This window comes from Pontibacter aydingkolensis (genome assembly GCF_019443125.1).
Classification (GTDB): Bacteria; Bacteroidota; Bacteroidia; order Cytophagales; family Hymenobacteraceae; genus Pontibacter; species Pontibacter aydingkolensis.
This window is the reverse complement of sequence record NZ_JAHYXK010000002.1, coordinates 230687-346029: the sequence shown is the minus strand read 5'-3', so window position 1 is coordinate 346029 and position 115343 is coordinate 230687. Positions and strand designations below refer to the sequence as shown.

At 45.9% G+C, this 115343-nt stretch carries 85 protein-coding genes and 1 tRNA gene (2 of these 86 running past the window's edge); 53 read left to right on the top strand and 33 right to left on the bottom strand.

From position 1 onward, the window contains the following. The 4 genes from K0O23_RS03790 to K0O23_RS03775 all read left to right on the top strand — a co-directional run. Positions 1 to 1871, top strand: partial view of an OmpA family protein gene (locus K0O23_RS03790; protein WP_246596904.1) — the 3' portion only. 70 nt of this gene lie to the left of the window's left edge; only the last 1871 of its 1941 coding nucleotides appear in the window; the start codon falls outside the window, past its left edge; it ends in the stop codon at positions 1869 to 1871. A 624-nt stretch (positions 1872 to 2495) separates the two neighbouring features. Beyond that, entirely contained in the window at positions 2496 to 3668 is a 1173-nt protein-coding gene (locus K0O23_RS03785) for an AIR synthase related protein (RefSeq protein ID WP_219876057.1), read from the top strand. A 150-nt stretch (positions 3669 to 3818) separates the two neighbouring features. Beyond that, a complete protein-coding gene (locus tag K0O23_RS03780) occupies positions 3819 to 4517 on the top strand; it encodes an outer membrane beta-barrel protein (protein ID WP_219876056.1) in 699 nt (232 codons plus the stop codon). Between the two features lie 92 nt (positions 4518 to 4609). Further along, entirely contained in the window at positions 4610 to 5353 is a 744-nt protein-coding gene (locus K0O23_RS03775; protein ID WP_219876055.1) for a DUF4476 domain-containing protein, read from the top strand. Between the two features lie 235 nt (positions 5354 to 5588). Here K0O23_RS03775 and K0O23_RS03770 read toward each other — a convergent pair whose 3' ends face one another. Beyond that, the gene (locus K0O23_RS03770; protein ID WP_219876054.1) at positions 5589 to 6074 is read right to left on the bottom strand and encodes a DUF4293 domain-containing protein; all 486 of its coding nucleotides are present in this window, start codon (positions 6072 to 6074) and stop codon (positions 5589 to 5591) included. 66 nt (positions 6075 to 6140) lie between these two features. Between K0O23_RS03770 and K0O23_RS03765 the strand changes: the two genes are divergently transcribed. From K0O23_RS03765 to K0O23_RS03740, 6 genes are all read left to right on the top strand, one after another. After that, positions 6141 to 7340: a thiolase family protein gene (locus tag K0O23_RS03765; protein ID WP_219876053.1), complete on the top strand. Its 1200-nt coding sequence runs from the start codon at positions 6141 to 6143 to the stop codon at positions 7338 to 7340. A 177-nt stretch (positions 7341 to 7517) separates the two neighbouring features. Next, on the top strand, positions 7518 to 7916 hold the full coding sequence (locus K0O23_RS03760; protein ID WP_219876052.1) for a hypothetical protein: 399 nt from the start codon (positions 7518 to 7520) through the stop codon (positions 7914 to 7916). 77 nt (positions 7917 to 7993) lie between these two features. Continuing rightward, on the top strand, positions 7994 to 8746 hold the full coding sequence (gene truA, locus K0O23_RS03755) for a tRNA pseudouridine(38-40) synthase TruA (protein ID WP_219876051.1): 753 nt from the start codon (positions 7994 to 7996) through the stop codon (positions 8744 to 8746). 160 nt (positions 8747 to 8906) lie between these two features. Continuing rightward, entirely contained in the window at positions 8907 to 10676 is a 1770-nt protein-coding gene (locus tag K0O23_RS03750) for an ABC transporter ATP-binding protein (protein WP_219876050.1), read from the top strand. Then, positions 10673 to 11191 (top strand): GyrI-like domain-containing protein, encoded by a 519-nt coding sequence (locus K0O23_RS03745; RefSeq protein WP_219876049.1) that lies wholly within the window; start codon positions 10673 to 10675, stop codon positions 11189 to 11191. The genes K0O23_RS03750 and K0O23_RS03745 overlap by 4 nt, the downstream gene beginning before the upstream one ends. A 92-nt stretch (positions 11192 to 11283) precedes the next feature. Further along, positions 11284 to 11889, top strand: a complete 606-nt coding sequence (locus tag K0O23_RS03740) for a TetR/AcrR family transcriptional regulator (RefSeq protein WP_219876048.1) — start codon at positions 11284 to 11286, stop codon at positions 11887 to 11889. A gap of 422 nt (positions 11890 to 12311) precedes the next feature. Here K0O23_RS03740 and K0O23_RS03735 read toward each other — a convergent pair whose 3' ends face one another. Further along, on the bottom strand, positions 12312 to 12722 hold the full coding sequence (locus K0O23_RS03735; protein ID WP_219876047.1) for a helix-turn-helix domain-containing protein: 411 nt from the start codon (positions 12720 to 12722) through the stop codon (positions 12312 to 12314). Positions 12723 to 12858: 136 nt separating this feature from the next. Next, positions 12859 to 14643, bottom strand: coding sequence for an ABC transporter ATP-binding protein (locus K0O23_RS03730; RefSeq protein ID WP_219876046.1), 1785 nt, complete (start codon positions 14641 to 14643; stop codon positions 12859 to 12861). A gap of 149 nt (positions 14644 to 14792) precedes the next feature. Here K0O23_RS03730 and K0O23_RS03725 point away from each other — a divergent pair, with 149 nt between their 5' ends. The 8 genes from K0O23_RS03725 (at position 14793) to coaE (ending at position 21192) form a co-directional block, all read left to right on the top strand. Next, complete coding sequence (locus K0O23_RS03725; RefSeq protein ID WP_219876045.1) at positions 14793 to 15890, top strand: Glu/Leu/Phe/Val family dehydrogenase; 1098 nt, start codon at positions 14793 to 14795, stop codon at positions 15888 to 15890. A gap of 242 nt (positions 15891 to 16132) precedes the next feature. Further along, complete coding sequence (gene nusB, locus K0O23_RS03720; protein ID WP_219876044.1) at positions 16133 to 17305, top strand: transcription antitermination factor NusB; 1173 nt, start codon at positions 16133 to 16135, stop codon at positions 17303 to 17305. An 84-nt stretch (positions 17306 to 17389) separates the two neighbouring features. Next, positions 17390 to 17695 (top strand): YtxH domain-containing protein, encoded by a 306-nt coding sequence (locus tag K0O23_RS03715; RefSeq protein WP_219876043.1) that lies wholly within the window; start codon positions 17390 to 17392, stop codon positions 17693 to 17695. 2 nt (positions 17696 to 17697) lie between these two features. Beyond that, the gene (locus K0O23_RS03710) at positions 17698 to 18696 is read left to right on the top strand and encodes an isocitrate/isopropylmalate dehydrogenase family protein (protein ID WP_219876042.1); all 999 of its coding nucleotides are present in this window, start codon (positions 17698 to 17700) and stop codon (positions 18694 to 18696) included. A 17-nt stretch (positions 18697 to 18713) separates the two neighbouring features. Continuing rightward, the gene (locus tag K0O23_RS03705; RefSeq protein WP_219876041.1) at positions 18714 to 19256 is read left to right on the top strand and encodes a DUF1573 domain-containing protein; all 543 of its coding nucleotides are present in this window, start codon (positions 18714 to 18716) and stop codon (positions 19254 to 19256) included. A 31-nt stretch (positions 19257 to 19287) separates the two neighbouring features. Next, entirely contained in the window at positions 19288 to 19599 is a 312-nt protein-coding gene (yajC, locus tag K0O23_RS03700; protein ID WP_219876040.1) for a preprotein translocase subunit YajC, read from the top strand. An 86-nt stretch (positions 19600 to 19685) separates the two neighbouring features. Then, positions 19686 to 20582, top strand: coding sequence for a YbbR-like domain-containing protein (locus K0O23_RS03695; RefSeq protein ID WP_219876039.1), 897 nt, complete (start codon positions 19686 to 19688; stop codon positions 20580 to 20582). Between the two features lie 7 nt (positions 20583 to 20589). Next, complete coding sequence (gene coaE / locus K0O23_RS03690; protein ID WP_219876038.1) at positions 20590 to 21192, top strand: dephospho-CoA kinase; 603 nt, start codon at positions 20590 to 20592, stop codon at positions 21190 to 21192. 181 nt (positions 21193 to 21373) lie between these two features. On the opposite strand, the gene K0O23_RS03685 is transcribed toward coaE, so the two are convergent. Then, positions 21374 to 21448 (bottom strand) — tRNA-Val (locus tag K0O23_RS03685). Between the two features lie 187 nt (positions 21449 to 21635). Between K0O23_RS03685 and K0O23_RS03680 the strand changes: the two genes are divergently transcribed. Next, positions 21636 to 24152, top strand: a complete 2517-nt coding sequence (locus K0O23_RS03680; RefSeq protein WP_317195629.1) for an AsmA-like C-terminal region-containing protein — start codon at positions 21636 to 21638, stop codon at positions 24150 to 24152. Between the two features lie 361 nt (positions 24153 to 24513). On the opposite strand, the gene K0O23_RS03675 is transcribed toward K0O23_RS03680, so the two are convergent. After that, positions 24514 to 25689 carry a mechanosensitive ion channel family protein gene (locus tag K0O23_RS03675; RefSeq protein ID WP_219876037.1) on the bottom strand — a complete coding sequence of 392 codons (1176 nt, stop codon included), beginning with the start codon at positions 25687 to 25689 and terminating at the stop codon, positions 24514 to 24516. Between the two features lie 10 nt (positions 25690 to 25699). After that, a complete protein-coding gene (locus tag K0O23_RS03670) occupies positions 25700 to 26926 on the bottom strand; it encodes a Glu/Leu/Phe/Val dehydrogenase dimerization domain-containing protein (RefSeq protein ID WP_219876036.1) in 1227 nt (408 codons plus the stop codon). Between the two features lie 591 nt (positions 26927 to 27517). Between K0O23_RS03670 and K0O23_RS03665 the strand changes: the two genes are divergently transcribed. Next, the gene (locus K0O23_RS03665) at positions 27518 to 27826 is read left to right on the top strand and encodes an ArsR/SmtB family transcription factor (RefSeq protein WP_187068257.1); all 309 of its coding nucleotides are present in this window, start codon (positions 27518 to 27520) and stop codon (positions 27824 to 27826) included. Between the two features lie 141 nt (positions 27827 to 27967). Here the strand turns inward: K0O23_RS03665 and hemA are convergent, their stop codons facing one another. Next, positions 27968 to 29242 carry a glutamyl-tRNA reductase gene (hemA, locus tag K0O23_RS03660; RefSeq protein WP_219876035.1) on the bottom strand — a complete coding sequence of 425 codons (1275 nt, stop codon included), beginning with the start codon at positions 29240 to 29242 and terminating at the stop codon, positions 27968 to 27970. A 113-nt stretch (positions 29243 to 29355) separates the two neighbouring features. Here hemA and K0O23_RS03655 point away from each other — a divergent pair, with 113 nt between their 5' ends. Together K0O23_RS03655 and K0O23_RS20275 are read left to right on the top strand one after the other, a co-directional pair. Beyond that, positions 29356 to 30531: a sensor histidine kinase gene (locus K0O23_RS03655; RefSeq protein WP_219876034.1), complete on the top strand. Its 1176-nt coding sequence runs from the start codon at positions 29356 to 29358 to the stop codon at positions 30529 to 30531. Positions 30532 to 30681: 150 nt separating this feature from the next. Continuing rightward, positions 30682 to 31617: a GNAT family N-acetyltransferase gene (locus tag K0O23_RS20275; RefSeq protein ID WP_219876033.1), complete on the top strand. Its 936-nt coding sequence runs from the start codon at positions 30682 to 30684 to the stop codon at positions 31615 to 31617. A gap of 57 nt (positions 31618 to 31674) precedes the next feature. On the opposite strand, the gene K0O23_RS03645 is transcribed toward K0O23_RS20275, so the two are convergent. Then, positions 31675 to 33693 (bottom strand): Na+/H+ antiporter NhaC family protein, encoded by a 2019-nt coding sequence (locus K0O23_RS03645; protein WP_219876032.1) that lies wholly within the window; start codon positions 33691 to 33693, stop codon positions 31675 to 31677. Between the two features lie 673 nt (positions 33694 to 34366). On the opposite strand from K0O23_RS03645, the gene K0O23_RS03640 reads away from it, so the two are divergent. Both K0O23_RS03640 and K0O23_RS03635 read left to right on the top strand, forming a co-directional pair. Then, a complete protein-coding gene (locus K0O23_RS03640; RefSeq protein ID WP_219876031.1) occupies positions 34367 to 41728 on the top strand; it encodes a T9SS type A sorting domain-containing protein in 7362 nt (2453 codons plus the stop codon). 650 nt (positions 41729 to 42378) lie between these two features. Continuing rightward, positions 42379 to 48267 (top strand): T9SS type A sorting domain-containing protein, encoded by a 5889-nt coding sequence (locus K0O23_RS03635; protein ID WP_219876030.1) that lies wholly within the window; start codon positions 42379 to 42381, stop codon positions 48265 to 48267. Positions 48268 to 48378: 111 nt separating this feature from the next. Here the strand turns inward: K0O23_RS03635 and K0O23_RS03630 are convergent, their stop codons facing one another. From K0O23_RS03630 to dusB, 3 genes are all read right to left on the bottom strand, one after another. Next, a complete protein-coding gene (locus K0O23_RS03630) occupies positions 48379 to 54300 on the bottom strand; it encodes an Ig-like domain-containing protein (RefSeq protein ID WP_219876029.1) in 5922 nt (1973 codons plus the stop codon). A gap of 485 nt (positions 54301 to 54785) precedes the next feature. Further along, entirely contained in the window at positions 54786 to 55625 is an 840-nt protein-coding gene (locus tag K0O23_RS20355; RefSeq protein WP_449579707.1) for a DMT family transporter, read from the bottom strand. Positions 55626 to 55996: 371 nt separating this feature from the next. Continuing rightward, a complete protein-coding gene (gene dusB, locus K0O23_RS03620; RefSeq protein WP_219876028.1) occupies positions 55997 to 56986 on the bottom strand; it encodes a tRNA dihydrouridine synthase DusB in 990 nt (329 codons plus the stop codon). Between the two features lie 53 nt (positions 56987 to 57039). Here dusB and K0O23_RS03615 point away from each other — a divergent pair, with 53 nt between their 5' ends. The 4 genes from K0O23_RS03615 (at position 57040) to K0O23_RS03600 (ending at position 61084) form a co-directional block, all read left to right on the top strand. Beyond that, positions 57040 to 58020 (top strand): CPBP family intramembrane glutamic endopeptidase, encoded by a 981-nt coding sequence (locus K0O23_RS03615; RefSeq protein WP_219876027.1) that lies wholly within the window; start codon positions 57040 to 57042, stop codon positions 58018 to 58020. Positions 58021 to 58082: 62 nt separating this feature from the next. Then, on the top strand, positions 58083 to 58910 hold the full coding sequence (locus tag K0O23_RS03610; RefSeq protein WP_246596903.1) for a phosphatidate cytidylyltransferase: 828 nt from the start codon (positions 58083 to 58085) through the stop codon (positions 58908 to 58910). 94 nt (positions 58911 to 59004) lie between these two features. Next, on the top strand, positions 59005 to 60279 hold the full coding sequence (locus tag K0O23_RS03605; protein WP_219876026.1) for a Glu/Leu/Phe/Val family dehydrogenase: 1275 nt from the start codon (positions 59005 to 59007) through the stop codon (positions 60277 to 60279). Between the two features lie 121 nt (positions 60280 to 60400). Further along, a complete protein-coding gene (locus K0O23_RS03600; RefSeq protein WP_219876025.1) occupies positions 60401 to 61084 on the top strand; it encodes a phosphatidylserine decarboxylase family protein in 684 nt (227 codons plus the stop codon). 392 nt (positions 61085 to 61476) lie between these two features. Here the strand turns inward: K0O23_RS03600 and K0O23_RS03595 are convergent, their stop codons facing one another. Both K0O23_RS03595 and ribD read right to left on the bottom strand, forming a co-directional pair. Continuing rightward, complete coding sequence (locus K0O23_RS03595; protein ID WP_219876024.1) at positions 61477 to 61959, bottom strand: GAF domain-containing protein; 483 nt, start codon at positions 61957 to 61959, stop codon at positions 61477 to 61479. A gap of 92 nt (positions 61960 to 62051) precedes the next feature. Next, positions 62052 to 63080, bottom strand: coding sequence for a bifunctional diaminohydroxyphosphoribosylaminopyrimidine deaminase/5-amino-6-(5-phosphoribosylamino)uracil reductase RibD (gene ribD / locus K0O23_RS03590; protein WP_219876023.1), 1029 nt, complete (start codon positions 63078 to 63080; stop codon positions 62052 to 62054). Between the two features lie 175 nt (positions 63081 to 63255). Here ribD and prmC point away from each other — a divergent pair, with 175 nt between their 5' ends. From prmC to rfbA, 5 genes are all read left to right on the top strand, one after another. Next, the gene (prmC, locus tag K0O23_RS03585) at positions 63256 to 64110 is read left to right on the top strand and encodes a peptide chain release factor N(5)-glutamine methyltransferase (protein ID WP_219876022.1); all 855 of its coding nucleotides are present in this window, start codon (positions 63256 to 63258) and stop codon (positions 64108 to 64110) included. A gap of 99 nt (positions 64111 to 64209) precedes the next feature. After that, the gene (locus K0O23_RS03580; RefSeq protein ID WP_219876021.1) at positions 64210 to 64797 is read left to right on the top strand and encodes an acyltransferase; all 588 of its coding nucleotides are present in this window, start codon (positions 64210 to 64212) and stop codon (positions 64795 to 64797) included. A gap of 19 nt (positions 64798 to 64816) precedes the next feature. Beyond that, a complete protein-coding gene (gene galE / locus K0O23_RS03575; protein ID WP_219876020.1) occupies positions 64817 to 65854 on the top strand; it encodes a UDP-glucose 4-epimerase GalE in 1038 nt (345 codons plus the stop codon). 2 nt (positions 65855 to 65856) lie between these two features. Continuing rightward, positions 65857 to 66906, top strand: a complete 1050-nt coding sequence (gene rfbB / locus K0O23_RS03570) for a dTDP-glucose 4,6-dehydratase (protein ID WP_219876019.1) — start codon at positions 65857 to 65859, stop codon at positions 66904 to 66906. A 115-nt stretch (positions 66907 to 67021) separates the two neighbouring features. Next, positions 67022 to 67891, top strand: a complete 870-nt coding sequence (rfbA, locus tag K0O23_RS03565) for a glucose-1-phosphate thymidylyltransferase RfbA (RefSeq protein WP_219876018.1) — start codon at positions 67022 to 67024, stop codon at positions 67889 to 67891. A 70-nt stretch (positions 67892 to 67961) separates the two neighbouring features. Here the strand turns inward: rfbA and chrA are convergent, their stop codons facing one another. Next, positions 67962 to 69134, bottom strand: coding sequence for a chromate efflux transporter (gene chrA / locus K0O23_RS03560; protein ID WP_219876017.1), 1173 nt, complete (start codon positions 69132 to 69134; stop codon positions 67962 to 67964). A gap of 63 nt (positions 69135 to 69197) precedes the next feature. Then, a complete protein-coding gene (locus tag K0O23_RS03555; RefSeq protein ID WP_219876016.1) occupies positions 69198 to 70181 on the bottom strand; it encodes an isopenicillin N synthase family dioxygenase in 984 nt (327 codons plus the stop codon). A gap of 103 nt (positions 70182 to 70284) precedes the next feature. On the opposite strand from K0O23_RS03555, the gene K0O23_RS03550 reads away from it, so the two are divergent. Then, entirely contained in the window at positions 70285 to 71124 is an 840-nt protein-coding gene (locus tag K0O23_RS03550) for a hypothetical protein (protein WP_219876015.1), read from the top strand. Positions 71125 to 71748: 624 nt separating this feature from the next. Here the strand turns inward: K0O23_RS03550 and floA are convergent. The 3 genes from floA to proS form a co-directional block, all read right to left on the bottom strand. Continuing rightward, positions 71749 to 72729: a flotillin-like protein FloA gene (floA, locus tag K0O23_RS03545; protein WP_219876014.1), complete on the bottom strand. Its 981-nt coding sequence runs from the start codon at positions 72727 to 72729 to the stop codon at positions 71749 to 71751. A 5-nt stretch (positions 72730 to 72734) separates the two neighbouring features. After that, positions 72735 to 73214: an NfeD family protein gene (locus tag K0O23_RS03540; protein WP_219876013.1), complete on the bottom strand. Its 480-nt coding sequence runs from the start codon at positions 73212 to 73214 to the stop codon at positions 72735 to 72737. A 192-nt stretch (positions 73215 to 73406) separates the two neighbouring features. Then, positions 73407 to 74885 carry a proline--tRNA ligase gene (gene proS, locus K0O23_RS03535; RefSeq protein WP_219876012.1) on the bottom strand — a complete coding sequence of 493 codons (1479 nt, stop codon included), beginning with the start codon at positions 74883 to 74885 and terminating at the stop codon, positions 73407 to 73409. 186 nt (positions 74886 to 75071) lie between these two features. On the opposite strand from proS, the gene K0O23_RS03530 reads away from it, so the two are divergent. The 4 genes from K0O23_RS03530 to K0O23_RS03515 all read left to right on the top strand — a co-directional run bounded on the left by K0O23_RS03530 (position 75072) and on the right by K0O23_RS03515 (position 81213). Then, the gene (locus K0O23_RS03530) at positions 75072 to 76289 is read left to right on the top strand and encodes a hypothetical protein (RefSeq protein ID WP_219876011.1); all 1218 of its coding nucleotides are present in this window, start codon (positions 75072 to 75074) and stop codon (positions 76287 to 76289) included. Then, the gene (locus tag K0O23_RS03525; RefSeq protein ID WP_219876010.1) at positions 76216 to 77814 is read left to right on the top strand and encodes an OmpP1/FadL family transporter; all 1599 of its coding nucleotides are present in this window, start codon (positions 76216 to 76218) and stop codon (positions 77812 to 77814) included. The genes K0O23_RS03530 and K0O23_RS03525 overlap by 74 nt, the downstream gene beginning before the upstream one ends. 171 nt (positions 77815 to 77985) lie before the next feature. Beyond that, on the top strand, positions 77986 to 80220 hold the full coding sequence (locus K0O23_RS03520; protein WP_219876009.1) for a S9 family peptidase: 2235 nt from the start codon (positions 77986 to 77988) through the stop codon (positions 80218 to 80220). Positions 80221 to 80406: 186 nt separating this feature from the next. After that, complete coding sequence (locus tag K0O23_RS03515) at positions 80407 to 81213, top strand: YybH family protein (RefSeq protein WP_219876008.1); 807 nt, start codon at positions 80407 to 80409, stop codon at positions 81211 to 81213. 8 nt (positions 81214 to 81221) lie between these two features. Here K0O23_RS03515 and K0O23_RS03510 read toward each other — a convergent pair whose 3' ends face one another. The 3 genes from K0O23_RS03510 to K0O23_RS03500 form a co-directional block, all read right to left on the bottom strand. Continuing rightward, on the bottom strand, positions 81222 to 82082 hold the full coding sequence (locus K0O23_RS03510) for a RelA/SpoT domain-containing protein (RefSeq protein ID WP_219876007.1): 861 nt from the start codon (positions 82080 to 82082) through the stop codon (positions 81222 to 81224). 204 nt (positions 82083 to 82286) lie between these two features. Continuing rightward, on the bottom strand, positions 82287 to 83732 hold the full coding sequence (locus tag K0O23_RS03505; protein WP_219876006.1) for an aldehyde dehydrogenase: 1446 nt from the start codon (positions 83730 to 83732) through the stop codon (positions 82287 to 82289). A 125-nt stretch (positions 83733 to 83857) separates the two neighbouring features. Continuing rightward, positions 83858 to 84646, bottom strand: coding sequence for an SDR family oxidoreductase (locus K0O23_RS03500; protein WP_219876005.1), 789 nt, complete (start codon positions 84644 to 84646; stop codon positions 83858 to 83860). Positions 84647 to 84766: 120 nt separating this feature from the next. Here K0O23_RS03500 and K0O23_RS03495 point away from each other — a divergent pair, with 120 nt between their 5' ends. From K0O23_RS03495 to K0O23_RS03475, 5 genes are all read left to right on the top strand, one after another. Then, the gene (locus K0O23_RS03495; protein ID WP_219876004.1) at positions 84767 to 85306 is read left to right on the top strand and encodes a 3-hydroxyanthranilate 3,4-dioxygenase; all 540 of its coding nucleotides are present in this window, start codon (positions 84767 to 84769) and stop codon (positions 85304 to 85306) included. A gap of 90 nt (positions 85307 to 85396) precedes the next feature. Further along, a complete protein-coding gene (locus K0O23_RS03490; RefSeq protein ID WP_219876003.1) occupies positions 85397 to 85924 on the top strand; it encodes a GNAT family N-acetyltransferase in 528 nt (175 codons plus the stop codon). A gap of 129 nt (positions 85925 to 86053) precedes the next feature. Continuing rightward, positions 86054 to 87145 carry an amidohydrolase family protein gene (locus K0O23_RS03485; RefSeq protein ID WP_219876002.1) on the top strand — a complete coding sequence of 364 codons (1092 nt, stop codon included), beginning with the start codon at positions 86054 to 86056 and terminating at the stop codon, positions 87143 to 87145. 314 nt (positions 87146 to 87459) lie between these two features. Then, positions 87460 to 88734, top strand: a complete 1275-nt coding sequence (gene kynU / locus K0O23_RS03480) for a kynureninase (protein ID WP_219876001.1) — start codon at positions 87460 to 87462, stop codon at positions 88732 to 88734. A 120-nt stretch (positions 88735 to 88854) separates the two neighbouring features. Continuing rightward, a complete protein-coding gene (locus K0O23_RS03475) occupies positions 88855 to 90333 on the top strand; it encodes a potassium/proton antiporter (RefSeq protein ID WP_219876000.1) in 1479 nt (492 codons plus the stop codon). 77 nt (positions 90334 to 90410) lie between these two features. Here K0O23_RS03475 and K0O23_RS03470 read toward each other — a convergent pair whose 3' ends face one another. Both K0O23_RS03470 and K0O23_RS03465 read right to left on the bottom strand, forming a co-directional pair. Continuing rightward, positions 90411 to 91469, bottom strand: a complete 1059-nt coding sequence (locus tag K0O23_RS03470) for a CNNM domain-containing protein (protein ID WP_219875999.1) — start codon at positions 91467 to 91469, stop codon at positions 90411 to 90413. Between the two features lie 111 nt (positions 91470 to 91580). After that, positions 91581 to 92933, bottom strand: coding sequence for an alanine/glycine:cation symporter family protein (locus tag K0O23_RS03465; RefSeq protein WP_394371678.1), 1353 nt, complete (start codon positions 92931 to 92933; stop codon positions 91581 to 91583). Positions 92934 to 93115: 182 nt separating this feature from the next. Between K0O23_RS03465 and K0O23_RS03460 the strand changes: the two genes are divergently transcribed. From K0O23_RS03460 to K0O23_RS03450, 3 genes are all read left to right on the top strand, one after another. After that, positions 93116 to 94378 carry a cation:proton antiporter gene (locus K0O23_RS03460; RefSeq protein ID WP_219875997.1) on the top strand — a complete coding sequence of 421 codons (1263 nt, stop codon included), beginning with the start codon at positions 93116 to 93118 and terminating at the stop codon, positions 94376 to 94378. Positions 94379 to 94419: 41 nt separating this feature from the next. Then, complete coding sequence (locus K0O23_RS03455; RefSeq protein ID WP_246596901.1) at positions 94420 to 95010, top strand: alpha-ketoglutarate-dependent dioxygenase AlkB family protein; 591 nt, start codon at positions 94420 to 94422, stop codon at positions 95008 to 95010. A gap of 66 nt (positions 95011 to 95076) precedes the next feature. Further along, entirely contained in the window at positions 95077 to 96477 is a 1401-nt protein-coding gene (locus K0O23_RS03450) for an FAD-dependent oxidoreductase (RefSeq protein WP_219875996.1), read from the top strand. 5 nt (positions 96478 to 96482) lie between these two features. Here the strand turns inward: K0O23_RS03450 and K0O23_RS03445 are convergent, their stop codons facing one another. From K0O23_RS03445 to K0O23_RS03430, 4 genes are all read right to left on the bottom strand, one after another. Next, complete coding sequence (locus K0O23_RS03445) at positions 96483 to 97253, bottom strand: LytR/AlgR family response regulator transcription factor (RefSeq protein WP_219875995.1); 771 nt, start codon at positions 97251 to 97253, stop codon at positions 96483 to 96485. Beyond that, entirely contained in the window at positions 97253 to 98350 is a 1098-nt protein-coding gene (locus K0O23_RS03440) for a sensor histidine kinase (protein ID WP_219875994.1), read from the bottom strand. The genes K0O23_RS03445 and K0O23_RS03440 overlap by 1 nt, the downstream gene beginning before the upstream one ends. Before the next feature lie 81 nt (positions 98351 to 98431). Then, entirely contained in the window at positions 98432 to 99073 is a 642-nt protein-coding gene (locus K0O23_RS03435) for a hypothetical protein (protein WP_219875993.1), read from the bottom strand. Between the two features lie 76 nt (positions 99074 to 99149). Continuing rightward, positions 99150 to 101336 carry a TonB-dependent receptor gene (locus K0O23_RS03430; RefSeq protein ID WP_219875992.1) on the bottom strand — a complete coding sequence of 729 codons (2187 nt, stop codon included), beginning with the start codon at positions 101334 to 101336 and terminating at the stop codon, positions 99150 to 99152. 242 nt (positions 101337 to 101578) lie between these two features. On the opposite strand from K0O23_RS03430, the gene K0O23_RS03425 reads away from it, so the two are divergent. After that, positions 101579 to 102124: a DUF4168 domain-containing protein gene (locus tag K0O23_RS03425; protein ID WP_219875991.1), complete on the top strand. Its 546-nt coding sequence runs from the start codon at positions 101579 to 101581 to the stop codon at positions 102122 to 102124. 67 nt (positions 102125 to 102191) lie between these two features. Here the strand turns inward: K0O23_RS03425 and K0O23_RS03420 are convergent, their stop codons facing one another. Both K0O23_RS03420 and asnS read right to left on the bottom strand, forming a co-directional pair. Then, complete coding sequence (locus tag K0O23_RS03420) at positions 102192 to 103763, bottom strand: hypothetical protein (RefSeq protein ID WP_219875990.1); 1572 nt, start codon at positions 103761 to 103763, stop codon at positions 102192 to 102194. 167 nt (positions 103764 to 103930) lie between these two features. Next, positions 103931 to 105370 carry an asparagine--tRNA ligase gene (asnS, locus tag K0O23_RS03415; protein ID WP_219875989.1) on the bottom strand — a complete coding sequence of 480 codons (1440 nt, stop codon included), beginning with the start codon at positions 105368 to 105370 and terminating at the stop codon, positions 103931 to 103933. 275 nt (positions 105371 to 105645) lie between these two features. On the opposite strand from asnS, the gene rpoN reads away from it, so the two are divergent. Beyond that, positions 105646 to 107085 (top strand): RNA polymerase factor sigma-54, encoded by a 1440-nt coding sequence (gene rpoN / locus K0O23_RS03410; protein ID WP_219875988.1) that lies wholly within the window; start codon positions 105646 to 105648, stop codon positions 107083 to 107085. A 106-nt stretch (positions 107086 to 107191) separates the two neighbouring features. Next, a complete protein-coding gene (locus K0O23_RS03405) occupies positions 107192 to 107803 on the top strand; it encodes a hypothetical protein (RefSeq protein ID WP_219875987.1) in 612 nt (203 codons plus the stop codon). A gap of 58 nt (positions 107804 to 107861) precedes the next feature. On the opposite strand, the gene K0O23_RS03400 is transcribed toward K0O23_RS03405, so the two are convergent. Continuing rightward, complete coding sequence (locus K0O23_RS03400) at positions 107862 to 109256, bottom strand: T9SS type A sorting domain-containing protein (protein WP_219875986.1); 1395 nt, start codon at positions 109254 to 109256, stop codon at positions 107862 to 107864. Between the two features lie 237 nt (positions 109257 to 109493). Between K0O23_RS03400 and K0O23_RS03395 the strand changes: the two genes are divergently transcribed. Both K0O23_RS03395 and K0O23_RS03390 read left to right on the top strand, forming a co-directional pair. Further along, positions 109494 to 110276 (top strand): enoyl-CoA hydratase-related protein, encoded by a 783-nt coding sequence (locus tag K0O23_RS03395; protein WP_219875985.1) that lies wholly within the window; start codon positions 109494 to 109496, stop codon positions 110274 to 110276. A gap of 187 nt (positions 110277 to 110463) precedes the next feature. Further along, complete coding sequence (locus K0O23_RS03390; protein WP_219875984.1) at positions 110464 to 111183, top strand: TapB family protein; 720 nt, start codon at positions 110464 to 110466, stop codon at positions 111181 to 111183. 76 nt (positions 111184 to 111259) lie between these two features. Here the strand turns inward: K0O23_RS03390 and K0O23_RS03385 are convergent, their stop codons facing one another. Beyond that, positions 111260 to 112084: a hypothetical protein gene (locus K0O23_RS03385; protein WP_219875983.1), complete on the bottom strand. Its 825-nt coding sequence runs from the start codon at positions 112082 to 112084 to the stop codon at positions 111260 to 111262. A gap of 85 nt (positions 112085 to 112169) precedes the next feature. Beyond that, positions 112170 to 112868 carry a DUF3575 domain-containing protein gene (locus tag K0O23_RS03380; RefSeq protein ID WP_219875982.1) on the bottom strand — a complete coding sequence of 233 codons (699 nt, stop codon included), beginning with the start codon at positions 112866 to 112868 and terminating at the stop codon, positions 112170 to 112172. A gap of 216 nt (positions 112869 to 113084) precedes the next feature. Here K0O23_RS03380 and K0O23_RS03375 point away from each other — a divergent pair, with 216 nt between their 5' ends. Then, positions 113085 to 113669 (top strand): DUF4142 domain-containing protein, encoded by a 585-nt coding sequence (locus K0O23_RS03375; RefSeq protein WP_219875981.1) that lies wholly within the window; start codon positions 113085 to 113087, stop codon positions 113667 to 113669. Positions 113670 to 113753: 84 nt separating this feature from the next. Further along, the gene (locus K0O23_RS03370) at positions 113754 to 114311 is read left to right on the top strand and encodes a DUF4142 domain-containing protein (protein ID WP_219875980.1); all 558 of its coding nucleotides are present in this window, start codon (positions 113754 to 113756) and stop codon (positions 114309 to 114311) included. Positions 114312 to 114360: 49 nt separating this feature from the next. Here the strand turns inward: K0O23_RS03370 and uvrA are convergent, their stop codons facing one another. Next, positions 114361 to 115343, bottom strand: partial view of an excinuclease ABC subunit UvrA gene (gene uvrA, locus K0O23_RS03365; RefSeq protein ID WP_219875979.1) — the final stretch only. It continues 1924 nt past the right edge of the window; the window shows 983 of its 2907 coding nt (coding positions 1925-2907); its start codon lies beyond the right edge, outside the window — the gene reads right to left on this strand; the stop codon is at positions 114361 to 114363.

The window sequence follows — 115343 nt, the reverse complement described above, 5'->3', positions numbered from 1 at the left end:
TCGGCTCATGCGGCTCTGGCAGATACTTAAGCAGAGGCGATAAAAAATTTGGAGAAGAAGAGTATGAGCGTGCTATAGAGTTCTACAAGCAGGGTCTTGGTAAAGCAAATAATCCTGGGGAGGTAAATTACAAAATTGCTGAAGCCTATCGTTTGTCTAACCGCCTGTCTGAGGCTGAGCCATATTATAAGGCTGCTCTGGATGCCAACTTTAAAAGAGAAGATGGCTTTTTTTACTATGGTCTGGCACTAAAAGCCAATGGCAAATACGAAGAAGCGCTTAACCAGTTTGAGGACTACATCAGATTAGGCTCTAACCCACAACTTAAAGCCAGGGCAACCCGCGAAGTCGAGAGTTTTAGTACACTAAGCGATATCCTGCGCAGAGCACCACGTTACGAAATACAAAACCTGGAAGCACTGAATACCGAAGCTTCTGAGTTTGGACCTTACATATTAAACAACGAGCTAGTGTTTTCTTCTACTCGTGGTCCTGGAAAGACCTACATGGGAAACGGCGAAGGCTTTATAAATATTTATGCGACCACACTTACTGATTCTGCTGCAGCGCTTGGCGGTGCAGTTCGAAAGTTTGAGGGTGTTAATATGGAAGGCATCCATGATGCGTTAACAACTTTTACCGACGAGGGCCGCACCATGGTTTTTGCCCGCGGTAACGAAGGCACAAAAAAAGGCCGCCAGAACGTAGACCTGTACATCACGTTTTTCCGCTCAGGCGCCTGGACTGAGCCAAAACTGCTTAACATCAGCGATCCGCGTGCCTGGGATTCTTCTCCGGCTTTCTCTGCAGATGGCAAAACCTTATACTTCTCTTCTAACAGAAAAGGCGGCTTAGGCGGAAACGATATTTATAAATCTACCCTGGATGGTAGCGGCCGTTTTTCCACTCCTGAAAACCTGGGCCCAAGTATAAATACGCCGGGGAACGAGTCGTTTGTTTCTGTTGGTCCGGATGGTACCTTATATATTGCCTCTGATGGTCTTCCGGGGTTAGGCAATCTTGACTTGTTCCGGATAGAAAATGGCGTGCCTGTAAACATGGGCCAGCCTGTAAACTCACCTGGTGATGATTTTGGCCTATTTTTGCAGAACGATAATACCGGCTTTTTTGCCTCTAACCGCGACGGTGGAAAAGGTGGCGATGATTTATACTTTATTGCCAGAACAAAACGCAAAGTGGTTAACTTCTTTGTAGATGGTACCCTGTTTCAGCAGCGCGACGGAGCCCGCCAGCGCACAGCAGTTGGCAGCCATACTGTTGTGCTGCAGGATGAAGCAGGAAACAAGCTCCGAAATACTACTACAGACGCAGAGGGTAAGTTTACTTTTGCTTTGGATACAGCCTCTGCATACTTCCTGATCGCTGAGAAGCCAGGGTTCTTTACGGCCCGCCAGCGCATAACCACAGTGGGTAAAATGCCGGCTCAGGATCAACTTACCGAAGAAGAAAACGAAGTGCGCCTGACAGCAACGCTGGTGCTGAACGAGATTGTAAAAGAGAAACCTATTGTATTGGAGAACATCTTTTACGACTTCGACAAAGCCAATATCAGACCGGATGCAGCCTTAGAACTGGATAAACTGGTACAGGTGCTAAACGACAATCCAAGCATCTCTATAGAACTTAGCTCACACACCGACGTTAGGGGTAGCGATGCCTACAACCAGGACCTGTCACAGCGCCGCGCTGAGTCTGCTGTGGAATACATCATCTCCAAAGGTATAGATCGCTCACGCATTACGGCCAAAGGCTATGGCGAAAGCCGACTGGTAGTTAAAAATGCTACCACAGACGAAGAACATCAGCGAAACCGTCGTACAGAATTTAAAGTAGTGCGTATACAGGAGTAATCAGTGTAGCGCAACAAAGCAAGAGAGCCGCATAAGTTTTATACTTGTGCGGCTTTTTTTGACCGGTGATTAAGGACCACAGATTAAGGGGATTAGATTGATTAAAAGGATTACATCTGCAGTACCAGGTCCAACTACTCCTGCTGTAATACCTCACCCCAGCCCTTTCCTAACAACAGGAAAGGAACCTTGCTATTACTTCTTCAATTGTCTTCACAATAGAAACTTTGTCTCTGTCATCTCTATAACATCTGCCATCAAGTTAACTCAAGCTTTCGGCTCTCTCTGTCATCTTGTAGAGATCTTGGTAGAAGGGAGGTGAAGCGGTAACTACAAAGTATATGGCTAAGTAGCAATATCTGGAGATTCCCCTCTTGAGAGGGGTAGGGGTGTGTTAATACTTAGCAGGCTTTAAAAATAATCTATCAGGAAGACTGCAGTAGAAAAGTAAAAACTCCCCTCCTGGGTTAAGTCAAAGATCCCGGACTTGTTTTGGGAGAGGGGCAGTTGGACACGTTACCGCAGAAATTTATCAAGTATAAATCTCAAACTGCCTTTTTCTTTCCTACTCATACCACTTATCCCATCTGCTTTGTTAAATTTGTAAGCAAATCATCCACCACTATGGAAGAAAACAGATATTTGCGCCGCGGCGTTTCTGCATCCAAGGAAGATGTGCACAACGCCATCAAGAACATCGATAAAGGACTTTTCCCGAAAGCTTTCTGCAAGATCATCCCTGATATACTAACCGGGGATCCCGAGTACTGCGCCCTGATGCACGCCGACGGGGCCGGAACAAAATCATCGCTGGCTTACATGTATTGGAAAGAAACCGGTGACATGAGTGTATGGAAAGGCATTGCCCAGGATGCCGTAGTGATGAATACTGATGATTTGCTTTGTGTGGGAGCCACTGATAATATCCTGCTTTCATCTACCATTGGCCGCAACAAAAACCTGATACCTGGAGAGGTAATAGCTGCTATCATTAACGGCACCGAAGAAGTGTTGCAGATGTTGCGCGATAATGGCGTGGGTATTTACAGCACAGGCGGCGAGACAGCAGATGTTGGCGACCTGGTGCGCACTATTATTGTAGATAGCACCGTAACGGCACGCATGCGTCGCGACAATGTGATCTCGAACCATACGATACAACCCGGCGATGTAATTGTAGGCTTCTCTTCTGCAGGCCGGGCAAAGTATGAAACACAGTATAATGGCGGCATGGGCAGCAACGGCCTTACCTCTGCACGCCACGATGTATTCCATAAATACCTCGCTGCCTCTTATCCCGAAAGCTACGATCCTGAATTGCCCGCAGACCTGGTATATGCCGGCAACTATAGGTTAACCGATGTTGATAAGGAAACAGGGATGGAAGTGGGCAAGCTGGTGCTTTCGCCAACCCGTACCTATGCACCTATTGTAATAGAGATTTTAAAGCAGCACCGCCAGCACATACACGGCATGGTACATTGCAGCGGAGGCGCTCAAACTAAAGTGCTTCACTTTACCGAGAAGGTGCACATCATAAAAGATAACCTGTTCCCGGTGCCGCCGCTGTTCCGCATTATACAGGAGCAAAGCCACACCGACTGGAAAGAGATGTATAAGGTGTTTAACATGGGTCACCGCCTGGAGATCTACCTGCCAGAGCGATACGCCCAGAGCCTGATCGACATTTCTAAATCGTTTGGAGTAGATGCACAGATCATTGGCCGGGTAGAGGCAAGCGAGCACAACGAGCTTACCATTAAAAGCGATAAAGGCGAGTTTTACTACGAAGGGTAGTAAAGTATAAACCTATACTTTTGAGTAGCCACAGGTGCATAGCCTGTGGCTATTTTTTTGCTCATACTATGACAAGAAAAGATATCACCTTTTCCATATAATAGAGAGATGGTATATTGAGTTATACTATATGATAATTATCTGGTTAACATGGGAAAACAAACTTATACTTCCACTCAAAAAAGGCATTGTACTGCACTTGTAGTTATTGCTATTATAGTTTGTTGTGCTTTTAATACTTCAACTTACGCACAACACATGAATAAAGCAGACACCTTAAATAACAGCAGGTTTTATGTTGGTGTAGAGTTTAGCTCGATATACTATAGGATGGTGAAAGATGAAAGAACTGTTTCAGGTGAAATAATACCTGTTGCACATTTCAATTTGGGTTATAGGTTGAGCAAAAGAGTGCAGCTAGAACTTGGGGTAACCTATGGAAGAAACAAGGATAATGTACTTAGAGGGACATATTATGGCTATAATGATACAATCATACATCATTATGAAGGTTGGAAACACAGCGGCATAGCAGTGCCTCTTACTGTAAAGTATACTCCTTTTAATTTAAGCAGGCGCTTAAACTTGCATGCTACTGCTTCTTTGATTCCTGTTTTAGGAGAAGTAAATCAGCAGCTTTCAGAAGTCTATAAAGGAGAGACGAAGATCACTTACGATGCACACGATTCTGGTTTATACTTGCATGCTACCGCAGGCTTACTGTTAAACTATAAACTTAGTAAGAAACTAGAGGCTTATACTAAAGCAAATCTGTTTATTGAGGACCTAAGAATCAAAAATTACTACAGACCAAAATCTCTTTCTTTAGGGCTTAACTATAATCTCTAAAACGCTATCACAGAAACCCACCTCATACTTAGTTCCAAAACTTTGGCACAATAATTGGCTTAGCGGAAGTATAAGGAAAAACCTATACTACCATGAAAAAGCTTCTACTTCCGTTCTTGTTTGTGCTGCTGGCATTACCGGTTTTTGCGCAAACCGCTGTGCTCACCTTTACCGCCGAGCGTGGCGAGGTATTCCATATCAGGCTCGACGACAGAACCATAAATCACACGGCATCAAATTTTGTGCGCATTGCACCGCTAAGGCCGGGCAGGCATTATATAGAGGTGAAAGTGCGAACGCGCCATGGGGTTTACCAGATGGGCCAGCGCATTGTAGTACCAGCCGGCGTAGAAGCTAACTATGCTGTGCGTACTGTAGGCAGAAGCGGCAAAGCCTACCTGCGCCTGATCAGCGAAGTGCCTCTGGCGCCTCCTGTAGTAGTAAGGCCGCTGCCTCGCTACCCAGACCGCTACGACGATTACGACCGTGAGCACCGCTACGAACCCGTGCCACCACGCTACGACAATCGCTATAGTGGCGACTGCCGAAACCTGATGACAGGCCACGAAGTAGACCGCCTGATACAGACCATGCGCAGCCGTGATTTCGAGAGCACCAAACTAAGTATAGCTCGCGATGCCGTGCGTAACGGAAGTATACTTGCCGAAGACCTGAAGCGCGTACTGCAGCAGTTCGATTATGAAACTACGAGAGTAGAATTTGCCAAATACGCCTATGACTACCTCTGCGATAAAGAGCACTTCTACTACATCTACGACTTGTTCAGGTTCGATAGTAGTGTGCAGGAGTTGGAGCGGTATACAGGTAGGAGGTAAATTTTGATTGAGTGAATATGGTTATGCTATCATTTCGAACGCAGTGAGAAATCTGAAATATTACGGGACTGTGAAATGCTCCAGATTTCTCACTGCGTTCGAAATGACAAAGTAGTTTTGTGATATACTTCGATCATAGCTTTATATAAATACAGAAGCCGCTTCAGGACTTGTCCTCAAAGCGGCTTCTGTATTTATGAGCACTAAGCAAATTCACTCAATCACTCATTCAAAATTAACGCAATCTATCTACAGACCTAACCAAGTCCTCGTCGCGTTTAATAAAGCGGTTGGCCAACGCATTTAGCAGTAAGCCCAGCATCGGGAAGTAAAAGCCTGCCTCGTAGGCGCCGTTGTTGTCAGCTTTTACCATTTCTGCACCTACATAGGCAGCAAAATAGAACGATGTGCCAAGTAAGGCAGCCAATACCAACGTATTCAACAGTCCAAGCTTCATCTGGTTCAGGCGGTTTTTAAACTGGAATATCTCGTAAAGTGCAATGGTGGCAGCAGCAATGGCCAGCATGCCGATCGCTATAGCGCTTTTTACAGGCGTACCTTCGGCGGCATCGGCAGGCATATAAGACTTGATATTCCAGGCAGTAAGCACCACTTCTTCGCCGGTAGTGGCATCAGTTTTGGACCAAAGCGGTAAAAACAGCATAACTATCATTGATAGAGCCAGCAGGAACAGAAATACGGATTGAATTCTTTGTATCATAAAGGGGTTAATTTAACTTGCAATGAGATACAAAATTAGACAAAGACAGGTAAAACCAAAACATAGATGAACACAGCATACATAGTTGATATACTTCGCACTCCAGTAGGCAAGTTTGCAGGCACGCTTAGCAGCGTTCGTCCCGACGATATGGCCGCGCTTGTGATGAAAGAAATTATTGCCCGTAACCCCAATTTAGACCCGGCTTTAATAGAGGATGTGGTAATGGGAGCCGCCAACCAGGCCGGCGAAGACAACCGCAATGTAGCGCGAATGGCTTTGCTTTTAGCAGGCTTGCCAATGGAAATAGGTGGCGTAACTGTTAACCGCCTTTGCGCCTCCGGCTTACAGGCCATAATGGATGCATCGAGAGCCATAACTTGCGGCGACGGAGAAGTATACCTGGCAGGTGGTGTAGAAAGTATGACGCGTGCCCCGTTTGTGATGGCAAAAGCTGAAACTGCTTTTTCGCGTACTCCTGAGATTTACGATACCACCATTGGCTGGCGCTTTACAAACCCTGCTTTATCTAAACTGCATTACCCGTTTGGCATGGGCGAGACAGCCGAGAATGTGGCAGAGCGCTACGGCATTTCACGTGAAACCCAAGATGAGTTCGCACACCAGTCTCAGGTAAAGTATAAAGCAGCCGCAGAGGCAGGTAAGTTTAGAGATGAGATCGTGCCGGTACATATCCCGCAGCGCAAAGGCGATGACATTGTTTTCGATACAGACGAGCATCCACGCTTATCTTCTATAGAAAAGCTTGGTGAACTAAAGCCTGCATTCAAAAAAGGAGGCTCTGTAACGGCTGGTAACTCTTCGGGCATCAACGATGGTGCGGCTGTTTCTATCATTGTGAGTGAGGAAATTTTAAAGCGTTATAATTTAACTCCGATGGCGCGTGTGGTGTCAACTGCAATAGCAGGCGTAGACCCGGCCCACATGGGCATGGGACCTGTGCCAGCTACACAAAAAGCGCTGAAGCGTGCCGGCATAAGTATAAACGACATTGGCCTGGCTGAAATTAACGAGGCATTTGCAGCGCAGGCTATTCCATGTGTGCAACAGTTGGACATCAATCCCGACATTGTGAACGTGAACGGAGGTTCTATTGCTATTGGTCACCCCCTTGGTGCCAGCGGTACACGTATTTCTGCTACGCTATTACACGAAATGAAACGCCGCAGCGATGTAAAGTATGGCTTGGCAACTATGTGTGTGGGTGTAGGCCAAGGAGCAGCCATTATCTATGAGAAAGTATAAAATTTTCAGACCTCTCAGCTTCCGAAGTTCCTGCGAGTGTTAAGAAAGAAAAGCTTGCTCTGGAAACAGGGTGAGTTTCCTGCATATTAAGGTAGCTCCGTGAAAACATCTTTAGCCGCCATATATACTTTTGGCACAGGCTTTGCCTATGTGTAATCAGAACAAAACCAATAGCTCATGAAAAAGTTACTGACGATTACATTAATAGCCATAATGACTTTAGGTAGCCAGCTGGCAATGGCTGATGGCCCGGGCAACGGAAAAGGCAAATCAAAAGGTAAGGCCAAAGGCAAGCCATCTTTTGTAGAAGAGAAACACCGCGCCCATGCCGAGTGGAAACGTGAGAAAGAATACGAGAAGGAATATAAAAAGCAGAATAAGCGCTATGAGGATGATCGTGATGACGATGATACCTGGAACAGGCGTCGTGATGAAGATAGGAGACGAAGCGAAGAGCGTAGAAGAGATGATGAACGCTGGGAAAGAACCCGCAGAGATGAAAGCCGCCAGAACCGCCCGATTGACCAGGTAATTCTGGAGGAGGTTCGTAAAGGTAAAACACAGCGTCGTAACTAATACTTTTCCTTTCTATATACATGCTAAACCCGCACATGCCTCAGGCGTGTGCGGGTTTTATTTTATACCTTTGCCGCATGCGGTATTTTTTAGAGATAGCCTACGATGGAGGCCGTTTTCATGGATGGCAGGTGCAACCCAATGCGCTGTCGGTGCAGGAGGTGCTGGAAGACTGCCTTAGTAAAATTCTGCGTGAGCAGATTAACACAACTGGTAGCGGCCGCACCGATACAGGGGTGCATGCCAGTCAGCAGCTTGTGCACTTCGATACGGAGCAGCAGCTGGATCCGCAGCAAGTTGTTTACCGCCTTAATCGTATACTTCCGGATGATATCTCAGCCTATAATTTATACCTGGTAACCGACGAGGCGCATGCCCGCTTCGATGCCTTTGCCCGCACGTATCACTACCACATCACCCTCACCAGAAATCCGTTTAAACGAAATTATGCCTGGTACCAAAGCCGGCCTTTGGATGTTGAGAAGATGAACGAAGCAGCAGCTATACTTTTAAAGTATGAGGATTTTACCACCTTTAGCAAGGTAAAAGGCGACACAAAACATTACCGCTGCAACATGTACGAAGCCGTTTGGCGGCAGGATGACGAGGAACTGGTATTTACGATCAGGGCAAACCGGTTTTTGCGTGGTATGGTGCGTTTGGTTGTGGGGGCTTTGGTTGATGTTGGGCGCGGAAAGCTAACAGTAGAGGCATTTGAGCAGATAATTGCCAGCCAGGACCGCAGCAGAGCCAGCGGAGCCGCTCCGGCAGAGGGTTTATACTTAGCCAAAGTAGAGTACCCGGAGCAAATTTTCAGAGGAAGACCATAGGAGAAATAGTCCCGCCAATATTTCTAATCCTTTTAATCTGCGGTTAAAAATCCTGATCCTAAACCATTAACTTTGCAGCCGGTTAAAAGCAAAGGCACGTACAGAAGAAACGGTGCATTTCGTGCGTTTACAGATTAACCCTAAAAGTTGAAGATTGACTTTGGAAGACAAACCCAAAAATACCGGTAAAGTATTTGATTCGGATATACTGAAGCGGCTGTTCACGTTCGTGAAGCCCTACATCGGTATCTTCTACTTTATCGTTTTCCTTACTTTTGCCTCGGCTATACTTGCCGCGGTGCGCCCTTTTCTGATACAGTATACTGTAGACAACGAGATTCTGCAGAACGACTGGGAAGGCCTGAACAAGATGTTCGTGATACTGGGCGTGTTGCTGGTGGTGCATGCCATTGTGCAGTACCTGCATACCTACTTTGCCGGCTGGCTGGGGCAGCACGTGGTCCGCGATATCCGCATTAAACTTTATCGCCATATCCTGGACCTGCGCCTGAAATTCTTCGACAGAACACCGATTGGCACCTTGGTTACCCGAAATGTTTCAGATGTGGAAACGCTGTCGGATGTGTTTAGTGAGGGATTGGCAGCTATGATCGGCGATATTCTGCAATTGGTGTTTATTGTAGGCTTTATGTTCTACATCGACTGGGAGCTTACGCTGGTAAGCTTGTCTACCTTCCCGATCATGCTCATCAGTACCTATATCTTTAAAGAGAAGATAAAAGACACGTTCCAGGAGGTGCGTACAGCTGTAGCCAAGCTAAACTCGTTTGTGCAGGAGCATATTACAGGCATGAGCATCGTGCAGATCTTCAACAACGAAGACCGTGAGATGGATAAGTTCAAGGAGATCAACAAAGAGCATACCCGCGCTAACATACGTTCTGTTTTATACTACTCGATATACTTTCCGGTAGCTGAAATTATTGGTGCAGCTGGCTTGGGCTTGCTGGTGTGGTACGGTGCGCATGGTGTGATAGACGACGATACTTCGCTGGGTACGCTGATGGCCTTTATACTTTACATCCAGATGTTTTTCCGCCCGATTCGCATGATAGCTGACCGCTTTAACACGCTGCAACTTGGGGTGGTAAGTACAGAACGTCTGATGAAGCTGCTGGATAGCAAAGAGATGATTCCGGATAACGGCAACTATGCTCCGGAGAAAATAAAAGGTAATGTAAAGTTCGAGAACGTATGGTTTGCCTATAACGACGAGGAGTGGGTGCTACGCGATATCTCATTTGATGTAAAGGCCGGCCAAAGTGTGGCTTTTGTAGGGGCTACAGGTGCAGGTAAAACGTCTGTTATAAACTTGCTCAACCGCTTCTACGAGATCAATAAAGGGCATATAATTATAGATGGCCATGACTTGCAGGAGTATGATCTGAGTGTACTGCGCCACCATATTGGGGTAGTTTTACAGGATGTGTTTCTGTTTTCCGGTACTATTGCCGATAACATTACCTTGGGAAACAAAGCCATTACCGAAGACCAGATATGGCATGCTGCTGACCTGGTAGGTGCACGTAAGTTTATAGAACGCCTGCCTGGCGGACTGCACTACAAAGTGATGGAACGCGGAGCGACTTTATCAGTGGGGCAGCGCCAATTGATTTCCTTTGTTCGCGCGATGGTATACAACCCAGAGATCATTATATTGGATGAGGCCACCTCTAGCGTAGACTCCGAAACCGAAGAACTTATACAGTACGCCATAGACCAGCTGATGCACGGCCGTACTTCCATCGTTATTGCGCACCGCCTCTCAACCATCCAAAAGGCAGATAAGATCATTGTGCTGGACAGGGGTGAGCTGAAGGAAATGGGCAACCACGAAGAACTGCTGCAGAAAAACGGCTACTATGCACAGCTGCACCAGATGCAATACAAGAACATGATCGATTTATGAAAAAACTCTTCTACATAATGGCCGGCTTAGGCATCATACTGCTGGTACTTTATACTTACCTGGGCGGCTTTACTGCTCCGGATGTAAAAGTAGCTACCTCTGAAACCATGTATGTGGCAGGCCAGGCTTATACGGGCTCGGTAGAAGATGAGCAGATGGGTAAGCTTTTTATGCGCGCGGCTGAGGTGCTCGATAAGAAAGAACTGGAAGGTACGCTGGGTAACATTTACTACAACGACCCCGATAAAAGCGGCGACAGTATCAGAGCCTTTATTGGTGTGATCATACCAGACTCTGCGGCTAAGCTCCCGGCAGGTTATGAGTTGCGTACATTGCCAGGCGGCAGGAAAGTGGTTCGCGCCGAAGCTGAGGGCAACATATCACTGCTGCCCCGGAAACTGTATAAAGCCATTTACGACTATGCCGAAGAAGAAAAGCTAAAGCTGGAAGATTTCTATGTAGAGTGGTTTCCGGCACAGGACAGAGGTATTGTAGAAGTACCCATAAAGCAGTAACCAACCATTTTATACTTGCAAGTATAGAATTATACTTTAACTTTGAGCATAGGGCTTAATTACCTGTCTGCCCTTATACAACAGCAAGCAAAGTGGGTAAAAAAGCAGAGGCGAAAAAAGAGCTGATTCTGGAGGCGGCAAAATCAGTGTTTGGCAGGCTGGGCTACAGCAAAGCCACCCTTGATGACATTGCGCATGCCATTGGCCTCAAAAAGCCCACGCTATACTATTATTACAAAAATAAAGAAGTTTTATTTATTGAGGCCTTCTCGCAGGAGTGGAAAGCTAGCCTTTCTAACCTGAAGCGCATTGCAGAAGAAGAACGGAATCCGCATGAGCGCCTGCTGCTCTACATCCGTTCCTCGTTACGTTATTATCAGAAAATTGTAACACAACACACCATCTCCATCAAAGTTCTCATCGAGACGCGCACAGTGTTTCAGGAGTTATTTCGGGAGTCGAGGGCAAAAGAGTCAAATTACTACGCAACGGTAATTAAGGAGGGTATGGCCAACGGCACTTTTCTACCTTGTGAGGCCGAGCGTGTGGGCTACTCTATTATGGTCGTAAAAGACCTTATTCAATTTGAAGAATTTCAGCGTGCCGAGTTTCACCAGCAGGACTACATCGATTTCGAAAAGATTGAACACGATGTGCTGTTTACCGTCAACCTTATACTTAATGGCATTGCTGCCTGATCGATTGCTAATTGTTGGTTGTAATTGTTGGATGTTGGACCGGCGTAAAATAGTATACCTGTTCGTGAAGTTAGTGGGGACAGATCGCGGCCTGTCCGTGCAACAGGCTTTTCAAAGAAATAGAATCTGTTGATTTGGTAATACCTGATTCTGCCAATTTGTTGATACTGCAAGTCCTTGGGCAGGAGGCCTATTCAAAAATTAAGAAAATCTTCTGGAGCGATTGCCCGTGCGCGATTCGGACAAGTCCCGACCTGCCCCTACAATTTCAGCAGGAGTTTGTCGCGTAAATCCATCAGAAGATACAAGCAAACACAATGCCCCAACCATACAAAAGTATAGCCGGGGCTTTGTGTTTATCTATAATTGAGCTGTTACATTATGCTAAGTTATTCCAGCAATCAGCAACTAACAATCAACAATTAATGTGTCGCTTTATACTGGTCTAGCTTTGCTTTTAGCGCCTCAACATCCGGGTGATGGCCTTTGGCTACCTCTGCAGCGTCGAGTTCTATCAGCATGTTCTGCATTTGCTTTAAATAAGCGGCTTTGTCTTTTTTGAGGCAGCCTTTCTGATGGTCGTGGCAGGTGCCATCGGCATTCATCGGCTTAAACATGCTGCCCTCGCCATAAATCAACCATTGTGAATTCAGGTCTTTAAAGTTCTTTACAATTGCTACCAGGTCGTCTAGCAGGTAGTTTTGCCCGGAGATGATATTGGAAAGGGTGGTTTCGTCGCTGCCGGTCATGGATTTTAACTGTTCCATTTCCAGTTCTTTGAGGTTTGTGTAAAACCTGAATCTTTTACCGATTTGCTGTAAGTCGATGGCCATAAGCGCAGATTTTTTAGGTTAGTTTAGATTGCTATACGTTGGTATAACAGAATCTGTACAAAAAAAATCCCGTAAACGTTAAATGCGTGCCAACAGAAACATTGAGGTGGCGAAAGTTAGCAGCCTTAAGGTGAACCTACTCCGACTCTTCTGAGTGCAGTTGCCGCTCGTAGAGCACCTTGTATAGCCCATCCTCGCTTATTAATTGCTCATGGGTACCATGCTGCACAATCTCCCCGTCTTCTAACACCAGAATTCTATCAGCCAGCTTAACCGACGATACCCTGTGCGAAATAATAATAGAAGTACGGTTGGCCATGATGCGGCGCAGGCTGTTAAGTATGGCATTCTCTGTTTTGGTATCTACCGCCGAAAGCGAATCGTCTAGTATAAGTATACTTGGCTCACGCACCAGCGCACGGGCAATAGATACGCGTTGTTTCTGTCCTCCCGATAAGGTAATGCCGCGTTCGCCCAGCTTGGTTTCAAACTTCTCCGGAAAGCGCATGATGTTCTCATACACATCCGCATCTTTCGTCGACTGCACCATCTGATCCTCGGTTATACTTGGCAGGCCAAACCCGATGTTGTTGCTGATGGTGTCGGAAAACAGGAATACATCCTGCGGCACGTAACCAATCTGGCTGCGCAGGCTTTTCAGGTTGTAGTCGCGCACATCAATGCCATCAATCAGAATACGGCCACCAGTAATGTCGTACATGCGCGGCAGCAGGTTGGCAATGGTGCTTTTACCCGAGCCGGTGTTGCCTATAATGGCCAGTGTTTCGCCGTGGTTAATGCCAAATGACACATTTTTGAGTGCCTGGATGTTAGTGTCCGGGTAAACAAAGTCCACGTTCTCGAAGCGGATGTCGCCCAAAATCTCTTTGCTCACGTTTTCACGGGAAACAATGTCGTTTTTAGTGTTCAGAAACTCATTAATGCGGGCCTGCGATGCTGCTGCGCGCTGCACCAGGCTGGCCGTCCAGCCAAGCGAGGTAACCGGCCAGGTAAGCATGTTCACGTAAATGATAAACTCGGCAATGTTACCTGTGGTTATACTTCCGTTGATCACCTCCTGGCCGCCAATGTATACCGTAATAATGGTGCTTAAGCCAACCAGGAACAATACTAGCGGAAAGAAAAGGGAGTTCACGAAGTTCAGCTCAAGTGATTTGTCTTTGTAGGTGTTGCTGGCCGTGGTAAAGTTCTGGTGCGAATCGTTTTCACGCACAAAAGATTTTAGCACCCTAATTCCTGAGAATGCCTCCTGCACAAATGTGGTAATACCCGAAAGGCTCTTTTGTATCTCGTCGGATTTACGCTCGATAATGTTATTTACATAATAAATGCTGATGGCCAGTATAGGCAGTGGTATCAGTGTATACATCGTCAGTTTCACGTTTACCGATAGCATGTACGGGATCACCATCAGGAAAAGCACCACCAGGTTGATACCATACATAATGGCCGGGCCTACATACATGCGCACACGGCTCACGTCTTCGGAAATGCGCGACATCAGGTCGCCGGTGTTGTTTTTGCGATAGAAGCTAAGCGGCAGGCTTTGGTAATGCTCGTAAATCTCGTTCTTCAGGTCATTCTCTATCAGGCGGCTCATCACGATAATGGTCTGGCGCACAAAAAACAGGAACACGCCCCGCAGCAAGGCCATCAAAAGTATAACTACACCATAAACAAGTATGCTATTCGCGAAAATGTCATATACTGTTTCCTGCTGCGCAAAACCTTCGTATAAGCCGTGCAGATTAATGCCCTCTTTTATCAGGTTAAAGGCGTGGCGCACCACCTGGGCAGGCAAAATCTGGAAAAAGTTGGAAATAATGGTAAACACAATGCCCCACAGGAGCCTGTATTTATATTTAAGCAGATATTTATTTAAGTAACGTAGAGATTTCACAGCAAAAAGTTAAGCACAAGGGCTTTTACGTAGACTTACAAAGTACAAATTGAATAAATCAAAAAAAGAATTAATTTTGCAGCACGAAACGGGAAGGGTAACCCGTCTCATTCACACAAAGATAGAATAACCCTTAATCAATTACATAAATGGTCGAATTAAAAGAAGTAGAACTGAAAGACAAGTCAGTCTTTGGTCAGATTTCAGAATACAATCATGAGAAAGTTGTTTTCTGTCATGACCAGGAAACAGGCTTGAAAGCCATCATCGGCATCCACAATACTGTACTTGGCCCTGCTTTGGGTGGTACGCGTATGTGGTCTTATGCTTCTGAGGCAGAGGCGCTTGACGATGTATTGCGTCTTTCTAGAGGTATGACCTATAAGGCTGCTATCTCTGGCCTAAACCTTGGTGGCGGTAAAGCCGTGATCATTGGCGACGCTAAAAAAGATAAGAGTGAAGCTTTGCTTCGCAGATTCGGCCGTTTCGTAAAAAACCTGAACGGAGCTTATATCACAGCTGAAGACGTAGGCATGACTACAAAAGACATGGAGTATATCCGTATGGAAACGGAGCACGTGTCTGGCCTGCCTGAGTCTATGGGCGGTAGCGGAGACCCTTCTCCGGTAACTGCTTACGGTACTTATATGGGTATGAAAGCTGCTGCTAAAAAAGCATTCGGTTCTGACTCACTGGAAGGCAAGAAGATATCTGTACAGGGTGTTGGCCACGTAGGTGGTTACCTGGTAGAGCTTTTAGCTAAAGAAAACGCCCAGATCTTTATCACAGACATCTACGAAGACCGTCTGCAGGAAGTATCTAACAAGTACGGCGCCAAGGTAGTAAGCATGGATGAGATTTATGATCTTGATGTGGATATCTACTCTCCGTGTGCGCTTGGTGGCACCATCAACGATAATACATTAGACAGACTGAAGTGCCAGGTAATTGCAGGCTGCGCGAACAACCAGCTACGCAACGAGAAAGTGCACGGGCCTGCTTTAGTTGATAAAGGCATTGTTTACGCGCCAGACTTCCTGATTAATGCTGGAGGCTTGATCAACGTTTACTCTGAGCTTATCGGTTACAACCGCGAGAGCGCTTATGCACAAACTGAGCGTATCTACGGTTATACGTTGGATATCTTTGAACTTGCTGAGAAAGAAGGCATCCATAACCAGGCTGCTGCTATGAAGATGGCTGAAAAGCGTATTCAGAGCATTGGTAAAATACGTTCTACTTTCTAAGTAACGAAAGTATAGGAATGATACTGTTAAAAACAAAAGTGCTGCATTAACCTGTGGCACTTTTGTTTTACACGGATATAGTTTAAAAGGAACTATAAGCAGGCAGCTTTGCATTTTAGCCTATAGTATACCTGAAGTATAAAGTGTGGCAAAAGCAGGGCCACAAAGTATAAAGTATAAGGTGCCGGTAGGTGCCGCCAGTTTGAAATACATCATCAAAATACGCTCTTTAAAATAAGAATATGCTCAACCGCAGAACACTACGAATCAAGGCGATGCAAGCCATTTATGCCTATCAGCAGGCCGAAGGTTCAGATTATCTGCTGGCGCTGGACCAGATAAGCGAGGAATTTGCCCCAGACCTGAACTCAATGGAAGTGCAGGATAAAAAACTGTTAGAAGGCAAAAAGCAGATCGCGCAGCTCCTGTTCAAGGAATGGTACGAAACACGCCAGTTCGAAACCGAAGAGTCGGACCAGGAGATAACAAGTGCGGTAAACAGAGCCATTGCTTACTACAACAACCTCAAGAACAAAGACTACAAGTACTATGGCAATCAGATGCTGAGTGCAGTAGAGCGTATTTACGACCATTACATCGGCACGCTTCAGATACTGGAGATCATCAACAGCCTGATAGAAGAGGAAGAAGAGAAGAAGGCAAACCGCTTTACGGCAGCCACAGGTCCTGATACAAAACGTTTCCTGAATAACCGCGTGGTGCAGCGCCTGTTGCAAAACGAGTCGTACAGACAGGCTATTATCCGTCGCAACATTAGCTGGGGCTCCGACATCAGCGAAATACGCTCGGTTTATAAGAACGTGTTAAAGCAGGATGAAGCCTTTTTAGCGTACCTTGAACTGCCTGCTCCTACTCTGGAAGAGGACGGAGACATAGTGAAACATATTTTCAAAAACATTATCTTTAAAGAAAAAAACTTACAATCTTTGTTTGAAGAGCAGGATCTAAACTGGGTAGAAAACAAAGCCATTGTAAAGAGCCTGGTAAACAAGACGGTTAAGATCTTTAGCGAGGAAAGCGAAGAAGAACTGGGCCTGTTAGATTTGTCTGCCAACTGGGAAGACGATAAAGCCTTTTTTGAGGAACTATACTTCCAGACGATACAGGAGGATGAGAAGTATGAGGAGATGATTGCGGCCAGCGTTAAAAACTGGGATGTGGAACGCGTGGCTCTGCTCGATAAGATCATACTTAAGATGGCGCTTTGCGAAATGCACATCTTCCGAAGCATTCCTGTAAAGGTTACCATCAACGAGTACATCGAGATTTCGAAGCTTTACAGTACTCCAAAAAGCAAGCAGTTTGTAAACGGCGTATTGGATAAAATGGCGCAGGAGCTTGCTACCAAAGGCGAAATCCGCAAATCAGGCCGCGGCTTGATCGATAATAAGTAAATCGAAGGATTTGAGGTGGCTGGCAAATTAAAAACCCCGTAAAAGGAGAAAATTTGTACCTGTTTATATAACAATATAAGAACTATGAGTAAGAAGACAAGCAACTTACTGGCCTTTGTGTCTGGCGCTGCCGTTGGAGCCGCTGCCGGCATCCTGTTTGCACCCGAAAAAGGTAGAGAAACACGTAGCTGGTTAAGCTATCGTTTAGAGAGATACCGTGATACCCTGTCTGATTTACTGGATCAGCTTATCGCAAAAGAAGATAGCCTGCCATCTACCGCAAAGTCGGAAGGGCAGCGTGTGATACAAGACGCGAAGAACAAAGCCGAGAAACTGCTCGGCGATGTAGATTCATTAATAAACGAAATCAATAGCAGGAAAGAACTATAAGCATGAGACAAGTAACCCTTATTCCTGGAGACGGGATAGGACCTGAAATAACAGAAGCAGTAAAAGCTATTTTTGAAGCTGCCAACGTTCCCGTACAATGGGAAGAAGAAAACGCCGGGCAGACTACTTTTGATTCTATGGGTGAGCTGATACCAGCTACACTGATAGATTCTCTTAACAAGAACCGTGTTGCTTTAAAAGGCCCTATCACCACACCAGTGGGCAAAGGCTTTAAAAGTATAAATGTGCAGCTGCGCCAGATGTTTGACCTATACTCAAACGTAAGGCCGGCCAAAACAACTAAAGGTATCCAGACCCGCTTTGACAATGTAAACTCTGTGCTGTTCCGCGAGAACACCGAAGGTTTGTACTCTGGCCTGGAGATGTTTGATGAGCGCCTGCAGATATCAGATTCTGTGGCCCGTTTAACGCGTGTTGGTTGCCGCAAAATCATCCGTGCAGCCTTTGAGTACGCCAACAAGCACCAGTGCAAAAAAGTAACTGCCGTGCATAAGGCTAACATTCTGAAAAGCGCCGGAGCACTGTTCCTGGACGAGTTTAATACTATTGCAAAGGACTACCCGCACATTCAGGCTGATGACAAGATCATTGACAACATGTGTATGCAGCTGGTAGCTAAGCCAGAGCAGTTTGATGTGATTGTAACAACTAACCTGTTTGGCGATATCCTGTCTGACCTTTGTGCCGGCCTTGTAGGTGGCCTGGGTGTAGTGGCAGGTGCTAACATCGGCGACGAGATGGCTATTTTTGAGGCAGTGCACGGCTCTGCTCCGGACATTGCCGGCAAAGGAATTGCAAACCCTACTGCCTTATTGCGCTCTGCTATCATGATGCTGCATCACCTGGACCTGAAAGAGGAGGGAAATCGTATAGAGGCTGCCCTGGAAGCAACACTTGCAAACCCTGCAGAGTGCACAGGAGACCTTGGCGGTAAGGCCAGCACAATGGAGTTTGCGCAAAACATCATTTCAAAGCTTTAACCCAAAACCCATTTAATATGAAAAAGAATTTGATTTTAGCAGCAAGCTTTGCTGTGGCTATATTTGCCACAAGCTGCGACAATAACGCCGGAAGCGATAACGTTACCGAAACAGAGGCAACAGCAACGGAGGCTACCACAACTGCACCAGTTGTAGAGAACCCTAACGTAGCAGGCGCGGAGGGTGCAGAGGCATCTGAAAACGCAGCTGCTATCACTTTCGCTGAAACTTCTTACGATTTCGGTACTGTGAAGCAGGGCGAAGTAATAGAGCATACTTTTAAGTTTACAAACACAGGTAAGTCTCCCCTTATAATCGAAAGTGCGACTGCAACATGCGGCTGTACTGTACCTAAGTCTCCGGATAAGCCAATTGCTCCGGGAGAGACAGGCGAGATTCAGGTAAACTTTAACAGCACAGGCAAAGTAGGTATGCAGTCGCCGGTGATTACGGTGCGTGCGAACACAGTGCCTAACATTACGCAAGTAACTTTAAAAGGAACAGTAGAGGCCAACAACATACCTACTGCGGGTGCCGATGGTCCTGTAAAAAGAAACTAAGCCCTTAGCTTAAAAGAGAGAATACATAAACATGCAAACTATATTCCTACAAGCCGGATCTCCAGATGGAGGCATGCTGCCACAACTGCTGATGTTCGGCGCGATCATCCTTGTTTTCTATTTCTTCATGATCAGGCCACAGCAAAAGAAAATGCGTGACCAGAAAAAATTTCGTGAAGAACTGACTAAAGGCATGACGGTTATCACCATTGGTGGCCTGCATGGCAAATTAGTTGGCCTGGAAGACGACATAGTGGTAGTTGAGGTTGATAAAGGCGTTAGGCTTACATTCGACAAAACTGCAATTTCGATGGAGGCTACTGCCAAAGCTCAAAAAGTTTAGAAGCGTTGCCGTTTGAGAAAGTCCAAAATATAGTTCTATGGTTTGCGAAGCCATTTAGGCCACAAACAAAGCAATACTGGAGAGTAGTGTTGCTTTGTTTTGTGGCGGCTTCTACCTTTTGGCTGCTTAACGCACTTAACAAAAGCTATTCTACCCAAACAACTTACCCCATAAAGTTTGTTTACAACGAACGTGATCTCGTTCCTATAAAAGCCCTGCCCGAAGAAGTAACCATCAATGTTACAGGCAAAGGCTGGAAGCTGTTGCGCAAATCGCTGCGCGTGGAAATACAACCTGCTGAGATTTATATCCGAAATCTTCCCCGTAACAATTATTTGCTTGGCTCGGCCCTGCGCCCTGCCCTCGTTAATGCCCTTGACGGGTTAGAGCTAAACTTTGTGGTAACCGATACTTTATACTTTAACTTTAATGCTAGAGTATCGCGTACAGTTGCCCTCAAACTAGACCCCTCACAAAAGATAACCGGCGACCGTTATGCTGTGGTTGGGCCGGTTGTTTTAAATCCTGATTCTGTTACATTTACCGGGCCGGCCTCTATGGTAGGGAGCTTACCTAACCCTTTGCTGGTGCGCTTGCCAGAAGGCCAACAGTTAACAGAGGCCACTAAAGTGAAAGTGCCTGTTACTTATAATAACAAGGCGCTGATAAAAGCAAGTGCAAACACTGCAGAGGTAACAATAAACGTAAGAGGCTTAGTGCAGGAAGAACGCCAGATCATACCAGAGATTGTTAATGCACCGGCAGGCAGGGAGATTGCCCTGCGCCCACCTTACGTACTGGTGCGCTACCAACTGTTGGAAGATTCTGCCGTCTATCTTAACAGGGATAATTTTAAAGCCATATTGGATTACAGGCGTTACTCGCGCCGCGACTCTACGCTTATACCTGAGCTGGTGCAAAAACCAATGGGTGTGCGCAACGTAACGCTGTGGCCTGAGCGTGTAAAAGTCTCTCTACAATAACATAAGCATGTTAAAAGTAGGCGTAACTGGCGGCATTGGTGTAGGTAAAACAGTTGTGGCTCGCATGTTTAAAGTGCTAGGCATACCCGTTTATGATTCGGATAGTCGTGCTAAGTGGGTAATGCATAACAATGAAGCGCTGAAAACCGAGTTAATCACTGCCTATGGGGCACAGGTTTTTACCGAACAAGGCCAACTTGACCGTGGCTACCTGGCTTCTGTTGTATTCAATAGCCCTGAGCAACTAAAACGATTAAATAGCCTTGTACACCCGCATGTACGCAACGATTTTGCCAACTGGATAAACTTGCATGCCGATAAGCCATACATTGTAAAAGAGGCTGCCCTCATGTACGAGTCTGAGGCTTGGAAGCAGGTTGATAAAATGATTGCTGTGTATGCTCCTTTGGAGGTAAGGATTAAGCGACTGCTGATGCGTGACACCCACCGTACAGAAGCAGACCTGAAAGCCATTATAGACAGGCAGCTTACAGAAGAAGAGAAAATGGCCCGGGCAGATTTCGTTATCAAAAACGATGACCAGCAAATGGTTATACCGCAGGTGCTGGCGCTGCATGAGCGGTTCCTTGGTCTGGCTCACACATATTAATTCCACAACCCTTTAAAGAACCAATATCCTGCTAATCTAAAATTAGCAAGGTATACTTTTGGTTGTGCCCTGGCGTTTGTAAAGTATAAGTTGCTGGTTTAAATAGCAATTGCAACATTGCAAAAGCAGGAACAGAAAAGTATGGACATAAAAAAAGGACAACTTTTAAGTTGTCCTTTTGTGGGGCGTACTGGATTCGAACCAGTGACCCCCTGCTTGTAAGGCAGGTGCTCTGAACCAGCTGAGCTAACACCCCGTTTTTTCTTTTCGAGACCTTTTGTCCCTGTTTGATGATGCAAATATGGGGGTTATTTTTGATACTGCAAAACATTTGAAAAAAAATTGTTAAAATTTTTTTTCAGCCCTTACTGTCTATTGTACGCATATTATAAGTGGCGTACCTTTAAGTTTTGTAAGGCGCTAAAAATCTGAGCTTTTAACTGGTGAAGAAACAAGTTGTTAAAAAAATGCTATTTTATACTTCTGCAGCAATCATGGCAGCGGCGGGTATTGCATTTGGGTTACTATATACTTACCAAGATAAAATTATCGGGTTATTTGTGTCAGAGGCCAATAAATATATCAACACAAAAGTAGAGGTAGGTCAAATCTCACTGTCACTGTTCGAGAAGTTTCCGGAAGTAGCCGTATCGCTGGATAACGTTAACGTGCACGAAGGTGTAGAAGGTAGCCAGGAATCGCTGGCGCGGGCAGAGAAACTATACTTTACCTTTAGTATCTGGGATGTGCTGCACGGGAAGTATAGCATACAGCAGTTGTACATGGAGCAGGGCGCTATCTATGTAAAAGTATTGCCTGATGGCAGTGTAAATTACATGGTCATCAAAACAGACTCTACCACCGAAGGAGACAAAGATTTTGCCTTTAACCTTAAGCAGATAAACCTGCAGGATGTGGAGGTGCACTACATTGACCAGCAACTAAAGCAAACCTACGAGTTAAGCGCCCACAAACTTGTGGCTGCCATGGGAATAACCAATGAAACAATAGCAGTAGAAACTAACGGTAGGGCTACAATCCATACTATAAAAGTAGGCACCGGCGAATACTTTAAAGGCAAGACAGTCGATTTGGTTTCTGCCTTAGTTATTGATCGCCTTACTAAAACAATCAAGCTGCAACCTTCTACTGTAAAGATCGGAAGTGCGGCCTACGCAGTAAGTGGTGATATCAACTATACAGGACCTACAAATCTGGATCTTAAGCTGGATGGGAAGAATACAGATGTGCAGTCGCTACTGTCGTTGTTGCCGCAAAGTATAAGCCAGGAACTGAACCAGTACAGAAGCGAAGGTGAAGTGTATTTTAACGGCACTGTAAAAGGTAACGTTTCTGCTAAGGAGAACCCAACGATGGCGTTTAATTTTGGGGCCAGAAATGCCTCATTTTACCATCCTGATGCTAAACAACGCATAGATAAGATAAATCTGACAGGTAGTTTTACAAACGGAAATAAACAGAACGCTACCACCTCGGTGCTCGAGCTAAAAGATTTGAGCGGTGTTTTAAATGGGCACCGCTTCAACGGCAATTTCAGGTACAGCAACTTTAACAATCCGTCTGTAGCATTTGATATTAAGGGCAAACTGGATGTCGGCTACGTGCTGGGGCTGGCGAAGCTGGAACAGGTGCGAAGCGGCAGTGGCTTAGCCGATGTTCGCATCGCTTTTAACGGTAACCTGAACGAGTTTAAGGCGCGCCCGGGTAACAGCACCCTGAACACTTCCGGAGATATTACACTGCGTAATGTATCATTGGTTTTGCAGGAGTTGCCACTTCCGCTGAAAGGACTGAGCGGAAACTTTATATTTAAGCGGAACGATGTGGCTGTTTCTGACTTTAAAGGCAGATTAGGCGATTCTGATTTCGTGATTAACGGGATGTTTAAGAATGTGATGGCCTGGCTATTGCTCGATAGGCAACGCTTACTGGTAGAGGCCGATTTCAATAGCAACTACATCAACTGCGATCAGCTCCTGAGCGAACAGCTAAATACACCACAAGCTTCTAGAAAAGGAGATAAAGGCGACTATAAATTTATACTTTCTCCGAACATCGCCTTTGATCTAAGCGCATCTATTAACAGGGTGAAGTTTCGCAGGTTTAATGGCAAGAACATACAAGGTGAGGTAAAGCTGCGTAATCAAGTCGTATCATCGCCTAACATTTCTTTTAATTCAATAGGCGGCAAGTTTGCCGTGCGCGGCAGCCTGGATGCCCGTAACAAAGAACATATAAAGGTTAGCACAGCCACTAAGCTTAAGAACATGAGTGTGGATAGCCTTTTTTATGTGTTTGAGAACTTCCAGCAGAACTTTATCATGGACAGCCACTTGCGGGGGCAGCTTACAGCCGATATTGTTTCTGATTTATACTTTGATAGCCAATTAAACGCTAAAACAGACTTGTTGCAGGCCGAGATTGTAGCGACTGTTCGTAATGGGCAGCTCATAAACTTTGCGCCGATGCAAAAGATGTCTGCCTTCGTAAAACGCGCTGAGCTGGCTAACATGCGATTTGCAGAGCTTCATAACAGCTTTTGGATACAGCAGCGCACCATTTATATTCCGGAGATGGATATCCGCTCCAGCCTCTCAGCGGTGCCGACAGTTTCGATATCCGGGCAGCATACGTTTGACCAGCACATGGATTACAGGATAAAACTGCCCCTGTTCAGTAACCAGCGCCCCGACAAGGATGCCGCTTTTGGTGTTGTGGCCTCAGACCCCGGGGCAGGCAACAGCAGCCTTTTTCTGACCTTAAAGGGCCGCGAGAGCGACTTTAAAATAGCTTATGATGATGAGCGCGTTCGGCAAAAGATCAAAACGGACCTAAAGCAGGAAGGGCAAGAGCTGAAAGATTTGCTGCGCGGCAAAAAACCAAAGGACAAAGAAAAGAAAGTTGAGCTGCAGGAAGGGGAATACTTCGACTTTAATTAAACAAAGTATAGCTACGCCTGTTGTTATAAATCAACAGCATTAAATCTCTGCCTAATTATCCGGCGTCATTTTTGCTAATATACCAAAAGTTATATTTTTCGTTAACATGTTTTTAAAGTGCGTTCACTAGTAAAACATGGTGCTAAAGCGGAAAAGTTATAAAAACATAGTAACTATAGCTGTGCTGGCCCGTTAAACAAACCAAAACTACAAAAAATTAATAAGCGGTTTTTGGGATTTAAGGTTAATGATAATTAAAAGATTACAATTAGTGCTTTAACGGAAAAGGAAGCGACTACTTGTAACTAAAGAAATAAGGGTGAAAAAAAAGCAGGAGCTTCTCCTGCTTTTTTGTTTATAGCTATTTCAGATCAGAATCGGATCCAATGTAGGGCATATCAGGCTGAGAAGGTACTCTAGGCCCGGTTTCTGCTGCCTGACGTTGTAAGTATAGCGTTTGAGTTGGATAGGCGAATTCAGCGCCATGTTTCTCCACTATCTCCACAATCTTATAGGCCACCTCTTCTTTGATCGTTACATACTCTGTCCAGTCCATCGACTCAACAAAGTATAGCACCAATATATTTTTAGAGCTATCGGCAAGTGCCTGAAAGCGGACCACACCGTCTTGGTTGGTGTTAGGGTGCTTGTCTATGTACTGCTGTAACTCCGTTGTAATAGCGCGCAACTGTTCAGATGTAGTGTCGTAGGTTAGGGTAACATCAAAATTTACCCTCCTAAAAGTGCGCAGCGTAAGGTTGTTCAGCGGCTTATCGATCATAAACTTGTTGGGCACCGTAACAAAGGTTTTTTCCAGCGTACGGATACGTGTGCTCCTGAAACCAATTTTTTCAATAGTGCCTGTAATGCCGCCAACCTCTACCAGATCGCCGACAACAAAAGGGTGGTCTAAGAATATAGTAAAAGATGCCAGCAGGTTTTCGAGACTTTCTTTAGCGGCAAATGCCAAAGCCAGACCACCTACACCTAAACCAGCCACCAAGCCAGCCACGTTTACCTCGAACACGGATCCCAGCATAACCAGAAACGCAAAGATAACCACCATCACTTTGGCGAAATCCTTGAAGAAAGGCACTAGTTGGTCATCCAGCTTAGAGGCCGTTTTCTCAGAGCGATACTTAAAGATAAGGCCAACGAAGTCTACAAAGCGCATTACCACCCACGCCAATGCCACGATCACAAATACCTGGTAGGTCCGGAATAGGAATGTTTTCAGGAATGGATCGCTTTTACGCAGCTGGCTAGACTCCAGTGGGTAGTCCAATACCTGGAACGCAAAGTATAAAAACACTAGGAACAGGAGCACCTCTAAAGGCTGTAGCAGCAGGCGCCTGAACTCAGGCAGGTAGTCTTCGTTGGAGAAGCGCTTTACCAGCCTGTACATAATGCCCGATAGCAACCGGGAGAGCACAGTCTTAAAAATAAAGCCAAACAGCAGGATGCCTAGCGCCAGCAGGTACTCCGATACAGTATTGCCCAGGAATTCGTATTGTAAGATCTCTTTCCAGTTTGTCATAATTTATACTTTACAGCAATTGGCTCAGTGCAATTTCGAAGCTGGTTTTGGCGATTTCAGTTTTTTGGCTGTGCTTGGCGTGGGTTTTCTCAAGCGCCGTGCGAATAGTGTTGGATATATCTGTGAAGATCGCCTCGTCGGTGATTTCAACTTCGCTCTCCATTAAGTAAGCAAATACGCGTGCCATGCCGCAGTTAGCAATAAAATCCGGGATAACGGACAGGTTGCGGTCTGCAAACTCGCCGGTAGGGCCAAAGAAGATCTCCGGATCCTGAAAAGGTACGTTAGCGCCGCTGGAAATAACCTCCATACCACTGGCAATCATTTGCTCTACCTGATCGCGCGATACAAGCCTTGATGCTGCTGCAGGTATAAATATCTCGGCAGGAACAGACCAGATGCGGCTGTTTACCTCCTCAAAGGACAAAAGGCCTTCGGGGTTAAGGGCATTGCCCTGGCGGCTAAGGAAAAGGTCTGTTATCTCGTTAAAGGAGAAGCCATTCTCGTTTATCAGGCCGCCGGCTCTGTCTATGATTCCAACTACTCTGGCACCTTTGGATGCAAGGTAATAAGCTGCTGCTGCGCCTACGTTTCCCCATCCCTGTATGATGGCGCGCTTGCCTTCAAACTGGCCACCCCAAATGTCATAGTAATGGCGCACAGCCTCTGCTACGCCAAAGCCAGTGATCATGTCTGCTACTGTGTACTTTCGGGCAGTGGATGGAGAGTAATGCGGGTCTTCTATCACCTTTACAACACCCTGGCGCAATTGCCCTATCTTGTTTATCTTTTGGGGCTCAGTAGCGTTAAAATGGCCGTTAACAATGCCTTCTTGCGGGTGCCACAGGCCATAGTCTTCCGTAATGGGAATTACCTCGTGAATCTCGTCCACGTTCAGGTCTCCGCCTGTGCCGTAGTAGTTCTTAAGCAACGGAATAACGGCTTTATACCAGCGCTCTAGTACGCCGCGCTTGCGTGGGTCGGCAGGGTCAAAGTTAATGCCTGACTTTGCGCCGCCAATGGCAGGGCCTGATACTGTAAATTTTACCTCCATGGTTTTAGCAAGCGACTCTACTTCACGCTTATCAAGGCCTTTTCGCATGCGTGTGCCGCCGCCAGCAGCGCCACCGCGCAGCGAGCTGATCACTACCCAACCTTCAGCCTCCGTTTCAGCATCTTTCCACTCAAACACAATTTCTGGTCTTTTATTTTCAAATTTTTCCAGGAGTTCTTTCATTACCTATAAGGGTTGATTTTACAGTTTGGCAAAGGTACAAAAATAGCGTAGAGGATGCACGCAAAGGGAACTTGCAATAGTTAAATGGAAGAAAGTCAGGCATGGCTACTTTGGATGTGGCCGCAGCTGTTATGTAGATAGGCTGGTATTAACAAAGTATAAACTTAACTGTTATATTATAAAAATTGTATTTAAGCGGTAACAAAATTGTTGGGATTGCGTGTTGTTTAGCTACCAGCCTTTTCAGCTTGTTGATAAATCTAAAATCAAAACATGCTGAAGTACAATAAGTAGTGAGATGTTGGAGTTGTAGTATCCCGGAGAGAGTCAACAAAAGTATATGAATATGTTAATGTATTAGTATTTAGTATATCATATATCCAATTTTTTATTTTTTACGTAAATATAGAATGTGCAATGTTTGTGGCTTTTGTAGAGTTGCAGACTTTACTCGCAACATGATAAGTGTACGTGCACAAAATTATAAAATTGCGCTGATGCTACTCAGCAAAATACTTTAAACGCCGTATATATCTTATTATGAATAAGATCGAAAATGTATGTAGAAACTGTTAGGTATAATATTTAATTATGAAAAGTTTGTTATCAAGAGTCGAATCAAAAAAAATAGATAAGGCAGCTGCTATGCTAAAGGTGTTGGCGCACCCTAAAAGGCTGGCTATAGTCGATTTGTTGGGAAAAGAAGACAAAATGACTGTAACAGAGATATATAAGCACCTGGATTTACCACAGGCTATTGCTTCTCAGCACCTTATCACACTGAAGGACAAGGGAGTTTTGTCCTCATTTAAAGTAGGAACCAAGATTTACTACTCACTTGCCATCCCTAAGCTAATTGATGTTATAGATTGTCTCGAAGAATGTTGTATAGACATTTAATAAATGAGCCACTGAGGGTGGCATGTAGCGCAATTTATAATTGTAGAAAAGCCTAAGGTCTTTGTAAATTCTTCTAAACAGAAGCTTACGGGGACCTTAGGCTTTTTTATTCACTAAGAAAAGTATACTGTTTACTTAATTTTAGTGCTTTACCTCTTCAGACTGCTTTTCAAGATCAAACAGGTCATTCAGTACATCAATCAGTGTTTCGGCTTCGCCTCTCTTGCAGGCTGCTTTTAGCTGTAACACAGGAAGCTTTATGATCTTCTGCATGATTGATTTTGTGATATTGTCCAGACGCTTGGTTTCCTCAGGGCCCATCTTCTTCAGATAACGCGCCATTTCTTCCTGGCGGATTGTTTCCAGAGCATTCTTTAAGCGATTGATGGTAGGAGACACAATCATCTCTTTAGACCAATCGTTGAACTGCTCAATAGACTCTGTGATGATCTGCTTTACCTTCGGGACAGAATTGATGCGACGCTGAAGTGCTTCTGAAGCTTTGTTTTGGATGGTATCGATATTATACACCAGTACACCCGGTATACTTTCCAGATCGGCTTCTACGCTGCGTGGCACGGCAAGGTCGATAAAGAACTTGTAAGTTAGTATATCCAGTCGCTTAACCACTTCTTTTGTAAAGAAAGGTGTTTCGCGGGCAACCGACGAGATAATAACATCAGCCTCTTTCAGGCCCTGCACCATATTCTCAAACGGAAGTACTTCTAAGTCACACTCTGCTGCCAGCGCCTCGGCTTTAGCCTGGGTACGGTTCGTGATCTTAATATTTTTGAAACCCGTATCTTTCAAGTTTCGGCATACATCTGCGCCAATCTCTCCCAGGCCCACCACAAGTATACTTGGCTCTGTAATGTCAGTAGTTAATTCCTCGATCAACTCAATGGCTGCATAAGATGTAGAGGCGGCGCCATCGCGGAAAGAGGTTTCCTGCACAACACGCTTGTTAGTAAAGAAGATGGTGTGCATCAGGCGGTGCAGAAACGGGCCGGCCGTATCATTGTCAGCAGACCACTGGTAAGCCACTTTTACCTGATTTGAAATCTGCATATCGCCTACTACCTGCGACTCAAGCCCCATCGAAACATCAAACAGATGCTGAACCGCATCGTTATGCTCATTTAGTACAGTAAAATAATCAAGATATTTGGAGATATTATCAATGCCTTTGGTAATGCCAAGCAGCTTTACAATCTGTGTGCTATAGTCGGTATCGGCATTGTAATATACTTCGGTGCGGTTACAGGTAGAAAGAACCAGCACGTCAGAAGCCTGAATAAAGCTTTTTAGCGTCTGGAGAAATTGCCTGCAGGAGGTCTCATCTAAGGCGATCAGTTCCCTGATATCCAGCGGTGCTTTCTTATAAGACAGGCTGATCGCTTTAAAATTCTGAAGCATAATAACGTGTGTTCTACTAAAGTGCAAATTTACGTTTCAAATTTTTAAAATGAAACTTACTTGCCCTTAATGTTTAATTTATACTAATTTCAAATAAATTTCGTGTACACTGCATGATTCCCATTTACTCTCAGAAGAACAGGATTAAGCTTATTGTTGTTATCATAGCCCTTATTATTGGTGCTGCCACTATTACGTATACAAACGTGCTGGTGAGCAAACTATCTGAAAGAGAGCAGGAGCTGGTGCAGCTTTATGCCAAAGGCCTCCGGTACATGATCAATGCCCCCAGCGATGACAACATCGTTTTTATCGAGGAAGAGATCCTGTCAGCAAACACAACTGTGCCTGTTATCTTAACAGATGAATACGAGAACATTCTCGATTCTAAGAACATAGATTTACCCAAAAACATTTCAGAGGAACGAAAAGCGGAGTTGCTGCAGCGCGAAATAGAAAAAATGCGCGAACAACATCCTCCAATTGTGGTGCCGTGGGCCGAGGGGTCCGAAAACTATGTGTTTTACAAAGACTCTGCGTTACTCTCGCAGCTGCGTTACTACCCTTATGTGCAGCTGATCGTAATAGCCTGTTTTGCGCTGATGGCATACTTTGCATTTAGTTACTCGCGCCGCGCAGAGCAGAACAGGGTATGGGTTGGCCTGGCAAAAGAAACGGCTCACCAGTTGGGTACGCCACTCTCATCGCTGATGGCCTGGTATGAGTACATAAAAGCCAGCCCAAAATTTGAGAACGAGCCTATTGTTGAGGAATTAGGCAAAGACGTACGGCGACTGGAGATCATTACAGAGCGTTTCTCTAATGTCGGTTCGGTGCCGCTGCTTCGCGATGAGAATATACTTCAGGTAACGCAGAATGCCATCAGTTACCTGCAAAACCGTATTTCCCGAAAAGTGGTGTTTACTATAAACTCGGGTTTCTCTCCGGATATAACCGCAAAAGTAAATGTGTCACTGTTTGATTGGGTAATAGAAAATATCTGCAAAAATGCTGTGGATGCCATGGAAGGCCGCGGAAGTATAACCATAAATATGGTGCTGCTGGGTAAAAGTAGTATAGCCGTAGATATAACCGACACCGGCAAAGGCATACCAAAAAGCAAGATGGCATCAGTTTTTCTGCCGGGCTACACTACCAAAAGGCGCGGTTGGGGCCTAGGGCTGGCGCTGGCAAAACGCATTATAGATAATTATCACCAAGGCAAGCTGTTTGTAAAATGGTCGGAGGTTGGCAAAGGCACTACTTTCCGGATTGTGCTGAACAGGTAATGGTTGAATTACTAAATTGTAAATCAGGATTGGCAAGTTGATAAAAAAATTTACAGGATTATTAAAGCAGGCGAATTCTATAAATCACAATTCATCTGTACTTAGACAGAAATCATCATAAATCATTAAGATTTCCTTAATCACCGGTCTGTGGAAGTTATAAAGTATACTTCGGAGTATAAAAAAGTATGGGATGCATTTGTGGCAGGCTCCAAGAATGCTACGTTCCTGTGCTTTCGCGATTACATGGAGTATCATGCAGATAGATTTGTTGACCACTCACTGCTATTTTACCGCAAAGGCAAACTGGTTGCGCTGCTACCGGCCAATGAGAAAGGCACTGATATTAACTCGCATGGCGGCCTGACATACGGAGGCCTACTGACGGATACAAGTATGAAATCGAAGACAATGCTACAAGTGTTTGAAGCGATGATTTTATACTTCCAGCAGCAAGGGTTTAAAAGTATAAAGTATAAAACCATACCGCACATTTACCATCAGGTACCAGCCCAGGAAGATCTGTATTCCCTGTTTAAGTATAATGCCATACTTTACAGACGTGATGTTTTATCTGTTATAGAGCAGGCTAACCCTGTAAAGTACAGCAGAACCCGCCGATGGGAGGTGAAGGCAGCCGAAGCATTTGGCTGGAGCCTAAAACCCTCTCACGACTTCAGAGCGTTTATGTGCATGGAGGTGCAACTGCTTAAAGAGAAGTATAACGCCAGCCCTGTGCATACTTTAGAGGAGATAACATTGTTGGCAAAGCTTTTTCCGGATAATATAAAGCTGTTTACTGCCGATAAAGAAGGTGAGATTGGTGCAGGTATCATTATTTATGAGACAGCCACTGTAGCGCATTGCCAATATATCGGCTCTTCAGAGTTTGGCCGTGCAAACGGAGCCCTGGATGCTCTGCTGCATTACCTGATTAACCATGTGTACGGATCTAAAATGTACTTTGACTTAGGCGCCTCTATGGATGAGCGGCATCCTGTTGGCTTTAACACCACACTAATTGCAAACAAGGAAAGCTATGGAGGCCGGGCAGTTATGCATGACTTTTATACCATAGTATTGTAAAGACAAAAGGCCCAACCTAAATGGTGAGCCTTCTGCTTATGTGTTTACATTTTGTACTTACACTTCCAAGTTTGCCTGAGCCGGTTTGTGCTGCACAGTTTCAGTTTCTGCTCCGGTAATGTTTTTCTTTCCTATAAGTCGTATCAGTCCCCAAAGTATAGCAGCGCCAATAATGTATACCAGTAGCCAATGTACTCCCCAGCTAGACAGGTTGGTACATACCAGGTTTGCCACTAATGCTACAGTAATAGCGTAAGGCAGCTGTGTTTTTACGTGATCTATGTGGTTGCAGCCGGAGGCAAGTGAACTAAGTATGGTTGTATCGGAAATCGGAGAGCAGTGGTCGCCGAAAACAGCGCCTGCCAGCACTACTGATATCACATTGTACATAATTGGCATAGTCTCTTCCACGCTAAGCCCCTGCGCCTGGCTTACATACCATGCCGCAGGCATCATAAGCGGGTAAAGTATAGCCATGGTTCCCCAGCTAGACCCCGTAGAGAAAGCAATCACAGCAGCCAGGAAGAAAGTTATCTCAGGCAGAAAGTATGGCGAAATATTGCCGGAGAAAAGTGAGGTAAGGTACTCGGCAGTGTAAAGCTGCTTTGTAACCGCCGCCAGCGACCACGCCAGCACAAGTATAAGTATGGCAGGCAACATAGTTTTAAAACCTACCAATAAAGACTCCATGGTTTCAGAAAGGCTCATGATGCGCTGGCTGATCGTAAGTATAACTGCTGCCAGAACACCGCTAAGCGAGGCCCAGATAAGTGCTGTATAGGAATTAGAGTCACCGATGGTAATAGAAAGCTTTCGCATAAATCCGATGGTGGTGTCTTCCCATACTTCAGGGTTGTAACCTGTATACAATAAACCAGCCAGTGTTCCCAAAATTACAACCAGTACAGGAACAAGCGCATTTATAGAACGGGTGCGTGATGTATCAACTGGCTCGAACTCACTCATTTCCTGCTGTTGTTTTTCCTGGCCTTTGCGATCCAGGCTGGCTGCTGTTAATGCGCCTGTTTCACGTGCCCTTACTTCGGCATGATGCATCCCGCCATAGTCGCGGTTCATCAGGATAAGCATCAGTATAAATACCAAAGTAAGAACCGGGTAGTAGGCATACTCCAGCGAGTGAAAGAAAAGCGAGTAGGCTCCCTCTTGTATTCCAAGCGAAGTGGCAGCATCTTTTATATAACCAAGTTCAGCTCCTATCCAGGTAGTAACAAAAGCTATAGCAGCTACCGGCGCTGCAGTGCTATCAACCAGGTAGGCCAGTTTTTCGCGGGATATGCGGTGCTTGTCTGTAACGGGGCGCATGGTGTTACCCACAATAAGGGTATTGGCGTAATCGTCGAAAAAAATGGCAATGCCCAGAAACCAGGTTACCAGCTGCGAACTTTTAGCCGACTGCGCATACCTCGACAGTACATTTACCACCCCTGCCATTCCGCCGTTTTTAGATATCACAGCTACCATTCCGCCAATCAGCATCGAGAATATAATCACTGATACGTGATCACTATCGGTAAGCGCCTCCATCAGGTATGTGTCGCCAACAGCTAGCAGGCCGGTAAACATTGATTTTAGTGAAAGACCATATACTACAAAGCCGCCAATCCATATACCTGCAAAAAGGGCTAACAGAACCTCTCTAAAAATAAGTGCCAGTACAATGGCAATTAGCGGTGGAAGTATAGACAGCCACATTGGGATTTCCGCCATCCCTTGGGTAGAGTCATCTCCGGTGCGGTAAAGGCGTGCGATGGTGCGAGTGCCCAGATTTGCAGTTACCTGCACCAATTTTGCTTCCTCAGAAAGCGAAAAATTAGCTTCGCCTTCTGTGAAACTTATCTCCTGTAGTTTACCATTAATTCTCAGCGATAAAGGGCCGCTATATTTTATCAGGTTACCGACACTATTGGTTGTATTCAGGGTAAAAGCAGTATCGTTAACTGCTTGCAGCTTCAGTTCTTCAATGGCTTCTTTACCATTTGTGACTTCCTGAGCTTTAAGTTGATAGGAGAACAGGAGTAAAAATGAAAGACTTAAAAGCGCTTTAGTAAACTTCATTTACAAGTGAATTCGGATGTTACAACCCCTTAAGTAACTAAAAATTTTCGACATTCAGAAAAACAGTGTGCTGATAGACTATAGGAGTGAGTGGTGTTAAAAGAATTTAATAGAAGAGCTCTAACTCATTTTGAGTTGTTAAAATGCAAATGTGTATTAGTGGGTTATAATGCAATATTAAAACATTAACCATTTTTAATTATAAAACTTAATATTTAATATGAAAATAATATAGCAAAAAACATATACTTGTTATGTTTTTTGTGTATATCTAACTTTGCAGTAGACAGAAGTTATAAAATGTACTATTGGCGAATTTTATTTTTTTTTTTTGCTAAGTAATATAGCTCAAATAATTTCTGAAGAGCATTTCTTTAAGTAAATTCATAAGAGAATGATAATCTTCCTATATACGCTTTAAACATACTTTAGGGAGATAGCATAACTAATCTTTATTACAATACTGGTTGTAAGTATTCAAATATGAAATATTGTTTATTGGACATTGGGCAATTTGTGTCATTAAAATAATTCAATTACAATAAGATTAGATGGTTATAATGCCTTTAAGAGTTTTGCAAAATATTAATAAAAATCAAGTTTATTTAATTTAGTCTGATTGTTGCTTATGAGAGTTTCTACTTATCTCAGAAAATTCAGTTTATGCTTTTTGATGTTAGTTCTGCTTTCACTAACGTTAGCAACACAAGTTATAGCACAAGCAGTAAACTGGACAGGGGTCACAAGTTCTGATTGGTTTGCAGGTGCTAACTGGAGCACAGGAACTGTGCCAGGTGCTACTTCAGATGTGATCATAGGCGGTACGGGCTTTACTGGTGCCAATCAACCAAGAATTGACGGCTCAACAGCCGTTACAATTAAATCACTCACACTAAAGAACACAAGTGTGGGAGGCACCAAAATAGGTAGCCTTTTTATTAGTAATGACCAGAACGTGATTATAAATGGTGCATTGAATATCGAGTCAGGCGCCACCTTAGAAAATAATGGTACAAACCTAAGTATTGGCGGCAACTGGACAAATGATGGCATTTATGTAGAAAGTACCAACTACAAAAATAATGGCGCCAGAGGAAGGTATTTCCCATCAGTAACTCTTTCTGGGTCAGGAGTGACATTTGGCGGAAGTACTGCATCAGCCATTAGCCATTTATTAATTGCTGGATCTGTGTCATTGGCTAGTGATTTAAACATAAGGCCTTTGGAGTTGCCTTCAAGTGTACACAAGAATATAATAAGCACCTCTGATTTAAAAGTTAGTGGGACATTAAATCCTTCAGCGTACAAGGTTATATGGTTACCAGATTCCAAAAATTATCCCGGTGATTTTGTAGTTGAGCCTAGTGGTACCATTAAGGTAATGGCAACAACTTATGCTGGTAATTATGGGAAGCAGCCTACTACAATGTACACAACTAGCACAGTTGACTATGCCGCCACATCAGGAACTCAGACAGTACTAGCCAGGGAATATGGTATTCTTAAAACAAGTGGTGGTGGTATTAAAGAACTTGAAGGAAATACAACAGTGTCCAGCATTGATGCAGCGACACAGTTAATTGTAGAAGCCGGCATACTGGACTTGAAAACTTTTACGCTAAATCGTACTAGTAGTGGAACATCTGTAGCAGGTGGTACTTTAACTGTGGCAAATGGTGCCACACTTAGGATAGGCGGTACAAACACTTTCCCAACAGGTTATCAGACACGAAATTTAGGAAGCACCAGTACAGTAGAGTACTACGGCAGCAACCAAGTAGTGTCTAATGAGCTCTATGGTAATCTGCATCTTACTAGTTTGGCAGCAAGTTCTAAAACAATGCCAAGTACAGCGATGACTGTAGCCGGTAACTTTATAGGGAGCGGATTTGCTTCTTTTACAGCCTTAGCAAACATCAATGTGATTGGAAATGTTAGGCTGATTGGTTCGTCGTCTTTTAACGGTGGTTCTAATTTGACACATACTGTTGCAGGTAACTGGAGAAACAATGCTGATTTTACAGGCAATACCAGTACAGTCGTAATGACAGGTACATCCAAAACGATAAATAGAACTGTTGGTATCTCCGGGGCACAGAAGAATGAGTTTTATAATTTGTCCATAACTGGTTCTGATGTAAAAATAGATACATTAGCTACTCCAACCCTTGCAATCAACGGCAATTTAAGTACATCCGGTGCTGGTTCGTTCACTCAAAGTACTGGTAGCCTCACAATGGCAGGTGCAGGATCAATAAGTGGTACAGGTATTACGCTTAATAACTTTATTGCAAATGGTACGACAACAACCACTACATCTTTTACTGTAAACGGTGATTTTACAACTAATAGTAGCAGATCCTTTGTTGCCACCGGGGGTACTGTTACAATGGGTGGTGCTAGTAAAAGCATTAATAATAATGGTACTACTACATTCTTTGGTCTTCGAATTTTTAATGCAGTAAATCAAACGAATACATCCTCAAGCTTCAACATCAACTCAGATTTAAGTGGGAATGGCTTAACAGCGACAGGCGGCACTGTAACTTTTGGCGGGGCTACAGCCACTTTTGCAGGTACACACAATCTCCATAATGTAAGTGTCACTGGATCTGATCGGCGTATGGTGGCAAATGCAAATATGGGTATAGCAGGAGCTTTAGGAGTAACAGGTACACTAAATGTAACAGCGAATATACCTAACACCATTACTTACAACGGCGGTGCTGCGCAGACCATTCTACCAGGGGTATATCATAATCTAGTATTAAGCGGTGCAGGTGCAAAGTCTACTGCAGGAAACGTTACTGCAAATGGTAATTTAACGATTAATATAGGGGCCTCTTTTTCTGCGGGTAGCCATGCAACAACAATAAATGGCAACTGGACAAACAGCGGTACATTTACTGCCGGAACCAGCAACGTTACTTTTGCAGGAGCGGCCAACTCAACTATAACCGGAGCTACTACATTTAATACACTAACAGTTAACAAAACTGTAGTTTCTAACTATATTTCGCTTGAGCACGCAGTGACAACAGGTACGCTTTCCTTAACATCAGGCTCCTTGAGAACTGGCTCCTCTAAAGTTACCGTTACATCTGATAGAAGCGGAACAGGTTGGGTAGTTGGTACTATGACAAGAGTTGTTAGCGCGGGTTATGTGGCCGGTACACCTTATGTCTTTAACGGGCCTGAGGCGAAAATTACTTTAGGTACAGTATCAGGCATAACAGAGGTTACAATGACAACTGGTATAGGTGCTGCAACCAACATACAGGGTGGTGCCGCAATAAACAGGCTATATCAGATAACTATACCAGCAGGAGGAACTTACACTAACGCAACTTTACAACTTCAGTATGAGGAATCAGAGCTTAACGGTAACAGTGAATCGCGATTAGGCTTATTTAATGCTACTGCCAGTTCAGGTCCTTGGACTTCAATCGGTCGTAGTGGAGGGAGCGAACTAAATAATTTTGCCTTTGCTAACAATCAAAACGACGTCAGTGGTTACTGGACACTTGCTGAGATACCAAATGTGCATCAGTGGGTTGGTGGTACAAGTATAGCTTGGGAAACAGGGTCTAACTGGAGAGTGCTTAAATCAGATGGATCAGTTATACAACCAGGCACAGAAAGTATACCTCCTACACCTTCAGATATTGCAGAGCTTGGCGGTGTCATTCCTAACAATCAGCCAACTATCAGCTCAGCAGTTTCAATTAAAGGTTTACAATTCAAAGATGCATCAGGTATTACGCTGACGCTTGCTTCAGGCTCTTTGAGTATGGTTGGTAACTTAGCTGCAACAGGTACAGGAAATGTGCAGCATACTGTCGCAACAAACGTAAGCAATGTATCGGTTGGCGGCAACCTGATCCTTAATGAAGGAAGCAATTCAATTAATCTTGTAAAGACTACAGGTGGTGAAATTGCTGTGGCAGGTGCTGTTAACCAAAGTGCCGGAAGTATAACTTTAGGCAACGGTATTTTGAAAATTGGCAGTGACTATAACTATACAGGTGGTGCTTTCGCGCCCGGTACAGGTACAGTAGAATATAATGGTGCAGGTTCACAATGTATAGCACCCTTAAACTATCATAGTTTAATTGTAAGCAAAGCTACTGGTGTTGCTACGCTTACAGCCCCTTCTGCACTCTCTTTTAGTGGTAACCTTACGCACAGCGGAGCCGGAGCTTTAGTATTACAGGCAGCAGATTTAACAGTAACCGGAAATGTTAATCAAAGTGCTGGTTCAATAGATGCCGGAAGTTCTAACCTAAAGATATCAGGTAATTGGATAAGGTCTGGAGGAGTGTTTACTCCAAACACAAGTACAGTTATTTTTATAGGGGGGGCAGCAACTACGGTAGCCGCAACAACTTTCAATAATTTAACTGTAAATAAAGGAGCAGCTTTAACTACAGCCGGCAGTACTGTTATAAACGGAGGCTTAACCGTTCAGGCTGGAACGTTTGTTATTGAAGAAGCACATACTGTAAATAGAAGTGCAGTGGGCGGTACATTTACAGTAGCCGACAATGCTATACTAGAACTAAGAGGGGCCTCTAACTTCCCTGCTAATTTCAATACAAGCAATCTTGCTGCATCTAGTACAGTACACTACAGTGGCTCAGTGGCTCAATTTGTTGCACCGGTAACATATGGCAAGCTAACTTTCTCTAACGGAGGGGCTAGTGCCAAGACATTAACAGGAGCAGCAAAGGCAGTAGGAGACATACTTGTTAATTCGGGTGCTACATTTAATGTAAATTCACAAACCCTAACTATAAATGGAAACTTTACCAGCCTCGGCTCTTTTGTGCCTGGAGCTTATGCTGCGCCAACTCCACCGAACGGTACGCTTATTTTAGCGCCAACTGGAGGTGTTACTAAAACAATTGCAGGCGCGAACCTTTCCGTTAACAACATGATCGTTAGTGTGGGCGCTATGTATGCGTTAGGTAGTGATTTTACTATCAATGGTAACATAGACATAACAGGAGATGGGAACGTGTTTTTGAAGCCTAACGAACCCAATCCTGCTAACAGAGATTTTAACTATGCAGGAGTTCCTCTAAATGGATATTTAGTTGCTCCAGGTATAAATGTTAGTGTAGCAGGCGACTTCAGAAATTCAGGTATGTTGTTTAGCGATGGACTAGCAAAATTCTTAGGAAATCGTCAGCAAACTATTCAATTACTTGCACCTATCATACCTTATAATAACAATGCGCCTAAAGTTGAATTTGCTGGCACGGTTTCCCCAATTCTAAGTTCTTCCCGATCTCCTGAGTTTGCGGACGTAACGATAAGTAACACTGGGAGTGAGGGTGTTAAAACAAGTGTGGGTTGGGGTGTTGCAGGTAAATTTATAGTAATGCCAAATGCAACCTTTGATGGAGGTTCAAATACACATAAATTTTATTCAGCTGTGGTGAATCATGGTACTATAAAAAGCGCTGGCTTAATAGATTTTACCACACCATATCCTTTTGCTGCTGCGCCGCCTGCCCATCCTTTTGTGTTTGGACAATTTGAAAGCACAGGAACTCTAAAATTTGGAGGGTCAGGGCAAGTATTGCTAGCAGGCAGTATACCACCAGTATTAAATAACCTAGTTATATCAAATACAAAAGGACTAACAACTACAACTTTAGATGCTGGTTATGTTCTAAGCTTTACAGACTGGAACATCAATGGTAACTTAGTTATAGAAAGTGCGGGTCTTTTGAATGCAATACCTCAGACAGCTTCGACGCTAGGTACAAACTTCTTTATTAAAGGAAATTTAACTAACAATGGTAGTGTAGTAAGTTTAATTCCAGGTGCGGCTACACCAACACCTTTTGGAATAGGCGCTAATTTTACTTTCAACGGAACTGACTCTGAGATTAGTGGTACAGGTACAACTATGTTGGGTAATTTAATTTCTGCTGTTAATTCGAAGCTGACGATAAATAAAAACATCAACGTCTATGGCAACCTCGCGCACAACGGCAACAGCTTTAATGCAGGTGAGTCATACATTACTTTTATAGGCGCTGGGCCGTCTGTAATTTCAGCACCAGCAAATATGGCTGCAACACCCGAAGTGCCACTTGAGCTATCCAATTTAACAGTAGCTAAAGACGCACAGACCTTGCCAGTAAATGTTAAAACAGACCTGAGCAAAGTTTTGAATGTAACAGTTCAGCGAGGTTTACTTGATTTAGAAACAAGCACTGTTACAGCTTACCCTGATATAGTGGCAGATGGTACAACTACAGTTGTTACATCAACTGTTGCAGCAGCGGCAGGCGCTACCATAAAAGTAGGAGGCACAAATACATTGCCAGATGCCGATGTTACAAGTCTTGAAGCAACTAGTACGGTAGAATACTACGGAACTGATCAGCAGATAAGAAGTGTGCAGTACGGTAACTTAACATTAAAAAATTCCGGTGCTGCTACTTTTGATCCTGAGACAGCCTTAATTGCAGGTGATTTTGTTGTTGCTGGTGGAGTAGGGCAATCAGTAATAACTCCGGAAACTGTGAACTTTAATGGTGACAGGGCCCAAACAATTGCTGCTATTAACTATCAAAATTTAACATTAAGCACAAATAATGTAAAAACATTTGCAACAGGTACTGTTGGTGTATCCGGTAGTTTAACAACAGCCGGAACTGCAACGGCTAATGCCAGAGCTAACAGTACAACAGTCAACTACAACGGTATAACCCAAAGCGTTTTGCCTATAAACTACCATGGCCTTGCCTTGAGCAATGCAGGTACAAAAACTTTTTCAGGTACTACAGGCGTTGCCGGAAACTTTACTACAGCCGGAACAGCAACCGCAGACTTAACTTCTAATGTAACGACTTTAGATTTTAACGGCACAGGTGCGCAAACAATGGCCGGAGTAAACTACAACAACATCTTAGTATCGGCAGGTGGTACCAAGACTTTAACAGGCGATGCAAATGTTGCACAAGAGCTAAAGCTTACCAACGGCACCATCAGCACAGGGAGTAATCGTTTTATCCTTGGCACCTCGGCCACGCTCGTAGAAAGCGCAGCTGGCTATGTAACAGGCTTTGTGGAGACGCAGCGCGAGATGACAACGGCGATGGAGTCTTTTGGGGGCCTAGGCATCTCCATCACGCCAATGGTTGCGCCCGGCACAGTGGGGGTGGTTAGGGAAACGGGTCGGGCCATTACAGCCGCAGGCAATGAGAGCGTGTTACGCAACTACTCGTTTGCTGCCTCCGGCACCAACACTGACCTGAATGCCACGGTCTCCTTCAGCTATTTTGCCCATGAGACGAACGGGCTAGACGTGAGTGCCCTGCAGCTGGCCACCTCTTCGGACGGAACAAGCTGGAGGATGCATGGGACCTCGGTGTCGAGCCCGGAGAGGAGCCTGGTGGGCGCAAACACTGTGCACAGCCTAACCCGCATGACGCTGGGCAGCTCTGTCACGCCGTTGCCTGTAGAGCTAAAGTACCTGCGCGCGGAGAAACAAGGCCAGCACGCCGTGATAACCTGGGAAACGGCCCGTGAGGAGAACAGCAGGGGCTTTGAGGTGGAGGTGTCGCTGGACGGGGTGAACTACAGAGCGCTTGGCTTCGTGGGTAGCGGCGCCCCGGCTCTGAGGGCCGGCTCGCTCTATGCTTACACAGACAGAGAGAAAGGCAAGGAGGGGGCACGCTACTATCGCCTAAAGCAGCTGGACCTGGATGGGAAACACACTTACTACGGGCCGCGTGCGTTAACCTTTGAAAGAGAAAGTGCTTTAAATGCCATTGCTTACCCTAACCCATTCCAGGCTACTATGGAGGTAAGCTTTTATGCCGAGAATTCTGGAACCGCAAAAGGTATACTTTACACGGTAGCAGGAAGGGTAGTACATGAAGATGCTATACCAGTCGTATCCGGGGTAAACAACCATAAGCTAAACGCAAGTCTGCAAAACCTTAACGCTGGCATGTACTTGTTTATAATCGAACTAGATGGTAAAAAGCAAAGTATAAAAGTAATAAGGGAATAAATATTCTACATTTTAAAAAAGAGGGTACCTGCTTACAGGCGCCCTCTTTTTTTGTGCCTGCTATATCTATTGAGGAAGAGACTAAAGCCAAGCTGATTGGGCCAAATATAAATTAAGCATGATAGCTAGTGCTCTTTATCTTATGATATACCCTAGCTACTATTTGCGAGGTCAAAACGAGATTATTTTAAAGGTTTGAAAACAAGCCTTATAAGACTTGCTGTTATTAGTTTAAAATAAAAATTGACTTATACTAAGATCAAGTTGCTGTTGCAACATTGTGGCATACTATTGTTTGTATTAGTTATAAAAATGCATAAATAAGTGCAACACACTTATTTGATATAAAAGTAAATTCATATATATTTATCTCAAGTTTCAAAAATGGCTTATTTGCTCTCGTAGTTATCAATTTTTAATCGTGCCAAATAGTAAAATATTTTACTTGATTGTTTATAAACTATATAATGGTACAATTATAAAGGTATCGTATCTGCCATCCAGTTCAATTTTAGCTCTAAGTATTACAGGTTTTGCATTTCTCCAAGTGGAGGACGTGAGTATCGAGTTACCAACTAATTAGTTTGTCTGATAAATGTCCGCTTATGAGTATTTCTACCCTCCTAAGGAAAGTTCGACAATATACTTTCGTGTTGCTTTTATTAATGGCATTGCCAATCTGTGTAGTGCAGGCACAAACCACTACAAGTTGGATTGGCAGTACTAATAATAACGATTGGGCTACAGCTTCTAATTGGTCTAACGGTGTGCCAAATGCAACCAAGCATGTTATAGTTGGCGATGCAGCCTTCACAGGTAAAACGCTTCCCGAAGTAGACGAGATCTCACTAGCTGAATGCTTAACGCTTACTGTAGGCGGTGGTACCAAGGCTGCAAAAGTTCTGGTTTCGACGGACAAGGGGCTTGCTGTGCGCGGTAATGTAACCATTTTAGCTAATGGTGAGATAGAAAATGAAGGTTCTGATATACTTGTGGAGGGTAATTGGACTAATAATAATATCTACCTTGAGACCATATACACGAAAGGGAAATCGACAAGAGCACAAAGTGTCAAAAATCCTACGCTAACCTTTTCTGGCATTGGAAAAATTATCGGGGGAACAAGTACCAATAACTTTAATAATTTAACGGTTTCAGGAAGCATTCAACTAGCCTCAGGGATTAATATGATTTCGCTTACAACAACCAACAATTCGATTAATGTGCAACCGACGCTAACAATAAACGGCACCTTGGATCCGGGAGCACATCTTGTAAGCATGCCTGGGAGTACAACGTTTGTAATTGGTGCCGGTGGTACTGCATTCGTAAAAGCTACTACGCTAGTTAATGGTTCTTCATTCTATGCTAATTACGCCATCAAGCCCACCACAATGTACACCAACAGTACTATCAATTATGCTGGTAATGATCAGGTAATAGAAAGTGCCATTACCTATGGCATAATCCGGGTTAGCGGCAATGGCACCAAAACCCTAAATGGGAATAGTGTTGTTTTTGGTGCACAGGGCACCCAACTTGCAGTAGATGCAGGTACACTTGACCTGGGAACCTACACTTTCGACAGAGTTTCCAGCCCGGGTGGTTTACTAACTATAGCGCCCGGAGCAACTCTACGCATTGGAGGGACAAATACCTTCCCTGCCAACTTTGTAACATACACACTAGACCCAAACAGCACAGTAGAATACTATGGCACCAACCAGACAGTGGCAAACCACACGTATGGGCACTTAATACTCAGCACTTCCGGAACTAAAACAATGCCAACAACTGCCATGACAGTTGCCGGTAATTTTACCAGTACAGGAGCTGTAAGCTATACAGCAGGTGCGGCTTTAAATATAGGCGGTAATGTAACAATTGGTTCAGGCACTACCTTTAACGGCGGAAGCGCTACGCATACTGTTGCCGGTAATTGGGCAGCTAATGGGACTTTTGTTGGCAACACCAGCACCGTAACAATGACGGGCAACAGCAGAACCATATCCAGCACGGCGGGTACAACAGAGTTTAACAATCTTACCTTAAACGGAGCGGGTACAAGTATAACTGTGCCGACGTTGACCGTACGCGGAAACATAACCGCGCCCGGCGGACTAAATCAGGTAGCTGATGGTACCATTACCATGCAAAACAGTAGCAGCAAATCCATTAATGGCTCTAATATAAATTTCCAGAACCTGGTTATAGATGGTATTGTAACAGCTGGCTCTGGCTTTTCTGTAAACGGCCATTTTACAGCAAACGCAGGTAAGTCTTTTACAGCAAGTGCAGGTACAGTAATTATGTCGGGAGCAAGCAAGACGATAGCCGGAGCAGGCAGTATGAACTTCTGGGGGCTTAGAATTTCCAACGCCACCTCAACTACGAGCTCTCTTACCATTAACTCCTCGCTTGCCGGAGCTAGTGCCTTGGTGGCGACAGCGGGTATAGTAAGCTTTGGCGGTACCTCTACTTTCGGAGATACCCATTACCTGTACAATGCAGCTGTTACGGGCACAAAGATGCAGATGCTTAGCGGTTCGCACATGTACATTGCAGGTGCCATGACTAAAACAGGAAGCTCCACTTTTGATGTGAGCACTACCATACCAAGCTACGTGTACTACAATAGTATAAACCCACAAAACGTATTATCCACCAACTACCACCATCTAGTGCTCTCAAACACAGGCGCTAAAACGGCTGGCGGGGCAGTAACTGTGAACGGCGATATCACGCTGGCAACAGGCACCACCTTTCATGCTGGAGCCTTTGTTCATACGGTATCCGGTAACTGGATTAACAACGGTACCTTTAACCACGACAACGGCACCGTATCTTTTGCAGGAGGAGCCAACTCAAGTATAACCGGCGCCACCACTTTCCACACATTGGCGCTAAATAAGACAAGCTCAAGCCAAACAGTTACACTCAATAATGAGGTAACAGCTACAAACCTGCAAATGATAAACGGTGATGTTATAACAGGCAGTAGTAAGGTAACGCTTCTGAGTAATCGAACTGGTAACGGTTGGGTAGTCGGTACTTTAACCAGAAGCCATGCCTTTGTTGATGGCACAGCTTATGCCTTTAACGGGCCATATGCACAGCTTTACTTTGCGGCACCGTTGGATATTAATGAGGTTACGGTAGTGTCAACTTCTCAAAGTATAAACGATTTTACTATCGGTACCCCTATTAACAGAAAGTATACCATTAGTATACCATCCGGAACCTATGAAAGTGTTAACCTGCAATTGCAGTACCGTGATGCTGAACTGAATGGCAACGACGAAAGCGCACTCAAGCTTTATCACTACGATACAGGTCTGGCTAAATGGAGAACCTACGGCAGAACGAGCCTCAATAGCACCGAGAACTGGGTGAGCAGAACAAGCTTAGCCAGTATAGAAGGCGACTGGACCATGTCGTCGAGTCCGAGCATTTATACCTGGGTGGGAGGAACCAACACGGCATGGGAGGAAGTCAGCAACTGGTTTGATGTAACGGATGGTGTGGCAATGGCTGCTACTTCTACACCGTTAAACAGCGATATAGCTATATTTGGGGAAGTAGTTCCGGCAAACCATCCTGAAATTAATTCGTCAGTAAGTATTAATAGCCTGCAGTTTAAAGGTGTAGGTAAAACAGATCTGAACCTGACAAGCGGCTCGCTTAGCGTTACAAATAACCTAACAGCAGTTGGGGCAGGTAGTAGTATTGTGCATGCGCTGTCAACAAACGGCAACAGCCTGACTGTAGGCGGTAATTTGGTTTTGAACGACGGCAGCACAGGTAACAGCATAGCTCTTTCAAGTTCATCGGGTAGTATCGTAGTTGCCGGAAATATAGAGCATCTTACGGAGGCAAGCATAGCCTTAGGCAGCGGCAACCTGACAATTGGGGGTAACTACAACTACACCTCTGGCGCAAGCTTTACTGCGGGCACAAGTACGGTAACTTACAATGGCACAGGTGCACAAACTGTGGCTGCAGTAGCCTATCATCACCTCACCATCAACAAACCCAACACTTCTACTGCCACCTATACTTCAGGAACAGCACAAACCATGGCCGGTAACCTGACGGTCAGTGGATCAGGCAGCCTGTCACTTTCTGTTCCTTCGCTGGATATCGCTGGAGGAGTAAGTGTAACAGGCGGTACGCTGGTGGCTAACAGTTCACCTATCGACCTGAAAGGAAACTGGGCTACGGCTACTACGGCCTCTTTTTTGCCGGGCACCAGCACCGTTACCTTCTCCGGGGGGGCAGCACAAACAGTATCGGCTACTACGTTCAACAACCTTACTGTTAACAAGACATCAACCTTAACCACTACCGGTAACCTGGCCCTAAACGGAAACTTGGATGTGCAGAGCGGAACGCTGGTGATGAATGGTCATACGGTAAACAGTAGCACAACAGGCAGAACACTACAACTTGCAGACGGAGCTACCATACTTACGAGAGGTACAGTAGGCTTCCCGACTAACTTTACCACCAATACACTAGGTGTGAACAGTACTGTAATTTATGATGCCGGGTCCTCGTCTATTGCGCCTGTTACCTATGGGTACTTAACGGTACAGGGCAGCGGCACCAAATCGCTACAGGGTAACACGCAGGTTGCCAACAATATGTTAATAGATGCGGGTGCAGCAATTGGTGGAAATACACTTGCCAATCTTACACTCGCCGCTAATCTGCAAAACGACGGTACCCTAAATACAGTACGCACGAACCTGTTATTTACAGGGGTTGGCGTACAGTTGAACGGCAATGGCAGCACAACCATCGATGATTTAACCGTAAACGCCGGAGCAAGTCTGATAATCAATAAAAACGTGAGGCTGGAAGGTAGCCTGACTAACAATGGCGCATCGCTTGACGCGACTTCGGCTGAACTTGATTTTATAGGTGCAGACGCGGCAAGTATAACATCGACAAGTACACCTATCAGCATTGGCAATTTAAAAATCACCAAGTCGAATGCTGCGGTTACGTTAGGGGCTGATGTGGTTTCTTTGCAGGCTCTGAATATTAATGGCGGAACGTTTGATATGGGCAGCAGAACGATAACCAAAGCAGCCACCACAACAAACACAAGCCTTACTGTTGCGGCCGGTGCCACGCTTAAGGTTGGAGGAACTAACACGTTACCTGTTCTGGATAATTATACTTTTAACCAGACCAGCAACATGGTGTACAACGGCGGCGCTCAAACAGTTAAAGCAGTAAATTACGGAAACCTGTCTCTTGAAAATGCCGGAACAAAAACATTAGAGGCAGGCACTACCGGAGTGGCCGGATCTTATACTTTAGCAGGCAGCGCCAGTGCAGATATGCTTGTAAACAATAGCATACTAAACTTTAACGGTACAGGAGCGCAGTCTATACCTGGTTTATACTATAATAGCATTCTCGTTTCGGGGGGCAGTGAGAAAACCTTGGCAGCGAATGCAACTGTTGCAAACGAACTAAGGCTGACAAATGGCACTGTACTAACAGGCACGAACAAATTTATACTTGGCAATACAGCCAGAGTTGTAGAGGACGAGAATAACTATGTTACCGGGCTCGTAGAGGCGCAACGTTTGTTAGGTACAGAGCTGGAGACTTTCGGAGACATTGGCCTTTCAATTGACTCAGATATAGCATCGGGCATGGTAACTGTTATCCGTGAGACAGGCGCGGTAGTTGGCCTGAACAGCAACAGCGCAAAGCGCAACTTCAGGATTTTGCCAGCCGGCACCAACGAAAACCTGAATGCCACGATCACGCTCTCATACTTCCTGCACGAAATAGGCAGCATCCAGGAAGGTAACCTGAGTGTTTATAGCACTACGGATGATGTGCTTTGGTACCTGCAGCCAGAGGAAAATACTACGCGCAACTCAACCCGTAAAACTGTGGCCTTAACTGGTGTAAACAGCCTGACCCGCATTACCCTCGGGGACCGTATGAGCCCGTTGCCTGTAGACCTGGGTTATTTTAAAGCTGAGAAAAAAGGCCAGAATGCCATACTAACCTGGACAACAACAAACGAAGATGATAATAAGGGCTTTGAAGTAGAGGTGTCTACGGACGGACAAAGGTATCGTAAGATCGGGTTTGTTAGCAAAGGTACTGGTACCTCCAGGGTAGCTATACTTTATACTTTTACAGATAAAGAGCCAGGCAAGCAAGGAACCCGATATTATCGCCTAAGGCAGGTTGACTTTGACGGTCGTATGAGATACTATGGTCCGCGTGCATTAACGTTCGATAAAGAGACAGGCCTTGCTGTTACAGCTTATCCCAACCCATTTCAGACTCTGGTAAGTTTAAGTATACCGGCAGAAGCAGGAGGAACGGCCAGGATCAGACTATATGATACAGCCGGGAAAGTGCTGCTGGAGCAAACTAGAAGTATAGAATCAGGCACAAATAACCTTGTGTTGGATACTGCAGGCAAAACGATTTCGGCGGGCATGTATGTGGTAACGGTAGAAACCGGTGGCCAATTGCAGCGCCTGAAACTCATGAAAGAATAAAAAGAACCCTATAATTCCTGATACCTAACTATAAAACCCTATTCACCCTTAATGCAAACAGCCCCTGCAAATATTGCAGGGGCTGTTTTTATATAAGCTAAACTTAATGAATTAGTGTTTTACGACAATTTTACGGTTAAGTACTTTGCCGTTAGTGTGTATCTGTAGAATATAAACGCCGGTTGGCAGGTTGTGCAGGCTTACCTGCTCTTCATGAGTACCAGCAACTCTGCTCTGTGTGTTCTCATAAAGTACCTTGCCAATACTGTTTACAAGTACAAGCTTCACCTTTTCTGTTTTGTTTACGGTAAAACCTATAGTAAACCTGCCTGTGTTAGGGTTAGGATAAACCTGTACGCCGTTAACAGCTTCGCTCTCTTTTGCAAGTGCTGTGATATTTACTGTTACCTCATCAGACATTACAGATACGCACTGGCTGGCGCTAATTACTATAACACTATAGTTGCCAGATTTTGTTACTGTAAGTGTTTGCGATGTAGCACCTGAGATGGCAACTCCATTCAGATACCACTGGTTACCACTGACAGCACTTGACGCAAGCAGATGGCCGTTGTGTACTATGGCAGGCTTGGTTGGTATCTCGTTAGCCTGTACAACAGTTGCCTGAGAAGTTGCAGAGCAACCTTTAGCGTTTGTAACAGTTACGGTGTAACTGCCTGATCCAGTTACTGTAATTGAGCGCGTAGTAGCACCGTTAGACCACAGGTAGCTGGTGCCTTCTGTTGCAGCCAGCGTTACACTTCCGCCCTGGCAGAAAGTAGTAGGGCCATCAGCTGTAATAGCGGCTGTAGGTAGCTCATTTACAGTTACAGTAGTTGCTGCAGACGTAACAGAGCAGTTGCCTGTGCCTGTTACAGTAACAGTATAATCACCGGCTTCCATAACATTTATAGCTTGCGTGGTAGCGCCGTTAGACCATAAATAAGTATAGTCAGTGCCGGCCGGAGCAGACAGTGTTACAGAGCCGCCCTGGCAGAAAGTGGTAGCACCCGAAGCTGTGATGGTAGCTATAGGGAGTCCATTAACTTTTACCGTTACTACATTTGTGTAAGCCTCGCTACAAACACTGTTCTTCACCAAAGCACGGTATCTGGTAGAGTTGGTTAAGTTGCTGAACTCCAGAGAGGCAGCAGTTTGTGTGATAATTGTCCAGTTCGTGCCATCTGTAGATTGCTCCCACTGCACAATAGCACCTGTGTGGCCTGCCAGCGCAAGAGTTCCTACATTTGTGCCGGTGCAAACCTCGGCTGTAGAGGCGGTTAATGTGCCTGCAACTGTAGCTGGAGTTACTGTAATTGTAACTGGCTGTGTGGTTGTAGGATCACAGGTTCCGCTCTGTACTACTGCGCGGTAGCTTGTTGTAGCCGTCAGGTTCTCGAAAGGTATAGATGTTGCGGTGCTGGTTATTGTTGTCCAGTTTGTGCCATCTAAAGAGCTTTCCCAGTTAACTACATTTCCAGTGTTACCGCTAAGCATAACGGTACCGCTGTTGTTGCCTGAGCAAACTTCTATTGCAGAGGTTGTAAGCGTGCCCGCAACTGTAGTTGGAGATACAGTAACAGGAGCCTCTACTCTGGCTGCTGTCTGGCAACTGGAGGCGCTTACCTGCCACTCGTACAAGAAGTAGTAGAAGCTTGATGGTACCGACTGGTTATTGCCTGTTATGCTGGCAATACCTGCTAAAGTATAAGGATATGGAGCAGAGTTCGTAGAGTTGTTTCTGTAAGCTGTTGCTCCGCCTCCAAACGCAGAAACCTGGATGCCATAGTTATTGCCAGCAGCAGGAATAATAAGACCCAGATCATACTCTTTAACTCCAGAAGTTACATTGATGGTAACACTAGAGATAATAGTATTGCTTAAATCCTTGTCAGTTATAACCACTGTCATAGTTCCGGCTGTTGCAACATTTAAAGTAGCTTTTTCAAGTACAAAAGGCACTGAGGCATTAAAGTACATGCGGCCACCTGTAAAGTTAGAAGCGCCGCCTCCTGAGCTGTGGTTAGTAGAGCCTAGCTTGCCTTTTGTCTCGTTACTTGCAGCTACATAGTAGTTTCTGCTCTGCGTTAAGTTTGGTGTAGTATAGCTGTTGCCAACCTGGAGTAACTTGCCTCCTGTTTCAGCATCAAACCAGAATAGTTTACCTGATGTAGCCTGTGCTGTTAGAGTTGCATTACTACCCTGGCATGTAGTTGCCGGTGCCGCTGTAATTTGCGGTGCCTCATTGTTGATGACAACTGGTGCAGATGCAATAGGGGCGCCACAAGAAGAACTCAGTTCAACCGTATAAGAGCCATTGCTTGTAGCTGCATACGTAGCTGAGGTAGCGCTTTCTAACTGGCTGCCATTTTTATACCACTGGTAAGTATAGCTGCTGTGTGTCGTACTGGTAACAGCGCGCAATGTCTGTGTAAAGCCTTCTCCCAAACACATAGATAAGTTAACATCCTGGGTAATTGCAATTGACGCAGGAGGAAGCGGGTTAACAGTTACCGCTACAGCTTCCGAAAGCTTCGGGCATCCACGTTCAGAAGTAACGTTTACAGTATAGTTGCCAGAAGTTGTAGCCTCGTAAGTAGCTCCGTTTGCGTTTGCAATGGTAGTCCCGTTTTTATACCATGTATAGCTTAATCCCTCGCCTGTATTAGCCTGTAGCAGTACAGAGCTTCCCGTACAAATGGTAGTTGCAGAGGCAGGTGTGATGAGGGCAACAGTTTCAGGGCTTTGTGTTACAGGAACAGCTACTCTTGAACTAGGACATCCCATCGCCTTGATGTTCATGTCGAAGAAGTAGTAATAGAAGTTAAGTGGCGTCCCAGTGGCTGTATTACTTGTAATAGACATTACGTTAGCAATGCTAAACGGATAGCCGGATACTCCAGCATTGCTTCTGTAAATAGTAGCGCCATTCTCGAAGCTGACAGAAATTCGGTAATTGCCTGCAGCAGGGAAGGTAAGATTAAGCGGGTATACTGCTCCTCCGTCTGCAGGATCATCTTCAGTGCCAACAGCAGTTCGTGTGTTGGTTACATCCAGGGTTGTGCTGGATATAGGGGCTCCTGCAAGCGTCTCTACCGAGAATGTAATTCTTCCTGGGCTGCCTATATAAAGTCTGGCGCTTTCAAGTACAAACGGGGCATGTGCTGTAACAAGTACAGAAGGGGAGTATTGGCCGTAGCCACCCCCTGTAAATGCGCCTTTCGTAGCCGGGCCAACTTTTCCGCTAAAGTCATTGAATGCGGCATAGTATGTATTGCCAGCCGGAGGAGTAGTTGTTAAAACATTGTTGCCAACGGCCATCAGGTTTCCGCCTGTTTCAGCATCGTACCAGTAAATAGTGCCTTCTCCTGACCCTTTTAAGGCAACAGGCGAAGTTCCGCAGGTAGTGGCTGTTGCAACTGGAGCAGTAAGTATAGCACTTGCCTGAAGTATGTCTGTCCGCTGGTTATTGCTCTGGTATTGATCATCGGCTAATGTTACCTGGCTGGTTACAGTATACGTTTTGCCTGCTTCTACAGCGAATGTACCAGGTAAAATAATACGTGCCTCGCTGTAAGCCGCTAAAGTGCCTGTATAAACGGTGTTAAAGCTGGCAACAGTTGCCCCTTCGCTTGTAACAGTAACGTTTACAGGTAAATTGCTTTGTGCCTCTGATGCATAGTTGCGTATAAGCACCGAAACCGGCTGCGCCGGGTTAGCACAAAGGTTCTGTGTCGGAAAAAGTAATGAAGCTACACCGATGTCTTTAGTAGGGTTGGTAAACTGTAACAGGTAATCCTGAGTTTCGCCCTTTGCATAGCTGCCACAAGAGCCTACAGCATTAGCGTTATTGGTTTCTACTAATACAACGCGTAGTCTTGTTTGTGTGTTTACAGCCACAGACTGAGGTACTGTAACATTCGTATTGAATATGCCTGATGAACTCATGACAGGAGTGGTAGCAACTAACTCACCTGCATCATCAAAGCTGCCGTTACCGTTCCAGTCGATATAAACTTTAGCAATCTTGTCGTAGTCGGCGTCGCATGTTCCCAGCGTTAAAGACAAAGGCAGTGTTTGGCCGACTTGTGCTGTAGCAATCAGGTTAGTGAAGTTAGAGTAAGTGGCACAGGCAGTTGTAGTGTTGTTTATACCTCCGAAACTAAAGGCGGAAATCTTAGAGTCAGTATCTGAAATCGCTCCGGATGCACAATATTCTGCACCGCCAGCACCGCTTACAAGCAGCGAGTAAGCTTGCGGACCTCTGCTTAAAGTACCTTTGTGGCTAACAGTGATAGTATAAGTTTCGCCTGGTACTGCATTTGCAATATATACCTGCTCCACATTATCACGGATGTTATCGCCAAAGCCTGCCGGGTTTGCCGGGTTGTTAGGGTCAAGTATCCAAGGCAGGTAAGTTGCCAAGCCCTTGCCGACTCTTATATCCAGGTCATTTATAAGGCGCGGAGAACGGTTATTAAGCGTGCTAGCTGCAATAGGCAATACTACGCCTTCAACGTCTGTCCAGGAGATGGTAACCACCAACGGGCCTTTGCCTGAAGCGGTAACTGTAAAAGTATAAGTTTGACCCTGATCAAGGTTGCGTTCCTGCAGCACATAGTTGCCATCAGCGTTGGTAATTGCGTTGGCAGCCCGTTCAGTGTTTAATAAACCCCAGCCATAAATATAGTCAGGGCCAGTATTGCCGGCTTCATCTGCTGTGTGTATGGCAAGTCCTTTAAGTGTGGCAGCACGCATAAACATGCCGTACTTATTATAGTAATGCTCCTGAAGCAGGTTAAGGGATCCCGATACGTTAGGGGCCGCCATCGAAGTACCGTTATAAGAAGAGTATGCGTCGTTAGCTGTGCCTACAGGAGACATAACTGCCACACCATTGCCTACAACATCCGGTTTTATACGGCCATCGTCAGTCGGACCATAGCTGCTGAAAGTAGATATTCTCACATCTTCTTTGCGCTGCCAGCCATTTGGAATAGGTTCTACGGCACCAACTGTTAAGATATTTTTAGCAGTGCCATAAGTTGAGATAATATCATAGCTGTTGTTGCTGCTGATACCTGCCTGGCGTTGCGGCTCAAGTACCCATGCACTAGAGGCGTTCAGTTTCCAGTAAGGCTGGCCTAAGGCAGGGCCTGTCTGGTTACGGTTGTTACCAGCCGATTTAACGATCAGGTAAAACGGTGCATTGTAGGCTATCTTATCAAAATCCTGGGCTGTAGTATTATAATATCCAAAATTATAATCTTCGGTAGCACTTACGTTTGGATTGGCACGAAGCTCCCAGAATGGGTTTGACGTGGTTCCGGCGCGGGAGGTGTTATAATACCAACCTGTAATAGTACCGTAGGAATGGTTAGAGACTAACAGGCCCGCTGCTGCATCCATCATTTCTGCTACATCATTACTGAAGTCCCAGCCTTGTATGTTTGGGGCACCAAAAGACATGCCTTTTGCCAGTGGGTTTACTCCTTTGGCCATCATAGTACCAGCTACGTGAGTGGCGTGGTCGCTTATAGCAGTCGAGTTGTCGCGGTTAACTGTTCTGCCAGTTAGCTCCTGATGCGTGCCACGAATAAGGCCACCATCCCAAACACCCAATTTACCACTCAAAGCAGGGTTGCTTCCGCTCAGGTTTAAACCTGTAGAGCCACCTGCCCAAAGCTGGTCGGTTTTAACTGATGCAGCTGCACGTGTGTTGTTCTCTGTCACATAATAGATCGGAAACCCCAGTGCATCAACTCCTTCAAGCGACATTACCTGGCCGTCTTTATTTACTTGGCGTATAGCCCAGTTCTTTTGCTTAGCAAGATCAAGCGCACGCTGCTTGTTGGCTGTGTAAGCCATGCGTGACTCATTTGAAAGTTTCTTTAGCTGCGCGGTATTGGTAACTTTAGATATCTCCCTTTCTGCTTTTGCACGATTACTGCTCATATTTGGCGTCTGTGCATAAACAGATGTGGCGGCCATCCACAGGATAGTCGCTGACAATGTTAAAAATCTTTTTTTCATTAGTGCGCCAGCTTAAGAGGTGTAGGATTGACAAACGCGCACATGTTGTGCTAAAGGAAAAAATTGTGTAGAGCATGTGCTGCTGATGCGACATTGCCATACTACAGCATACAAGTCCCCCAGACCTGTACAGCAGTAAAGGTTTTGCATAAATAGGTTAGTTAAGTAGATAGATTAGACTAATTTTTGCTCAAATTAAATTTGGCGCTCTAAATTTAGTGCAAGAATTTGCTAATGCAAGTGGTTTTCCTGAAAATAGTTGTATTTGATTATCAGCCATTTATGATGTGATAACATTAAATGTACATGAACTGTATTTTGTGTTGTACAACTGTCTGGCTAATTCTTGAAGCGAATAAAAGGCTTATCTTGTTGTGATACAATGAAATATGAATTTATGTTGAGTAACTGAACAGGTGGGTATCAACAACAGAGGGGCGGCTGTTTTAAAACAGCCGCCCCTCTGTTGTTAAGTGTCGTGAAGTTTACTTTGCCCGGTTTACAATAAACACGCCAACAAGTATAACTATCATGCCCAGGTAGTGCCATAACTGAATGGCTTCGCCGTCAAGCACGCCCCACATGAGCGCAACTATCGGAATAAGGTATGTAGAGGAACTGGCAAACAGCGTGGTAGAGATATGGATAAGCTTATTAAAGAGCACCAGTCCAACAGCAGTGCTGAATATGGCAAGCAGGGCAATATACATAAGTGCTTCCCAGGCACCAGGCGTATGTTGCAGCTTACCAACCACATCAGTGGTAAATAAATAGGCTATAGCAAACGGTGCAACGGTAAGCAAGGCCATGCTCGACATTCCCAGAGGCTTCATGCCTTGCAGGCGGTGCTTAATAATGTTTACACTACCACCGTAACACACAGTGGCTACCACAATATAAAGGCCATAGTACTTGTTATCCATGTCGGCGCTGCCATTGCCAGAGAAGATAAGTATGGCTGTGCCCACAATGCCAACAACAATACCAAGCATGCGCAACCAGGTAATAGACTGGCTGAAAAACATGGCACCAACAAGTAGAGTGAACAGGGCAGTAAGCGAATTAAGCACACCAGCCAGGCCGCTTGCCAGGCGGGTCTCGGCATAGGCAAACAGGAACGCAGGCAAGAGGTTTCCTAAGATGCCACTTCCAGCTAAATATTTCCAGCGATGCGGCTCTACCTTACGCAGGTGCATTACGGCAAAAGGAGATAACGTAAGAAAAGCAATGGCAATACGCAGTGCGCCCAACTCATCCGAAGAAAAAACCACCAGTCCCTTTTTGATCAGAATAAAGGAAGTGCCCCAGATAAGCGCAAGTATAATGATTAGAAACCAAGCTAAAGCAGGCGTGGCTGTGGCAGTTTCTTGTTTAGTTTGTGTTGCAGTTTTGATGGTATAAAAATTAAAAGTGTGCGCTTATTGAGCATTGCAAAAGTAAAGAGTCTGATTATCAAATTAACCTGTATATACTTTAGCATTTAAAGTTTTTACTACCTGCTACAGCAGGATACTTGTACCGGGACGCTTTATACAATGCTGTTATACTTTATGGATACAATTTTCTAAAACAGTGTTACCTTTTCCAACCTGATTCTTGCTGAGTGTGCTCTGCCTGAAAAGTCTTTAAAGTATAAAGACGCAAAATATTGCGCCTTTACATCTCTACCTCTTTAACTTTCTAATTCTTTACTTTACTAGGCTTCTTCGTAAGCCATCGTGCTGGCAATCTCGTCCAGGGTGTCGTAAATTTCCTGGATATCCTCAGACTGAACCAGTCTCATGCGCAGCGGCTTAAAGTGCGGCAAGCCACGGAAGTAGTTGGTGTAATGGCGGCGCATTTCAAAGATCCCCAGTTTGTCGCCTTTCCACTCTAAAGAATGCGTAAAGTGCTGACGGCATACTTCTACACGTTCTTCTAAAGTTGGGCCAGGTAACGTTTCACCGGTTGCCATGTAGTGCTTTATCTCATTAAAGATCCAGGGATAGCCTATACTTGCACGGCCAATCATAATGCCGTCTATGCCATACTTGTTGCGGTACTCCAGGGCTTTATGCGGAGTATCGATGTCGCCGTTACCGAAGATCGGGATCTTCATGCGAGGGTTATTCTTAACTTCTCCTATCAAGGTCCAGTCGGCTTCGCCTTTATACATTTGCACGCGTGTGCGGCCATGTATACTTAGTGCCTGTATGCCAATATCCTGCAATCTTTCTGCAGTCTCTACAATATACTTGGTGCTCTCGTCCCAGCCTAAACGGGTCTTAACGGTAACCGGTAAGTTCGTTGCTTTTACGATTTCCTCGGTCATCTTCACCATTTTAGGGATATCACGCAGCAGCGCAGCGCCGGCACCTTTACAGGCTACATTCTTTACAGGGCAACCGTAGTTAATATCTATCAGATCAGGACCTGCCTGCGACGATACAATAGCTGCTTCGCGCATTGAATCGATATCGGAGCCAAAAATCTGAATGCCTATAGGGCGCTCATAATCAAAGATATCCAGCTTCTGCACGCTCTTGGCTGCATCGCGTATCAAACCCTCCGAAGATATAAACTCCGTATACATCAAATCTGCGCCATTAGCCTTACACACCTTACGGAACGGCGGATCACTCACGTCCTCCATCGGTGCCAGCAACAGCGGGAACTCACCCAACTCTATGTTCGCTATCTTTACCAAAGCAAAATCTAATTTTTCGCGTAAATTTACGTCAATTAAACCTAAACTTTAGTATGAAAGGTTTCATCTCCAAAGATCTGCACCCATTTTGGGTAATATTATTGCTGCTGGCATTTATGACGGCGGGTATGTTTGTTGCTTATTTTGTGTTCAGCATACTCGTTACATGGGTCTTTGGCATAAGTATACTTGAGTTTGCCACCATTGCCGAAAACCCGGCTACACACCCCAGTGGCGCTAACATTATGCTGCTGATGCAAGGAGTGCTGCAGTTTTTTTCTTTTGTAGTAGCCCCGCTGTTCCTGCTGAAGTCTTTTGGCTATAACCTGGATACATACTTAAACTGGAAAGTAAAACCGTCGGTCCTGCTTTTGCTGCTAAGCGGTATTCTGATTGTGGTGCTGATGCCGGCCAACTCATTGGTAATTGACTGGAACGCGAAGCTGGAACTGCCGGAATTTATGAGAGGCTTTGGAGAGTGGGCGAGAGCCAAGGAAGATGAGATGGCAGAACTCACCAAGCTTATTGCTGATTTTAGCACTGTACAGAAGCTGTTAGTTGGAATTATAGTGGTGGCGGTTATACCTGCCATCGGCGAAGAGCTTGTATTCAGGGGCGTGCTACAGCGCCAGTTGCACCGCTGGACTAACAACACGCATGTAGCCATTTGGGTTGCTGCAATCGTTTTTGCGGCTATACACATCCAGTTTTTTGGCTTTATCCCGCGTATGGTGCTGGGCGCGATGTTCGGGTATTTATACTTCTGGTCGGGTCGTATTATTGTGCCTATAATAGCACACTTTGTAAACAACGGCTTTACGGTATTTTTGCTATACTTGCAGCAAACCGGCAAAATAGACTTTGATGTGGAAAGCACAGAGGCTATGCCATGGATATGGGTTCTTATTTCGCTGGCTTTAACGGCTGGAGTGCTGTATTATTTGTATCTGCAGTTTTCGCCGCTTCCGGTGCGCCAGGAAAGTATAGCCGAAGCTGAGTCCGGGATTCGGACAGAAGAGGAAGAAGAATACTAACCGGCTGCGGCCAATCTTACGAAAACATAAATTTACAGGCGATAAGCCGAACAAACCCTTACATGAGAGATAAATTATCTACACTCAGCAACTTAAGCCAGAGAATAATAGTGGGAGTGCTGGGTGCAGCCATCTTTGTAGGAAGTATACTTATCGGCGAGTGGACATATTTCCTGGTGTTTCTGGGGCTCACACTGCTGGGCATCGCGGAGTTTTACAGACTAGTACAAGTGCAGGGTATCATGCCACATCGTGGGGCAGGGATAACACTGGGCGCTGTTTTTTTTGTTTCGGTTTTTCTGGTGGAGAAGGGGGTAATGGAGGTGGAGCTTCTCTTTTTGTCTATTCCGCTGGTCTTTATATTGTTTATTCTGGAGATGTACCGTAAACACCCTCAGCCTTTTACCAACATTGCCTTTACGCTGATGGGGGCTGCCTATATAGCCGGGCCGTTTGGGCTGCTGCACACACTGGCTTATGTAGATGATGAATATAGCTGGCAACCCATACTTGGCCTTATGCTGCTTATCTGGGCCTCCGACACAGGCGCCTACATTGCCGGGAAAAATTTTGGCAAGCACAAGCTTTTTGAACGCATCTCGCCGGGTAAAACCTGGGAGGGTTGGATAGGGGGAACACTGCTGGCAGTTGCGGTTGGATATGTACTCTCGATCTTCTTTACTGACCTGGTAACCTACCAATGGATAGGCGTTGCCTTGATTGTTGCCGTATTCGGTGTTCTGGGCGATTTAACGGAATCTTTACTAAAGCGCAGCCTGGGGGTGAAAGACTCCGGAACGCTGCTTCCCGGCCATGGTGGCATACTCGACCGCTTCGATAGCCTGCTGATGGCTATCCCGTTTATAGTGACATTCCTTAAAATCTTCTAAAATATTTTTCGTTTATCTGCTTGGGGTTGTAAGTATAATTCTCAACTTTACTGCCATAAACTCATTAATCAACGCTAAACTTTTATAGTAGATTATGTTATATAAAGAGCCTGCACCGATCAAGGATAGGGAAAATCCTTTCGAGTCGATGATGTCGCGCTTCAATATTGCTGCTGAGGTGCTGGGGCTTGACGAAGAAACATACAATGTTTTAAAGTCGCCTACACGTCAGGTAATCGTTAACGTGCCTGTTACGATGGATGATGGCAAAGTGCGTGTGTTTGAGGGATACCGTGTAGTGCACTCTACTATTCTGGGCCCGTCTAAAGGTGGTATCCGTTATGCACCAGATGTGTTCCTGGATGAAGTAAAGGCCCTTGCTGCCTGGATGACCTGGAAATGTGCTGTAGTAGACATTCCTTATGGTGGTGCCAAAGGTGGTATCATCTGCGACCCATACTCTATGTCTGCTGGTGAGATTGAGCGCTTAACAAGAGCTTATACACAGTCATTGGTAGATATTTTCGGACCAGACCGCGATATTCCAGCTCCGGATATGGGCACTGGCCCGCGCGAAATGGCCTGGTTAATGGACGAATACTCTAAAACCAAAGGCTCTACAGAGCATGCGGTGGTAACGGGTAAGCCACTTGTTTTGGGTGGTTCACTGGGCCGCGTAGAGGCAACTGGCCGCGGTGTTATGGTATCGGCGATGGCTGCTATGGAGAAACTGGGTATGGATCCGTCTAACTCTACTGCTGTAGTGCAAGGCTTTGGCAATGTAGGCTCATGGGCTGCCAAACTGATGGCTGAGCGTGGCGTGAAGATATTAGGCGTGAGTGATGTAAGCGGTGCTTACTGGAACGACAACGGTATCGACATTGAAGAAGCCATTGAGTACAAGAACGGTAACAACGGCCGCCTGGAAGGATTTAAAGGCGCTGAGCAAATGGATCCGGACGAACTGCTAACAACTAAAGTAGATGTGCTGGTACCAGCTGCCGTAGAAGACGTTATCACAATCCATAATGTTGATAAAATACAGGCCAAGTTAATTGTAGAGGGTGCAAACGGACCAACTTCTTACAAAGCCGACAAAATTATCAATGAGAAAGGCATTATGGTTGTGCCGGATATCTTGGCAAACTCTGGTGGCGTTACGGTGTCATACTTTGAGTGGGTGCAGAACCGCATGGGCTTTAAGTGGACGCTGGATCGCGTAAATGAGCGTGCTGAGCGTATTATGAATGAATCTTTTGAGCGTGTTTACGCTGCTTCGCAGAAGTATAACGTACCAATGCGTATTGCTGCTTATATTGTGGCTATTGATAAAGTTGCCATGACGTACAAGTATCGCGGTGGCTTCTAAGAGAAGTTTTTTATAAGAAAATTCAAAAGTTTATATAATTTTGAAGCAGGATAATAGCCCATCCACTAAACCGGATGGGCTATTATAAGTTATAAAGTACCTGCGGATAACTCAAACACGAATGAAAATTCATAAAGAAGGACGAAGAATTCTATTTTTTACATTGTTGATCTTGGTAGTGCTAAACCTACTGCTCTACAACTTCAACCCTGAAAACAATACCTTTAACAGAATTTTCTCCGGTGTTTCCGTAGTCCTTTTTCTGCTCATACTACAGTTTTTCCGTAGCCCTTACCGCACGTTGCTGCTGCACGAAGATTTAATTATAGCTCCTGCCGATGGTAAGGTAGTGGTAATTGAAGAGGTAGAAGAGCCGGAGTATTTTAAGGACAAGCGCAAGCAGATCTCTATTTTCATGTCGCCGATAAACGTGCACATTACACGCAACCCGGTTTCAGGCATCGTAAAGTATTTTAAATACCATCCGGGCAATTACTTTGTAGCCTGGCACCCAAAATCAAGCACCCAAAATGAGCGCACTACCGTTGTAGTGGAGTCTACGGCCGGCCCTGAGGTACTTTTCCGTCAGATTGCCGGAGCTATGGCACGCCGCATTGTGTGGTATGTAAGCGAGGGCGACGAGGTAAGCCAGGGCGAAGAGTTCGGTTTTATCAAGTTTGGCTCGCGCGTGGATATTTTCGTGCCACTGGATACAGAGATTAAAGCAGAACTAGGCCAGAAAACAAAAGGCGGACAAACAGTGATTGCACAGCTGAAGACGCCACCGCCAACATTGTTTGGATAGACTACTTTTGATAAAGGACTATTTGACAAAAGACAAAAGAAATAATAAAAAGGCCGCCGCAAGTATAAATTGCAGCGGCCTTTCTGTTTGTCAGAACTAGGATTAATAGGATTTCTCCTCATGCCGCAAGTTTGAGCGCAGCGGTAACTTGTGGCTATACATGATGGCAAGTTTTCAACTTGCTTTCTGCGTAAGCAGAAAAATGTACATTGTGCAGTTTATACTTTATTGCCTGTTACCAAGTATAAAGTATAGCTCAGGCCATCGTAGCCCTTGCTTTTTCAAAGCAAAGCAGTTGAAAACTGCTGCCATATTTAACCACAAGTTGCGCTACGCTAAACTCGCGGCAGGAACCCAATCCAATAAGGAATAACGATCAACCAATAACGAACCTAATACCAGCTAGCAACCAACTGCATCAGCTGCTCCAGGTACTTCTTATCAACTTCGTCGAAGTCGTTTAGTTTATCGCTATCCACGTCCAGTACCAGTTTTACTTCTCCATCTTTTATCACTGGCACCACAATCTCTGATTTAGAGTCGCTGCTGCAGGCAATGTGGCCCGGAAAAGCCTCAACATCTGGTACAAGTATAGTTTGCTGCTGTGTGTAGCTGGCACCGCAAACGCCTTTGTGGTAAGGTATGCGCGTGCAGGCAATTGGCCCCTGAAACGGCCCCAGCACCAGTTGGCCCTCTTTGTTAAAGTATACGCCAACCCAGAAAAAGCCGAAGCCTTGCTTTAAGGCTGCTACTAAGTTGGAGATGTTGGCAATAAGATCGGTTTCGCCGGTTACAAGTGCCTCTATCTGCGGAAGCAACGTTTTATACTTTTCCTCTTTGCTGAGGCTCTGGTCTACTAAAAGTGATTCGGCCATGTTTTAATTGTAAATGAGTGTTTGAGTGAATGACTGAATATTTGATTGTTAATTTGCTAAATGTTGATGTAGTTGTTTCTACAAACTAATAACTAATTCCGGTAGTGCAACAAATGGTCCGGGCCTAAAGTTTGGATATCGTGCAACTGGCCGTAAATCATACTAGGCGCTTTAATGCCTTCTCCTAAGTTCTTGTACTTGCTCTTAAAAACCATAGCCTCGTCCCAGAGATTAGCCTGCAGCAGGCTCTCCAGAAGAAAAGTGCCGCCTTCCACCATAACAGAAAGTATATTGCGCCTATGTAAGTCCTGCATGATCTGTGGCAGCAAAGGCTCCTGCTCGTGCAGCTGCACAAAGTATAAGTTCTCTTGCTCTTCCTGACGTACAAAATTATAGACTACGGTAGGCTGACTTTTGTCAAACAGGTGCAGGTGCTTAGGTAGTTGCAGTTTTTTGTCTATTAAAATGCGTAGCGGGTTTTGGCCGCTCCACATGCGTGTGTTCAGGCGTGGGTTATCGTAAAGCGCTGTGCGGCTGCCTACCATAATAGCCTGCTCTTCTGAGCGCCACTTGTGCACCAGCCTTTGCGCCAGTTTTCCGCTTATCTGTTCCTGTTTGTAATCGACTCCGGCTATAAAACCATCAACAGACTCAGCCCACTTCAAAAGTATAAATGGCCGCTTTTTGCTGTGGAAGGTAAAGAAGCGTTTATTAAGTTCCAGCCCTTGCTTCTCCAGTACACCCACTTTAACCTGTGCGCCGGCATCGAACAGTTTTTTAATGCCACGTCCGGCCACTAGTGGGTTAGAATCGGTGTTGCAGATGACCACGTCCTTTACTCCGTGGCTGATTAACAAATCGGCACAAGGAGGTGTTTTGCCGAAGTGGGAACAGGGCTCCAGTGTTACGTATACTTTACTCAAGGGCAGATGGCTTTTATCTTTTACAGCGGCTACAGCGTTTACCTCTGCATGAGGTCCGCCATACTGCTGGTGCCACCCTTCCCCAATTATCTGCCCATCGTGCACGATCACACAGCCAACCATCGGGTTAGGGCTTGTATAGCCACTGCCCAGCCTGGCAAGTTCTAAAGCACGCTGCATGTACAGTTCGTCGGACATCGTTTGAGTTAGAGAGTTAAAGGGTTTTTGAGTTAATAAAAAATAAAGAGTCAAAGTGTAAAGTAATCCCTGTTGCACATCAGCACGTAATTCTTAATTCAGAATTTATCATTCATAATTCCCAATAACCTACTTTTGCAAAGATACCTAAATCTGAAATAAAGCAAGTATAACCGTGGCTACAGTACAGCAAACCCAGCAGCACATCAGGCAAAGTATACAGGAGGCTTACCCGGAGCCCGAAGCAGGGGCAATTGCGCAACGGCTGTTGCAGCACGTACTCCGGAAATCGAGGCTGGAGCTTAGCCTGAAACAGCAGGAGCTGATAACGACAGAGCAAGAGGCAATTATCAAGAAAGCTATTAAACGCCTGCAACAGCATGAACCAATACAGTATGTGATGGAGGAGGCGCATTTCTATGGATTGGATTTGTTTGTGGATAAGCGTGTACTCATACCCAGGCCTGAAACAGAAGAACTGGTTGACCTGGTAGTGAAAGAGCATCAAGGTCAAAAAGGACTACATATACTGGATATCTGTGCCGGGAGCGGCTGTATTCCGATTGCGCTGGCTGCTAACCTGAACACGGGAAAAGTATACGGGCTGGAAGTGTCTGACGGAGCGCTGGAAGTAGCTGAAATTAACGCTACAAGGTATAACCTGCCTATCCGCTGGCTGCATCAAGATGTGTTTGAGCCGGTGCAAAGTATAGCCTCTGCATCACTAGATATCATCACCAGTAATCCGCCTTATGTACTGGAGCTTGAAAAGGAGCAAATGCGTGAAAACGTACTGGAATATGAGCCGCATCTGGCACTTTTCGTGCTGAACACCGATCCGCTTAAATACTACAAACGCATAGCCATACTTGCCTATGAACTGCTTAAAGCTGGTGGTAAATTATACTTTGAAATAAACGAAAAGTATGGGCAAGAGGTAAAGCAACTGCTTTTAGATAGCGGCTTTGGTAGTGCACAGGTGGTGCAGGATCTGTATGGCAAAGAACGGATTGTAAAAGCTGTAAAGTAGTAGGGCCTGATTTATACTATAAACTTGTATCTTTGTCAGCGTAAAGCTAATAGATAGTTATACTTCAAGCTTTTCAGATACTAGCAGTAACAAGCAGCAATGGACCATTTTGCACACGAATCGGCGGTGATAGATGAAGGGGCCCTTATTGGCAGAGGTACCAGTATCTGGCACTTTTCGCACCTGATGCCGGGCTGCCGGATAGGGGATAACTGCAATATCGGGCAAAATGTGGTGGTGTCGCCGGATGTGGTGCTGGGCAATAACGTGAAGGTGCAGAATAATGTTTCTGTTTATACCGGCGTTATCTGCGAGGATGATGTTTTCCTGGGGCCATCGATGGTGTTTACCAATGTAATTAACCCGCGTAGCTTTGTTAACCGGAAGAGCGAGTTTAAAAATACACTGGTGCGCAAAGGAGCAAGTATAGGCGCTAATGCAACAGTTGTTTGCGGCGTGGAGATAGGCCAATATGCGATGGTGGGAGCAGGCTCAGTTGTTACAAAAGATGTACCCGCTTTTGCCTTAGTGTATGGTGTGCCGGCGGTGCAGCATGGGTGGGTAAGCCGTTACGGGCAAAAGCTGGAGTTTAACCAAACAGGCGAGGCTACATGCCCTGAAACCGGCGAAGTATACCTACTACAGCATAGTGAATGCATTTTAAGATCAGAACCAGTAAATAAATAGCAGAACAAACTTTAAGATTTTGGCAAAAGAAAAAATACTTGTAACCGGTGGCGCGGGCTACATTGGCTCACATACTGTTGTAGAATTAGTAGAGGCCAGTTACGAACCAATTATTGTTGATAACTTCTCTAACTCAGAGGAGAGTGCCCTGAAAGGAATTGAGTCTATACTTGGCCGTGAAGTAGTGTGCCACAGAATAGACTGTAATGATGCAAACGCCCTACGCGGTGTATTTGAGCAGGAGCAGGACATTAAAGGGGTTATCCATTTCGCTGCTTATAAAGCTGTTGGCGAGTCGGTGGCGGAGCCGCTGAAGTATTACCAGAACAACGTAGGCTCTTTGGTAACGCTGCTGCAGGTAATGGAGGAGCGCAAAGTATACAACCTGGTGTTTTCTTCGTCGTGCACGGTGTATGGTATTCCGGATAAGCTACCTGTTACAGAACAAACTCCTGTGCAGAAAGCAAATTCTCCGTACGGCAACACTAAGAAAATGTGCGAAGAGATTCTGACGGATCTGGCAACCAGCGGGAGCAATGTTAAAAGTATAGCCCTGCGTTATTTCAACCCGATTGGAGCACACCCATCTGCTAAAATAGGCGAGTTGCCGCTTGGGGTACCTAATAACCTGGTGCCCTTTATCACACAGACAGCAGCCGGTATCAGAGAGCAGTTAACCATCTTCGGTAACGATTATGATACAGCGGACGGAACATGCATTCGCGATTACATACATGTGGTAGACTTAGCTAAGGCACACGTTACGGCAGTGGCAAGATTGCTGGAGGGTAAAGCTGAAAGTATAGAATTCTATAATGTGGGAACAGGCACCGGGAACACCGTACTAGAGGCTGTACAGGCATTCGAGAAAGCAACCGGCGAAAAGCTGAACTATAAAATAGGCCCGCGCCGCGTAGGTGATGTGCCAAAAATATATGCCGATGTAACCAGGGCAACCGAGGTACTGGGCTTTAGAACAACCAGCACACTGGAAGAGGCCATGAAAAGCGCCTGGGACTGGCAATTATCCCTTCAAAAAGAACCAGCAAAAGTATAGCTATGAAGATATTGATTACTGGCGGCGCCGGCTTTATCGGCTCGCATGTGGTGCGCCTGTTCGTTACCAAATACCCCAACTACCGGATCTACAACCTCGACAAGCTGACCTACGCCGGCAACCTGGCCAACCTGACTGACATCGAGGAGAGGGAGAACTATACTTTCCTGAAAGGCGACATCGTGGACGCCGACTTTATAGAGGACATCTTCTCAGAGTATAAGTTCGATGCCGTGATCCACCTGGCGGCCGAGTCGCACGTGGACCGCTCCATTGCCGACCCGCTTGCCTTTGTGCAGACAAACATGATCGGAACGGTGAACCTGCTGAACACAGCCAAAAAGCACTGGGCCGATGACTTGGGCAAGCACCTGTTTTACCACATCTCAACAGACGAGGTGTACGGCTCTTTGGGCGAGGACGGACTGTTCACGGAGGAGACGCCATACGACCCGCGCTCCCCGTACTCAGCGTCCAAGGCCAGCTCCGACCACTTCGTGCGCGCCTGGTACCATACCTACGGCTTGCCGATCAAGATATCGAACTGCTCCAACAACTACGGCCCGAACCACTTCCCCGAGAAGCTGATCCCGCTGGCCATCAACAACATCAAGAACGAGAAGCCGGTACCTGTATACGGAAAAGGGGAGAACGTGCGTGACTGGCTCTACGTGCTGGACCACGCCCGTGCCATCGATGTGATCTTCCATGAGGGCAAGGTGGGCGACACCTACAACATCGGCGGCGTGAACGAGTGGAAGAACCTGGACCTGATAGAGTTGCTCTGCGACCAGATGGACGAGAAGCTGGGCCGTGAGAAGGGCCACTCCAGAAGTCTGATCACGTTTGTGAAGGACCGCGCCGGCCACGACCTGCGCTACGCCATCGACTCATCCAAGCTGATGGACGAGCTGGGCTGGAAACCGTCGGTTACCTTTGAGGAGGGCCTGAGCAAAACCGTGGACTGGTACCTGGAGAACACCGAGTGGCTCGAGAACGTGACCTCCGGCCACTACCGCGACTACTACGAGGAGCAGTATGAACGTCGTTAATCGTTGCTCGGTGATCGTTAATCGTTTTTGAGGATTGCTATAAGGGATTAGCAGCTAGCTTAAAACGGTCAACACGAATCGAGCAACGAGTAACTAGTAACGAACAACGAAATACATGAAAGGAATTATACTTGCCGGGGGCTCCGGCACAAGGCTTCACCCGCTCACGCTGGCCGTGAGCAAGCAGCTGATGCCGATCTACGACAAGCCGATGATCTACTACCCGCTGGCCACGCTGATGCTATCCGGAATCAGGGAGATACTCATCATCTCGACGCCGCACGATTTGCCGATGTTCGAGCGCCTGCTGGGCGACGGCAGCCAGATCGGGTGCAGTTTCAGCTACAAAGTACAGGAAGTACCTAATGGCTTGGCACAGGCTTTCGTTATCGGCGAGGAGTTTATTGGTAAAGATAAAGTAGCACTTGTACTTGGCGACAACATTTTCTACGGCTCGGGCATGAGCAAGCTGCTGCAGGCCAACAACAACCCGGACGGCGGCGTGGTGTACGCCTACCATGTGCACGACCCGGAGCGCTACGGCGTGGTCGAGTTCGACAAGAGCAATAACGTGATCTCGATAGAGGAGAAGCCGAAGCAGCCGAAGTCCAACTACGCGGTGCCGGGCCTCTACTACTACGACAACGACGTGGTGGAGATAGCCAAGAACCTGGAGCCGAGCGCGCGCGGCGAGTACGAGATAACCGACGTGAACAAGGAGTATTTGCGCAGGGGCAAACTAAAGGTGGGCATCCTGGACAGAGGCACCGCCTGGCTGGACACCGGCACGATACAGTCGCTGATGCAGGCGGCCACGTTTGTGCAGGTGATAGAGGAACGGCAGGGCCTGAAGATCGGCTGTATTGAGGAGGTGGCCTATCGCATGGGCTTTATAAATGCAGAGCAGCTGCAGCGTATTGCAGAGCCATTAAGGAAAAGCGGCTACGGCGATTATTTGTTGAGCATCCTGAAAGAGCAGTTTTAGTGTAAAGCATAGCAAAGTATAAACCCGGCCAGAACATTCTGAGCCGGGTTTATACTTTTATAGCCCGCACTTAATAAATCACAAAGCCCATTAGTAAACCGGTAAGTATAAGTATAGGCGGCGGTATCTTGGTAAAAGTAAGTAGCGCAAAAGTAACTACCACAATGCTAAAGTTAAGTATGGTATTATCGATGGGATGGTAGAGAAGTATAGCTGCGGCCACCACCATGCCAGAGCTGACTGCACTTATACCCTCCAGTGATGCACGCACTACTCTATACTTTTTAAGCTCATCCCAAAACCGGATTACAAAGAAGATCAGAAAAGTGCCTGGCAGAAAGATGCCTACTGTAGCTACAAAAGAGCCTAACAGCTGGCCCGGAATGCCAAACCTGCGCATGGCCAGGTTACCGATAAAAGAAGTGAAAGAGAAAGTGGGTCCTGGCAAAGCTTGTACAATAGCATAACCAGAGAGAAACTCCTCGCCGGTAAGATAATGCTTAAAATCTACGAACTCGGAATAAAGCAGCGGGATAAGCACCTGGCCGCCGCCAAAAACAAGGCTGCCGTTCCGGTAAAAGTTCTCGAATAATCGCACCGGCAACGACGAGGTAAATGCACCAAGTACCGCAGCAGTTATCAATACCCCTACATAAAGTATAAAGTTGGCCCATTGTATCTTTAGCTTCTTATCCTTCTCCTCGGGGTGCTGCCTGAATCTGAGTGCTGTAATGGCTCCGCCTGCTATAAGCAAAAGCGGTAACACCCACGGCGAACTAAAGAAGTAAGCAAGTATGGCCGAGATCATCATCAACACAATACCGGTCTTCGTGTTTACCACTTTTGAGCTGATCATGTAAGCGGCATAAGCTACAAAGCCCACCGCCATCGGCTGAATAAAATTCAGAAATTTAAGCGAGATACCCTGGTCTTGCAGGTAAGAAATACCAATAGCGGCTATAGCCATAATGGTAGCAGCAGGGGTTATCCAGATTAACAGGGTAAGGTAAGCAAGGTTAGGACCTCCTATTTTAAAGCCTATGGCTGTTATCGTTTGGGTAGAGGTAGGCCCGGGTAAAATAGAGCAAAGCGCGTTTAGTTCTATTAATTCCTGTTCAGTGAGATACTTCCGATTATCTACCAGTAATTTAAACATAAGAGCAATATGCGCCTGTGGCCCTCCAAAAGCAGTAAGGGCCAGGACCAAAACGTCCTTCAGAAAGATGTAATAGCGCAAACTCATCCTATAAAAATAAAAAAAGAGAGACAGCTTTCGCTATCTCTCTTTAATTTATTGCATAAATACTTATGCTTTTTTTAGTCCAAGCTCTACAAGGCGCTCGTTCAGGTACTCACCTGCTGTTGCATCCGGGTAAGCTTTCGGGTTTTTCTCGTCTATGCAACTCTCCAGGCAGGTCAGGTCCATTTCGGAACGCGGGTGCATAAAGAACGGAATAGAGAAACGTGAAGTATGCATCAGTTCGCGCGGCGGGTTAACCACACGGTGAATAGTAGACTTCAGTTTGTTGTTTGTTAAGCGTGCCATCATGTCGCCTACGTTCACTACTACCTGCTCTGGCAAAGCCGTGATCGGAATCCACTGGCCATCGCGGCGAAGTACCTGCAAACCGTCTGCGCTGGCACCCATCAGCAGCGTGATTAGGTTAATGTCGCCGTGCTCTGCTGCACGAACAGCATCAGCTGGTACGCTGTCCGGGTTCTCGATAGGGAAGTAGTGGATAGGGCGCAGAATGCTGTTACCATACTTTACTTTATCATCAAAGTAATTCTCGTCCAGGCCAAGGTGAATGGCAATGGCGCGCAACACTTCTTTTCCTGCAGCCTCTAGTCTTCTATAAGCTTCTAAAGTTACTTCTTCAAACTCCGGAACCTCCGCTGGGAAGATGTTGTCAGGGTATTCTTGTTTTATAGGGTCGTTATCCGGAATAACATTTTTATCCTGACCCACATGGTAAAACTCTTTTAAGTCGCCGGTGTTAAAGCCTTTGGCTTTTTCTTTTCCTTTACCTACGTAGCCACGCTGGCCAGCCAGTTCAGGGTTTTCATACTTTTCTTTTACCTCGTCTGGCAAGGCAAAGAATTTTTGAGTAGCAGCATACAGTTTTTGGGTTAAGTCATCGCTAAGGCCGTGGTTGCGCAAAGCAATAAAACCTATGTTCTGGTACGCATCGCCCAGTTGTTTTACAAACCGAGCCCTTCTATCCGCATCACCTGATGTGAAATCCGCCAAATCCAGGGAAGGAACCTCGTCAAACAAAATCTCGCTCATATAGTTATTTCTGTATACTTTTTTGTTTTCTACACGTAGTTCGCAATATACGAAAAAAATAAAATCGTTAAATTAGCTGATTCGCTAACCAAACCATAATTAAATGAAAAGAACGTATTTGTTACTGGCCTCGGCGCTGATGCTGGGTTTTTCTGCCTGTGATACCACCCGTCAAACACAGGAAAATGAATCTCAGAGCCCTGCAACCTCGGTTAGAGGCGGAGGTCCAACACCTACAGGTGCTGTTATGAGCAAAAATGGCCTGCGTGTGTTTGCCTTTAACGACTCCCAGCAATATCCTGAGTCTCAAATACGACTTAATGTGCCACCAGCAGGAGGCGTAGTAGAAGCCGGCCCGGTTCAGTTTGACTATGACCTGTCTAATTACCAGCTTACCCGCATGACGCCACACTCCAATGCAGAGCACATGGCGAATTCGCAGGAAGGGCAGCACATTCACAATATTGTAGATAACGAGCCATACACGGCACATTATACTACTGAGTTTACCAAGGAGTTAGCAGAAGGTGATCACGTAATTTTGTCTTTCCTGTCAAGATCTTACCATGAGAGTTTAAAGCATAAAGGTGCTTATGACCTGCGCATGGTAACTGCCGGGAAGCCAGCAGAGCGTATGGAGTTTGATATGAACGCGCCGCACATGTTCTACAGCCGCCCTAAAGGCGAGTATGTGGGTAAAGACACTGAACAGGTAATGCTGGACTTTTACCTGGTAAACACCAACTTGTCGCAAACAGGTAACAAAGTGCGCGCTACCATTAACGGTACCGAGTTTATACTTGACAAGTGGATGCCACACATTATGGAAGGCCTGCCAATGGGTGAGAACACCATTAAGCTGGAGCTGATAGATAACAATGGCAGCCTGATACCTGGACCATATAATAGTGTAACCCGCACCTTTACTTTAAGAGCTGAATAACAAAGTATAAAGTATAAAAGCCGCCTGTTCTGAGTTAAATCAGGGCAGGCGGCTTTGTTTTAGGTATGAATAACATCAATCTGTTAATCTTTTTCCTGTCATCCTGTTAAGGATCTTGGTATAAGGGAGGTTAAGCGGACACTTTAGCGGATTGAGCTTCTGAAATTAAAAGATATTTGACTCGTTTTTAGAGGGGCGTAGGGACATGGCCAGGCAAAATGTTAAAAATTATACTTTAGAAACAGCAGATAAGGAATTCCTCTCTGTGGATAGAAGCCCTCAAATAAAGAGCTACGACAGTTGGAGCACATATCAATTAGTGCTCCGAGAATTCATCTCATTGCTTTAAATAGGGCAAGATTTGAGCTAGTAATAGGATTGCTGATTTACACTTGTGGCCTAAATGTAGCTTGAGAGGATTAAAGGTGTGTTATAGCTATTGCTTGACCTCCCTTCTACCAGGGTCTTTCCAAGATGACAAAATAAGAAGACCAGAATATTCACACCCAGCGTCACAGGTTGGATACCTGCGCCAGAAATAGATAAAGTATATAGTAGAAGTATAAAACCAAAACGGCCACACCTTATAAAGATGTGGCCGTTTTGGTTAAAGTATAAACCTGGTTATTCTTTAGGCTTTTGAGAAGCGCCAGGGCCGGCAATAGAATTTCGCATATCAGTATCCGACTGGATGTTTTGCATTTTATAATAATCCATAATACCCAGGTTACCGCTACGGAAAGCGGCGGCAATTGCCTGCGGAATCTCAACTTCTGCCTGAATTACGTTAGCACGGGCTTCCTGTGCTTTGGCTTTCATTTCCTGCTCTACGGCTACGGCCATGGCACGACGTTCTTCTGCTTTGGCTTCAGCGACTTTTAAATCGGCTCCGGCCTGGTCTATCTGTAGCTTGGCACCAATGTTTTCACCAACATCGATATCGGCAATATCAATAGACAGGATTTCGTAAGCAGTACCGGCATCCAGGCCTTTCTGTAAAACCAGCTTAGATATGATGTCCGGGTTTTCGAGTACGCTTTTGTGTGAGGTAGAAGAACCGATTGAAGTTACAATACCTTCTCCAACACGGGCAAGTATGGTTTCTTCGCCGGCACCACCCACTAACTGATTAATGTTGGCGCGTACGGTAACGCGTGCTTTTGCGATCAATTGAATACCATCCTGTGCCACAGCAGCTACGTTTGGCGTGTTGATCACTTTTGGGTTTACCGATGTAGTTACCGCCTCGAACACGTTACGGCCGGCCAGGTCTATGGCGGTTGCCTGTTTAAACGAAAGCGGAATATTTGCCTTGTCAGCAGATATAAGGGCTTTAATCACGGTTGGTACATTGCCACCCGCCAGGTAGTGTGTTTCCAGTTCGGTAGTTGTAAGATCGATGCCAGCCTTTGTAGAGTTGATCATGGAGTTTACGATAAGGCTTGGCGGCACTTTACGGATACGCATAAATACCAGCTCCAGTAAGCCTACTCTAACACCCGAAAACAGGGCTGTGATCCAAAGGCTGATCGGAACAAAGTATAAAAAGATCATGAGGAGGATAATACCTCCGGCAATTAAAAGCAATAAGGACAAATTTTCCATCTGGGTTAGGTTAGCTTACTTTCTTCTACTGTGATTTTATTTTGATTGAGCTTGATAATGTGAATAGAGGTATTAGGCGGCAAAAACTCACCTTTTGTTTGTACTTCGTGGTGGCGATCTCCAAAAACGGCTGTTCCCTGCGGGCGCAGAGCAGATATAGTTCTTCCAACATCCCCTATTGCTAAAGTATGCGGGTTCTCATCGTTTACGCGGCTGCGGTGCTGGTTTTTAAGTGCAAAGCGGGTCCAGCTGTCTGACCTGAAACTATACACAAAAGCCAGGGCGCCAATTAAAACCGTTGCTGCAAGTATAACATGCCCGGTAGTTGTACCAAGGGCTGCATACCCTATCCAGATGCCAATGCACGTAAGCACAAAGCCTAGTATGCCAACAATGGTAGTGCCCGGCACAAAAATCAACTCCACTATTATAAGCAGAAGGCCAATGCCGATAAGCAAAACAACTGTAATCCAGTCTAATAGCATAAGTCAGGAACTTGTATGAGTAAATATAGCAAATTAATTGCTCATTGGCGATTGTTAATTGCTGATGAAGTATAAAATATATAGGGTTAATACTAAATTAAATTTAGCGTAACGATAAAAAAACAAAAGCGCCACTTCCCAGATAAGGAGGTGGCGCTTTTGTTTTGCTGATAAACAATCAGCAATTAGCAATTAGTACGCTTTGGCAAAGTATACGCGCTGCTTGCTTGGTTTTCCTGTAAGCATGTCCACGCCGTCTTCGTCCGGAGTGTTTAAGGCAATGCAGCGAATAGTAGCCTTTGTCTCTTCTTTAATACGCTCTTCTGTTTCCGGGGTGCCATCCCAATGTGCCAGTACAAAACCGCCTTTGTTCTCCAGTACATCCTTAAATTCCTCGTAAGTGTCTACTTTAGTAGTATGCTCTTCACGGAAGGCAAGTGCTTTTTCGAAGATATTTTTCTGGATCTCGTCAAGCAAAGCAGGTATATAATCGGCCAGGCCGGCAAATTGCTGTGTGCTTTTCTCTTTGGTATCGCGGCGGGCAACTTCGGCGGTTCCGTTTTCCAGGTCGCGGGCACCGATGGCTATGCGCACCGGCACACCTTTCAGTTCCCACTCGGCAAACTTAAAGCCAGGGCGCTCGGTATCGCGGTCGTCATACTTCACGCTGACGCCTTTTGCCTCCAGTTCACGCTTTAGTTGGTTTACCTTCTCGCTTATCTGTGCCAGTTGCTCTTCGCCTTTGTAAATAGGCACGATCACCACCTGAACAGGAGCCAGGTTAGGAGGTAATACAAGTCCTTCATCGTCAGAGTGAGCCATCACCAATGCACCCATTAAACGCGTGCTCACACCCCACGATGTTCCCCATACGTGCTCCAGGCCGCCGTCTTTGGTAGCAAACTTTACATCAAAAGCCTTTGCGAAATTCTGGCCCAGGAAGTGCGATGTTCCTGCCTGCAACGCCTTGCCATCCTGCATTAAGCCTTCGATGCAGTAAGTATCTAGGGCGCCGGCAAACCGCTCACTAGGTGTTTTAACACCTCTGATAACCGGGAGTGCGATGTACTGCTCAGCAAAATCGGCGTACACGTTCATCATCTTTACAGTTTCCTCTACTGCTTCTTCTGCAGTAGCGTGCGCAGTATGGCCCTCTTGCCACAGGAACTCAGCCGTGCGCAGGAACAGGCGCGTACGCATTTCCCAGCGCACCACGTTTGCCCACTGGTTAATAAGCAAAGGCAGGTCACGGTAACTTTGTATCCAGCCTTTATAGGTGTTCCAGATCACAGCCTCTGATGTAGGGCGTACAATCAGCTCTTCCTCGAGTTTAGCATTAGGGTCTACACGCAGTTTGCCTGGTTTATCCGGGTCTGCCTGCAAGCGGTAATGCGTAACCACAGCACATTCCTTTGCAAAACCTTCGGCGTTCTGCTCCTCGGCTTCAAATAAGCTTTTGGGTACAAACAGCGGGAAGTATGCATTCTGGTGGCCTGTCGCTTTAAACATATCGTCCAGCACACGCTGCATTTTCTCCCAAATGGCAAAGCCGTAAGGTTTGATGACCATACAGCCACGCACCGCAGAATTTTCTGCCAGGCCCGCTTTTTTTACCAGCTCGTTATACCATAAGGAGTAGTCTTCGCTTCTTTTTGGTAACCCTTTGCTCATGTTTTTACAAAAATTTATATTATATCGCTAATGATTAATGCTTTTGGAATAATATTTGCTCCAATTAGGATCGGAGTCTGATATCATTCTGGCTCAAAAATACGTTTAATATATTAGACTATTGATAAGGATTTGCGCCCTTGTGTGTTTATCTTTGATATAGAAGAATTTACAACAGAGACGGCCATGAAAAAATTTACGATATACATACTTGCTCCTGCTCTTGCGTTATTGGCGCTGGGCTGCAGCAGTCCTACGGCAATGCAATCCACGGAGTACGACGATATGTATTATAGCTCTTCCGATAAAACTACTTATTTAGAGCCGGAAGCAACAGCTTATAACGGGCTGACTGAAACAGATAACGAAGTACAAAGGCAAACATACGCACAAGGCAGTAACGCTGTTACGGATGATTACTATGCCGATGAGTACTATGACGGACGCACTTATAACCCGCGCGATAACTGGTACCAACCAAATTACTCTTATGTAGATCCTTATTGGGGAAGCGCCTACACACCACGCCACTATGCATATAGTCGTCGTAACATGGCTTTTTATGACCCATTCTACGATCCTTTTTACTACGACCCATTCTTTCATGATCCGTTTTACCGCAGGCCTTACTGGAACAGCGGTATCTCTATCATGATCAGCTATAATTATGGCTGGGGAGGCTGGGGAAGGCCTTATCCATACCATAGTCGCTGGTATCCTAACAACCCATATTACCATGGCTTCTATGGCGGGCACTACAGCAACTACTATGGCTATGGCAATAACTACTGGGTTTATGACAGGCCTATCGTGATTGGTAACAGGGTTAAAACCCAGTATGGCCCACGCGATGCACGTGGTGCTGTAGTTACTGATGGCAACAGAGGCAATGGCGGCAGACCTGTTAGAGGCGAGGCTTACCAGGGCGATATAACCGGAACAGAAAATGCAAGACCTTCCCGTCCGTCGCGTTCCAGTGATGTGGTAGGGTCGCCTGCAACAGGCACTGAAACCAAGACATCATTGCCGGCACGCCCAAGCCGCACAGAGTATTATGATCCAAGCCAGGGCAGAAGCCGTAGTACACGACAGCCGGCAAACGTAGGTGAGCAACAGCGCCAGCAGCAGCAGAACGAGCGCCGTGTGATACAGCCAACAGAACGCCGTACACGTGAGTATACGCCAACGCCGAGATCAACGGAAAGCAGACAGCGGGTTCGCCAGAATAGTGTACCACAGCAACAGCAACGCGAAACCCCTGTTCGAACAAGGCCAACTTATGAGCAGCGCCGCGAAAGTTCGCAACCTTCCCGCTCCAGTGAAGTAAGGCGTGAAAGCAGCAGCAGCTCATCATCCGGAAGCAACAACAGCGGCAGCAGCGGCCGCCCAAGAAGAGGACAATAACCTAGATACACCCATGAATATACATAAGCTATTTTTGGCCAGCCTGGCGCTTACGCTGGGCTGGGCAGGCAGCGCCTTTGCCCAGAACGAGGTAGATGCCCTGCGCTACACCCGATTCGGAATAAACGGCTCTGCACGAATACAAGGTATAGGAGGCGCTCAGTCGGCACTTGGTGCAGATATTTCTAACATTGCGTCTAACCCTGCTGGCTTGGGAATGTTCCGCAGATCAGAGTTTAGCATCAGCCCAGGCTTGCAGTTTAACAGCACACAAACAAAAGTAGGAGGTCTGACGCAGTCTACTGACCAGAATGCATTAAGTATACCGCATGCTGCCCTGGTAATAGGCAACAGAAGAAACAACGAAAGCAGCGACTGGACAGGTGCCAACTTGGGTATCAGCTTTACAAGGCTTAATAACTTTAACCAGCGTCTTTCCTACAGCAACATAGCAGCCTCAGACCAGTCTACCATAGTAGAGTACTTTGCAGAGCAGGCAAATAGGAAAGGTGTTACCCTCGATGAGCTGAATGGTGAATTCAGTAACGGATTTACTACGCTGGAAGGGCTGGCTTTTGGCGCTTACCTGATCGATGTGATAGAAGACGACAATGGTAACGAAGTAGTGGTGCCGCTGTTTAGAGAAGGACAGATTTTAGAGCGGGAAGATATCCGGCGCAGGGGCTCTCAAAACCAGTTTGATATTGGCGTTGGTACAAGTTATAAAGATAGGTTATACCTAGGTGCATCCGTAGGAATTGTTACATCAAACTTTACGCAGGAAAGCATTTACCGCGAATCCGAAACCAGTACGAACACGGCCTTTACCGATCTGGAACTGCGTGACGAGTTTACCACGCGTGGCGCAGGTATAAACCTGAAAGTGGGAGCTATTTACAGGCCGACTGATGCGCTGCGCTTAGGCCTTTCTTTACAGACTCCTACAGCTTATACTTTTACGGATACCTACCAGCGCTCCCTGTATGCATCTTACGACGATGGCCCGACAGAAAGTGCTATAGAACTTCCTGGTGAATTTACCTATAACCTGACAACACCCTTTAGGGCAACATTAGGGGCGGCAGGCTTTATCGGCAAGTATGGCTTTGTAACTGCTGATGTGGAATTTGTGAACTACAGCAACATTAGGTACTCTGAGAGTGATGATGATTTTGCCACTGCCAACGATTATTTTAACGACGTAAACAGCCGAATTTCTAACACATACCAGTCGGCGGTTAACTATAGGATTGGTGCTGAGGGCCGCTTTGATGTGTTCAGGCTGCGAGCAGGATTTGCGCACAATGGCAACCCTTACAAGAACGCATCTTTTGATGGAGGTATAAATTCCTATACGGCTGGTGCAGGTGTACGCCTTAAAAATTATTATGCCGACCTGGCTTATGTGAGAAGTACAGGCGATAGCCGCTACTCACCTTTCACGTTGGATAACGGCGATCAACCTGTAGTCGATATCAGGGAAAAGCTATCTACAGTAATGCTTACATTTGGCTACAATTTTTAAATTAAATTGGTTTAGTTGTTAAGGGCAGTCTGGTAAGGCTGCCTTTTTTTATACTTTTCTGGATTTTAATTTCCTTTTACGCGTGGGCGGGTATGGTTTTGGCTCCAATCTATGGCGAAACAATAATATTCTGATAAATTAGTAGGCTCAAGTAAACACTAAACAAATCGTATGTATATCAAACTCAAAACAAACCTTTTAGCTGCTATGCTTCTTTGCTTCGCTTTTATGGCACAGGCGCAGCAGAAAAAAGACATCACACTGGAGGATATCTATCGCAAGGGCACATTCCGCGCCCAGTCGGTGTATGGTGTAAAATGGATGAACGATGGCCGTTACTACAGCTCGCAGGAGCAGGACGAGCAAAACAAGGTAAACGACATTGTAAAGTATGATGTAACAACCGGTAAGCCAGTAGCCACCATTATTGAGGGCGAGAACCTGAAGCCGGAAGGTAGCAATACACCTATAAAGTATGACGGTTATACTTTTAGTTCAGATGAGCAGAAGGTGCTTTTCTCTACTAACCGCGAGCAGATCTACCGCCGTTCTTCAAAAGCCGATTTCTACATTTACGATATTGCGTCTAAAAAACTAACTAAGCTTAGCGATGGCGGAAAGCAAATGTATGCCACCTTTTCTCCAGATGCGAAGCGTGTGGCTTTTGCCCGAGAAGGCAATATGTTTGTGGTGGACCTGAGCAACATGAAGGAAACGCAGATCACAAATGATGGCAAGTATAACTCCATCATCAACGGGTATGCGGACTGGGTTTACGAAGAGGAGTTCTCGTTTGCGCAGGGCTTCCATTGGTCGCCGGACGGTAAGAAGATAGCTTTCTATACTTTTGACGAGACCAGCGTGCCGGAGTTTAACATGCAGATGTGGGGCGATCTTTACCCGCAGGACTACAAGTTTAAATACCCGAAAGCAGGCGAGGCAAACTCAAAAGTAAAAGTATCGGTGTATGATATAACCAGCGGCACAACCGTGAAAATGGACACCGGCAACGAGACTGATATCTATATCCCGCGCATTAAATGGACATACAACCCGAACCTGTTGTCTATCCAGAAAATGAACCGCCTGCAAAACACCCTGGAGATTTTGCATGCAAACGCTACTACCGGTAAAGCAGATGTTCTACTGAAAGAAACAGACAAAGCTTATATCGATGTGACAGATGACCTTACTTACCTGAAAGACGGTAAGCATTTCATCCACTCTTCTGAGGTAAAAGGGTTCAACCACCTGTACCTGTATAACATGAGCGGTAAACTGGTGCGGCAGATAACGAACGGCAATTGGGAAGTAAGCAGCTATGTGGGTTATGATGAGAAGAATGATCGCTTGTATTACATGTCTACAGAGGTTTCTCCGCTAGAGCGCCACCTGTACAGCATCAGCAGTAAAGGCAAAAAGAAAACCCGTCTTACCGAGCAAGCCGGCACACACAGCGTAAACATGAGTGATGATTACAAATACTACCTTGATTATCACTCTGCTGCCAATGTGCCTACAACTGTTAGCCTGCATACTGCCAAAGACGGCAAGCTGATAAAAGTGCTGGAAGACAACCAGAAATTGAAGAACATACTGGCACAGTACGATATTGCCAAGCAGGAATTCTTTACTATGAAGACTGCAGACGGCACACAACTGAATGGCTGGATGATCAAACCAACGGACTTTGACCCGAACAAAAAGTATCCGGTGCTGATGTTTGTGTACGGTGGTCCGGGTTCGCAGACAGTAACTAACAGCTGGGGCGGCAACAACTACTTGTGGTACCAGGTGCTGGCCGATAAAGGCCTGATTGTGGTAAGTGTGGATAACCGTGGTACAGGTGCCCGTGGTGCTGAGTTTAAGAAATCGACTTATGCTAACTTAGGTAAGTATGAAATAGAAGACCAGATTGAGGCAGCTAAGTGGCTGGGCAAGCAGACTTACGTAGACAAGAACCGCATCGGTATCTGGGGCCACAGCTTTGGTGGTTACATGACGCTGCTGGGTTTAACCAAAGGCGAAGGTGTGTTTAGAGCAGGTATTTCTGTAGCGCCGGTTACAAGCTGGAGATACTACGATAGCATTTACACAGAGCGTTTCCTGAAAACACCACAGGAAAATGCAGCAGGCTACGACGATAATTCTCCGCTGATGTTTGCCGATAAACTGCAGGGTGACCTGTTGCTAATCCACGGTACCGGCGATGATAACGTGCATTTCCAGAACGCAGTGGCTATGCAGGATGCCCTAATCAGTGCTAACAAGCAGTTCGAGAGCTTCTACTACCCGAACCGTAACCACGGCGTAGGTGGTGGTATTACTTCGCTGCACCGCTTTAACATGATGACGAACTTCTTGGAGCGTAAGTTGATCAACCCGACTGATAAGCAAAACCAGTAAGTAAAGTATAAACCAAAGTATAAAAGGCCTGCCGTAAACGGTGGGCCTTTTGTTTGTAGCGTATCAGCAAATATAAACAGCAAGATAAAAGTATAAGTGCTTAAAATTTAGGTGATTGACAACGGAAAGTATGTAAATATCAACTATATTTGGCTTTATTTTTTGCCACACCAAACACATAAAACTATGAAGATTACCGCATTTCTTTTGCTGGCACTTTTACTGTGCGCTTTCGAGGCTACGAACTTAACCCGCGACGAAGCACTTGAAAGCCTCGCCAATGCCGAACGAAACTTCTCGGCAACCTCTGAGGCCAAAGGTTTACACCATGCTTTTGTAGAACATATGGCTGAGGACGGCCTGGTATTCTCACCTAAACCCACCAATGCAAAAAAGCTTCATGCCGCAGCACCTGCCAGTACAGCCTATTTATCCTGGTATCCAGCCTATGCCGATATCTCCAACTCCCTGGACTGGGGTTATACTACCGGGCCCTATAAACTTAAGCCAAGCGCTGAGGACGATAAAGTAGTAGGGGCAGGGTTTTACTTGTCGGTGTGGGGCAAGCAACCCGATGGCCAGTGGAAAGTGGCTATCGATATGGGAAACTCTTTTTCTCCGAATCTCTTAAAAGAGGAAACCTACCAGCCAACGCCTGCAAACCCAAAAGCTAAAAAAGTAAAAGGCGCAAAGGAAGATCTTCTTTCAAAAGATGTGCAAAAAGTGCAGCCATACTTCACTGAGACATTAATTTATCGTCACGGAGAGTATCCTTACAAGTATAAAGATGGTGTGATAGAGCCAGCATCAAATGTAGTTTATACTAACTTGGGGCACGAACTTTCACCGGCTGCTGATATGGCCTATACGTATGGTAGCTATACCCAGCCCACCAGCAAAGGAGAAGTGGCAGGCCATTACCTAAAAGTATGGAGAGTACTGTATGGGCAATGGAAACTAGTGGCCCATAACTTGGTGCCGGACAAGAAATAGTGGAAGAATTAGTGGCTTGTTAGCTTATCCAGGCAGGCATAGAGGTACTGTTTTTCCTGCTCATCTACAGGCAGTTTATTAATATGGCTGCGGAGCTGTGCAGTTGTTACTTTTGGTTTTGCATCGCTTTTATACTTGTGCAGTTCTCCGGAAAGCGCCTGGATTTGGGAGGCAACCGCATCTGCGCTGGCTGTGAATTTATTTAGCAACCCAAGCAGCCTGTGCAGTAATTCGTTTGGCTCATGGTCTGGGTATCTCACGCAGTGGTCTATTTCGCTCCAGCCCTCTTCGAACAGCGTTTTAACCTGGATCTCTACAAAGTATTGCTGCCTGCAGGCTTTTACCTTAGCAATATAGTGCTGTGCATTATAGCCTCTGTCGTTGGGTATTACTTTATATGCACTAGATGTAAACTGGTTGGTTAGCAAAGTACCTTCACTTTTAATATAAATATAGGGTTCCCGCTTCAGCTCCCAAATCTGCTGTATATAGTTTCCGATATCATGCCAGTCTTCTTTGTACAGGTGCAGTATGCGCACCCCAGCCAGGTCGTTTATGTAATCCAGGTAGTTCTCCGCGTTCAGGTTACGGTCGGGGTATTCCTGTTTTTTGCGGATAATCTTTTTGAGTAGGTGCAACGGTTCTTTTACTCTGTGCTGCACACCATACACAGCTTTGTGCCGTTTAAGTGTGTTGGAGATAAATATGGCAATATCTTCCAGTTCGCTCCGGCGACTGATGTAGTCGTTGTAGATTGCCAGCAGGTTTCCTGCATCTATACCTTGGGCACGCAGGTCCTCCTCGCTTTCGTTAAGTATAGAAAGTATAAATGGTACCGTTATATTATGTCGCTGGTCATCTGGGTGCATAGAATGAGGGCGTTAGTAAACCCTCCTATTAAAGTATAATCCATTTTGGAGCGAAATGTTGCAATACGCTTGTTCTTGAAGTGTAGCTAATGACTAACCGCACATAAATAAGGGCATCTGAAATACAGCAACAAAAGCTGTTATTCCAGATGCCCTTTTCAAGTCTACATCAGGCGTATTAATAACCAAGGATAATATTTGCGCCTACAACTTTATACAAACATTCTGCGGTTCAGTAAAGAAACGCAGCGCCTCAAAACCGCCTTCGCGGCCAACGCCGGAGTTCTTCATGCCGCCGAAAGGTGTACGCAGGTCGCGTAGGAGCCAGGTGTTTATCCAAATGATGCCGGAATGTATCTGGTGCGCTACGCGGTGCGCCCGCTGCAAATTGTTCGTCCAGATGGTGGCAGCGAGGCCATAGTCGGTGCAATTAGCATATTGGATAACCTCTTCTTCGGTGTCGAAAGGCATGAGCGTAACCACAGGGCCAAAGATCTCTTCGGTGTTGGTGCGGCACTCCGGTGATAGTCCTTCGATAATGGCAGGGGCGATAAACCAGCCATTTTTGCAGCGGCCTTCTACCTGTACCTGGTGCCCACCTGTAAGTATGGTTCCGCCCTCTTCTTTGGCCAGCTCAATGTAAGAAAGTACTTTTTGCATATGCTGCTCCGATACTACGGCACCCATTTTCGAGCTTTCTTCCATTGGGTCGCCAACGGTCATGGCTTTAACTTTTTCCACAAAAGCATCCCGAAATTTCTCATAAAGTGGTCTTTCTATAAAAATACGGGACCCACATAGGCAAATCTGGCCCTGGTTGGCAAATGACGAATGTATGGTTGTGTGCAGCGCGTTGTTAAAGTCGCAGTCGGCAAAGATGATATTAGGATTTTTGCCGCCCAGTTCCAGCGATAGCTTTTTAAACATAGGTGCAGCTGTGGCTGCAATGGTTCGCCCGGTGGCAGTGCCGCCTGTAAACGAGATAACCGGAACCTTTGGATGGGCTGTCATGGCAGCACCAACCTTGTGCCCATAGCCGTGCACAATATTGAGTACACCAGCCGGTAAGCCAGCCTCAATACAAAGCTCAGACAGCAGAAAGGCAGTCATGGGTGTTACTTCAGAGGGTTTAGCCACCACACAGTTTCCGGCGGCAAGGGCAGGGGCAATTTTCCAGGTAAACAAGTATAAAGGCAAGTTCCAGGGAGATATGCAGCCCACCACGCCATGCGGATGACGCACAGTATAGTTTATGGCATCGGTCCCTTCCATGTAATGCGCCTCCGAAGCAAAATGCTGAATAGCCGTGCCGTAAAAACGCATGTTGCTGCTGGCCCGCGGTATATCCACCGACTTAGCCAGCTTCAGCGGCTTGCCATTGTCTACAGACTCTGCCTCAACCAGACGGTCCAGGTTTTGGTCTATCAGGTCGGCAATGCGCATTATAATCTGCCCGCGCTTCTCGGCCGGCGTTTTAGACCATGCCGGGAAAGCCGCTAACGCCGCCTGCACCGCCTGTTCTACATCCTGTTCATCCGAATCCGGAATCAAAGAGTATACTTCGCCAATAGCTGGATTATAGTTATCGATATACTGGCCTGCTACAGGCATTACCAACTGGCCGTTTATGTAATTATGTATGTGCTGCATTATTACCTCCCCTGCCCCCTCTTAAAAACAGGAGGGGGTGGATACAGGGATTTTTTTAATTATGTCTGTACTCTATACTTAAATGAACTCCCTCCCTTGTTTTTAGGGGAGGGCTGGGGTGGGGTCTACAAACATCCCGTTCTGCCACCATCTACCGGTATGTTTATTCCATTGATATATGCAGCAGCAGGCGTAGCCAGGAACGCGGCTGCGGCTGCCACCTCTTCAGGTTCTGCAAAGCGACGGGCTGGTATCTCAGCTTCCATTTCTTCTTTAGTAGCTTCTATACTTATGCCATTCTTTTGTGCCTTATTTTCGATGATAGACTCTAGCCGACCTGTGCTTGTGGCGCCGGGTAATACATTATTTACTGTAATACCAAATTGCCCCAGTTCGTTCGCCATTGTTTTTGCCCAACTGGCAACGGCTCCGCGTATGGTGTTAGATACGCCCAAACCATGAAGCGGCTGCTTTACCGATGTGCTGATGATGTTGATAATACGGCCATAGCCGGACTTTTTCATGAGCGGGATAACTGCCTGCGCCAATGCATGGTTATTGATTAGGTGCATGTTAAAAGCATTTAGGAACTCATCTGCTGCGGCATTTACTATGGGGCCTCCTGCTGGCCCTCCGGTATTGTTTACAAGTATATGTATGGTATCCTGCTGCTTTAAGTAAACTTCTAGTTTCAGGGCTACATCGGCGGTGTCGGCAAAATCTGCAATAATATAATCATGTTTCTGACCTTTGCTGCTGTCCAGTTCCTGTGCTGTATCCTGTAGTTTGGCTTCGTTACGCGCTACCAGCGTAATGTGTGCCCCTAATTGGGCTAATTCTATGGCTATTGCCTTGCCAATACCCTGCGTGCTGCCGCAAACTATGGCGCGTTTGTTAGTGAGATCTAAGTTCATAGGTTAAATGTACAGAAAAGCCTTTAGACTTGCACAGCAGAAGTATAGGCGTTTATACTTGCATTATCATTTTTGCCAGCTTTTGCGTACCTTCAATTTATCAACCTCAAATCTAAAACTATGGCTGTAGCAAAACCTTTCAACTTTAAAAAATGGATAGACGAACACCGCCACTTGCTTAAGCCTCCGGTTGGCAACCAGCAAGTGTTTAAAGGTAACGACGATTTTATTGTGATGGTAGTGGGCGGACCTAACGCGCGCAAAGATTACCACTACGACGAAGGCGAAGAGTTTTTCTACCAACTGGAAGGTGATATTACGCTAAAGATAATAGACGACGGCAAGCCTGTTGACATCGAGATAAAAGAGGGCGAGATTTTTCTGTTGCCGCCACGTGTACCGCACTCACCACAGCGCCCTGCCAATACGGTGGGCCTGGTAATTGAGCGTTACCGCCGCGAAGGAGAGAAAGACGGGTTTATGTGGTTCTGCGAGAATTGCGGAAACAAACTGCACGAAGACTTTACCGAGCTAACCGACATTGTAAAGCAACTGCCGGAAATTATGGGTAACTTCTGGAACAACGAGCAATTGCGCACCTGCAACAATTGCGGAGAGGTACTACAGCCACCGTTAAAGGCAGAAGAAGCCGCTAAATAGTCTAAACTTATACTTTAATGAACCTCCTGCACAATCATTAAACAATGGTGCGGGAGGTTTTACATTTTAAATTCCCTGACGATATCTTAAATGCACTCTGGTTTCCAAACGGAACGGCTTCAACTACGCCTTGTCGAGCCTTCCGATGTCGAATTCATACTACAGGGCTTGTCTGATGAACGTGTAACAAAGTACTATGCGGTACATTACGATACGATGGAGGCAGTGGAGGAGCAGATGGTATTTTATGAGCAGCTTATAAAAGAAGGTACAGGTGTATGGTGGGCTTTTTCGCTCAAAGGCAGCCAAGAATTGATAGGGGCTTGCGGTTTTAGCAGTCTGGAAGCGGAGCACCGCAAAGCAGAGATCGGCTTTTGGCTGCTTCCCAGCTACTGGGGCAAAGGCTATATACCTGAGGCTGCAGCGGCAATTATAAAGTATGGCTTTGAGCAGATGAACCTGAACCGCATTGAGGCTATTGTAGAAGGCGATAACGATCAGTCGGAGAGGGTATTATTGAAGCTTGGGTTTGAGTATGAGGGGAGGCTACGAGAGTGCGAAATCAAAAATGGCCAGTTTATAGATTTGATCTACTACAGCATCCTGAAAGAAAAATAAACTTAAAAACTACTGTGCTGCCTAAAGCTTTTGAGCCGTAATGTGCGTAAAAAGTATAAAATGCTTATATTGTTGGATTGCCTTATTCAGCCATACACCGTATAGCAGCATTTTTGCCCCTTTACCAGCATGCAGGAAATTAAACACACATCGCCTATACTTACCGATCACGATCTGCTTAAGATCGATATACATACTCATATTTTACCGGCAACCTGGCCAAATTTGCGTGAACGTTATGGTTACGGCGGCTTTATCAGGCTGGAGCATCACAAACCATGCTGTGCCCGCATGATGATGGATGATAAATTCTTCCGGGAGATACAGGACAACTGCTGGGACCCGAAAGTGCGCATGCACGAGTGCAGCCAGCACAAAGTAGGGGTGCAGGCGTTAAGTACAGTACCGGTTATGTTTAATTACTGGGCAAAAGCAGAGCATACCTACGACCTCTCCAAGTTCCTGAACGACCATATTGCCGGCATTGTAGCAGACTATCCCGACAGGTTTATAGGATTGGGCACCTTACCCATGCAGGATACAAGCCTGTCGATTAAAGAATTGGAACGCTGCATAAAAGAGCTTGGTATGCCAGGCGTGCAGATCGGAACAAACATTAATGGTTGCAACCTGGATGAGGCAAAGCTATTCCCGATTTTCCAGGCTGCTGAAGAACTTGGTGCTGCCATTTTTGTGCACCCCTGGGATATGCTGGGCAAAGACCGCACAAATAAATACTGGATGCCATGGCTGGTAGGCATGCCCGCTGAAACCACGGTAGCCATTTGCTCCATGATATTCGGTGGTGTGCTAGAAAGGTTGCCGAAGCTGCGTGTGGCTTTTGCGCATGGCGGTGGTTCTTTCCCGTCAACCATTGGCCGTATTGCGCACGGCTTCGAAGTTCGCCCCGACCTTTGTGCCATCGATAACAACGTAAACCCACGCGATTATTTGGGTAAATTCTATTTCGACTCGCTGGTGCACGACCCACTGGCCCTGGAGTACCTTGTTAATCTGGTAGGCGCCAACTGCATTGCGCTAGGTACCGATTATCCTTTCCCGCTGGGTGAGTTGGAGCCTGGCAAACTGATAGAGTCCATGCCATACGACCTGGCTACCATAGAACGCATGCTTAATGGTACTGCTTTAGAATGGCTTAACCTGGATAAAAGCCAGTTTGTGAACAGCACTTCTAGTAAAGTAAAGGCTGAAAAAGTATAGATTTTTCTACAGTAACCGGGTCCAACCACCCCTGCCCCTCCTTATTTAAAGCGGGGAGCCTGATACTACTTTATCAAAAGTATAAACCCTGTTGCTAAAGCTTAACCTCCCTTCTACCAAGATCCTTAACAGGATGACAAAATAGAGAAAGCCGCTACTACCGTTGTGGCAGAGTAAGTGGTGGGTAAAAATTCCCCGCCTTAGATAAGGAGGAGCAGGGGTGGTTGGACCCGGCACTGCAAATCCTTATCTTCGCATGATAAAGAACTATCAGCTGATCAGGTCAGCCCTAACATAAACGCATACCGCACCAGATGAACTATCAGAATACCCTTGCCTTTGCGCAGGAGCAGGATAAACAAGACCCGTTAAACTACTTAAGAGACAGCTTTTATTTTCCGCAGGTAAACGGAAAAGATGCCATATACTTTTGTGGCAACTCGTTGGGCTTACAGCCTAAAAAAGCACAAATGTACATCGATAATGAAATGTATAAGTGGGCTAATTTAGCTGTTGAAGGGCATTTTAAAGGTGAAGAGCCATGGTTTGATTACCATAAGCTGCTAACACCAGCCGCTGCACGTGTAGTAGGAGCCAAAGAGAGCGAGGTAGTAATCATGAACCAGCTTACGGTAAACCTCCACCTGATGCTGGTGTCATTCTACAGGCCCGAAGGCAAGCGTTTTAAGATCATAACTGAAGCAGGCGCTTTCCCATCCGACCAGTATGCCCTTGAAACTCAGACAAAATTCCATGGCTATAACCCGGATGAGGCTGTCATAGAACTCTCTCCGAGACAAGGCGAGTTAACCCTGCGTACCGAAGACATCCTGGCAAGTATAAAAGAACACGGCGACGAACTGGCCCTAGTAATGATGGGTGGCATTAACTACTATACCGGGCAGGTGTTCGATATGGAGGCTATTACCAAAGCAGGCCACGAGGTGGGAGCTGTAGTTGGTTTTGACCTGGCACATGCTGCCGGTAATGTGCCTGTAAAGCTGCACAACTGGGATGTGGATTTTGCTGTGTGGTGTACTTACAAATACCTTAACTCTGGTCCGGGTGGCACATCGGGTGTGTTTGTGCACGAACGCCACGGCAATAACCCTGACTTACCGCGCTTTGCCGGCTGGTGGGGACACGATGCCCAGGCGCGTTTCCAGATGAAGAAGGGTTTTATTCCGATGCCTGGTGCCGAAGGTTGGCAGCTGAGTAACGGACAGATTATACCGTTCGCGATGCACCGCGCTTCGTTGGAGCTTTTTGATGAGGCTGGAATGGACAACCTTCGCGCCAAAAGCGAAAAGCTGACAGGCTACCTGGAATACCTGATCGATGATGTGCATGCCGGTAAAGACGTAATGGAGATGATAACCCCGCGCGACCCACAGGCCCGTGGATGCCAGATATCAATTTTAGTTAAAAAGGATGCACGCTTGTTATTCGACAAACTAATGGAAGCCGGCATTATAGTAGACTATCGTGAGCCAAATGTGATACGCGTGGCACCTACGCCGCTTTACAATAGCTTTGAGGAAGTATACCGTTTCTCGGAGATACTGCATGAGTGTTTGCAGGCGCATTAACAATCATTATGAATAGTAAGCGGGGCAGGAGGCAGGTGTAAGTTTATTCGCTTGCCTCTTGTCATTTTACATCATTCAACTTTTCACGCCAGTATAAGTACTCAAGTATAAAGTATAGAAATGAGCTTTACCATCGAAGATATATTACTAGGAGCATCTATTCTGCTCTTTTTAAGCATACTTATCAGCAAAAGTTTAGGACGGCTAGGTATACCCGCGCTGTTACTTTTTCTGGGGGTAGGCATGCTGGCTGGCTCAGAAGGGATTGGCGGTATTTACTTTGATGACTCCCGAACGGCACAGTCAATGGGAACGATAGCACTGACGCTTATACTTTTCTCCGGCGGCCTGGACACACGGTGGGAGAGCACCAGGCCCGTTTTATGGCGCGGGGTAATGCTGTCTACTATAGGCGTGTTTATAACGGCAATGTTGGTGGGCGTATTTGCGGCTTATATGCTCAATTTTTCCCTGTTAGAAGGCTTGTTACTGGGAGCTATTGTGTCTTCTACAGATGCAGCGGCAGTTTTCTCTATACTTCGATCTAAAAACATAGGGCTGAAAAACAACCTTCGGCCAACCCTGGAATTGGAATCGGGCAGTAACGACCCGATGGCATACTTCCTGACGGTAAGCTTTACTTTTTTGCTCATTAACCAGGACGCAAGTATCTGGAACCTGGTGCCGATGTTTTTTCTGCAGATGACGATTGGGGCTGTAATGGGAGTGGTAATGGGGCGCGCAATGCTCTGGACGATTAATAAGATAAAGCTAGAGCAAGAGGGCTTGTACCCGGCGCTAACGCTGGCAATGGTCATCTTTACTTTCGCTTTTACAAATGTTTTAAATGGCAACGGCTTTTTGTCGGTGTATGTGGCCGCAGTTATACTTGGCAACCGCAATTTTATACACAAGCGCAGCCTTACCAAATTTTACGATGGCGTAGCCTGGCTTATGCAAATACTAATGTTCTTAACGCTGGGGCTGCTCGTGTTTCCATCGCATATGATACCTGTTATTGGCGTGGGAATACTAATATCTCTGTTCCTGATCTTCGTAGCCAGGCCAATCAGTGTGTTTCTCAGTATGTCGTTCTTCAACACAACATTCCAGGATAAGCTTTATGTGTCGTGGGTAGGGCTAAGAGGCGCAGTGCCCATTGTGTTTGCCACCTATCCGCTGCTGGCAGGAGTAGAAAAATCGGATATGATCTTTAACATCGTGTTTTTTATTGTGCTTACTTCTGTGCTGTTGCAGGGCACCACGCTTACACAGGTAGCAGACTGGTTAAAGTTAAGTGAACGCGACAGTAAGCCCAAAAAGTACCAGTTTGACCTGGAGATGGGCTGGGACCTGAAAAACGAACTAACAGAGATCTTGCTGCCTTCTGAAAGTGCGGCTATAGGAAAGTCGTTGGTAGACCTGCAGCTGCCTAAAACTACGCTTATTGTGCTTATCAATCGTAATGGCAAGTTTGTTACACCCAACGGAGCAACCGTGCTGGAACCACACGATGTGCTGTTTGTAATGACGGATCACGATGAGGAGTTGTTAAAGGTAAACCAGGCGCTGGGAATAATTGAAAGCAGCAATACATAAACAGAAAGGCCGGTAAACTTAAATTTACCGGCCTTTTTTATACTTCTAAAAGTCCTCCATTTGTTTAAAGCAGAGACCTAATGCGACTCCTCGTCCTCGCTACCCGGCGGTTTGGAGCGTTTCTGCCACTTTTCGCGGGCCCACTTCTGCAGGTCTTCTATATCATCAAACTCATCCGTAATCTCCAACCCGAGCAAGGTTTCGATAATATCTTCCATTGACACAATACCTGCCGTACCGCCATACTCATCTAGCACTAGCGCTATGTGCTCCTTCTTCTTTATGATCTTGGTGAAGAGCTCGGGTATTGGGGTAAACTCGCTGGACACATGAATTGGTCGCTTAATAGCCCTAAGTGGCAGATCCCCATCTCCTTTAATTATTCGTTGCAACACCTCGTCTTTCAACACATAACCGGTTATATGGTCAATGGAGGTGTCAAAAACCAGAATGCGGGAAAAGCGCATGTTGGTAGTGTTGTCGTAAAACTCTTGTATGGTTTGCTCTTCAGGAGCAGCTTTAATAACAGTGCGCGGCGTCATAATATGGCTGGCAAGTATCACGTTAAAACGTAACACATTATTTATAACCCGTGATTCGTCATGGTGCAGGATACCCTCCTTGGTGCCGATTTCAGCCATAGCTGTAAAGTCAGCTCGGCTCAGAACACTCTTGTCCTTATCACGCTTCAATCGTTTAGTGATAAACTGAGAGAAAAGGATGATGGGGTACAGGGGAGAGTAAATCATTATTTTCAGAGTCCGCACCGTAAAAGGAGTAAGTGGCTTCCAGTAGTTAGCGCCGAGCGTTTTTGGTATGATCTCCGTCAGGATAAGAATGACAATGGTAAGCACAATGGATACTACAGTAAGGTACTCCTCACCCCAAATTACCTGCGCCTGTGCGCCCACACCCGCTGCCCCAATAGTATGGGCAAAGGTGTTAAGGGTGAGGATAGCAGCCAGCGGCATGTCGATGTTGTCTTTGAAATGCTGCAGGTCTTTGCCCAGGGCAGGGTCCTCCTTGCCGACAATGTTGGCATGGGAAGGCGTGATACTCAGTAGCGATGCCTCCAGCAAAGAACAGAGGAAGGAGAAGAACAATGCAACGAGTAGGTATATAATAAGTAGCGTCATATGCTAATTAATTTGGGGTCAAATATAGATGGTAATTTGTTATTTGCGCCAAATTTTTAAATTAGCTATCGGGTAAAAGTGATAGAATATGCCTTTTGATCACTTGTCAATCTATACTTTCTCGGGCTTCTCTTTAAACTCCGACTCCACCCTGAACTCCCGCATCCGCTTAAAGTAGTCTTTTGCCGCTGCTTTTACCTTAGGCGACAGCAGCAGTGCAGAAACCATGGTAGGGATAGCCATCATGGCGTACATACCGTCTATCAGTGCAATCACAGCTGTAATAGTTGCCGTGGCCCCAAACACAATAGTGGTTACATAAAAGTAATTGTAAAGATGCTTATACTTTGCCCCAAACAGGAAGCTAAAGCACTTGGTACCATAGTAGGAGTAAGAAAATAAAGAAGTAAAGGCAAAGATCATCACGCACAACACCAAAACATAGCTGCCAATACCGGGCATGGCATTGTTAAAGGCAGTGGCCGTCATGGTTACGCCGCTTGCCCCGGATGTTTGCCAGGTGCCGGTCAGTATAATGGCCAGGCCGGTAAGCGTGCATACTACAATCGTATCGATAAATGGACCAAGCATAGCCACTAAACCTTCACGGATTGGCTCGTCGGTTTTAGCGGCTCCATGCATCATGGAGGCGGTGCCAATACCTGCCTCGTTAGAGAAAGCCGCTCTGCGCGCGCCTGCAATAATAATAGCTCCCACTGCTCCGCCAAGCACCGACTCAGCTGTAAAGGCATCTGTAAAAATCAGAGCAAAAGCATCGGGGATATTGGTGTAGTAGGCAAACATGATGTAGAAAACCGCCAGCATGTAAAGTACGACCATGCCCGGTACCATTTTACCTGCCACGTGGCCAATCCGCTTTATGCCTCCAAAGATTACCAGCGAGGTAATAAGCACAAGAGCTAACCCAATAGTCAGGTTGGTATAAAATGCATCGCCAGAGCTTAGGCCATTCGGCTCCAGTACCACCTCACGGATTACCTGTGTAAGCTGGTTAGCCTGAAAAATAGGCAAGGTTCCGAATAAGCCGGCAATGGCAAAGAATGAGGCCAGAGGTTTCCACTTCTTACCAAGACCTTCGGTTATCACATACATTGGCCCACCTTCCAGATGCCCTTTGCTGTCATAGCCGCGGTACATTACCGAAAGGGAGCAGGTAAAGAACTTGGTAGCCATGCCCACAAAAGCACTCACCCACATCCAGAACAGCACACCCGGCCCGCCAATAGCAATAGCCACAGCCACACCGCTTATGTTACCCATACCTACTGTGGCAGCCAGGGCCGCAGACAAGGCCTCAAAGTGGTTGATATCTCCGGGGTCGTTGGGGTCGTCGTATTTACCGCGTAGCACGTTTATGGCATGGCGCAGGTAGCGGAACGGCAAAAAGCCCGAGTAAAACATAAAGTAAAAGCCCCCACCCATTAATAGTATAAGCAGCGGCATACCCCATGCAGCATCGCTAAAAGCGACAAATATCTTCTCTAATACTTCCAAAATCTCAAATTATACTTTTATGTAAGTTACAAAGATAGGCACGAAACGCAAAATAACGTATGGTAACCTACTAACCGGATTGCCGTTCATGCAGCTGCTTTTAAGGCAACCGCTTTACTGAAAAAAAATTCATGTCTACCTACATACTTATCATAACGCTGGTAGGGCTGGCGGCCCTTTCTATGGCCTGGGTGCCTGCCCTGCTTAAGCGTACCTTTATTTCATACCCGATGGTGTTTATGCTGCTGGGGATGCTGCTATACCTGTTGCCCTACGAGCTGCCTCGTCCGGACCCTATCTGGCGGGAGAAGTATGTAGTGCACCTTACAGAGCTTATCGTGATCATATCACTGATGGGATCCGGCCTTAAAATAAGACGAAAAGTAAGCTGGAAAAACTGGCAGATACCCATACGCCTGGTAAGTATAACGATGTTGCTTTGTATTGCCGGCCTGGCGCTGTTTGGCTGGGGTGTGCTGGGCATGGCACCTGCCGCTGCTATACTTCTGGGTGCCGTACTGGCCCCCACAGACCCAGTGCTTGCTGAACAGGTACAAGTTGGGCCACCGGATGATAAAGAAGAGGATGATGTACGCTTTTCGCTTACGGCAGAGGCAGGCCTGAACGACGGTATGGCCTTCCCGTTTACCTGGCTGGCGGTTGTTGTTGCCATTGCTGCAGGCACACAAGGCAACTGGCTAGGCGATTGGCTTTGGCGCGACCTGCTGTACCGCATAGTAGCCGGTTTTGCAGTAGGTTGGCTGGTTGGGCGAGGCTTGGCATACCTTATTTTTCAACTCCCTCAAAAAACAAAATTTCCTAAAGCAAATGATGCATTCCTGGCTCTCTCTGCCACGCTTGTGTCATATGGCCTAACAGAAATGGCACACGGATATGGCTTTATAGCGGTGTTTGTTACTGCCATGACAATGAGTGCCTATGAACCGGATGATAAATACCACACCGAGATGCACGACTTTGTAACGCAGGTAGAACAGATCTTAATGGTAATCTTACTTTTGCTTTTCGGGGGTAGTATTGTGCATGGTCTATTAGGTTACCTTACCTGGCAGGGCGCGCTGGTTGGGCTGGCATTCTTATTTGTGATAAGGCCGCTGGCAGGTTTAATTGGCATGATAGGCGTTAAAGTGCCGATACACGAAAAAATGGCCATCAGTTTCTTTGGAATCCGGGGCATAGGCTCTTTCTTCTACCTCTCTTTTGCCTTAGAAAAAATTGACTTTGCAGACGCAAACCAACTCTGGTCTGTAGTGGGTTTTATCGTAATGGTATCTGTTATCATACATGGGTTTACAGCCACCAAAACCATGGGTTACCTGGACAGGCGCCGTAAAGTAAAGCTGATACCTAAAGAAGACGATAAGATAGAATAAGAAGTATTGCAGAGAACCAGCCTCTTAATTTATACTTTACCATGATGCCACAACGCACACGCCTGAACCTGCCCGACGCCGTAGTATACTTTGATCCTCAATTCTTCAGCAAAGAAGAAGGCGATTTATACTTTGATAGACTGATGAAGGAGATAAATTGGCAGCAGGAAAGTATAAAGATGTTTGGTAAGCAGCTACCTATGCCGCGCCTCACGGCCTGGTACGGCGATAAAAGCTATACTTACTCTGGCCTGCATAATAAACCGCAACCATGGCTGCCTGTGCTGCAGAAGCTTAAACAAAAGATAGAGCAAGCCAGCGGCCATAAGTATAACAGTGTACTACTTAACCTGTACCGCACCGGGCAGGATAGTATGGGCTGGCACGCCGACGACGAGGCAGAGCTGGGGCAGGAGCCGGCCATAGCCAGTCTTAATTTTGGTGGAGAGCGCAAATTCAGCTTTAAACACAAGACCCGCAAAGACCTTAAACCGCAAAGCATAAACCTGACTCACGGTAGCTTGCTGCTGATGCAAGGGCCAACGCAGCACCATTGGCTGCATCATGTTCCTAAAACTACTCGTACGGTAGAGCCACGTATAAATCTTACCTTCCGTAAAGTGGTAACATAAAGGCTTGCCAATACCGCCCGGAAATCTTTACTTTACAACACATAAATCGCGCATCACCTTACAACTATGACCCAAAAAAAGAATATCGCCATTATGGGAGCCGGTTTGGTTGGCTCGCTGCTGTCTCTGTATCTGGCCAAACGCGGCCACAAAGTAGATGTGTATGAGCGCCGCCCCGACATGCGTAAAACTACCCTTGATGGAGGTCGTTCTATTAACCTGGCGCTGAGCGACAGGGGCTGGCGTGCCCTGCGTGGCATTGGCATAGAAGAGGATGTGCGTAAAGTTGCTATACCCATGCACGGCCGTATGATGCACGACGAACAAGGCGGTCTTACATTTCAGCCTTATGGCAAAGAGGGGCAGTCTATTTACTCTGTGTCGAGGGGAGGGCTGAACGCAGCCTTAATGAACCTGTCGGAGCCGAATGAGGATATTACCTATCATTTTAACCAGCAAGCTCTGGATGTAAACTTGCGCGAAAACCAAGTGCAGTTGCGAAATACAGAAACAGAAGAGATAGAAACTATTCAGCCGGATTTACTCTTTGGTGCAGATGGTGCTTTTTCGGTTGTACGTGGTGCTATGCAAAAAACAGAGCGCTTTAACTACTCCCAATCGTACCTGGAGTATGGCTATAAAGAGCTTACCATACCAGCCGCCCCTGATGGAGAGTGGCTGCTGGAGAAGAATGCCCTGCATATCTGGCCACGCGGCAACTATATGATGATTGCCCTGCCAAACATAGACGGCAGCTTTACCTGTACTTTGTTCTTCCCTTATGAAGGAGAGCGTTCTTTTGCCGCCATCAAAAACGATACAGACCTGCTTAACTTCTTTTTAGAGGTATTTCCGGATGCAGTGCCGCTTATGCCTGACCTGGCACAGGATTATTTCTCAAACCCGATTGGCGCACTGGTAACTATAAAATGTTTTCCGTGGAGCCACGATGGTAAATCATTGCTGATTGGGGATGCCTGCCATGCCGTGGTCCCTTTTTACGGACAAGGAATGAACGCTGGCTTTGAAGACATTTTTGTGCTGGACCAGATGCTGGAGGATTTTGACGGAGAAGATTGGAATACATTGTTTAAGGACTTTGAGCGCAGGCGCAAGCCAAACGCCGATGCCATTGCCGACCTGGCCGTAATGAACTTTATAGAGATGCGCGACAAAGTGGCCGACCCTCGCTTCCTGCTCCAAAAGAAGATAGAGGCCAAAATCTCAGAGCAATACCCGGACAAGTGGATTCCGCTATACTCTATGGTTACCTTCACTGATTTTCCGTACTCCTACGCTTTGGAAACCGGCCAGAACCAGGACAGTATCATGAAGAAGGTAATGAAGCATATTCAAAGTATAGAAGATTACAACAAGCCGGAAGTACAGCAATTGCTGCAGGAGCAGTTAGTGCATAAGGAAAAATTGAAACGCTATGCCGGCGAAACATCGGAGGTAAAGGAATAGTCGGTTTAAGAATCCAGCCAAGCCTTAAATGGCTGCACTTTCTCCCGGCTAACCACCACCTCTCCGGCAGGTGTAGGGTAGTACAACTCCAGCTTTAAGCGGCTGTTAGACCAGGCAACAATATCCTTCACAGCCTTTAAACTTACCAGGTAGCCACGGTTAACCCTGAAAAACAGCTGTGGGCTTACGACTTGCTCTACCTGATCCATAGTATAGTCGATGGCATAGCGTTTGCCAGCATGGGTTTGCAGGAAAGTTGCTTTTTCGTAGCTGTAAAAGCAGGCTACTTCCTCTACAGCAATGGTGTGCAGGTGCTCTCCAACTTTTACCACAAAACGGCTTTTATAGTTCTGGCTGCCGCCGTTTAACAGCTGCATGGCCTGTTCCAGTACACCTAAAGATGGCGGCACAACAGGAACAAGCTTTAGTTTTTTATACTTTTCCAGTGCAGCCTGCAGTTCTTCCTCATCAATGGGCTTAAGCAGGTAATCTATGCTATTTACTTTGAAGGCTTTAATCGCATACATGTCGTAGGCGGTGGTAAAGATAACGGGTACCTCCACTGGCACCTGCTCAAACACTTCAAAGCTCAACCCATCGGCGAGTTGTATGTCCATAAAAATGAGATCTAGCTGAGGCTTTAGGCGCAGCAGCTCTACGGTGTTGCGCACAGAAGGAGAGGTGGCAACGGGTTCTATGCTGCTGTCGTAGGTTTGCAGCATATTGGCCAGACGTTCTGCAGCCAGCTTTTCGTCTTCAACTATAAGTACCCGCATTATCCTTTAAAGTATAAAATAGGAAGTTTAACAATGAACTCCTGCGCTGTGCGCTGTACCTGCACCGGCTTATTGGTCAGGTAGCTGTACCTGGCCTCAATGTTAGCCAGGCCCGTACCCGTAGACTCTTCCCGGATGCGCCGCTCCTGCACATTGTTCTGCACCACCAGATAATTGCCTTCTAAGTATAGCTGCACCTGCAAGGGTTCTTCTTCCAAAGCTATGTTGTGCTTAATGGCATTCTCCAAAAGCATTTGCAGAGCAAGCGGTACAACCATCAGGTTGCTGTCTTGAGGCAGTTCATTCTGCACCAGCAGCGATTTGCCGTGCCGTATTTTTTGCAGGTAGATGTACGATTCTAAAAAACTTAACTCTTCGGGAAGTGGCACCACTTCCTTTTGGCGGCTATCGAGCACGTAACGGTATACTTCGGAGAGTTTCCGGATAAACTTTACGGCCAGCTTCTGATCAGTTTCAACCAGGCTGGTTAGCGCGTTCAGGCTGTTAAACAGGAAGTGCGGGTTTACCTGCGCCTTCAGCGACTCGTACTGCGAGGCTATACTTTCCTTTTGCAGCCGCTCTGCGTTTATAGCCGTTTGCCTCCAGCCCAGCAGAAACGAACGGCTGTGCCCGAACATCGAGATAAAAAATGTAATAATAAGCGGCCCTACTACCATGCTGCGCCAATCCTGCTTTGTCAGGTCCTGGAAAGTATAGCCACGGATAGACAGGAAAATGGTATTTAAAAGTATAACCACGATGCCCGACACAACTACAGTACCGATAATACTGATGAAAAGCCGCTTCCCAGGATTATCAAACCAACGTACGTATCCATCCAGCACATTTGTTAAACGTTCGTTAACCTGCCAAAGCGACACAAACATAGCTAGCGAAAACAGAAAGCTAATAAAAAGCCGCCTCAGGTTAGACTCAAAGCACTGCGGGCAACCGATCAGCATTACTGCCAGCGTGGCCAGCAATAGTATACCCACCTGTTTTAGCAGCCTACGCGCATTTTTGCGGGCCGGGCTTTTAGTTTTAAGGCCTGTGTCTTTATCAGTTGGAGTGACTAACGTATGTTTTTCCTTAACCAAGTGCATCACAAAGTATAAGCTATCAAGTTAATTCTTTGGTTTGATATTAGCTATAGTTTGTAGTCAACGGGTTTCAATACTTTATCTGTACTGCTCCAGCATCGAGAGCACTTGCTTTTCGCCCCAGTTGGGCGCAATGGCAGTGGCTGGTTTAAAAGCTTCATACTTTTCTTTGGCCTGCTCTAAATATGGCCTGGCAGCCTCTGGTCCGCCGCCGAACATTTTAGGGGTGTTATACTTGGTGTTGGCCAGCATATAATATACCCGTGGGTTAGCAGGGTTTAGCGACTTTGCCATCTCAAAAGCTTCGGTAGCCATGCCGCTATACTTCATACCACGTGCCATTGGTGCTACATTTATGCGTGCCAGGTGCAGATAGCCTTGCAACACGTGTAATTCTGATTCTTTAGGCACTAGTTTGAGGGCTTTATTCAAATGTTCTTGCCCCTTGTCAAGGTACTGGTCCTTTTTGTTCTCATCTGATTCTTTAGAACTGATGTTGATGTAGGTAAGGGCAGCATAGTAAAGAGGCAGCCATTCTTTCTGTTCTGCCGCAGCGATGCGCTCAAAGCCGTTAGCTGCCTGTTGCAGTTCTTCTGCAGTTTTGCCACTGCGCATAAGTTCTAGATTTTTAGCCATTGCTGTCTCAAAACTGCTGCTCTGCGCAAAAGTGTTAAGTACAAAAAGTATAGCTGCCGAAAATAATAAGATGTGCTTTTTCATGATTATTAGATTTTTAAAGTTGTGATTTTATACTTGAGACTCATTCAAAATTTGAAATTCCTAATTGGGCGCAACCTTAATGGTGTATACCCTGCCCTCCGAAGTTGATGAACAAACCTGCGAAGATGAAGCGCTTAGCTGGTGGGCCAACCTGCATGCTGCTGTAAGTGCCGGTTTCGCCGGGGTTGCTGGCATAGCGGTAGCCGAACACCTGGTTGCTGCCCAGCAGGTTTGTGGCCGAAACATACAGCACTGTAAAGTTGCCCAGGATGTTGGTGAGGTAGCTTGCATTAAAGCTTAAGTCGTTGTAGTTGGGTGTTCGGCCCTGGTTAAAACCTGTCTTGTTCGGGTTGTGGTAAGGCCGGCCGCTGGCAAAAGAGTAAGTGGCACCAAACTGTGTTTTCAAACCAGGTACAAAATGCTTGTATACCACTGCCAGGTTGTGTTTAGAGGCAAAGGTTGGCACAGCCTGTTTCGGGTAATCGCGGTAATTACGGCGTGTGTCCAGCAACGAGTAAGAAACCCAGTAATCGCCGTTCTTTATACTTTTGCGGTCTCTCCAGAACAGGTCTAAGCCCTTGGCAAAGCCGTTGCCGCTGTTACTATAACTACTGGGTAAGTATGGCTGATCGGTGTTATACTTTGTAAGGTGGTTATACTTTTTGTAGTAGGCCTCTGCCCTGAAGGTGCGGTTATCTTTCTGGCGCTGGTAGTTGATGATATAATGCATGGCGTTCTCGTAATTCAGATTATCGCTTATCTTCAGAAACTGCGCCTCCGGCAACTGGTAAAATTGTCCGAATGCCGCTGAGATCTGCCCGTGCTCACCTGTTTTATAAGCCACTGAAATTCTCGGGGCCACATTTGCCTTGTCCAGCAAAGCGGAGTATTCTGCCCTCACACCTGCGCGTGCCACTAAACTATTACTCAGGTACCAGTCGGCTTCTGCAAAATTGGCTGTTAAGGCCTCATCAAAACCAGAAGTTATACTTTTTGCATTTTCGTTTCGCTGATACTGTTGGTTGTAGCGGCGCAAGGTTAATTCTGATCCAAACTTAATCCAGAGCGGTTCTGCCAGTTGATGCTCTAAGGTTGCTTTGGCCTGCACGGTGTTGTCCTGCTCTGCTATGTCCTGCTCTGCTATGTCCTGCTCGTCAACTTGTATATTATCGGTGTTGTGCATGTAGCTGATGCCGGTGTGCACAGTCCATTTATCTGCGAGTAGCTCCTGGTAAGTAAGGTTGCTGAAGAAGTTACGGTTATCCAGCTCTACAGCGTTTGCAGTGCCCTCCGGGGTATCCTGCGATAGTGCCAGCTTTGATCCTGCGTAGCTGCTGTAGGCTTTTAGCATACCTGTTTCGGAAGTTTTGTGGCGCAGCACAAGGGAACCGCCTTTGCTTTCTGGGGCATGTTTCCAGTCGATGTTCTGCTTTACAAGACCAACATAAGGTGCCAGATTGGTGTAGTCGGCGGTTAAGGCAAGGGAGGTGTTTTTCCAGCGTTGGGTATGTGATGCTCCTAAACCAATAGACATAATAGAAATGCCTGTTTCTGTTTTCTCGGGTAGGCCATTAGTTTTAAGCATCAAAGCTGAGGATAGTGCCTGACCATACTCGGCAGAATAGCCACCGGAGCTAAACGTAGTGCCGGAGAACATAAAAGGAGAGAAGCGGCCTCGTGCCGGCAGATCAGGCACAGAAGAGTTGTAGGGCTTTTGCACCAGCAGGCCATCAATAAATGTTTTGGTTTCGTAGCTATCGCCACCACGCACAAACAGTTTGCCCTCTTCGCCTACACGCTGTGCGCCGGGCAAGGTGTTAATGGCCCCATAAATATCGGCAGTAGCGCCGGCAGTGGTGGCAATATCCAGGGAGCTGAGTATGGTGCTACGTTTTTCGTCGCCGGCCTCAAAAGCACCAGCGGTTATGGTAACGGCATTTAGCTGACTTAGCTTTTCCTTTAGCTTAAAGTATACTTTTGCCTCGCCTACTGCAGCCAAGTTTATACTTTGCTCTTGCTGTTCATAGCCCAGAAAACTGGCTATAACGGTTTGTGCACCTGTGGCGGTAGTGGTAAAGGTAAATGAGCCGTCGGTGCCGGAGGAGGTGCCATCGTAACTATCTTTTACAAATACATTTGCCCCGATAACAGGCTGGCCTTTCGTGTCAAGCACTTTTCCTGTAATGGTTTGTTGCTTTTGCGCCAGAACCAACATCGGTGCCAGCCAGAAGATAATTAAGATGCCTGTGTATATCCTTTTCATAGTCACTTTGTTTAAATTTCTACTCAAAGGTGCACAGGGATTCAACCTGTTAAAATTTAAACACGACGAACTGTCGGATAAGGTGGATGAGTTGTAGTAAGAGCCGTATTTAGCAGAATCAAGTAAGTATGTCTGGCTCCGGATTTGGAACAATCTATACTTTAAAGGAGTATAACCTTACCGATACCAGGACTAAATCGGTCCTATTTTATTACTCACATCTAATTTTAATCCTGAATTTTATGAACATCCTAAATAGAAAAGTTAAGGGGATTGCTGTTGCTATACTTTTTTTAGGCGTATGTGCCGTTACTGACACGGCGGTAGCGCAGAAGAAAGATAAAAAACAGAAAACGCAGCAAACAGAAACACAGACACAGTCACCTCAGATGCAGCAGCAAACGCAGCAAAGCGGCAACTTCTCTGATGGCGACTTAAAGCAATTTGCTGACGCAAGCAGCCGCCTGATGGTTATCCAGCAAAACGGTGAGCAAAAAATGCTGAAGATACTAGAGGAGGAAAAGCTGAGTGTGGATAAGTTTAACGAAATGGCGCAGGCGCATCAGCAACAGAAACTCTCTGAAGTTGGCGCTACAGTAGAGGAAACGGCAGCTTTTAACAAAGCGGCGCAGCGAATGATGGAGCTGCAGCCGGAAATGCAGAAAGAAGTAGAAACAGCTATCCAAAAAGATGGCATGACCCTGGAAAAGTATGAGCAGATCATGATCGCCTACCGACAAGACCCGGCACTACAGGAAAAGATTAACAAACTAATGACGCAGGAGTAATTAAGCTACCTTGTAAACAAAAAACGCCCGCTGATTTCAGCGGGCGTTTTTTGTTATACTTTATTTATTATTTCTGAGCTTCAGCTGGTGCATCGCCACGAGCAAACTCCACAATCCGGAATGTCCTGTTGCGACGGTCATAGTAGCCGTAGTGCAATTTGTCGCCGTAACGGTAAACTGTTTTCAGTTCTGGCTCGGGCTTTAGTTCCTGCTCATAAGTTTCCACTCTATCCTGCAGCACTACCGGTTCTTTGCCTTCTTCGGTTGTTACTTTAGTTAAGCCATCTGCCGTAATCACCGACCTGAAGTAGGTGCTTATACCCGGACCAGATGGCAAATTGCCTCCCTGGTTATATGGGTCGTAAAAGTAGCGGCTGTAGTATGGCGAATTTAGGTAATAACTCGGGATGTTGTAGGCAGGCACCCAACGCCCTGGTATCATCATCATGCCACGCGATGTCTGCACATAGCGGTCTGGTGTGCGTACCATACGATTTCTATCCTGCCCAAAAGGGTTGTTATTTGCTTCCGGCGCCTTGTACGAGCCAATGGTTAGCTGTAGCGAATTATCTGCATAGGTATCCACAGTTATCGCCGGTACTCCGCTAGCCAGGTTCTTCATTACCTTAGAAGTTTTCTCAATCACAGTATTATCCGGAGAAAAGATAGCCTTGGCGCCACGCTGGTAAACTGGCGTAGATTTGATAGCAATTTCTTCGTCGCCGGTATAGCTATACTCTTTTATAGGTTGCAGAGTGTTAAAATCGTAAGCAGCCAGGTTAAACTTGTCCTTCTCCATGTTTACACGGAAAAGCATGTTCTTGTACAGGAAAGAGTTAAAGCTTGGCGAATTGCGCTGCTCAATAGCCGGCAGAGTGCGGTAAGCTGTTTTGCCGGTGTTCCAGTCCAGTGTCAGTATCTCGGTAGTGGTTTCGTCGCTGCCTTTGCCTCTTAGGTAATAGCCGTCAAAAATCATGTGTATCTTATCGCCTGCAGAGTAGATCTTGCTGCGGTGGTAGCCGGTAAACACGTTATGCTGCATATCCGGGTGCACATAAATCATATCCGATTCACGGGCATGGCGCTCACGGGTGCGCGGCATTTCTTCCGACTTAAACACTTTATGCTCCAGGTGCGCCACATCTGTGTAAGAGTCGCGGTACAGGTGCATGTTGTTGTCTTTGTCGGTGTAGAGCATATAAAAATGGTCCTTGTCTCCGAAGCCGCCTACAAATGTTACGTTGCGCTCCAGGTCAATCTGCTCGTCCTGCAGGCTGCGGAAAGCGCCTGTTTCGCGGTTAATGGCAAAGGGGCGCAGGTACTCACGGCGGCCATTTACATAGCGGTTGTAAAACACGAATTCATCTTCGGTAACGCGGGTACCCAGCAATTGTGGCTCCTGCGAAAAACGATACGGGATCTGGTGTCGGGCTATTTGCTTTCCATCTGCCGAAAGTAAAGCAAAATGCAGCTCACGGTTCTGGTAAAAGTAAATGCAAACATTGCCATAGTCATCGGCCAGGGTAACTAAATCCTCGGCACGGTTCATGGGCAACTCAATGTTGGCGAACTCCTGCTGAGCATTTGCGGCAAAAACCGTTACGCCAGCCAGAAGTATACTTAAGATTAGTTTACGCATAGTATAAAAACTTGAGAATTATACTTTTACAGATAACAAATTTCTAGCCAAAGTATGCAAATAGGCAGTTAAAGCTATACTTTTATAAGTATAAGTAAGTTTGGTGGAACGAACAAACAAAAAGCCCGGCCAAAAATGACCGGGCTCCTGTATAAGTGTAAACCCTGTTAAAACTCTGCGTTCTGCGGTGTTCTCGGGAAAGGAATTACGTCGCGGATGTTGCCCATACCAGTTACAAACTGCACCATACGCTCAAAGCCCAACCCGAAGCCTGCGTGCGGGCAGCCTCCGAAACGGCGCGTATCCAGGAACCACCACATGTCGTCCGGGTTAATGCCCACAGCCTTCATGCGCTCTACCAATATATCCATACGTTCCTCACGCTGCGAGCCACCCACAATCTCACCAATGCCTGGAGCAAGTATGTCCATGGCAGCCACAGTTTTGCCGTCGTCGTTAAGGCGCATGTAAAAAGACTTGATATCCTTCGGATAATCCGTTACGATCACCGGCTTCTTAAAGTGTTTCTCTACCAGGTAACGCTCGTGCTCACTCTGCAGGTCAACGCCCCACTTTACTTCGTACTGGAATTTCTTCTTCTTGTAGTGGTTTGAGTTCATCAGAATGTCGATAGCCTCGGTATAGGTTACACGCTCAAAATCGTTGTTCACCACAAATTCCAGTTTCTCGGTCAGGGTCATTTCCTGGCGCTCGTTCTGCGGTTTGTTCTTGTCTTCCTCTGCCAAACGCTGCTCTAAGAACTCAATATCCTCGCGGTTGTTCTCCAGCGCATAACGGATGACATATTTGATAAACTCCTCGGCCAGGTCGGCGTTCATTTTAAGGTCGTAGAAAGCCATCTCCGGCTCAATCATCCAGAACTCGGCCAAGTGACGCGTGGTGTTGGAGTTCTCGGCTCTGAACGTAGGGCCAAAAGTATAAATATCGCTGAAGGCCATGGCTGCCACTTCGCCCTCCATCTGGCCCGAAACCGTTAGGTTAGTAGCGCGTCCGAAGAAATCCTCTTCAAAATTGATGTGGCCGTTCTCTGTGCGTGGCGGGTTTGCAATATCAAGCGTAGTTACCTGGAACATCTCACCGGCACCTTCTGCATCCGAAGCTGTGATGATAGGCGTGTGCATGTATACAAATCCTTTCTCGTTGAAGAACTTGTGTACGGCAAAAGCCATGGTGTTGCGTATGCGGAACACAGCGCCAAAGGTGTTTGTTCGTAAGCGCAGATGTGCTATCTCACGCAAAAACTCCAGCGAGTGCGCCTTTTTCTGAAGCGGGTACGTTTCCGGGTCGGCTTTGCCCAGTACTTCTATACTTGATGCCTGTATTTCGAAGGCCTGGCCTTTGCCCTGAGAGGCAACCAGAATACCGGTTACGGCAATGGCCGCACCTGTGGTAACGTCCTTTAAAGTCTCTTCGCTAAACTTTTCGGCATCGGCCACTACCTGCAAATTATTTATCGTAGAGCCGTCGTTCACGGCGATAAAATTCACAAACTTATTCCCGCGCTTTGTGCGCACCCAGCCTTTTAGCAGTACCTCCTGGTCTACTGCGGCACCCTGTAGCAGATCTTTTACTTTTGTGCGTTGCATGTATAATGGTTAATTGCCTGTATCAAAGGCATAAAATATCTTTTAAAGTATAAACTTACAATCAATTACATGTAAAACCATGGATGTCTGTATTGTAAACAGTAACAGGAGCCAGGCTATCAGTTTATACTTTGGATCATACCTAAGCTTTTGATTTCAGCGTTTTTTATAAAATCCCTCAAAGTAACGATATTTTAACCTTTTTTGTAAATGAGAGTAAAATTATCCTAAATTTGAAGGTGCACTAACCCGCATTAAATTATTCTTCTAAAATTATGCAGCGACTCGATTTAAGACAGCTTTTATCTCAGAAGTTATCGCCGCAGCAGATACAATTTATCAAGCTGCTGCAGATACCTACTGCTGAGCTGGAGATGCGCATTAAAGAAGAATTGGAAATAAACCCTGCCCTGGAAGAAGGCCGCGAAGAAACGGCAGACGAATACAGCGATACCGACGAGTACGAAGACGACTATAACAAGGACGAAGACCTTGACATAAACGACTACCTGAACGACGATGAGATAAGCGGCTACAAGATGCAGGGAGACCGCGGCGGCGATGACGACGATGACCGTGAAATGCCGATTGCCATGTCGTCTACGCTGACTGACTCGCTGATGGACCAACTGGGCTTTTTGAGCCTGGACGATAAACAGTATAGCATAGGAATGCAGCTGATCGGAAGTATAGATCATGATGGCTACATTCGCCGGGAGCTTAGCTCTATTGCCAACGACCTTGCTTTTTCGCAAAACATCGAAACCACCGAAGAAGAGATTGAGCAGGTGTTGCACCTGATCCAGACTTTTGACCCGGCCGGTATTGCTGCGCGCGACCTGCCAGAATGCCTGTTGCTGCAACTCGAGCGCCGCGAGCAGGACGAAACCACAGTGCTTGCCGAGCGCATTATCCGCGAAACGTTTGAAGAGTTCAGCAAAAAGCATTACTCTAAAATCCAGAGCAAGTTTAATATTTCGGAAGATGAGCTGAAGCAAGCCGTTGACCTGATCATCAGGCTAAACCCAAAACCGGGTGGAGCAGGGGCCAGTATGACGCGCGTGCAGTACATCATCCCGGATTTTATACTTAACAACAACAACGGGGAACTAGAGCTGTCGCTGAATGCACGCAATGCCCCTGACCTGCGCATTAGCCGTTCTTATGCCGATATGTTCGATGCCTATGACAAGTCGGATAAAAAAGACAAGAAGCTGAAAGAGACAGTAACTTTTGTGAAACAGAAGCTGGATGCGGCCAAGTGGTTTATAGATGCCATTCGCCAGCGCCAGAATACGCTGCTGCGCACCATGGAGGCCATCATAAAATACCAGCACGACTTCTTTCTGGAAGGCGACGAAAGTATGTTGCGCCCGATGATCCTGAAAGACATTGCCGAAGAGATCGGTATGGACATTAGTACCGTAAGCCGCGTGGCCAACAGCAAAGCCGTGCAAACAGAGTTCGGTATTTATCCGCTTAAATATTTCTTTTCAGAGGGTATCGCCACAGATTCTGGCGAAGACGCCAGCAGCCGCGAGGTAAAGCATATTCTTAAAGAGATCATCGATAGCGAAAGCAAACGCAAGCCGCTCTCTGACGAGAAAATAGAGAAAATGCTGAACGACAAAGGCTACAACATTGCCCGCCGCACCGTAGCTAAGTATAGAGAGCAGCTAAACATACCGGTTGCCCGCCTCCGTAAAGAACTTTAATATAATTGTTGATTGTTAAATTATTGATTGTTAAATTATTGATTGTTTAATAATTAAGCCCTTTCTAACTTTTTACCTTTTTCACTCTCTAACTCTCTAACTATAAGTGAACCGTTCCCTGGCGCAGGCGCTGTCTGTTGTTTTCCATCCGCTGCTGCTGCCCACCTACCTTTTTGCGTTTATACTTTACTACATGCCGGCTTCCATGCTTACACTGCCGTTAGAGAGCCGCTGGGTAGTATTATGCATGGTGGTTTTGTCTACGTTTGTAATACCAGGGCTAGGGGCTTATACAATGGTGCGAACCGGCCAGCTCGACTCGCTGGAGATGAGCAAACGGGAGCAGCGTGGTTTGCCTTTGCTGTTTACAGGCGTTTGCTATACTTTAACCGCTTACCTGTTGTATAAAGTATCTGCACTGGATGAAGTCTTCTTTTTTATAATGGGCCTGATAGCGGTTTCTGTTTTTCTGACATACTTTGTGTCGCTGTTCTGGAAGGTAAGTGCTCATAGCGTGGGCATGGGTGGAGCCTTGGGGTTGCTGCTGGTGCTTAACCGCTTGATGCCCGATGGCTCTATTACCATGGCTATTATCGTAGTTATTATACTTAGCGGGGCTGTGCTATCAGCCAGGCTGGCCTTGCATGCGCATACACCGGCACAGGTTTATACAGGGTATGGGGCAGGGTTTTTACTCACGATCGTTATAGCTTATTAAAAGCATAAGGCGCCCTTGTTGTAGAGCGTCTTATGCTTTTAAGTATAAACTTCAGCTGCTATTGCTTCACAATTCTTCTGGTAACGTTGGCATTATTATCGTCGGTGATGCGCACCATGTAAACACCGGCAGGTAACTTGCTTACATCTATTATTGTTGTAGCATTTAAGCTATGCTGCTCAAATACTTTCTGACCGGTAAGGCTGTAGATATTCAGGTTGGCGTTGCGAACCTTAGCAGCATCCAGAGAAATACGCAGGCTGTTTTGCACCGGGTTAGGGTATACTTCAGTTGCCTTTGCAAGCATATCATTGACAGCGCTGGTTACGGTGATGGTAGTAAAGTTAGAGTAAACGAAACGCTCCGTGTTAACAAAGGCTTCTTCACTGTCAGAATATTCCTGGAAGATTATCTGTGTAATATCGCCGCTACTGTCTCTGGTAACAGTGGCCTTTGCTTCAGTATCGCGCACCCAGCTATTGGTTTGGCCTTCGTAGGTCTCTATAAGTGTTCTCACTGTCGTGTTTGATACATAGGGTTCGCCGGATGTTAAGTCTGTTGTAGTTGTGCGCAGATTAGGAGTAGTTGTAGTGCCTTCTACGTTATATTCCGTTTCTACTATAGTACGCGTTTGGGCAGCTGCGTCCTGGCTGTACTGGTATTCATACTTATACTTGTTCCATACACTATTCACTCTATCGTATTCTTCTAAGAAATAACTACTTCGCTCGTAAGTGCTGCCAACATATGTGATAGCAGTTTCTTTCTCCTGCTCAACCCAATTGGTGCCTTGTCTCGAGTATGTAATAATGCCAGTGGGTCTGTTGTCGCTGCCGGTATAGCTGTATGCTATACGCTCAGATAGCTCCCAGCCGTTAGTTTCTGCCCCTGGTATCGCAGAGTAAACTTCAGCCACTGTTTCAGTAACGCGTCCGTTTAATTTTGTAAAAGTGCTTCTTTCTCCCAGCATCAATACCCAAATATTGTTGCTCCATACATACATGCCAAAGCTTTTTAACAAGTTATCCTCAAACTCAATGGTCAATCTGCCTGCGTTAACCCATGCACTGTTAACCCACTCTTTACTGATGAGCTCTGTTGGTATACCCTGGCTGTTATACACATAGGTGTACTGCGTGCTGTTTACGTTGGCAGGCAACTCTATCTCAGTGGCAGTTTCTATCTGTCCGCGAGTGTTAAAAGTATAGTTGATCCGACCTTCATCTACCCATTGGTTATCTTCTCTCCAGGTGGCATACGTTTCGGTTTGGGCAACCCTTATTGTCTGGTTTGTTGAGATGCGGGCATTATCTGTTGCAGATAGATTTTGGGCGCGTTCCAACGCAGCCTTTATTACAGGATTATCCAATGAGGGAGGTAATTTTTGAGCCTGAAGTATAGGGCACAGTAGAAATGCTGCTGCGAACAGCAGAAGTGTAAAACATTTTTTCATAGTAATATATAGTTTATAGGTTTGGTAGCGATCTTAGCTATTGCATAGCCTTGACTATCAGATAAAAACCTGATATTTGTTAAGGCAAAGATAAGAAGTAGAAGAATAATTTTTATTAAATAAATTATAATATTTATAAAATAAATTAACAAAGTATATACACAGTATAGTATAATCTGTGGCTTGTCAAAAGCATCTGATTTAGTAACTTTGAGTATCTATAAAAAATAAAAAAACATGACTTACGAGTGTTTACTATATGAAGTACAAGAGGGGGTAGCCACCATTACCCTAAACAGGCCGGATGTTTTTAACGCCTTTAACGACCAGCAGAGTTACGACCTGCAGGATGCCCTGAAACAGGTAGCCCGTGACGAGCAGGTGCGTGTGGTGGTGTTAACGGGTGCAGGAAAAGCGTTCTGCTCCGGGCAGGACCTTAAGGCTATTGCCAGTGCCAGCAAGCGCGATTTATCAGAATCGTTGGAGAAGCGCTATAACCCTATTATACGTGCCATGCGTAACCTGCCAAAACCAATTATCTGCAAGTTAAACGGTGTGGCTGCCGGCGCCGGCTGTTCACTTGCCCTGGCCTGTGATCTGGTAGTAGCATCAACCGCTGCAAGTATGATAGAGGTATTCGTGAACGTTGGATTGGTGCTGGATTCAGGATCTTCTTTCTTTTTGCCGCGCGTGGTGGGCTCTCTAAAAGCTTTTGAGCTAAGTACGCTAGGCTCTAAAGTAACAGCCGAGGAGGCGCTGCAACTGGGCATGGTAAATAAAGTGGTAGCCCCGGAGGAGTTGGATGCAGCTGTAGCTGAACTGGCTGCACGTTACGCTGCCGGGCCTACCAAAGCAATTGGCCTGATGAAGAAGATGCTGAACAAGTCTTTTAGCTCTACCTTGGACGAAATGCTGGACTACGAAGCCCACTGCCAGAAAATTGCCGGTAACTCCGATGACTACAAAGAAGGTGTTACTGCTTTCAATGAAAAACGCAGACCTCAATTTAAGGGCGTATAAGTATAAAAGCTATACTGTAAGGAAGCCAGCCACCGTGCTGGCTTTTTTTATGCTAAGTTTTATCCATGCTATACTAAAATTTATAGTTATTATACTCTGTAAGTGAGTGGTTTATGTGCTTAATAGAATGCTATTGCATATATTTATATAAGCCTTAACATTCTGATAACCACTTAAATAACTTACTATGAAAAGAGAAATTTACATCTGGTTCCTGCTGATTGTTGCCATTGCAGTCGTTAACCCTGTTAGGGCACAAAACTGCAACGACTACATGTTACTTAACAATAACGCCACTTACGAGATACTAACCTACAACAGCAAAGACAAACTTGAGAGCCGGGCTACCTACCATGTCAAGAATGTGAACCGGAATAATGGAAAGCTGGAGGCTACCATCGAAACCAAAGTATACGATAAAAAGGAAAAGCTAAGCTCGGAGGGCGAGTTTACGGTTGGGTGCGATGGCGGTGCTATTTCGATGGATATGCGCTCTATGATGAACCCGGACATGATGGAGGCATACAAAAACATGGAAGTAAGTATGGAGGGCAACAAGATGCTTTACCCTGGCAACTTGCAGGCAGGCCAGAAACTGGAAGACGGTACCATGACGGTAACCGTAAAGGATAAAAGCAGTGGCCAGAACATGAGTACCATGACCATGAAGATAATGGACCGCACAGTAGAGGGCAAGGAAAGTATAAAAGTGCCTGCCGGAACATACAACAGCTTTAAGATAAGCCAGAATACTGAAATGGAGAACCGGGCCATGGGTATGAAAATGCCAGGCATGCGTGTGCAAACAGTAGAGTACTATGTGCCTGGCATTGGCATGGTGCGCTCAGAGACTTATCGCAATGGTAAGCTAATGTCTTACAGTGTGTTGAGTAAAGCGAATAAGTAAGTGCGTTATAGCTATAAAAATGCAAAAGCCGGCTATAGATGTATGCTATAGCCGGCTTTTGCATTTAAAGATTGTACTAGCGTAGCTGTATGATCTTTTTTCTGCCGTTTACAGTTACTTCGGCAATCTTGTCGCAGGGCTCTCCACCAACCGGGTCGTAGTTAAGGGAAAGTATGCCGCCACGCTCATTCGTTATAGTTAGCACTCCGGCAACAAAATTCCTGGCGCATCCAGGGGCAAGTACTTTCTTCAACGGCTGCTCAATAACAGCTGTATAAGCCACACCTCTGCGGTTTACACCAGAAGCTTCTCCGGTAATCAGCCACACATCATCTGATATGCGCGGAGTGTCGTAGCCGGCAATTTTTTCAATTATTCTGTTTGCCTGCCAGGTAGCTGTTCCGCGTGGTGTAGTTAAACTTGCACCGGTTACCACCACGCTTATTTTTCTGTTTCCCAGGTAAGTCTTAACCTTGGTGCCTGTTAATTGGTTATCGTTTACAAAATAGTTTTGCGGGGTGATAGTTACCGAAGAGCCTACTTCTCCATACTTTCCATCAAACACAGCTATTATTTTTCCGCGTCGGTTCAAGCCATCGCGGCAAGTGCAGTTGGTGGTGCCAAAATCGATGGTAAGGGTACGGGTGTCTCTGTTATAAGAAGAGGTAGCGCAAGCAGGTAAACTCTCTGCAAGAGCCATGTTTCCTGCCAGTAAAGGCTCCGCTGCAGAAGCATCTTCCACATAGGCATCAACCGATGTAAATTCTCCTTCTGTAAGTGCATTGTCTTCCGCAGACTCTGCTTCGATGGCGGCTTGTGACTCATCTTCGCGCTGGCAGGCTGTAAATGTTAGCGTGCTTCCCAGCAGCAACATCAATAGAGATAACAGGTTATTTTTCATGGGTTATACTTTTATGTAGCGCTTAGATGAGCTTAACAAGTAAATGTTAAATCTTTAACGAAGTATAATATACAAAATGTATATATTAATAAGAGTACCCGATAGAAAAGTTAAACTGCGGCAGCGGCACCAGGAATATAGCAGAGTTTTTTTCGGCTACCACTGCATGGCCTATTATATTGTCTGTAAGCAATTCGTCGGCACCAACAGCGCGTGCATACTTTACGCGTCCTCCTAAGCCTGCACCTGTCTCAAGCGTAAAATGCCTGCCTAACTGAAACTGCCATCCTAACTGGTAACTTAGGTCTAAAGAGTTTTGGTACAGCCTGCCTACAAAACGATAATCAGGGTCTGAAGGCGGCAGATCCTCCACACCGAAAACATTCTTTTCAAACACCAGTAACCTGTACCCGAACACAGGGCCATGGTAAAACCCGAATGGAGATTGTTTCTTTTGGGATGTATAATGGCGCTGGCTCATACGCACACCCAGTCCGTTTACCTTTTTCTCGTCAGGCAAAAACCCTGAGCCTTTAAAAGTAGAGTTATAGATATAACTAATGCCTAACTCATTTGATACCCTCGAAGACCTTAATTTTTCAAAGGCAAAACTGACCTGGTCTATATCAAGAGGCCTGAATTTGATGATACGGTCATGCTCGGGGTTTAGAACCTTATCCTCAGAATCAATAACGTCTTCGTGCTGAGCCTGTGCAGCGCTTAAAGGAGCAAGTGCGATGGCTAAAAATGATACGAGCCAGCTAAGGTGTTTTATATACTTCATAAGGAGGATTTTTTAACGGGAAAATGACAGATAAAGAGATGTAACTATTTGCCTACGACTGGTTTATGGTTTCTGTTTGGTTTTGTGCTATGCAGGGTTAAAGATCAAAAATAGGGTAAGAATTAATTGTAGACTGTATTTGATAACTCAGACAATTATAGGGCGTATACTCAAATTATTTTAGTTCTAATTGTGTAAAAGAAAACATCTAAAATTATGAAAAAAATTGCATCAACAGGTATTCTGGTAGCAGCCTTTTTGTTTGGAATGTCATCATGCAACCAAGAGCAGGGTGCTGTGGAAGAAGCTCAGGAAACAAACGAGCAAATGGCCGAAGACACCGAAATGGAGGATCAGATGACCCACATGTCTGACTTTATGACTAAGGCTGCCTCTGGAGGGATGATGGAGGTTGAGCTAGGTAAGTTAGCACAGCAGAAAGGTCAGATGAAGGAGGTAAAAGATTTTGGGAGCATGATGGTAAAAGATCATGAGCAAGTCAATCAGGAGTTGAGGTCACACGCTTCCAGACTTAACATTACTCTTCCAGACAGTATGGGCCAGGATCATATGGACCATGTAAAAGAGCTGCGCAACAAAACAGGGGCAGAGTTCGATAGAGCATACATGGACCTGATGGTAAGCGACCATGAAGAAGATATAGAAGCTTTTGAAGACGCTGCCAATAACCTAGAAGATGCCCAGTTAAAAACATTTGCGAGCAACACTGTTACAAAGCTCCGGCAGCACCATGAGCGAGCAAAGCAGGTGAAAGATATGGTTGATAAAAAGAACCGGTAACCTTAAGCAATTCATTAAGGTAAAACATAAAAAGCATCTGTGAGTATCTATACTTACAGATGCTTTTTATTTAAACACTTAATTATGAAAAGATATTTAGCTTTTAGCTTCTTGCTATGCCTGTTATTGGCAAGCTGCAACTCTGATGATAGTATAGAGCTGGCAAAAGAGCAAAGCATGCAGCAGTTTGAGGCTGCCGGCATAGAGAACATGGAAAATGATGCCCTTTTTGCCGCTGAGGCTGCCAGTGCGAACATGTTATTGGTACAGCTTAGCGATGCTGCTATAAACCGGGGAGTAAGTCCGGAAGTTAAGAACTTTGCCCAGCGTGCAGAGAACACACACCGTCAGATGAACAACGAATTGGAAGATGTGGCCTGGCAGACAAACATCGTACTCCCTCAGACGCTTGGCAACGCTGACCAAAAAACATTTGATGAATTGATGGAAAAGGAAGGTATTTCGTTTGATGTAGAGTTTATCCGGACTATGCTTGACCAGCACGAAGACTTGCTGAAGCGGTATGATGATATAGCTGAGAACGGCACTAGCATGGAGGTAAAACAATATGCATCCAGGCAGCTACCTGTATTGCGCCAGCACACCGATGCAGCCCAGCGCCTGAAAGAGAAAATCGATTAAAAACAAAAGGGGCAGCCACTACATAAGCGGCTGCCCCTTTTGATAAACTTTATACTTCACCGTTTTCGCGGTAGTGGCTGGTCTTTAATTCTTCTGCCAGGAAGCGGGAAGTATAGCCTTTCTTTACTTTGGCCACCTGTTCCGGTGTTCCAGAAGCCACAATTGTTCCGCCGCCCTCACCGCCTTCCGGACCTATATCAATAATATGGTCTGCAATTTTGATCAGGTCGAGGTTGTGCTCGATAATGAGCACAGTGTTGCCCTTATCTGTTAGTTTATGCAGTACCTCTGAGAGGTGCTCAATGTCCTGAAAGTGAAGTCCGGTTGTTGGCTCGTCCAGGATGTAAAGCGTTTGGCCGGTATCTTTCTTGGATAGTTCTGTGGCCAGTTTTACGCGCTGTGCCTCACCACCCGATAAAGTAGTTGCCTGCTGCCCTAAGGTAATGTAACCCAATCCTACATCATTCAACGTCTGGATCTTACGCAGAATACGCGGCTGACTTTCAAAGAAATCTACCGCCTGCTCTACAGTCATGTCCAGTACATCAGTTACGCTCTTGCCTTTAAAGCGCACCTCCAGCGTTTCCCGGTTGTAGCGTTTGCCTTTGCATACTTCGCAGGGCACATATACATCCGGCAGGAAGTTCATTTCGATGGTTCGCATTCCGGCTCCTTCACAGGCTTCGCAGCGTCCGCCCTTTACGTTAAATGAGAACCGTCCTGGCGAATAGCCCCTTATCTTAGCCTCCGGTAGTTGGGCAAACAATGTGCGTATATCTGTAAACACACCGGTATAGGTGGCAGGGTTAGAGCGTGGCGTACGGCCAATCGGCGACTGGTCTACCTCAATTACTTTGTCCAGGTGCTCCAGGCCTTCTATACTTTTGTAGGGCAGTGGCTCACGCTTGGCACGGAAAAAGTGCGTGTTAAGTATAGGGTAAAGCGTATCGTGTATCAACGACGACTTGCCGCTACCCGATACTCCCGTAACGCAGATCATTTTGCCTAATGGCAGTTCCAGTGTCACGTTTT

Coding starts and splice junctions, on each gene's coding strand:
- K0O23_RS03785 (WP_219876057.1), top strand. CDS start 2,496: ATGGAAGAAAACAGATATTTGCGCCGCGGCGTTTCTGCATCCAAGGAA.
- K0O23_RS03780 (WP_219876056.1), top strand. CDS start 3,819: ATGGGAAAACAAACTTATACTTCCACTCAAAAAAGGCATTGTACTGCA.
- K0O23_RS03775 (WP_219876055.1), top strand. CDS start 4,610: ATGAAAAAGCTTCTACTTCCGTTCTTGTTTGTGCTGCTGGCATTACCG.
- K0O23_RS03770 (WP_219876054.1), bottom strand. CDS start 6,074: ATGATACAAAGAATTCAATCCGTATTTCTGTTCCTGCTGGCTCTATCA.
- K0O23_RS03765 (WP_219876053.1), top strand. CDS start 6,141: ATGAACACAGCATACATAGTTGATATACTTCGCACTCCAGTAGGCAAG.
- K0O23_RS03760 (WP_219876052.1), top strand. CDS start 7,518: ATGAAAAAGTTACTGACGATTACATTAATAGCCATAATGACTTTAGGT.
- truA (WP_219876051.1), top strand. CDS start 7,994: ATGCGGTATTTTTTAGAGATAGCCTACGATGGAGGCCGTTTTCATGGA.
- K0O23_RS03745 (WP_219876049.1), top strand. CDS start 10,673: ATGAAAAAACTCTTCTACATAATGGCCGGCTTAGGCATCATACTGCTG.
- K0O23_RS03735 (WP_219876047.1), bottom strand. CDS start 12,722: ATGGCCATCGACTTACAGCAAATCGGTAAAAGATTCAGGTTTTACACA.
- K0O23_RS03725 (WP_219876045.1), top strand. CDS start 14,793: ATGGTCGAATTAAAAGAAGTAGAACTGAAAGACAAGTCAGTCTTTGGT.
- nusB (WP_219876044.1), top strand. CDS start 16,133: ATGCTCAACCGCAGAACACTACGAATCAAGGCGATGCAAGCCATTTAT.
- K0O23_RS03715 (WP_219876043.1), top strand. CDS start 17,390: ATGAGTAAGAAGACAAGCAACTTACTGGCCTTTGTGTCTGGCGCTGCC.
- K0O23_RS03710 (WP_219876042.1), top strand. CDS start 17,698: ATGAGACAAGTAACCCTTATTCCTGGAGACGGGATAGGACCTGAAATA.
- K0O23_RS03705 (WP_219876041.1), top strand. CDS start 18,714: ATGAAAAAGAATTTGATTTTAGCAGCAAGCTTTGCTGTGGCTATATTT.
- yajC (WP_219876040.1), top strand. CDS start 19,288: ATGCAAACTATATTCCTACAAGCCGGATCTCCAGATGGAGGCATGCTG.
- coaE (WP_219876038.1), top strand. CDS start 20,590: ATGTTAAAAGTAGGCGTAACTGGCGGCATTGGTGTAGGTAAAACAGTT.
- K0O23_RS03675 (WP_219876037.1), bottom strand. CDS start 25,689: ATGACAAACTGGAAAGAGATCTTACAATACGAATTCCTGGGCAATACT.
- K0O23_RS03670 (WP_219876036.1), bottom strand. CDS start 26,926: ATGAAAGAACTCCTGGAAAAATTTGAAAATAAAAGACCAGAAATTGTG.
- K0O23_RS03665 (WP_187068257.1), top strand. CDS start 27,518: ATGAAAAGTTTGTTATCAAGAGTCGAATCAAAAAAAATAGATAAGGCA.
- hemA (WP_219876035.1), bottom strand. CDS start 29,242: ATGCTTCAGAATTTTAAAGCGATCAGCCTGTCTTATAAGAAAGCACCG.
- K0O23_RS03655 (WP_219876034.1), top strand. CDS start 29,356: ATGATTCCCATTTACTCTCAGAAGAACAGGATTAAGCTTATTGTTGTT.
- K0O23_RS03645 (WP_219876032.1), bottom strand. CDS start 33,693: ATGAAGTTTACTAAAGCGCTTTTAAGTCTTTCATTTTTACTCCTGTTC.
- K0O23_RS03640 (WP_219876031.1), top strand. CDS start 34,367: ATGTTAGTTCTGCTTTCACTAACGTTAGCAACACAAGTTATAGCACAA.
- K0O23_RS03630 (WP_219876029.1), bottom strand. CDS start 54,300: ATGAAAAAAAGATTTTTAACATTGTCAGCGACTATCCTGTGGATGGCC.
- K0O23_RS03615 (WP_219876027.1), top strand. CDS start 57,040: ATGAAAGGTTTCATCTCCAAAGATCTGCACCCATTTTGGGTAATATTA.
- K0O23_RS03610 (WP_246596903.1), top strand. CDS start 58,083: ATGAGAGATAAATTATCTACACTCAGCAACTTAAGCCAGAGAATAATA.
- K0O23_RS03605 (WP_219876026.1), top strand. CDS start 59,005: ATGTTATATAAAGAGCCTGCACCGATCAAGGATAGGGAAAATCCTTTC.
- K0O23_RS03600 (WP_219876025.1), top strand. CDS start 60,401: ATGAAAATTCATAAAGAAGGACGAAGAATTCTATTTTTTACATTGTTG.
- K0O23_RS03595 (WP_219876024.1), bottom strand. CDS start 61,959: ATGGCCGAATCACTTTTAGTAGACCAGAGCCTCAGCAAAGAGGAAAAG.
- ribD (WP_219876023.1), bottom strand. CDS start 63,080: ATGTCCGACGAACTGTACATGCAGCGTGCTTTAGAACTTGCCAGGCTG.
- K0O23_RS03580 (WP_219876021.1), top strand. CDS start 64,210: ATGGACCATTTTGCACACGAATCGGCGGTGATAGATGAAGGGGCCCTT.
- rfbB (WP_219876019.1), top strand. CDS start 65,857: ATGAAGATATTGATTACTGGCGGCGCCGGCTTTATCGGCTCGCATGTG.
- rfbA (WP_219876018.1), top strand. CDS start 67,022: ATGAAAGGAATTATACTTGCCGGGGGCTCCGGCACAAGGCTTCACCCG.
- chrA (WP_219876017.1), bottom strand. CDS start 69,134: ATGAGTTTGCGCTATTACATCTTTCTGAAGGACGTTTTGGTCCTGGCC.
- K0O23_RS03555 (WP_219876016.1), bottom strand. CDS start 70,181: ATGAGCGAGATTTTGTTTGACGAGGTTCCTTCCCTGGATTTGGCGGAT.
- K0O23_RS03550 (WP_219876015.1), top strand. CDS start 70,285: ATGAAAAGAACGTATTTGTTACTGGCCTCGGCGCTGATGCTGGGTTTT.
- floA (WP_219876014.1), bottom strand. CDS start 72,729: ATGGAAAATTTGTCCTTATTGCTTTTAATTGCCGGAGGTATTATCCTC.
- K0O23_RS03540 (WP_219876013.1), bottom strand. CDS start 73,214: ATGCTATTAGACTGGATTACAGTTGTTTTGCTTATCGGCATTGGCCTT.
- proS (WP_219876012.1), bottom strand. CDS start 74,885: ATGAGCAAAGGGTTACCAAAAAGAAGCGAAGACTACTCCTTATGGTAT.
- K0O23_RS03530 (WP_219876011.1), top strand. CDS start 75,072: ATGAAAAAATTTACGATATACATACTTGCTCCTGCTCTTGCGTTATTG.
- K0O23_RS03520 (WP_219876009.1), top strand. CDS start 77,986: ATGTATATCAAACTCAAAACAAACCTTTTAGCTGCTATGCTTCTTTGC.
- K0O23_RS03515 (WP_219876008.1), top strand. CDS start 80,407: ATGAAGATTACCGCATTTCTTTTGCTGGCACTTTTACTGTGCGCTTTC.
- K0O23_RS03510 (WP_219876007.1), bottom strand. CDS start 82,082: ATGCACCCAGATGACCAGCGACATAATATAACGGTACCATTTATACTT.
- K0O23_RS03505 (WP_219876006.1), bottom strand. CDS start 83,732: ATGCAGCACATACATAATTACATAAACGGCCAGTTGGTAATGCCTGTA.
- K0O23_RS03500 (WP_219876005.1), bottom strand. CDS start 84,646: ATGAACTTAGATCTCACTAACAAACGCGCCATAGTTTGCGGCAGCACG.
- K0O23_RS03495 (WP_219876004.1), top strand. CDS start 84,767: ATGGCTGTAGCAAAACCTTTCAACTTTAAAAAATGGATAGACGAACAC.
- K0O23_RS03490 (WP_219876003.1), top strand. CDS start 85,397: ATGCACTCTGGTTTCCAAACGGAACGGCTTCAACTACGCCTTGTCGAG.
- K0O23_RS03485 (WP_219876002.1), top strand. CDS start 86,054: ATGCAGGAAATTAAACACACATCGCCTATACTTACCGATCACGATCTG.
- kynU (WP_219876001.1), top strand. CDS start 87,460: ATGAACTATCAGAATACCCTTGCCTTTGCGCAGGAGCAGGATAAACAA.
- K0O23_RS03475 (WP_219876000.1), top strand. CDS start 88,855: ATGAGCTTTACCATCGAAGATATATTACTAGGAGCATCTATTCTGCTC.
- K0O23_RS03470 (WP_219875999.1), bottom strand. CDS start 91,469: ATGACGCTACTTATTATATACCTACTCGTTGCATTGTTCTTCTCCTTC.
- K0O23_RS03465 (WP_394371678.1), bottom strand. CDS start 92,933: ATGCCGCTGCTTATACTATTAATGGGTGGGGGCTTTTACTTTATGTTT.
- K0O23_RS03460 (WP_219875997.1), top strand. CDS start 93,116: ATGTCTACCTACATACTTATCATAACGCTGGTAGGGCTGGCGGCCCTT.
- K0O23_RS03455 (WP_246596901.1), top strand. CDS start 94,420: ATGATGCCACAACGCACACGCCTGAACCTGCCCGACGCCGTAGTATAC.
- K0O23_RS03450 (WP_219875996.1), top strand. CDS start 95,077: ATGACCCAAAAAAAGAATATCGCCATTATGGGAGCCGGTTTGGTTGGC.
- K0O23_RS03445 (WP_219875995.1), bottom strand. CDS start 97,253: ATGCGGGTACTTATAGTTGAAGACGAAAAGCTGGCTGCAGAACGTCTG.
- K0O23_RS03435 (WP_219875993.1), bottom strand. CDS start 99,073: ATGAAAAAGCACATCTTATTATTTTCGGCAGCTATACTTTTTGTACTT.
- K0O23_RS03430 (WP_219875992.1), bottom strand. CDS start 101,336: ATGAAAAGGATATACACAGGCATCTTAATTATCTTCTGGCTGGCACCG.
- K0O23_RS03425 (WP_219875991.1), top strand. CDS start 101,579: ATGAACATCCTAAATAGAAAAGTTAAGGGGATTGCTGTTGCTATACTT.
- K0O23_RS03420 (WP_219875990.1), bottom strand. CDS start 103,763: ATGCGTAAACTAATCTTAAGTATACTTCTGGCTGGCGTAACGGTTTTT.
- asnS (WP_219875989.1), bottom strand. CDS start 105,370: ATGCAACGCACAAAAGTAAAAGATCTGCTACAGGGTGCCGCAGTAGAC.
- rpoN (WP_219875988.1), top strand. CDS start 105,646: ATGCAGCGACTCGATTTAAGACAGCTTTTATCTCAGAAGTTATCGCCG.
- K0O23_RS03400 (WP_219875986.1), bottom strand. CDS start 109,256: ATGAAAAAATGTTTTACACTTCTGCTGTTCGCAGCAGCATTTCTACTG.
- K0O23_RS03395 (WP_219875985.1), top strand. CDS start 109,494: ATGACTTACGAGTGTTTACTATATGAAGTACAAGAGGGGGTAGCCACC.
- K0O23_RS03390 (WP_219875984.1), top strand. CDS start 110,464: ATGAAAAGAGAAATTTACATCTGGTTCCTGCTGATTGTTGCCATTGCA.
- K0O23_RS03385 (WP_219875983.1), bottom strand. CDS start 112,084: ATGAAAAATAACCTGTTATCTCTATTGATGTTGCTGCTGGGAAGCACG.
- K0O23_RS03380 (WP_219875982.1), bottom strand. CDS start 112,868: ATGAAGTATATAAAACACCTTAGCTGGCTCGTATCATTTTTAGCCATC.
- K0O23_RS03375 (WP_219875981.1), top strand. CDS start 113,085: ATGAAAAAAATTGCATCAACAGGTATTCTGGTAGCAGCCTTTTTGTTT.
- K0O23_RS03370 (WP_219875980.1), top strand. CDS start 113,754: ATGAAAAGATATTTAGCTTTTAGCTTCTTGCTATGCCTGTTATTGGCA.